Annotated in this window: 109 protein-coding genes and 1 pseudogene (2 of these 110 cut by a window edge); 55 read left to right on the plus strand and 55 right to left on the minus strand. The window is 69.6% G+C overall.

The features are described 5' to 3' along the window. The 6 genes in view from F4560_RS43975 to F4560_RS03415 are tightly spaced (each overlapping or abutting the next) and all read right to left on the minus strand, a layout consistent with a single transcriptional unit that may run on beyond the window. On the minus strand, positions 1-717 hold the 5' portion of the coding sequence (locus F4560_RS43975) for a cytochrome P450 family protein (RefSeq protein ID WP_312869834.1). Its footprint begins 435 nt before the window's first position; only the first 717 of its 1,152 coding nucleotides appear in the window; the start codon lies at positions 715-717; its stop codon lies beyond the left edge, outside the window. Continuing rightward, a complete protein-coding gene (locus tag F4560_RS43980) occupies positions 654-2,030 on the minus strand; it encodes a cytochrome P450 (protein ID WP_312868319.1) in 1,377 nt (458 codons plus the stop codon). The genes F4560_RS43975 and F4560_RS43980 overlap by 64 nt, the downstream gene beginning before the upstream one ends. Then, entirely contained in the window at positions 2,027-2,653 is a 627-nt protein-coding gene (locus F4560_RS03400) for a GTP-binding protein (RefSeq protein WP_184916080.1), read from the minus strand. The genes F4560_RS43980 and F4560_RS03400 overlap by 4 nt, the downstream gene beginning before the upstream one ends. Continuing rightward, positions 2,631-2,993 (minus strand): DUF742 domain-containing protein, encoded by a 363-nt coding sequence (locus F4560_RS03405; protein ID WP_312868321.1) that lies wholly within the window; start codon positions 2,991-2,993, stop codon positions 2,631-2,633. The genes F4560_RS03400 and F4560_RS03405 overlap by 23 nt, the downstream gene beginning before the upstream one ends. Further along, positions 2,990-3,415 carry a roadblock/LC7 domain-containing protein gene (locus F4560_RS03410; protein WP_184916084.1) on the minus strand — a complete coding sequence of 142 codons (426 nt, stop codon included), beginning with the start codon at positions 3,413-3,415 and terminating at the stop codon, positions 2,990-2,992. Before F4560_RS03410 ends, F4560_RS03405 begins: the two co-directional genes overlap by 4 nt. Next, the gene (locus tag F4560_RS03415) at positions 3,412-4,722 is read right to left on the minus strand and encodes an ATP-binding protein (protein WP_184916087.1); all 1,311 of its coding nucleotides are present in this window, start codon (positions 4,720-4,722) and stop codon (positions 3,412-3,414) included. The genes F4560_RS03410 and F4560_RS03415 overlap by 4 nt, the downstream gene beginning before the upstream one ends. Before the next feature lie 340 nt (positions 4,723-5,062). Between F4560_RS03415 and F4560_RS03420 the strand changes: the two genes are divergently transcribed. Beyond that, positions 5,063-5,404, plus strand: coding sequence for a putative quinol monooxygenase (locus F4560_RS03420; protein ID WP_184916091.1), 342 nt, complete (start codon positions 5,063-5,065; stop codon positions 5,402-5,404). A gap of 55 nt (positions 5,405-5,459) precedes the next feature. On the opposite strand, the gene F4560_RS03425 is transcribed toward F4560_RS03420, so the two are convergent. From F4560_RS03425 to F4560_RS03435, 3 genes are all read right to left on the minus strand, one after another. Next, on the minus strand, positions 5,460-6,056 hold the full coding sequence (locus F4560_RS03425; protein WP_184916094.1) for a DUF2867 domain-containing protein: 597 nt from the start codon (positions 6,054-6,056) through the stop codon (positions 5,460-5,462). Positions 6,057-6,301: 245 nt separating this feature from the next. Beyond that, positions 6,302-7,216: an LLM class flavin-dependent oxidoreductase gene (locus F4560_RS03430; protein ID WP_184916096.1), complete on the minus strand. Its 915-nt coding sequence runs from the start codon at positions 7,214-7,216 to the stop codon at positions 6,302-6,304. Positions 7,217-7,292: 76 nt separating this feature from the next. Continuing rightward, positions 7,293-8,510: an FAD-dependent monooxygenase gene (locus tag F4560_RS03435; RefSeq protein WP_184916099.1), complete on the minus strand. Its 1,218-nt coding sequence runs from the start codon at positions 8,508-8,510 to the stop codon at positions 7,293-7,295. Positions 8,511-9,110: 600 nt separating this feature from the next. Between F4560_RS03435 and F4560_RS03440 the strand changes: the two genes are divergently transcribed. After that, positions 9,111-9,710: a carboxymuconolactone decarboxylase family protein gene (locus F4560_RS03440; RefSeq protein ID WP_184916102.1), complete on the plus strand. Its 600-nt coding sequence runs from the start codon at positions 9,111-9,113 to the stop codon at positions 9,708-9,710. Positions 9,711-9,767: 57 nt separating this feature from the next. Here F4560_RS03440 and F4560_RS03445 read toward each other — a convergent pair whose 3' ends face one another. Both F4560_RS03445 and F4560_RS03450 read right to left on the minus strand, forming a co-directional pair. Further along, complete coding sequence (locus tag F4560_RS03445) at positions 9,768-11,441, minus strand: S8 family serine peptidase (protein ID WP_184928875.1); 1,674 nt, start codon at positions 11,439-11,441, stop codon at positions 9,768-9,770. A gap of 269 nt (positions 11,442-11,710) precedes the next feature. Further along, positions 11,711-12,925, minus strand: a complete 1,215-nt coding sequence (locus tag F4560_RS03450) for an MFS transporter (RefSeq protein ID WP_184916105.1) — start codon at positions 12,923-12,925, stop codon at positions 11,711-11,713. 161 nt (positions 12,926-13,086) lie between these two features. Between F4560_RS03450 and F4560_RS03455 the strand changes: the two genes are divergently transcribed. Further along, on the plus strand, positions 13,087-13,548 hold the full coding sequence (locus tag F4560_RS03455; RefSeq protein WP_184916108.1) for a MarR family winged helix-turn-helix transcriptional regulator: 462 nt from the start codon (positions 13,087-13,089) through the stop codon (positions 13,546-13,548). A gap of 17 nt (positions 13,549-13,565) precedes the next feature. Here F4560_RS03455 and F4560_RS03460 read toward each other — a convergent pair whose 3' ends face one another. From F4560_RS03460 to F4560_RS03490, 7 genes and pseudogenes are all read right to left on the minus strand, one after another. Beyond that, entirely contained in the window at positions 13,566-13,841 is a 276-nt protein-coding gene (locus tag F4560_RS03460; protein ID WP_184916111.1) for a hypothetical protein, read from the minus strand. A gap of 40 nt (positions 13,842-13,881) precedes the next feature. Next, positions 13,882-14,783, minus strand: a pseudogene (locus tag F4560_RS03465) (SDR family oxidoreductase). Positions 14,784-14,812: 29 nt separating this feature from the next. Continuing rightward, complete coding sequence (locus F4560_RS03470; RefSeq protein ID WP_221483314.1) at positions 14,813-15,541, minus strand: SDR family oxidoreductase; 729 nt, start codon at positions 15,539-15,541, stop codon at positions 14,813-14,815. 76 nt (positions 15,542-15,617) lie between these two features. Beyond that, positions 15,618-16,295: a TetR/AcrR family transcriptional regulator gene (locus F4560_RS03475; RefSeq protein WP_184916116.1), complete on the minus strand. Its 678-nt coding sequence runs from the start codon at positions 16,293-16,295 to the stop codon at positions 15,618-15,620. A 98-nt stretch (positions 16,296-16,393) separates the two neighbouring features. Then, the gene (locus F4560_RS03480; protein ID WP_184916119.1) at positions 16,394-18,178 is read right to left on the minus strand and encodes an ABC transporter ATP-binding protein; all 1,785 of its coding nucleotides are present in this window, start codon (positions 18,176-18,178) and stop codon (positions 16,394-16,396) included. Further along, a complete protein-coding gene (locus F4560_RS03485; RefSeq protein ID WP_184916122.1) occupies positions 18,175-20,055 on the minus strand; it encodes an ABC transporter ATP-binding protein in 1,881 nt (626 codons plus the stop codon). The genes F4560_RS03480 and F4560_RS03485 overlap by 4 nt, the downstream gene beginning before the upstream one ends. Next, positions 20,052-20,963: a glycosyltransferase gene (locus F4560_RS03490; RefSeq protein ID WP_184916125.1), complete on the minus strand. Its 912-nt coding sequence runs from the start codon at positions 20,961-20,963 to the stop codon at positions 20,052-20,054. The genes F4560_RS03485 and F4560_RS03490 overlap by 4 nt, the downstream gene beginning before the upstream one ends. 275 nt (positions 20,964-21,238) lie before the next feature. On the opposite strand from F4560_RS03490, the gene F4560_RS03495 reads away from it, so the two are divergent. Genes F4560_RS03495 through F4560_RS03505 form a run of 3 tightly spaced genes read left to right on the plus strand, consistent with a single transcriptional unit; the run spans position 21,239 to position 24,012 of the window. Further along, positions 21,239-22,771, plus strand: a complete 1,533-nt coding sequence (locus tag F4560_RS03495; RefSeq protein WP_184916127.1) for an MFS transporter — start codon at positions 21,239-21,241, stop codon at positions 22,769-22,771. 27 nt (positions 22,772-22,798) lie between these two features. Next, complete coding sequence (locus F4560_RS03500; RefSeq protein ID WP_312868333.1) at positions 22,799-23,257, plus strand: AAA family ATPase; 459 nt, start codon at positions 22,799-22,801, stop codon at positions 23,255-23,257. Between the two features lie 2 nt (positions 23,258-23,259). Next, on the plus strand, positions 23,260-24,012 hold the full coding sequence (locus F4560_RS03505) for a tRNA(His) guanylyltransferase Thg1 family protein (RefSeq protein WP_184916130.1): 753 nt from the start codon (positions 23,260-23,262) through the stop codon (positions 24,010-24,012). On the opposite strand, the gene F4560_RS03510 is transcribed toward F4560_RS03505, so the two are convergent. Both F4560_RS03510 and F4560_RS03515 read right to left on the minus strand, forming a co-directional pair. Continuing rightward, positions 24,009-24,611: a cupredoxin domain-containing protein gene (locus tag F4560_RS03510; RefSeq protein WP_184916132.1), complete on the minus strand. Its 603-nt coding sequence runs from the start codon at positions 24,609-24,611 to the stop codon at positions 24,009-24,011. The genes F4560_RS03505 and F4560_RS03510 overlap by 4 nt on opposite strands. Continuing rightward, positions 24,601-26,172 carry an FAD-dependent monooxygenase gene (locus tag F4560_RS03515; protein WP_184916135.1) on the minus strand — a complete coding sequence of 524 codons (1,572 nt, stop codon included), beginning with the start codon at positions 26,170-26,172 and terminating at the stop codon, positions 24,601-24,603. The genes F4560_RS03510 and F4560_RS03515 overlap by 11 nt, the downstream gene beginning before the upstream one ends. 64 nt (positions 26,173-26,236) lie before the next feature. Between F4560_RS03515 and F4560_RS03520 the strand changes: the two genes are divergently transcribed. From F4560_RS03520 to F4560_RS03530, 3 genes are read left to right on the plus strand one after another with little or no spacing between them, the layout of a single operon-like run. Next, positions 26,237-27,250 carry an ABC transporter substrate-binding protein gene (locus tag F4560_RS03520; RefSeq protein WP_184916138.1) on the plus strand — a complete coding sequence of 338 codons (1,014 nt, stop codon included), beginning with the start codon at positions 26,237-26,239 and terminating at the stop codon, positions 27,248-27,250. Next, on the plus strand, positions 27,247-27,993 hold the full coding sequence (locus F4560_RS03525) for an ABC transporter ATP-binding protein (protein WP_184916142.1): 747 nt from the start codon (positions 27,247-27,249) through the stop codon (positions 27,991-27,993). Before F4560_RS03520 ends, F4560_RS03525 begins: the two co-directional genes overlap by 4 nt. After that, positions 27,990-28,742: an ABC transporter permease gene (locus F4560_RS03530; RefSeq protein WP_184916145.1), complete on the plus strand. Its 753-nt coding sequence runs from the start codon at positions 27,990-27,992 to the stop codon at positions 28,740-28,742. Before F4560_RS03525 ends, F4560_RS03530 begins: the two co-directional genes overlap by 4 nt. 10 nt (positions 28,743-28,752) lie before the next feature. On the opposite strand, the gene F4560_RS03535 is transcribed toward F4560_RS03530, so the two are convergent. After that, positions 28,753-29,307 carry a hypothetical protein gene (locus F4560_RS03535; RefSeq protein ID WP_184916148.1) on the minus strand — a complete coding sequence of 185 codons (555 nt, stop codon included), beginning with the start codon at positions 29,305-29,307 and terminating at the stop codon, positions 28,753-28,755. 99 nt (positions 29,308-29,406) lie between these two features. Here F4560_RS03535 and F4560_RS03540 point away from each other — a divergent pair, with 99 nt between their 5' ends. Next, a complete protein-coding gene (locus F4560_RS03540; RefSeq protein ID WP_184916151.1) occupies positions 29,407-29,982 on the plus strand; it encodes a TetR/AcrR family transcriptional regulator in 576 nt (191 codons plus the stop codon). Positions 29,983-30,003: 21 nt separating this feature from the next. On the opposite strand, the gene F4560_RS03545 is transcribed toward F4560_RS03540, so the two are convergent. Next, positions 30,004-30,720: an NIPSNAP family protein gene (locus F4560_RS03545; protein ID WP_184916154.1), complete on the minus strand. Its 717-nt coding sequence runs from the start codon at positions 30,718-30,720 to the stop codon at positions 30,004-30,006. Between the two features lie 93 nt (positions 30,721-30,813). Between F4560_RS03545 and F4560_RS03550 the strand changes: the two genes are divergently transcribed. Beyond that, positions 30,814-31,782: a helix-turn-helix domain-containing protein gene (locus F4560_RS03550; protein ID WP_184916157.1), complete on the plus strand. Its 969-nt coding sequence runs from the start codon at positions 30,814-30,816 to the stop codon at positions 31,780-31,782. A 2-nt stretch (positions 31,783-31,784) separates the two neighbouring features. Here F4560_RS03550 and F4560_RS03555 read toward each other — a convergent pair whose 3' ends face one another. Continuing rightward, complete coding sequence (locus tag F4560_RS03555; RefSeq protein WP_184916160.1) at positions 31,785-32,417, minus strand: class I SAM-dependent DNA methyltransferase; 633 nt, start codon at positions 32,415-32,417, stop codon at positions 31,785-31,787. 82 nt (positions 32,418-32,499) lie between these two features. After that, complete coding sequence (locus F4560_RS03560; protein ID WP_184916162.1) at positions 32,500-32,895, minus strand: RidA family protein; 396 nt, start codon at positions 32,893-32,895, stop codon at positions 32,500-32,502. Positions 32,896-32,997: 102 nt separating this feature from the next. On the opposite strand from F4560_RS03560, the gene F4560_RS03565 reads away from it, so the two are divergent. Continuing rightward, a complete protein-coding gene (locus F4560_RS03565) occupies positions 32,998-33,972 on the plus strand; it encodes a helix-turn-helix transcriptional regulator (protein ID WP_184916165.1) in 975 nt (324 codons plus the stop codon). 2 nt (positions 33,973-33,974) lie between these two features. Here F4560_RS03565 and F4560_RS03570 read toward each other — a convergent pair whose 3' ends face one another. Next, entirely contained in the window at positions 33,975-34,334 is a 360-nt protein-coding gene (locus F4560_RS03570; protein WP_184916169.1) for a DUF1801 domain-containing protein, read from the minus strand. A gap of 138 nt (positions 34,335-34,472) precedes the next feature. Here F4560_RS03570 and F4560_RS03575 point away from each other — a divergent pair, with 138 nt between their 5' ends. Both F4560_RS03575 and F4560_RS45930 read left to right on the plus strand, forming a co-directional pair. Further along, on the plus strand, positions 34,473-34,796 hold the full coding sequence (locus F4560_RS03575; RefSeq protein WP_184916172.1) for a YciI family protein: 324 nt from the start codon (positions 34,473-34,475) through the stop codon (positions 34,794-34,796). Beyond that, complete coding sequence (locus F4560_RS45930) at positions 34,793-36,784, plus strand: sigma-70 family RNA polymerase sigma factor (protein ID WP_184916174.1); 1,992 nt, start codon at positions 34,793-34,795, stop codon at positions 36,782-36,784. The genes F4560_RS03575 and F4560_RS45930 overlap by 4 nt, the downstream gene beginning before the upstream one ends. 24 nt (positions 36,785-36,808) lie before the next feature. Here the strand turns inward: F4560_RS45930 and F4560_RS03585 are convergent, their stop codons facing one another. Continuing rightward, positions 36,809-37,597 carry an MBL fold metallo-hydrolase gene (locus F4560_RS03585; RefSeq protein ID WP_184916177.1) on the minus strand — a complete coding sequence of 263 codons (789 nt, stop codon included), beginning with the start codon at positions 37,595-37,597 and terminating at the stop codon, positions 36,809-36,811. Positions 37,598-37,684: 87 nt separating this feature from the next. On the opposite strand from F4560_RS03585, the gene F4560_RS03590 reads away from it, so the two are divergent. The 7 genes from F4560_RS03590 to F4560_RS03620 all read left to right on the plus strand — a co-directional run bounded on the left by F4560_RS03590 (position 37,685) and on the right by F4560_RS03620 (position 46,029). Then, entirely contained in the window at positions 37,685-38,284 is a 600-nt protein-coding gene (locus tag F4560_RS03590) for a CGNR zinc finger domain-containing protein (RefSeq protein ID WP_221483316.1), read from the plus strand. 240 nt (positions 38,285-38,524) lie between these two features. Then, on the plus strand, positions 38,525-39,547 hold the full coding sequence (locus tag F4560_RS03595) for a hypothetical protein (RefSeq protein ID WP_184916183.1): 1,023 nt from the start codon (positions 38,525-38,527) through the stop codon (positions 39,545-39,547). A 33-nt stretch (positions 39,548-39,580) separates the two neighbouring features. Continuing rightward, on the plus strand, positions 39,581-40,015 hold the full coding sequence (locus F4560_RS03600; protein ID WP_184916186.1) for a VOC family protein: 435 nt from the start codon (positions 39,581-39,583) through the stop codon (positions 40,013-40,015). A gap of 64 nt (positions 40,016-40,079) precedes the next feature. Further along, positions 40,080-41,102: an LLM class flavin-dependent oxidoreductase gene (locus tag F4560_RS03605; protein WP_184916189.1), complete on the plus strand. Its 1,023-nt coding sequence runs from the start codon at positions 40,080-40,082 to the stop codon at positions 41,100-41,102. Between the two features lie 90 nt (positions 41,103-41,192). Next, the gene (locus tag F4560_RS03610; protein WP_184916191.1) at positions 41,193-41,801 is read left to right on the plus strand and encodes a hypothetical protein; all 609 of its coding nucleotides are present in this window, start codon (positions 41,193-41,195) and stop codon (positions 41,799-41,801) included. Then, entirely contained in the window at positions 41,798-45,115 is a 3,318-nt protein-coding gene (locus F4560_RS03615) for an ATP-binding protein (RefSeq protein WP_312868345.1), read from the plus strand. The genes F4560_RS03610 and F4560_RS03615 overlap by 4 nt, the downstream gene beginning before the upstream one ends. Before the next feature lie 188 nt (positions 45,116-45,303). Then, positions 45,304-46,029: a dienelactone hydrolase family protein gene (locus F4560_RS03620; RefSeq protein ID WP_184916194.1), complete on the plus strand. Its 726-nt coding sequence runs from the start codon at positions 45,304-45,306 to the stop codon at positions 46,027-46,029. A 60-nt stretch (positions 46,030-46,089) separates the two neighbouring features. Here F4560_RS03620 and F4560_RS03625 read toward each other — a convergent pair whose 3' ends face one another. The 4 genes from F4560_RS03625 to F4560_RS44000 all read right to left on the minus strand — a co-directional run bounded on the left by F4560_RS03625 (position 46,090) and on the right by F4560_RS44000 (position 54,199). Beyond that, the gene (locus tag F4560_RS03625; protein WP_184916197.1) at positions 46,090-48,825 is read right to left on the minus strand and encodes a beta-L-arabinofuranosidase domain-containing protein; all 2,736 of its coding nucleotides are present in this window, start codon (positions 48,823-48,825) and stop codon (positions 46,090-46,092) included. A 105-nt stretch (positions 48,826-48,930) separates the two neighbouring features. Continuing rightward, on the minus strand, positions 48,931-51,033 hold the full coding sequence (locus F4560_RS03630) for a family 43 glycosylhydrolase (protein ID WP_184916200.1): 2,103 nt from the start codon (positions 51,031-51,033) through the stop codon (positions 48,931-48,933). 75 nt (positions 51,034-51,108) lie between these two features. Next, positions 51,109-52,638 (minus strand): non-reducing end alpha-L-arabinofuranosidase family hydrolase, encoded by a 1,530-nt coding sequence (locus tag F4560_RS03635; RefSeq protein ID WP_184916202.1) that lies wholly within the window; start codon positions 52,636-52,638, stop codon positions 51,109-51,111. An 82-nt stretch (positions 52,639-52,720) separates the two neighbouring features. Further along, the gene (locus F4560_RS44000) at positions 52,721-54,199 is read right to left on the minus strand and encodes an endo-1,4-beta-xylanase (protein ID WP_184916205.1); all 1,479 of its coding nucleotides are present in this window, start codon (positions 54,197-54,199) and stop codon (positions 52,721-52,723) included. A gap of 876 nt (positions 54,200-55,075) precedes the next feature. On the opposite strand from F4560_RS44000, the gene F4560_RS03645 reads away from it, so the two are divergent. From F4560_RS03645 to F4560_RS03675, 7 genes are all read left to right on the plus strand, one after another. Next, positions 55,076-56,716, plus strand: a complete 1,641-nt coding sequence (locus F4560_RS03645) for a glycoside hydrolase family 27 protein (RefSeq protein ID WP_184916208.1) — start codon at positions 55,076-55,078, stop codon at positions 56,714-56,716. 52 nt (positions 56,717-56,768) lie between these two features. Then, positions 56,769-56,969: a family 43 glycosylhydrolase gene (locus F4560_RS45380; protein ID WP_312868348.1), complete on the plus strand. Its 201-nt coding sequence runs from the start codon at positions 56,769-56,771 to the stop codon at positions 56,967-56,969. Further along, positions 56,966-58,348 carry a glycoside hydrolase family 43 protein gene (locus F4560_RS03655; protein WP_184916210.1) on the plus strand — a complete coding sequence of 461 codons (1,383 nt, stop codon included), beginning with the start codon at positions 56,966-56,968 and terminating at the stop codon, positions 58,346-58,348. The genes F4560_RS45380 and F4560_RS03655 overlap by 4 nt, the downstream gene beginning before the upstream one ends. Before the next feature lie 186 nt (positions 58,349-58,534). Continuing rightward, the gene (locus F4560_RS03660) at positions 58,535-59,800 is read left to right on the plus strand and encodes an ABC transporter substrate-binding protein (protein WP_221483318.1); all 1,266 of its coding nucleotides are present in this window, start codon (positions 58,535-58,537) and stop codon (positions 59,798-59,800) included. Further along, entirely contained in the window at positions 59,797-60,750 is a 954-nt protein-coding gene (locus tag F4560_RS03665; RefSeq protein ID WP_184916213.1) for a carbohydrate ABC transporter permease, read from the plus strand. The genes F4560_RS03660 and F4560_RS03665 overlap by 4 nt, the downstream gene beginning before the upstream one ends. Further along, positions 60,747-61,595, plus strand: a complete 849-nt coding sequence (locus F4560_RS03670) for a carbohydrate ABC transporter permease (RefSeq protein ID WP_184916214.1) — start codon at positions 60,747-60,749, stop codon at positions 61,593-61,595. Before F4560_RS03665 ends, F4560_RS03670 begins: the two co-directional genes overlap by 4 nt. Positions 61,596-61,619: 24 nt before the next feature. Beyond that, the gene (locus tag F4560_RS03675; RefSeq protein ID WP_184916217.1) at positions 61,620-63,188 is read left to right on the plus strand and encodes a glycoside hydrolase family 43 protein; all 1,569 of its coding nucleotides are present in this window, start codon (positions 61,620-61,622) and stop codon (positions 63,186-63,188) included. Positions 63,189-63,244: 56 nt separating this feature from the next. On the opposite strand, the gene F4560_RS03680 is transcribed toward F4560_RS03675, so the two are convergent. Further along, a complete protein-coding gene (locus F4560_RS03680; RefSeq protein ID WP_184916220.1) occupies positions 63,245-64,222 on the minus strand; it encodes a PaaX family transcriptional regulator in 978 nt (325 codons plus the stop codon). Positions 64,223-64,378: 156 nt separating this feature from the next. Between F4560_RS03680 and F4560_RS03685 the strand changes: the two genes are divergently transcribed. Beyond that, entirely contained in the window at positions 64,379-65,710 is a 1,332-nt protein-coding gene (locus F4560_RS03685; RefSeq protein WP_184916223.1) for an extracellular catalytic domain type 1 short-chain-length polyhydroxyalkanoate depolymerase, read from the plus strand. 40 nt (positions 65,711-65,750) lie between these two features. Here F4560_RS03685 and F4560_RS03690 read toward each other — a convergent pair whose 3' ends face one another. After that, the gene (locus F4560_RS03690; RefSeq protein ID WP_221483319.1) at positions 65,751-68,156 is read right to left on the minus strand and encodes a family 43 glycosylhydrolase; all 2,406 of its coding nucleotides are present in this window, start codon (positions 68,154-68,156) and stop codon (positions 65,751-65,753) included. After that, positions 68,153-71,071 (minus strand): beta-xylosidase family glycoside hydrolase, encoded by a 2,919-nt coding sequence (locus F4560_RS03695; RefSeq protein WP_184916228.1) that lies wholly within the window; start codon positions 71,069-71,071, stop codon positions 68,153-68,155. The genes F4560_RS03690 and F4560_RS03695 overlap by 4 nt, the downstream gene beginning before the upstream one ends. Before the next feature lie 375 nt (positions 71,072-71,446). Here F4560_RS03695 and F4560_RS03700 point away from each other — a divergent pair, with 375 nt between their 5' ends. Then, a complete protein-coding gene (locus F4560_RS03700) occupies positions 71,447-72,433 on the plus strand; it encodes a LacI family DNA-binding transcriptional regulator (protein ID WP_246477712.1) in 987 nt (328 codons plus the stop codon). Between the two features lie 382 nt (positions 72,434-72,815). Beyond that, on the plus strand, positions 72,816-75,212 hold the full coding sequence (locus tag F4560_RS03705) for a glycoside hydrolase family 9 protein (protein WP_312868354.1): 2,397 nt from the start codon (positions 72,816-72,818) through the stop codon (positions 75,210-75,212). 7 nt (positions 75,213-75,219) lie between these two features. On the opposite strand, the gene F4560_RS03710 is transcribed toward F4560_RS03705, so the two are convergent. The 3 genes from F4560_RS03710 to F4560_RS03725 form a co-directional block, all read right to left on the minus strand. Next, a complete protein-coding gene (locus F4560_RS03710) occupies positions 75,220-76,236 on the minus strand; it encodes a LacI family DNA-binding transcriptional regulator (protein ID WP_184916234.1) in 1,017 nt (338 codons plus the stop codon). Positions 76,237-76,355: 119 nt separating this feature from the next. After that, on the minus strand, positions 76,356-78,029 hold the full coding sequence (locus F4560_RS03715) for a serine/threonine-protein kinase (protein WP_184916237.1): 1,674 nt from the start codon (positions 78,027-78,029) through the stop codon (positions 76,356-76,358). 347 nt (positions 78,030-78,376) lie between these two features. Then, on the minus strand, positions 78,377-79,411 hold the full coding sequence (locus tag F4560_RS03725; RefSeq protein ID WP_184916240.1) for a LacI family DNA-binding transcriptional regulator: 1,035 nt from the start codon (positions 79,409-79,411) through the stop codon (positions 78,377-78,379). Positions 79,412-79,658: 247 nt separating this feature from the next. Here F4560_RS03725 and F4560_RS03730 point away from each other — a divergent pair, with 247 nt between their 5' ends. Further along, the gene (locus tag F4560_RS03730) at positions 79,659-81,056 is read left to right on the plus strand and encodes a glycoside hydrolase family 10 protein (protein WP_184916243.1); all 1,398 of its coding nucleotides are present in this window, start codon (positions 79,659-79,661) and stop codon (positions 81,054-81,056) included. Between the two features lie 100 nt (positions 81,057-81,156). Here F4560_RS03730 and F4560_RS03735 read toward each other — a convergent pair whose 3' ends face one another. The 3 genes from F4560_RS03735 to F4560_RS03745 all read right to left on the minus strand — a co-directional run bounded on the left by F4560_RS03735 (position 81,157) and on the right by F4560_RS03745 (position 83,428). Beyond that, positions 81,157-81,792, minus strand: coding sequence for a choice-of-anchor M domain-containing protein (locus tag F4560_RS03735; protein WP_184916246.1), 636 nt, complete (start codon positions 81,790-81,792; stop codon positions 81,157-81,159). Further along, complete coding sequence (locus F4560_RS03740) at positions 81,789-82,436, minus strand: choice-of-anchor M domain-containing protein (RefSeq protein WP_221483320.1); 648 nt, start codon at positions 82,434-82,436, stop codon at positions 81,789-81,791. Before F4560_RS03740 ends, F4560_RS03735 begins: the two co-directional genes overlap by 4 nt. Positions 82,437-82,570: 134 nt before the next feature. Continuing rightward, a complete protein-coding gene (locus F4560_RS03745) occupies positions 82,571-83,428 on the minus strand; it encodes a class I SAM-dependent methyltransferase (RefSeq protein WP_184916249.1) in 858 nt (285 codons plus the stop codon). Between the two features lie 129 nt (positions 83,429-83,557). On the opposite strand from F4560_RS03745, the gene F4560_RS03750 reads away from it, so the two are divergent. Genes F4560_RS03750 through F4560_RS03775 form a run of 6 tightly spaced genes read left to right on the plus strand, consistent with a single transcriptional unit; the run spans position 83,558 to position 90,553 of the window. Further along, complete coding sequence (locus F4560_RS03750) at positions 83,558-85,084, plus strand: anchored repeat ABC transporter, substrate-binding protein (protein WP_184916252.1); 1,527 nt, start codon at positions 83,558-83,560, stop codon at positions 85,082-85,084. Beyond that, complete coding sequence (locus F4560_RS03755) at positions 85,072-85,875, plus strand: choice-of-anchor M domain-containing protein (protein WP_184916255.1); 804 nt, start codon at positions 85,072-85,074, stop codon at positions 85,873-85,875. Before F4560_RS03750 ends, F4560_RS03755 begins: the two co-directional genes overlap by 13 nt. Continuing rightward, positions 85,868-86,620 (plus strand): anchored repeat-type ABC transporter ATP-binding subunit, encoded by a 753-nt coding sequence (locus F4560_RS03760; RefSeq protein ID WP_184916258.1) that lies wholly within the window; start codon positions 85,868-85,870, stop codon positions 86,618-86,620. Before F4560_RS03755 ends, F4560_RS03760 begins: the two co-directional genes overlap by 8 nt. Continuing rightward, complete coding sequence (locus tag F4560_RS03765) at positions 86,617-87,513, plus strand: anchored repeat-type ABC transporter permease subunit (protein ID WP_184916261.1); 897 nt, start codon at positions 86,617-86,619, stop codon at positions 87,511-87,513. Before F4560_RS03760 ends, F4560_RS03765 begins: the two co-directional genes overlap by 4 nt. Beyond that, positions 87,510-88,895 (plus strand): choice-of-anchor M domain-containing protein, encoded by a 1,386-nt coding sequence (locus tag F4560_RS03770; protein ID WP_184916264.1) that lies wholly within the window; start codon positions 87,510-87,512, stop codon positions 88,893-88,895. The genes F4560_RS03765 and F4560_RS03770 overlap by 4 nt, the downstream gene beginning before the upstream one ends. Further along, positions 88,892-90,553 (plus strand): choice-of-anchor M domain-containing protein, encoded by a 1,662-nt coding sequence (locus F4560_RS03775; protein ID WP_184916267.1) that lies wholly within the window; start codon positions 88,892-88,894, stop codon positions 90,551-90,553. The genes F4560_RS03770 and F4560_RS03775 overlap by 4 nt, the downstream gene beginning before the upstream one ends. A gap of 52 nt (positions 90,554-90,605) precedes the next feature. Here F4560_RS03775 and F4560_RS03780 read toward each other — a convergent pair whose 3' ends face one another. The 5 genes from F4560_RS03780 to rpmB all read right to left on the minus strand — a co-directional run bounded on the left by F4560_RS03780 (position 90,606) and on the right by rpmB (position 92,763). Further along, positions 90,606-91,760 (minus strand): GTP-binding protein, encoded by a 1,155-nt coding sequence (locus F4560_RS03780; protein ID WP_184916270.1) that lies wholly within the window; start codon positions 91,758-91,760, stop codon positions 90,606-90,608. A gap of 61 nt (positions 91,761-91,821) precedes the next feature. Further along, the gene (rpsR, locus tag F4560_RS03785; RefSeq protein WP_184916273.1) at positions 91,822-92,055 is read right to left on the minus strand and encodes a 30S ribosomal protein S18; all 234 of its coding nucleotides are present in this window, start codon (positions 92,053-92,055) and stop codon (positions 91,822-91,824) included. 5 nt (positions 92,056-92,060) lie between these two features. Next, a complete protein-coding gene (rpsN, locus tag F4560_RS03790; RefSeq protein ID WP_184916276.1) occupies positions 92,061-92,357 on the minus strand; it encodes a 30S ribosomal protein S14 in 297 nt (98 codons plus the stop codon). Continuing rightward, a complete protein-coding gene (gene rpmG / locus F4560_RS03795; RefSeq protein ID WP_221483321.1) occupies positions 92,357-92,524 on the minus strand; it encodes a 50S ribosomal protein L33 in 168 nt (55 codons plus the stop codon). Before rpmG ends, rpsN begins: the two co-directional genes overlap by 1 nt. Continuing rightward, positions 92,524-92,763, minus strand: a complete 240-nt coding sequence (rpmB, locus tag F4560_RS03800) for a 50S ribosomal protein L28 (RefSeq protein ID WP_184916278.1) — start codon at positions 92,761-92,763, stop codon at positions 92,524-92,526. The genes rpmG and rpmB overlap by 1 nt, the downstream gene beginning before the upstream one ends. 47 nt (positions 92,764-92,810) lie before the next feature. Here rpmB and mrf point away from each other — a divergent pair, with 47 nt between their 5' ends. From mrf to rpmF, 3 genes are read left to right on the plus strand one after another with little or no spacing between them, the layout of a single operon-like run. Beyond that, positions 92,811-93,905, plus strand: coding sequence for a ribosome hibernation factor-recruiting GTPase MRF (gene mrf, locus F4560_RS03805; protein WP_184916281.1), 1,095 nt, complete (start codon positions 92,811-92,813; stop codon positions 93,903-93,905). Continuing rightward, on the plus strand, positions 93,902-94,153 hold the full coding sequence (locus F4560_RS03810; protein WP_184916285.1) for a type B 50S ribosomal protein L31: 252 nt from the start codon (positions 93,902-93,904) through the stop codon (positions 94,151-94,153). The genes mrf and F4560_RS03810 overlap by 4 nt, the downstream gene beginning before the upstream one ends. A gap of 1 nt (position 94,154) precedes the next feature. Then, a complete protein-coding gene (rpmF, locus tag F4560_RS03815) occupies positions 94,155-94,316 on the plus strand; it encodes a 50S ribosomal protein L32 (protein WP_184916288.1) in 162 nt (53 codons plus the stop codon). A 36-nt stretch (positions 94,317-94,352) separates the two neighbouring features. Here rpmF and F4560_RS03820 read toward each other — a convergent pair whose 3' ends face one another. Continuing rightward, complete coding sequence (locus F4560_RS03820; RefSeq protein ID WP_184916291.1) at positions 94,353-95,297, minus strand: GlxA family transcriptional regulator; 945 nt, start codon at positions 95,295-95,297, stop codon at positions 94,353-94,355. Between the two features lie 71 nt (positions 95,298-95,368). Here F4560_RS03820 and F4560_RS03825 point away from each other — a divergent pair, with 71 nt between their 5' ends. From F4560_RS03825 to F4560_RS03835, 3 genes are all read left to right on the plus strand, one after another. Continuing rightward, complete coding sequence (locus tag F4560_RS03825; RefSeq protein WP_312868366.1) at positions 95,369-96,412, plus strand: saccharopine dehydrogenase family protein; 1,044 nt, start codon at positions 95,369-95,371, stop codon at positions 96,410-96,412. A 277-nt stretch (positions 96,413-96,689) separates the two neighbouring features. Then, a complete protein-coding gene (locus F4560_RS03830; protein ID WP_221483323.1) occupies positions 96,690-97,160 on the plus strand; it encodes a hypothetical protein in 471 nt (156 codons plus the stop codon). Positions 97,161-97,309: 149 nt separating this feature from the next. After that, a complete protein-coding gene (locus F4560_RS03835; RefSeq protein ID WP_184916297.1) occupies positions 97,310-97,708 on the plus strand; it encodes a hypothetical protein in 399 nt (132 codons plus the stop codon). A 113-nt stretch (positions 97,709-97,821) separates the two neighbouring features. On the opposite strand, the gene F4560_RS03840 is transcribed toward F4560_RS03835, so the two are convergent. Beyond that, complete coding sequence (locus tag F4560_RS03840) at positions 97,822-98,220, minus strand: MerR family transcriptional regulator (RefSeq protein WP_184916300.1); 399 nt, start codon at positions 98,218-98,220, stop codon at positions 97,822-97,824. A 95-nt stretch (positions 98,221-98,315) separates the two neighbouring features. Between F4560_RS03840 and F4560_RS03845 the strand changes: the two genes are divergently transcribed. Genes F4560_RS03845 through F4560_RS03860 form a run of 4 tightly spaced genes read left to right on the plus strand, consistent with a single transcriptional unit; the run spans position 98,316 to position 100,123 of the window. After that, positions 98,316-98,930 (plus strand): DsbA family oxidoreductase, encoded by a 615-nt coding sequence (locus F4560_RS03845; protein WP_221483324.1) that lies wholly within the window; start codon positions 98,316-98,318, stop codon positions 98,928-98,930. After that, positions 98,927-99,412 carry a nucleoside deaminase gene (locus tag F4560_RS03850; protein ID WP_221483325.1) on the plus strand — a complete coding sequence of 162 codons (486 nt, stop codon included), beginning with the start codon at positions 98,927-98,929 and terminating at the stop codon, positions 99,410-99,412. The genes F4560_RS03845 and F4560_RS03850 overlap by 4 nt, the downstream gene beginning before the upstream one ends. Positions 99,413-99,437: 25 nt before the next feature. Further along, positions 99,438-99,758: a DMT family transporter gene (locus F4560_RS03855; RefSeq protein ID WP_184916306.1), complete on the plus strand. Its 321-nt coding sequence runs from the start codon at positions 99,438-99,440 to the stop codon at positions 99,756-99,758. Next, positions 99,758-100,123 (plus strand): DMT family transporter, encoded by a 366-nt coding sequence (locus tag F4560_RS03860; RefSeq protein WP_184916310.1) that lies wholly within the window; start codon positions 99,758-99,760, stop codon positions 100,121-100,123. Before F4560_RS03855 ends, F4560_RS03860 begins: the two co-directional genes overlap by 1 nt. An 80-nt stretch (positions 100,124-100,203) precedes the next feature. Here the strand turns inward: F4560_RS03860 and F4560_RS03865 are convergent, their stop codons facing one another. Then, positions 100,204-100,593 carry a hypothetical protein gene (locus F4560_RS03865; protein ID WP_184916312.1) on the minus strand — a complete coding sequence of 130 codons (390 nt, stop codon included), beginning with the start codon at positions 100,591-100,593 and terminating at the stop codon, positions 100,204-100,206. Positions 100,594-100,596: 3 nt separating this feature from the next. Here F4560_RS03865 and F4560_RS03870 point away from each other — a divergent pair, with 3 nt between their 5' ends. From F4560_RS03870 to F4560_RS03885, 4 genes are all read left to right on the plus strand, one after another. Continuing rightward, positions 100,597-100,758, plus strand: coding sequence for a hypothetical protein (locus tag F4560_RS03870; protein ID WP_184916315.1), 162 nt, complete (start codon positions 100,597-100,599; stop codon positions 100,756-100,758). 695 nt (positions 100,759-101,453) lie between these two features. Continuing rightward, positions 101,454-102,629, plus strand: coding sequence for an ankyrin repeat domain-containing protein (locus tag F4560_RS03875; protein WP_184916318.1), 1,176 nt, complete (start codon positions 101,454-101,456; stop codon positions 102,627-102,629). A 482-nt stretch (positions 102,630-103,111) separates the two neighbouring features. After that, on the plus strand, positions 103,112-104,362 hold the full coding sequence (locus F4560_RS03880; RefSeq protein WP_184916321.1) for an IS4 family transposase: 1,251 nt from the start codon (positions 103,112-103,114) through the stop codon (positions 104,360-104,362). 518 nt (positions 104,363-104,880) lie between these two features. After that, on the plus strand, positions 104,881-105,126 hold the full coding sequence (locus tag F4560_RS03885; RefSeq protein ID WP_184928883.1) for a DUF2283 domain-containing protein: 246 nt from the start codon (positions 104,881-104,883) through the stop codon (positions 105,124-105,126). A 413-nt stretch (positions 105,127-105,539) separates the two neighbouring features. On the opposite strand, the gene F4560_RS03890 is transcribed toward F4560_RS03885, so the two are convergent. The 5 genes from F4560_RS03890 to F4560_RS03910 all read right to left on the minus strand — a co-directional run bounded on the left by F4560_RS03890 (position 105,540) and on the right by F4560_RS03910 (position 109,069). Then, positions 105,540-105,743: a hypothetical protein gene (locus F4560_RS03890; RefSeq protein WP_184916324.1), complete on the minus strand. Its 204-nt coding sequence runs from the start codon at positions 105,741-105,743 to the stop codon at positions 105,540-105,542. A 26-nt stretch (positions 105,744-105,769) separates the two neighbouring features. After that, positions 105,770-107,293: a hypothetical protein gene (locus tag F4560_RS03895; protein ID WP_184916327.1), complete on the minus strand. Its 1,524-nt coding sequence runs from the start codon at positions 107,291-107,293 to the stop codon at positions 105,770-105,772. Between the two features lie 74 nt (positions 107,294-107,367). Beyond that, the gene (locus F4560_RS03900; protein ID WP_184916330.1) at positions 107,368-107,619 is read right to left on the minus strand and encodes a hypothetical protein; all 252 of its coding nucleotides are present in this window, start codon (positions 107,617-107,619) and stop codon (positions 107,368-107,370) included. After that, positions 107,619-108,050 (minus strand): YbaB/EbfC family nucleoid-associated protein, encoded by a 432-nt coding sequence (locus F4560_RS03905; RefSeq protein ID WP_184916332.1) that lies wholly within the window; start codon positions 108,048-108,050, stop codon positions 107,619-107,621. Before F4560_RS03905 ends, F4560_RS03900 begins: the two co-directional genes overlap by 1 nt. 179 nt (positions 108,051-108,229) lie before the next feature. Further along, positions 108,230-109,069 (minus strand): RICIN domain-containing protein, encoded by an 840-nt coding sequence (locus F4560_RS03910; protein ID WP_246477713.1) that lies wholly within the window; start codon positions 109,067-109,069, stop codon positions 108,230-108,232. A gap of 32 nt (positions 109,070-109,101) precedes the next feature. Here F4560_RS03910 and F4560_RS03915 point away from each other — a divergent pair, with 32 nt between their 5' ends. Further along, a complete protein-coding gene (locus F4560_RS03915) occupies positions 109,102-109,671 on the plus strand; it encodes an alpha-L-rhamnosidase-related protein (protein ID WP_246477714.1) in 570 nt (189 codons plus the stop codon). A gap of 23 nt (positions 109,672-109,694) precedes the next feature. Here F4560_RS03915 and F4560_RS03920 read toward each other — a convergent pair whose 3' ends face one another. Beyond that, the gene (locus F4560_RS03920; protein WP_184916337.1) at positions 109,695-110,321 is read right to left on the minus strand and encodes a TetR/AcrR family transcriptional regulator; all 627 of its coding nucleotides are present in this window, start codon (positions 110,319-110,321) and stop codon (positions 109,695-109,697) included. A 76-nt stretch (positions 110,322-110,397) separates the two neighbouring features. On the opposite strand from F4560_RS03920, the gene F4560_RS03925 reads away from it, so the two are divergent. Further along, positions 110,398-110,754 carry a hypothetical protein gene (locus tag F4560_RS03925; RefSeq protein WP_184916339.1) on the plus strand — a complete coding sequence of 119 codons (357 nt, stop codon included), beginning with the start codon at positions 110,398-110,400 and terminating at the stop codon, positions 110,752-110,754. 6 nt (positions 110,755-110,760) lie between these two features. Here the strand turns inward: F4560_RS03925 and F4560_RS03930 are convergent, their stop codons facing one another. Then, positions 110,761-111,345: a TetR/AcrR family transcriptional regulator gene (locus F4560_RS03930; protein ID WP_184916341.1), complete on the minus strand. Its 585-nt coding sequence runs from the start codon at positions 111,343-111,345 to the stop codon at positions 110,761-110,763. Positions 111,346-111,433: 88 nt separating this feature from the next. Between F4560_RS03930 and F4560_RS03935 the strand changes: the two genes are divergently transcribed. Beyond that, a complete protein-coding gene (locus F4560_RS03935) occupies positions 111,434-113,047 on the plus strand; it encodes an acyl-CoA dehydrogenase family protein (RefSeq protein ID WP_184916343.1) in 1,614 nt (537 codons plus the stop codon). A 6-nt stretch (positions 113,048-113,053) separates the two neighbouring features. Here F4560_RS03935 and F4560_RS03940 read toward each other — a convergent pair whose 3' ends face one another. Then, positions 113,054-113,290 carry the final stretch of an SGNH/GDSL hydrolase family protein gene (locus tag F4560_RS03940; protein WP_184916345.1) on the minus strand. It continues 576 nt past the right edge of the window, so 237 of the gene's 813 nt are visible here — the last part of the coding sequence; its start codon lies off the right edge, out of view — the gene reads right to left on this strand; its stop codon occupies positions 113,054-113,056.

A 113,290-nucleotide genomic window follows, 5' to 3' on the forward strand; every position in this document is an offset into this window, starting at 1 on the left:
CTCCGGGTGCGTCAGCAGGGCCGTGATCGCCTGGTCCAGCAGGTTCACCGTGGTCTCGTAGCCCGCCGAGATCACCAGGATCAAGGTGTCGACGAGTTCGGCTTCCTCCAGCTTCGTGCCGTCGTCCTCGCGCACCGCGATCAGGCCGCTGGCCAGGTCGTCACCGGGGTTCTCCCGCTTCGACGCGACCAGCTCGTGGATGATCTCGTACAGCTTCACGGCGTTCGCCTGGGCCGCCTCGGGCGTGATCGCGGTGTTGAAGATGCCGTCGACCACCGTCCGCAGCTTCGGCCGCGCCTCGGCCTCCACCCCGAACAGCTGGCAGATGACCTCGATCGGCACCGGGTAGGCGTAGCCCTCCCGCAGGTCCACCGGCTGCTCCGCCGCGTCGAGCGCGTCCAGCAGCTGTTCGGTGATCTTCTCGATCCCCGGCCGCATCGCCTCGACGCGCCGCGGCGTGAACGCCTTGGACACCAGCGAGCGGAGGCGGCGGTGGTCGCTCCCGTACGCGGTGAACATGTTCTGCACCGACACCCACAGGTGCAGCGGCCAGTCCTCGGAGATCTCGCCGCTGGTGTACGCCGGCCAGTGCTGCCGCGGGTCCTTCGAGACCCGGGGGTCGGCCAGCAGGTCGCGTAACGTCTCCTGGCTGGTCACCGACCACGCAAGAACCTGACCAGGGAGCGCCACCAGGGCTGCCGGCCCTCGGGCGGCGATGGCCGCGGACTCGGCGTGGATGTCACGGCCTGCGGGGTCGAGGACGATGGGGTCGGCTGGACGTTCCAACGGGGTTCTCCAGGTGACTCGTCGGGCTGGACGGGCACGGCTACCGGCGTGAAACGCACGGGCAGCTCGGTGAGCGCGCGGTGGAACGGGCCGGGCCGCCAGACCAAGTCGTCGACGGGCACGGCGAGCCGCATGTCGGGCAGGGCGTCGAGGATCTTCTCCATCGCCACCGACGCGATCAGCCTCGCCTGCTGCTGGGCCGGGCAGGCGTGCACGCCCGCGCTCCACGCCAGGTGGGCCCGGTTGCCCGAGCGCTGCTGGGCGGCCAGCGCGGGGTCGTTGTTGGCCGCCGAGAAGCTGATCACCACGGGCTCGGCGGAGGGCAGCCGGACACCGGCGAAGTCCGTGTCCTCGACCGGGTAGCTCGCCGAGTAGTTCGCCATCGGCGGGTCGGTCCACAGCACCTCGTCCAGCGCCTCCTCGACCGGCATGCTGCCGCCGGAGAGGTCGCCCGCGAACCGGTCGTCGGCCAGCAGCAGCCGGATGCCGTTGGCGATCAGGTTCTGCTCGGGCTCGGTGCCCGCGCCCATGAGCAGGATGAGCTGGTGGATCAGCTCCTCGTCGGTCAGCCTGGCCGGGTGGGCCATCATCCACGAGGGCATGTCGTGGTCGGGCCGCTGCCGCTTGAGCGCGATCAGCTCCAGCATGCAGTGCGTCAGGTCGGCGTTGGCCTGCTCGGGGTCGACCATGTCGAAGATGGCGCTCATGGCGGCGAGCAGCCGGTGACCCAGCTCCGGCGGGCAGCCGTAGAGGTGGTTGAACATCATCAACGGCAGCAGCTTCGCGTACTCGCCGAGCAGGTCGGCCTCGCCGTTGCCGGCGAACCGCGCGATCAGCACGTCCGCGGTCTGCTCGACCTGGCCGCGCAGCGCGTTCGGGTCGACCCGGGCCAGGCTGTCGGTGACCGCGGCGCGCAGCCGGGCGTGGTGGGCGCCGTCGGTGAACAGGCAGTTCGGCCGGTACATCATCATCGGCAGCACCGGGCAGTCCGGCGGCATCTTCGCCTGCCACCGCCGCGGGTCGCGCGGGAACGCGCTGGGATTGCGCAGGACGTCCAGCGCGGCGGCGTAACCGACGACGAGGTTGGCGTGCACGCCGGGCGCCAGCTCGACCGGGGCGACCGGACCGTGCTCGCGCAGGGCCCGGTACGTCGCGGCCGGGTCGGCGGCGAACTCGGGGCCGTACAACGGCATCCGGCCGTTGTGTGCGGGACATGCCTGCCCTGGGGCGGCTTGCGAGGTCACGCGTTCTCCTGGTTGCGGGTCGACAGGTACTCGACAAGGGTGATGAGCGCCTGCGTGGACGAGGTCACGTCGCGGGCGTCGCAGAACACCAGCGGCGTCTCGGGCAGCAGGTCCAGCGCGTCCCGCACTTCCGCGCCGGGGAAGGCCGGCGCTCCGTCGAAGGCGTTGACCGCCACCGCGTACGGGATGCCGAGTTCCTCCAGCAGGCCCATGACCTCGAAGGACTGCTCCAAGCGGCGGGTGTCGGTGAGGACGAGCGCGCCGAGCGCGCCGTAGGCGATGTCCTTCCAGATCTGGGTGAACCGCTTCTGGCCGGGCGCGCCGAACAGGTAGAGCACCAGCTCGTCGGTGAGCGTCAGCCGGCCGAAGTCCAGTGCCACCGTGGTGGTGCTCTTGCCGTTCACGCCGGCGAGGTCGTCGACGAGGGCGCCGGCCTCCGTCATCGTCTCCTCGGTGCGCAGCGGGCGGATTTCCGAGAGGGTGCCGACGAAGGTGGTCTTGCCGATCGCGAAGGGACCCACGACCAGCAGTTTCACCGCCGTCCGCACGGTGTCGCGCAGGTAGACGCCGGCAGTGGCCGGCCCAGTGGGTGCGAGCCCGTCAGAGGCGAGCACGGAGGCCATCGAGCACGTCCTTCAGCAGCTTCATGTCGGGGCGGGCGGCGTGCGAGACCGCGGCGTGCGTGGCGATGTGACCGCTGTCGACCAGGTCGGACAACAGCACCTTGGTCACGCTGATCGGCAGCGACAGGTGCGCGGCGATCTCGGCCACCGACAGCGCTCCGCCGCGGCAGAGCTCCATCAGCCGCTTCTTCTCCGGCGACAGCCCGGAGACCTGCTCGCGGGTGGCGATCACGACCGTGACCGCGTCGAGGGTGTTGCGGCTCGCGTGGGCCCGGCCGCCGGTCACCACGTACGGCCGCACCAGCCCCCGTAAGCGCCGGTCGGCGCTCTCGCCGCTCACGCCGGGCTGCCTGCCACCCGCTGCGGCGGGCTTGTGGCTTCAGCCTGTCGCGGCGGGCTGGTGAGTTCCTTGCCCAACCGCTGGACCAGCTCCTGGATCCGGAAGGAGACCGCCTCCATGTCCACCTGCGCCGTCGCCGACACGGCCAGGTACGCGCCCGGACCGGCGGCGGCGAGGAAGACGTAGCCGTCGGCGAACTCGCTGACCGTCTGCTGCCACTCCGCGCTGGTCTGCCCGCAGAACTCGGCGGTGGCGCGGGCCAGCGACTGGAGCGCGGACATCGCGGCGGCGTGCCGTTCCGCGTCGTCCCGGTCGATGCCGGCGGAGTGCGCCATCAGCAGCCCGTCGGCCGACAGCAGGACCGCGTGCCGTGTCTCGGGCATCTTCAGGGCGTCGTCGAGCATCCAACCCAAAGTGTTCATGCCTGGGTGTTCCCTTCAGCGACAGGCGGCGGAGTGGTGGCGCGGCCCGAATCGGTCCCGCGTTTCCAGGCGGCAAGCCCGGCCGCGATCCGCAGCTGGCCCGATGACTCCTCGACGGGTACCCGCTCCATGGGGGCCGTCGCCGTGTCGGCCGTCCCTGCGGGGACCGACGACGGCGTGCCCTGGTCGGCGTTCTGGGTCCTCCGCCGCCGAGGCAGGCCACCGGGGGTGCGTCCCATGACGGAGTCGTCCACGGCCGGGACCGGCCTCGGCCGCTGTTCGGGCGGCAGCGCGACGGCGTTGTCGGGCATGGCGGGCTTGCTGACGCGGGTGAGCAGCTCGGTCGGCAGGAACACCACCGCGCGCACACCGCCGTACGGCGAGCGCGTGTCCACCGAGACACGGAAGCCGTAGCGCTTGGCCAGCACGCCGATGACCGCGAAACCGACCTGCGGCGGGTCGCCGAGCCGGTTGATGTCGCTGCCGCCGTCACCGGTCAGCAGCCGGGCCGCGCGCTGCAACTCCTCGACGGTCATGCCGACGCCGCCGTCGTCGATCATCACGACCATGCCGTTGTGCGCCTGCTGGAAGTTGACCTCGACGCTGGTAGTGGGCGGCGAGTGCCGCGCGCCGTTGTCGAGCAGCTCGGCCACGGCCAGCACCACCGGCTCGACCGCGCGGCTGATCACCGCGACGTCGGACTCGGCCGGCACGTTGATCCGCAGGTAGTCCCGGATCCGCGAGGTCGCGCCGCGCACCACGTCGGTCAACGCCGACGCCGACCGCTGCTGCCCCGGCCAGGACCCGCAGAGCACCGCGGTGGCCTGGGCCCGGCGGTTCAGCTGGGAGTTCATGTGGTCGATCCGCATCAGGCCGGCGAGGACGTCCGGGTCGTCGTGCCGGTCCTGCATGGCCGAGATCGCGACCTGCTGCTCGTTGGACAGGCTCTGCACCGCGCGCATCATCGACTTGAGCGTGGCGCGGGCCGACTGCTCGCCCCGCGCGGTCGCGTTCCGGACGGAGTCGGCGAACAGCGCGAGCACCCGCTCGTCACCCTCGGCCGCCTGCGGGTGCCGGGGACCCGGGACCTCGACCGGCCGGTGGTTCAGCGTCTCGGCCAAGGCCGGCAGCCGGGCGTCGACCAGGTGCTTCTCCTCCTCGGCCCGGATACGCGCCCAGGCCTCGGCGTGCTCGGCCCGGACCAGCAGCGCTCTTGTGACGCGTCGTTGGCGTACCAGCAGGAACACGGCGATCAGCACGATGGCGAGCAGGAACCAGAACGCCACCGCGAGTCTTTGTTGGTCCATCAATTCCTCTGATGCGGGCGAGCCTGCCGAATACCGGTGCGCGTCAGCAGGGTCTGATCTTTATCACGGGACTTCATCGGACGCCAAGTGGTTGCGGCAGTCTGCCCCGGATGGAGCAACTGTCCGGGAAAAGCAATACCATATGTCCACTATGGACATCTCCTGGCGGTCCTGAAGTCGACGGGCGGCGGCAGCTTCGCGGCAAGGGAAGCCCTCGGCATCGGCCCGTCGGTGGGAGCGGGGGACCGGAACACCCCGGAACGGCGGCCCTCGTTGCCGCTTCCTGCAAACCGCCGGAGAAGGCTTCCCCGGTTTACGGCAATGCGGAACACTGGCCGTTATGAGTATCCTGGTCAGAGTCGAAGTCACTGTTCCCGAAGCGCAACTCGACGAGTTCCGCGAACTCGCGGAAAAGCTCACCACGGCGATCGAGGACGAGCCCGGGACCATCCGATACCGTTGGTTCACGGGTAAGGACCCCTCGATGTTCGTGCTGATCGAGGAGTTCGTGGATGAAGACGCGGCTCTGGATCACAACCGCAACTGCGGCGCGCTGCTGGAGAAGATTGCCACCGTCTCCACGGTGACCAGGAACGACGTCTACGGCACCCTGAGCGACGACATCAAGCGGGAGTTGGAATCCAAGCAGGGGAAGTTCACCTTCGCACCGCTGTTCGACTGACCGTCGCCGGGCGCTGATGACCCCGTGAATCAGCGCCCGGTTTTACCCGCCCGGATCAGGACTTCATGATCTGCGGGCGGGCGATGTCCATCCACGCGCGCTCCCACCGGCGGGTGAGCGACGGGTAGACGATCAGGTAGCGGAACGGGAGGATGGCCAACATGTAAAGGCGGCCGAACAGGCCGTTGGGCTTGACCAGGGCGGCCATCCGCAATTCGTACTCGCCGCTCTCGGTGCGCACCCACCCGAGATGGGTGAGGTCGTGCACGGTCTTGTTCGCGAGTTCCTGGACGAACTCGTTCTCCAGCTCGTAGACGTTCTTGAACGGGATGAGGTCGAATTCCGCCCTCAGCGGCACGTCACGCATCTCCGCAGGAAGGCGCTCGCGCAACGAGCGCACCCGCCCTTTGAAGCCGGCTTCCGGGTCGTCCCACCCGAAAATGGCGCCGAGCTTCCAGCGGATGGCGAACAGGGCCCGGGTCGCCCAGGAGGCTTGACCGGAGATCTCCCGCAACGCCTCGATCATGAGGGGGAAGTCGTCCGGTCCGGCTCCGGGGGTGCGGAACGACCAGACGTCCTCGATCCGGAAGTCGGGCGCGATCTCGTGGATCCGCCACGGCTGGTCGGTGTGGGCCGACTTCGGGAGCTTCATGGCTGGTGCCGTCCTTTTCTGTCACGCAACCGGGAGCGGACCGCCGGGCTCGCTCACCTTTGTTTCGGAGCTTACCCCCGGTGACGAGGCAGTAGCTCAGTGCACCCGGTCACACAGCCGGAAAGTGCGGCGGCCCCAAGGGAGTGGAAGAACCGCGACGCGCTGGAGAAGTGCCGGTCGGCCCACTTCTCCAGCGGCCGCGCGCAGCCCGTGGACCTGGTCATTTCGAGACCGTGGTTCGCGGTTCAGTTCCCGCTCTCGAACAGCAGGGGCGCCAGCTTTTCGAAGAGGTGCGGATCGGCCGTGACGATGCTCACCCGACTGATCCCGTAGCTCTCCAGATCACGCAGGTTCTCGGCGACCTTTTCCGGGCTGCCGAACAGTCCGCCGTACAAGGAGTCTTCGGTGAAGTGCGGGGTCAGGAACTGACTCATCGGGTCGTCACCGATACCGCACACCGCGCCGAAGCAGAGCTTCACGTCCTCCTCGACGCGACGCACCTGGTCGATCATCTCGACGAGGCGCGTCTTCGGAATGGTCGCCAGGTCGGTGCCGTCGCTGTTGCCGTTGCGGGCCGTCGCCATGGCCGGCATGAGTTCGACCCAGTCCAGGTACGGCGTCCCGCCGGCGATGGTGCGGGGACCGGCCAGCGAGCCGATCAGCGGTGGCGGCGTCACGTCCTCGAAGCCACCGCATTCGGGCACGTTGATGTTGTAGTGCTCGCCCTCCAACACGCACTGGCCGGTGTCGAACAACTGCCGGACCACCTTGATGGCCTCGATGTAGCGGTCGGCCCGCTGCCGGGGAGCGGGGTAGACCTGGCCCGTGGAGTCCATTTCCGCCCGCGCCCACCCGGCGCCCAGGCCGGCGTTCCAGCGCCCGCCGCTGACCCGCTGCATGGTCAGCGAGGCCTGCACGAATTCGATCGGCGACCGGAACAGGTTGTTGGCGAAGCTGGACGACAGCTGCACCCGCTCGGTCGCGGCGGCCATCTGCGAGGCGGCGACCCACAGGTGGGGGTACCACCGCAGCTGGGTGCCACCGTTGTCGAGGAAGTAGTGGTCGGCGACGGCGACCGCGTCCCACCCCTCGGCCTCGCGGGTGGCGGCCCAGGTGCCGGGGTCGACATCGGGTTCCACCAGGTTCGCCAGGAACTCCACGCGCACTCCTTTCCAGGAACTTGTCGAACGGGCCGCAGAGGCCTGTGCTGCGTCGGCCACCCGCGGCGCCGAGATGTCAGAGTTGCGCCGAGGAGTCCGCTTCGGCGGTGGAACGAGTGGCCTCGCCCGCCGGCGCGTCGAGGTCGAAGGCGTTCTTGATCCGCTCCAGTTCCTGTTTGAGGCGGTTGGTGTTGTCCTCGTCGTCCTCGAACGGATTGCTGCTGTCAGGGATCAGCGTCTGGTTCTGCTCGGCGAAGTCCCGGACCCGGCTCTCGTACCGCTCGAACGCGGACCGGTGGTCGGCGCCGGAGTCCTCGGCCGACGTGAGTTCCTGCGCCAGCACGTACGCCTGCACGAGCGCGACACTGGTGCCCTGGCCGGTCAGCGGCGACGGCGACGACGCGGCGTCGCCCACCAGCACCACCCGCCCGCTCGACCAGTTCTCCATGCGCACCTGGGCCATCGCGCCGAAGTAGAAGTCGCTGGACTCCGCCAACGTCGCGTGCATCGCCTCGGTCTGCCACGAGACCATGTCGATCCGCTCGGCGACCATCTGGCGGTGCAGCTCCACGTCCCGGTCCTCGATCAACTCCGGTGACGCGATGCCGACGATCACGCGCACTTCGCTGTTGTCCCTGGTGGGGTAGAGCACGTACGTCGAGGCCGGGTCCTGCACCCACAGCTCCCAGTCCTGCAGGTCGAACCGGTTGACCCCGCCGAACGTGGCGATGTAGGCGTTCAGGTGGTGGAGGTACTTCTCGTGCGGGCCGAAGACGAGCCGGCGGACGTCGGAGTAGAGCCCGTCCGCGCCGATCACCAGGTCGAACTCGCGCGGCGCCATGTGCTCGAAGGTGACCCGCACCCCGTCGGCCTGCTCGTCGAGCCCGGTGATCCAGTCGCCGAAGACGAGTTCGGTAGCGGCGTCGGCACGGGAGGCGTCCACCTGGTCGAGGTTGGCGCGCAGGACGGCGCTCAGGTCCTCGCGGAGGATCTCGATGTCCTCGCTGCCCACCTGGCCACTGCTGAAGACGTACTCTTCCGACCGCCACTGCTCGACGCCCGCACCGTCCACGTTGGACATGCCGCGCAGCCTGGTGCGCAGCCGCTCGAGCTCGTCGATGATCCCCATCCGCTGGGCCACGGTGAGGGCCACGCCGCGGATGTCGACGGCCACGCCGGTGGACCGGGGCTGAGGGGAGCGTTCGATCACGGTGACCGTGCTGCCGTGTCGCCTGAGCAGGGCGGCGAGAGCCAACCCGGCCACACCGCAGCCGGAGATGAGCACCTTGGACATCAAGCACCTTCCGATCGACACGCCGTGTGCCTTGTAATACATCCAGTACAAGCGGATGTTGGGCCTTACGACGTAAGGCCCGTGAAGCCGGACGCTACACTTACGCCGTAAGTAGTGTCAACGGCATCCTACGGCATCCTGAGAGTTCGCTGATGACGTGTGACCTGCGCCGCACGCGGGCCTGTTCACCGGCCCGGGGCGCTGTCGGACCGTCCATAAGCGACGATCAACAGCGGTCGACTTCGAAAGTCGCGGACTTCGGGCATTTGTCTAGTTTGTCGCTGTTTCCGGGCAATTCCGCGTTGACGTTGACACTCCTTACGGCGTAAGCGTAATATTCCGACTTGAGGCTTACTCTGTAAGCCGCAGTCGTCGCCGCGAGGGGTGTCGACGACGTGTTCGCAGGTGACAGGCAGCAGAGCTACGGGTGCGGGGGTTCACCGAAGCTGTCCACGACGCGCCGCGACGGCGGAACGGGATGCCCCGGCACTCATCCGCTGAAGGAATGAGGCACATGCTGAACTTCCACGCAGAACCCGTAAAAGTGCGGCGGAAACGGCCATCTGCGGTTCCGCGGCCGGATGGGGACGGGCGCCTGTCGTGACCATCCGGAAAGCGCCCGCGCGCATCGCCCCGGCGCCCGCGGAACAGATCCGTCCGCTGGTCGGCTTGCCCGCCAACGCGCCGACCGGCCCCGATGGACCGCTGGCGCACATCGAGGGCCGTCCCGTGCTCAACGTCCAGGCGGTCATCGGCAAGCACCCGGAGCTGTTGGTCGCGCTGAGCCCGATGCTCACCGCGCTCGGCCTCGGGGTGCTGCCCCTGCGCGACCGTGAACTGGCCGTGCTGCGCGTCGGGTACGGCCTGCGCTCCGACTACGAGTGGGCGCACCACGCGGCCGTCGGGGCCAAGGCCGGTCTCACCGAGCAGGAGATCGCCCGGGTCGCGATCGGTCCGGACGCGCCCGGTTGGTCGGAGTTCGACGCCGCGTTGCTGCGGGCGGTCGACGAACTGCGCGGTCCTCGGGCCAGGGTGTCCGATCGGACGTGGGCGCAGTTGATCGTCCGCTACGACGAACAGCAGATGGTGGAGCTGCTGGCGACGATCGGCGCGTACACGATGCTCGCGTACATCCTGAATTCCTGCGACGTCGCCATCGAGGACTGGTTCACCGACCCCCCTGCCCTTCCGGAGGTATGAACCACGGAAGGCGTGGGAACGCCCGCCACTGGGGGTGGCGGGCGTTCCCACGTCAGGTCAGAGGAAGTCGCCGCCGCGCGTGACCGCGCCGTAAGCGTCCACGATGCCGTGGCCGTAGAAGCCGTTGAACGCCTCGTCCCCGACGCAGGTCGCGGTGAACTCGGCCGACCGGCCCACGTTCTCGTAGGACACGGTCCGCGGCTCCGGGCACGCCCGCTTCGTGGCCGTCTTGTACAGCACCTGCTCGACCTTGTCGGGTGACAGCGTCAGCGTGCCGGGGTGCGACCGGTCCTTCTTGCCGTACTGGCTGACCACCAGCGCGGCCACGCCCGCGGCGTGCGGAGCGGCCATCGAGGTGCCCTGCGCGTAGCGGTAGTACCCGCAGGAGGAAGCGTCGCAGTACTTGGTCACGCCGGCCGCGAGGGCCGTCGGGCTGATGTTGCCTTCCGCGTCGATGTCGCCCGCGGCCAGCGCGACGTTGCGCGCGTACGCGGAGCGGATCAGGTTCTCGTTCGTCCGGTACCAGTCCGTGCCGAGGCCGTCGCGGAAGTAGCCGCCGGGAGCGGACAGGGAGGTCTGCTCGGTGCCGTAGTTGGAGTAGTCGGCCTTGGCGGTCGACGGGCCGAGGGCGGACACCGAGATGACGTGGTCGCCCTCGGTCGGGAGGTTGAGGCACGTCGCGTTGTCGATCGGGCGCGGGTAGGCCGCCCCGGGCGGGTAGTTCGGGCTGGCCACGTCGGTCCGCGGGTTGCCGAGGTCCTCGTGGTTGTTGCCGCCGGCGCCGATCAGGGTCACGCCCTTGCCGTGCGCGTAGTTCAGCGCGCGCTGGATCGCGGCGATCGTGGTCCGCTGGGCGATCTGCGCTTCGGGGCTGTCGGCCGGGTTGGCCGCGCAGTTCATGTACCACGGGTCGACGTAGAACGACATGTTGATCACGTCGAGGCCGATGTCGGCGCCGTAGGTCAGCGCGTCCACCACCGGCTGGAGGAAGAACGAGCCGGAGTCCTGGCCGCCGCGGATGTTGACCAGCGACACGTTCGGGGCGACACCGGAGATGCCGAAGCCGTTGGCCGCCGCGCCGATGGTGCCCGCGACGTGCGTGCCGTGGCCCTGGTCGTCGTGGTCCGCGGGGTCGACGCAGCCGCGGAACTCGCACGGCCCGTCGAACTCGTCGCCGTTGGTGTCGTTCGGGATGTCGAAGGTGAAGTTGCGGGACAGCGCGCGGTTGAAGTTGGGCGCGATGTCCGGGTGCGTGCCGTCGACGCCGGTGTCCAGCACGCCGACGTAGACGCGCCGGTCACCGGCCTGCTTCGCCCGTGCGATGTCCGAGCGGACCAGGCGCAGGCCCCACAGGGCGTCGTCGAGCGGGTCCAGGCCGGCCGTGGTCGAGGGAGCGACCTTGCGGGTGGTCACGCCCGGCGCGCCGACGTGCTCGTTCTCCACGTCATGGGCTTTCCGCGCGCCGCGGTTGCCGTTGGCCGGGAGCTTCCCGATCGGTGTCACCGGTGCGGCTCCGAACACCGCGTCGGAGGCGGTGACGCGCTGGACGAAGCCGGTGGCGGGCGCCTTCACGGTCAGCGTGCCGACCGCGGTGTTCTCGACCGTGACCCGACCGCCCGCGGCCCGGACCGCGGCACGTGCCGCCTGGCTGGTCGCGCCGACCTCCACCAGCACGGTGTAGTCGGTGGTCCGCTGTTCGCCTGACGCGGGTTGGACGCCCGCTACGAGCATCGCCGCCGCACTCGCCAGCGCAAGCGCGGGGCGGGTGAGTCTGTGTGCCCTCACATTGTCTCCCTCATACCAAGTTCGGGTGGATCCGACACCCTGACACAGGGAACGGCCCATGGTCAGGAGCCTTTCGTCGGTATCGGGACGTGGGCGCACTATTGCGGACTGTTGTCTTTTAACGGATGCACTGCTCCGCGCGCCGATCGCGGAAATGGTGAGGGTTGATCGGAAATCGGCACGGCGGCACGGCGCGTCCGTCACGTGGTCGGTCGTCAGCGCGTGACGGCCTGCGCGAGGTCGCCCGGCTCGCGCACCGCGGCGGCGGCGGCAGCCCTGGCGGCCCTGGTCCGGCGGTCGAGGTGAGCGGCGAGGAACGAGAGCAGCAGGGCCGTGCCGGACAGCACCGCGCCGACCCAGTTCGGTGACGTGTAGCCGAAGCCAGCGGCGATGACGATGCCACCGAGCCACGCGGCCAGCGCGTTGCCGAGGTTGAAGGCGCCGATGTTGGCGGCCGAGGCCATGGTGGGCGCCGCCGAGGCCTGGTCGAGGACCCACTTCTGCAACGGCGGCACGGTGGCGAAGCCCAACGCGCCGATCACCGTCAGCGTCACCGCGGCCAGGACCTGGTTGTGCGCGGTCAAGGTGAACAGCAGCAGTGCCAGCGTGAGGGCGCCGAGCGTGGTGAAGAGCATCGGCATCAGGGCGCGGTCGGCGAACCGGCCGCCGATCAGGTTGCCCGCGAACATGCCGATCCCGAACAGGACGAGCAGCCAGGTCACCGCGCCGGCGGAGTAGCCGGTGACCTCGGTCATCATCGGCGTGATGTAGGTGATCGCGGCGAACACGCCGCCGTAGCCGAGGACGGTCATCGCCATGGCCAGCCAGACCTGGACGTTGCGGAAGGCGGCGAACTCGGAGCGCACCGTGCCGCCTTCGGGTCGACCGGTGGACGGCACGAGCTTGGCCACGCCGAGCAGTCCGACCACGCCGAGCACCGCGACGAGGGCGAAGGTGACCCGCCAGCCCGAGGTCTGGCCGATGTGGGTGCCGAGCGGGACGCCGACGATCGTCGCGAGGGTGAGACCCATGAACATCAGGGAGATGGCGGACGCCTTCTTGTCCGGGGCGACGAGGTTGGCGGCGACCACCGAGCCGATCCCGAAGAACGCGCCGTGGGCCAGCGAGGCGACGACGCGGCCGACGAGCATGACGCCGAACACGGGTGCCACGGCGGAGAGCACGTTGCCGACGATGAACAGGCCCATGAGCAGGATGAGCATCTTCTTGCGGGACACCCTGGTGCCCAGGATGGTGAGCAGCGGGGCGCCGAGCACGACACCGAGGGCGTAACCGGTCACCAGCCACCCGGCGGTGGGGATCGTGACGCCGAACTCGCCGGCGACCTCGGGCAGCACCCCCATGATCACGAATTCGGTGGTGCCGATGCCGAATGCCCCGATGGCGAGGGCCACGAGCGCGAGAGGCATGTGATGAGCCTTCCAGTGATGGGCGCATGAGTACTACAGGCGTGCGACGTTAGTTGCACACGCGGGGTATCTGCAAGCGCGGGATAACGCTGGGCGCTGGTAATGTGAGTAGTATCATTTGCTGTGGGCAGCTACCGGCCCGATTGCCAGGGAGGCTCCTGATGACCGCGACCGCTTCGACGCCCACCGCGCCGGCACTGGCCGCCGGCTGGTGCACTCTTTCCTTGCTGCACGGGCGGATCGAGGCGCGCGTCGAGGGGGCGCTGGCCGTGCACGACCTGAGCGTGCGCGAGTACTCGCTGCTCGACGTGTTGAGCCGCCAGCACAACGGCGAGGGTGGTCATTTGCAGATGAAGCAGGTGACGGAGGCCGTCGTGCTGAGCCAGAGCGCGACGACCCGACTGGTCACCCGGCTCGAAGACCGGGGGCTGCTGTCGCGCTACCTGTGCCCGACCGACCGGCGCGGTATCTACACCGACGTCACGGACGCCGGGCTCGCCCTGTTGGAGGAGGCGCGGCCGACCTACCTCGCCGCGTTGGGTGAAGCGCTCGAAGAGGCGGGCCGCGACCCCAAACTGCGTCCGCTGGTCGACGTCGTCAGGGCGCTGGGCACGTCGGCCTGAGTGGCACGGCGGTCCGTTCAGTTCGTGTTGGGCCTCGGTCCGACTGACCACACGGCGATCGCGGGTGCGGCCGGTACCGCGAAGATCATCAGGAAGATCGGCAACTCCTCGGCGAGGCCGTATCCCGCTTCGAGGACGCCGATGGCGAGGTTGCCCGCGGCGAGGGCGAACCACACCAGCAGGAAGTCCTCCATCGCGCGCCGGACGCCGATCGCCTTCACCCGGCGCCCGGCGGCGAGGAACACCACCAGCAGGACCAGGCCCACGACGATGATCACGGCAGTTCTGGGCATCGCCACTCCAGAGGTCCGCACCCGAGCCGCCTCGGTGGCCTCACGTCGTCTGGTAGTTCACGGGCTTGAGCACGTCCGCCAGACCGATGCGCTCCAGGAACTCCACCCGGACGCGGTCCGCCACTTCGGACACTTCCGCAGACCCGTCGTCGGTCGGGTCGATGTGGGTGCGGAACGGGCGCTTGCCGCGGGGTGCGTTGACGATGTCCACCACGGCGTCGGCCACGGCCGACACGTCGGCGTCCAGGGGCGTGATCGCGGCGAGCCGCTGGGCCACCTGCTCCATCAGCCCGGCGTAACCGCGGTCGTACGCGGTGACGGTGGACTGGTCGGCCGGATGGCCGCCGTTGGCGAAGTGGTTCGTGCCCGAGGTGAACGCGCCCGGCACGATGATCGACGTCTCGATGCCGAACCGGGCCACCTCGGCCGCGTAGCTCACCGCGAGAGCGTCCATCGCGGCCTTGGCGGCGAAGTACGGCGCGAGGTAGGGCGGCGTGCCACCGCGTGTGCTGCTGCTTCCGGTCCACACGAGCAGTCCGTGGCCTTGGGCGCGCATCAGGGGCAGTGCGGCCCGGTTGACCCGCTGCGCGCCGAGCACGTTGGTGTCGTAGACCGCGGCCATCTCCTCCGGGGTGAACGCCTCGGCCGGGCCCGTCACCATGTGGCCCGCGTTGTGCATCAGCACGTCGATCCGGCCGTGCGCACCGCGGACCGCGTCGATCGCGCGTTCGCCGAGTCCTGACTGGACACGTCCAGTTCGACCGTCCGCAGGTCGATGCCGTGCTCGGTGGCGTACGCGGCGATCCTGGCGACGTTCGCCGCGTTGCGGCCTGTGGTGTCACGGACGCCCGCGTAGACGGTGTGGCCCGCGTGCGCCAGTGCCTTGGCGCTCAGCACGCCGATACCGCTGGAGGCCCCGGTGATGACGATGATCTCGCTCATGATGGTCGGTCCTTTCTGGACAGTGCGGATCAGATCGCGCCGCCGTTGGTGCGGATGACCTGGCCGTTGATCCACCGGGACGGGCCGGCGAGGAACGAGACGAGGTCGGCGACGTCGGACGGTGTGCCCAGGCGCTGGAGCGGCGCGATGGCCTTGAAGCGGTCGATCGTGGCCTCGTCCTTGCCGTTCAGGAACAGGGCGGTGGCGGTCGGGCCGGGTGCCACGGCGTTGACCGTGATGTCCCGGCCGCGCAGTTCCCTGGCCAGGACGAGCGAAAGGGTCTCGACGGCCGCCTTGGTCGCGGCGTAAGGGCCGTAGGTCTCGGTGCGCAGTCCGACCTGCGAGGAGGAGAAGGTGATGACGGCGCCGCCGTCGCGGACCCGGCGGGCCGCCTGGCGGGCGATGACGAACGTGCCGCGGACGTTGGTGCGGACCATCCGGTCGAACGCGTCGAGGTCCAGGTCGGCGACCGTCGACAGGTGCATGACCCCGGCCGCGTTGACGACGACGTCGACCCCGCCGAAGGTCGACTCCGCGGCGTCGAACAGCGCTTCGGCCTGCTCGGCGTCGGCGACGTCGGCCCGGAACGCGATGGCCTCGCCACCGGCGTCGGTGATCGCCGCGACGGTCGCCTCCGCCTCGGTGACGTTGCCCGCGTAGTTGACGACGACCGCGAGGCCGTCGGCGGCCAGTCGTTGTGCGGACTCACGGCCGATGCCACGGGATCCGCCGGTGACGATGGCGACGCGCTTGCTCATGGGATTCCCCTTCAGGGCGTGTTTCATCGCCGGTTGACGCGAGTGCGGCAACCGTTGGTTCTTCTCTTGGGTCAGGTCAGCTGCTGAGGCGGGTGAGCCATTCCTGGAGCAGCGCGGTTTCGTTGGTGGTGAGCGTGGCCGGTGGTGACTGGCGCAGTTGCGCGCCGAGTGCCGCCGCCGCCGCGCCGGTCACCTTCGGGGCGGGCGTTTCCGCGTCGGGCACGAGGATCGCGGCGTGGATCGCGTCACGGACCCGGTTCGAGACGTCGGGCGCGTAGAGCTCGGACCGGGTGATCAACACGAGGGCGACGCCGGTGTTGGCGGACATGACCATCTGGGCCGCCACCTCGGGTGGGACGGTGAGCTTGCCCGCCGCCGCGCACCGTTCGAGCACGTCGAGCAGCAGCCGGTGCGCCTCCACCGCCGCGGCGGGCGTGCCGCTCACGGTGGGGGAGTACATCAGCCGGTAGAAGCTCGGGTTCTGCAACGCGAACGCGACGTGCGTGTTCCAGCCGCTCCGCAGGTCCTCGACCGGGTCGGCGGAGGGCTTGGCCGCCCGCTTGGTCGCCAGGTACCGCTCGAACCCGTAGTCCACGACCGCGGACAGCAGGCCTTCCTTGTCGCCGAACTGCCGGTACAGCGCGGGCGCTCCCACCCCCGCCGCCTCGCAGACGGCCCTCGTGGACACATCCGCGATCGGCGACTCGGCGAGCAGTTCGGCCGCCGCCTCCAGTATCCGCGTTCTCGTGCTCATGGAAGCAACGCTAACACGAGCTGCGTAGCGACGCTAACTTCGTGATGTAAGCAACGTTAACGACGGTCGGATGCCCTGCGAACGTGCCTAGAGAGTCCTCAGCTGTACGCCTTCGCCTGCAACGCGAACAACTCCGCGTAGAGACCGTCGGCGGCGGTGAGCGTGGTGTGGTTGCCGGTCTCCACCACCCGGCCGTCCTTGACCACGATGATCAGGTCGGCCATGCGCACCGTGGAGAACCGGTGGGACACGAAGACGGTGATGCCCCCGGTTCTGCTCGCCACCCGTTTCGCGTGGTCGGCGTTGCGCTGGAACAGGACGTGCTCCGCCTCGGGATCCAGCGCCGACGTCGGCTCGTCGAGAACGAGGAGCAGCGGGGCCTCCCGCATCATCGCCCGGCCGAGCGCCAGCTTCTGCCACTGACCCCCGGACAGCTCCGCGCCGTCGGCATAGCTCTTGCCGAGGTGCGTGCGCAGGCCATCGGGCAGGTCGTCCAGCACGCCCGTGGCGTTGGCGCGGTCCAGTGCCGCACGGACCGCCGGCTCCGACCCCATCCGCGGCAGGTCGCCGAGGCCGACCACCTGCTGGGCCGGGAACTCGTACCGGACGAAGTCCTGGAACCCGGCCGCGATCCGCGTGCGCCACTGGTCGACCGGCATGCCGTGCAGGTCCACCCCGTCGACCAGGATCCGACCCTCGGACGGCCGGTAGAACCCGCAGAGCAACTTGACCAGAGTCGACTTCCCGGCGCCGTTCTCGCCCACGACCGCGACGGTGGCGCCGGCCGGGAGGTGGAGATCGACCTTGTGCAGCACCGGAACGTCGGTGCCGGGATAGGTGAAGGCCACCCCGTCGAGCGAGATCCCGGCGTGCAGCCGTTGCGGCGGCGAAGAACGGCGAGGCGCCGGATCGTCCCCGGTCACCAACGCGGCGGCCTCCGTGAGGCGTCGGTACGCGCCGGCCATCCGCTGGAGATCCTGAAGGAGGGTGACGGCCGTGGCGACCTGCTGGTTGACCTGGGCGGCGAGCACGATCACCAACACGACGTCGCCGACCCCGCGCCTCCCGGCTATCGCGTCGCGCACCACGAGCAGCACACCCGCGGTGTACGCGAGCGCGAAGACGACCTGTCCCGCCGCGCGTATCCACGTCGCGGTCAGGTGCGCCCGCCACAGCCCTCCCGTCGCCCTCGTCCACAGCCGGTTGTGCCGGGCACGCAGTTCGGCCTGGACCCCCGACACGCGTAGTTCTCCGGCCAGACGTGCGGACGTGGCGAGGTGGAACAGGTTGAGCGCGGTCCTGGTCGGCTCGGCGGTCGCCGTCCTGGCCCGGTCGAGCACCCGTTCGGCCAGGCGGCCGGCGAGCAGGGGCGGCACCGCGGCGACGGGGAGCAACAACAGCAACGGGTTCTGCACGGCCAGCAGCACGCCGGTGAGCACCACGGCGAGGATGAGGCCGAAACCGTTGAGCAGCGCCTCAAGACCGGTCCGGAACTGCCTGCCCTCCTGCCGCAGCACGGTCCACGTGTCGGCGTGCTCGGCCCGCTCGTGGTGCTCGATGCCGGCGGAACCGTTCGACACCTCGATCACGCGCTCGTCGAAGTCCAGCTCGGCCAGCTCGGAAAGCTCGTAGTAGGCCACGTGGCCGAAGTGCGCGAGGGCCAGCACCATCACCGCCAGCACGGCGACGGTCAGGCCGGCGAACACCGCGTGCCCGGCGTCGCCCGCGACGACCTCGCGGGTCATCCAACCGAGCGCGGCAGCCAGCAGCGGGGCGGCGACGGCGCCGGCCGTCATCAGGAACACCGCCAGCGCCGTCTTGCGCCGGTTCAGCCGCCACGCCGTGGCGATCATGGTCCACGCGCCGGTCAGCAGGACCTTCACCTGACCGCTCCCTCGACTGCGCGGACGGTGTCCGGGGTGTCGACGAACCGGTCCGCTTGCAGCCGGAACAGCTCCGCGTAACGACCGTCGCGGGCCAGCAGGTCCTCGTGGCCGCCCTGCTCGGTGACCCGGCCGTGCTCCAGCACGACGATGAGGTCGGCGTGCCGCACGGTCGAGAACCGGTGCGAGATCAGCAACGTGGTCGCGCCCTCGGCGAGACCGGCGAACTCCTCGAAGAAACCGGTCTCCGCACGCACGTCCAGGCTCGCCGTCGGCTCGTCCAGCACCACGACCCGTGAACCGTGGCGCAGCGCGAACAACGCCCTCGCCAGCGCGACGCGCTGCCACTGGCCGCCGGACAGCTCCGTTCCGTCGGTGAGGTGCCGCGCCAGCCGCGTGTCCAGCCCGCGGGGGAGGCGGTCCACGACCTCCGCGAGGCCCACCGAGTCGACCACCTCGCGGATCCCCGCCCGGTCGTCCAGGAAGCCGACGGCGCCCAGACCGACGTTGTCCGCGACGGACGACTCGTACCGCACGAAGTCCTGGAAGATCACACTGAGCCTGGCACGCCACTCCTCGACCGGGAACGCGCGGATGTCGACGCCGTCCAGCGTGATCCGGCCGGCCGTCGGCTCGTAGAGCCTGGCGAGCAGCTTGACCAGGGTGGTCTTGCCGGCGCCGTTCACGCCGACGATGGCCGTGCAGCGTCCGACCAGGATCGTCAGGTCCAACCCGTCGAAGATCATCCGTTGGTGACCGGGATAGCGGAAGCCGACCTGCTCGAACCGGATGGCGGCGACCGGCTCGGGCACCGTCTGCCGCCGCACCGGGCCCGAGTCCTCCTCGTGGGCGTCGACGTGCTCGGCGAACCGTCGTACCGAGTCGTAAGCCCTCATGCCGATCGCCGTCGGCAGGTCCGCCTCCGGGTAGTGCTCGGCCAGCCGCAGCAGGCTGAGGGTCGCCGTCGCGGTCAGGACGAACCCGGTCAGCGTCATCTCGTGCGCCGTCGCGCCGACCACCGCGAACACCACGCCCGTGACCGTGAGACCCGCGACCGAGAACCAGACGAACGGCCACAGGTAGATGCGGCGGCGCTCGGCCCAGAGGGGTTCGAGGAAGCGGAGGTGGGTGTCCCGCAGGCGTTGCCGCAGCCAGCCGGCCAGGCCGAAGACCCGGATCTCCTTGCCGGCGGCGGCGCCACCGGCCAGTTCGCGCAGGTAGTCGATCTCGCGCTGGTCGGCGGCGAGCAGGGACCGGGTCTTGGCGTACCGGCGCAGCCCGCCGCGCTGGCCGTGGCGGAACAGCATCACGGTGGCGACGAGCGCCACGGCCGCCGGCCACGAGAACACCACCCCCACCGCGATCGCGCTGCCGGTCAGCTCGGTGTACCGCGCGATCAGCGCGAGCAGGCCGGTGGCGGCCCGGCCAGGGCTCTGCACGCCGAACTCGACCTCCCGCGCGGCGGTCCGGAGCGCGTCGAGTGCCTGCTGATCCTCAAGCGGGCCAAGGCCGGGGCTTCGCAGTGACGCGGCCATCAGCTCGTCGTACACCTGGCCGTCGATCCGGCGCGTCATCAGCTCGGCCATGGCCCGCTCCGCCGGGGAGATCAGCTGCCTGGCGACGAACGCGCCGGCCGCGACACCGAACAGCGTGACCAGCGAGTCCCACGCGCCGGAGTCCAGCCCCGCGTCGACGGCCGCCGGAACCCGTCCGAGCACCATCGCCGTCGCCACCGTGAACACGACCGGGAGGCACCCGAGCACCAGGTTGACCGCGACCAGACCGGCGACCAGTCGGCGGCCGGCGCGGGGGAGGAGCCGGACGATGTCCCGTCGTGCGGCGAACTGCTCTCGTGCCGTGCCGCCCCGGTTCCTCATGCCTGCCCGGCGGTCCGGTAGTCGGCACAGCGGGGCAGTCCGCGTTCCTCGACGACCTCGTTGAACATCGAGAAGCGGATCGAGGGCTCCTCGACCAGCAACCGGATGATCGGCGTCCCGTACTTCTCCACGATGTAGCGGTAGTTCTCCCGGGCGAACCTGGCGTTGTCGCCGTGGTCCTTGTCATGCGGGTAGTGGATGGCGCTCGCCTCGCGGTGCACACCGAACCGGGCGCCGTCGCGGTGCAGCCGGTAGGCGAGGTCGAGGTCCTCCCCGCCCCACTGCCGGAACTCCTCGTCGTACATGCCGACCTCGCGCACCTGCTCCGTCCGTGCCGACGCGTGGCACGTCCAGTACATCAACCACGGCGCGGGGAGGTGGTGGAAGTCGTCGGAGTACCGCTCGTAGAACGGTTCGCGCACGTCCGGCCACGCCCCGGTTCGCGCGATGGACGCGATGGAGGAGTCGATGTCGTCGACGTCGACGACCTTGCGGATGAGCCGGGCGTCCTCGTTGTCCAGGTTGAAGCAGTACACGTACCCGTTGAGCGCCAACGGTTCCACGGAGGCCTCATGGGCCGTCACGTGCGCGCTCAGGCTCGCGGAGTGCAGCAGCACACCGGAATCCACGAAGACGCAGATGTCGCCGGCGGCGTGCCGGATACCGACGTTCCGCGCCTTGGCGACCCGGAAACCCTCGTCCGGCTGGTAGAAGTACCGCAGGTCGAACCGGTCCTCGAAACCCCGCACCATGGCCGCCGTGTCGTCACTGGAGCCGTCATCGACCACCAGCACCTCGAACTGGTCGCGGGGCAGGTCCTGCTTGTCGAGCGAGTCGAGCGTGAGCTCGAGTAATCGTCTCCGGTTGTAGGTCGGGACGATCACCGTGCAGCGCACAGAGCTACCCACGAGAGGCTCTCCTTCAGAGGTCCGCGCAAGTCTGCCGAGGTTCGAGAGCGTTGGTCAACACCGCGGACGAAGTCACTCGCGCGGTCGGCGCGACGGCGCACCGGTCCGGCGTTCGGCCCGTATCGGGACTGTTCGTGGTGTGACGATCACTATTAGTGACGAGATTGGCTCGCGCGGAAGATTTTTTCGACTTGTTCCGGCTCACATGTCGATCTGGGCCGGTGCCGTTCGACGGAAGGATGACGGGACACGATCGAGACCTTGGGGAGACGACGATGAGGGCAGGACGACGCGAGTGGTGGGGGTTGGCGGTGCTGGCGCTGCCGACGCTGCTGTTGTCGCTGGACATGAGCGTGCTCCACCTGGCGGTCCCGCACCTGGCCGCCGATCTGCGGCCGAGTAGCTCCCAACTGCTGTGGATCATCGACATCTACGGCTTCATGATCGCCGGCTTCCTGGTCACTATGGGCACCCTCGGTGACCGGATCGGTCGGCGGAAGCTGCTGATGGTCGGTGGCGCCGCCTTCGGCCTGGCGTCGATCGTGGCGGCTTTCACCACCAGTCCGGAGATGCTGATCGCGGCGCGGGCCGTGCTCGGGGTCGCCGGGGCGACGCTGATGCCGTCCACGTTGGCGCTGATCAGCAACATGTTCCAGGACCCAAGGCAGCGCGGTACCGCGATCGCGGTGTGGATGAGCTGCTTCATGGGCGGCATGGTGATCGGGCCGGTGGTCGGTGGCGTGCTGCTGGAGCAGTTCTGGTGGGGCTCGGTGTTCCTGATGGCCGTGCCGGTCATGGTCCTGCTGCTGGTCACGGCGCCGAAGCTGCTGCCGGAGTACCGCGACACCGCCGCCGGACGGCTCGACCTGGCGAGCGTGGCACTGTCGTTGGGCGCCATCCTGCCCATCGTCTACGCCCTCAAGGAGACCGCGACGGACGGGCTGTCGCTGACCAAGATGGCCGTGCTGGCCGTGGGTGTGGCGATCGGCGTGGTGTTCGTCCGCCGGCAGCGCGGCCTGGCCGACCCGATGCTGGACCTGAAGCTGTTCCGGGTGCGGGCGTTCAGCGCGGCCGTGAGCATCATGCTGGTCGGCGCGCTCACCATGGGCGGCGTCTTCCTGCTGGTCAGCCAGTACTTGCAGATGGTCGCCGGGCTGACCGCGGTGGAGGCAGGGGTCCTGCTGGTGCCGCAGGCCGGTGCGGTGGTGGTCGGGTCGCTGATCGCGCCACGGCTGGCGCGGCGGTTCCGGCCGGAGTTCGTGCTCGGCTTCGGGATGCTGGTCGCGGCGGGCGGGATCTTGCTGTTCACGCAGGCTGACGGTGTGGGCGGCGTGGCGTTCGTGGTGGTGGGCATGTCGATCGCCGGCTTCGGGATGGGACCGCAGGGCGTGCTGTGCACCGAGATGGTGGTCAGCTCGGTCCCGCCGCAGAAGGCCGGCGCCGCTTCGGCGATGTCCGAGACCAGCGCCGAGTTCGGCATCGCCATGGGAATCGCGGTGTTCGGCAGCGTCGCCACGGCCGTCTACCGCGGCGAGGTCACCGTTCCCGAACAGGTGCCCGCCGAGGCCGCCGCTCTGACGACGGACAGCATGGCCGGAGCCCTTCAGGCGGCGGGCACTCTTCCCGGCCCGCTGGCGGACGATGTGGTTGCCACCGCACGGGACGCCTTCTCGTCCGGCCTGCACACCGTCGCCGTCATCGGCGCCGTGATCGTCGTGGTGTTCGCGGTGGTCGGCATGATCGCGCTGCGCAGGATCCGCCCGGTGGAAGCCGTGGAAACGCCGGTTCCCGTCCTGGAGACCACCTGATCACAGCGGTCGAATAGGATCAGGTCGGTGGCGGAGGTTGCGATCCTGATCGGGCTTCAGGCGTCGGGGAAGACGAGCTTCTACCGCAGCGTCCTGGCCGTGACGCACGTCCACGTCAGCAAGGACGCCTTCCCGAACGCGCGGCGGCGGCAGGTTCGGCAGTTGCGGCTGGTCGGCGAAGCGCTGGACGCGGGGCACGACGTGGCGGTCGACAACACCAATCCCTCGGCCGAGGAATGGGGACCGTTGATCGCGGCCGGTCGGGAGCGCGGGGCGCGGGTCATCGGGTACTGGTTCCCGCCGGACCTCACCGGGTCGGTGGCGCGCAACGCCGCCAGGGACGACAAAACGAGGGTGCCCGACGTGGGGCTGTATGCCACAGTGAAGCACCTTCGGCGGCCGCGGCTCGCTGACGGATTCGACGCGTTGTCCACCGTGCGGTTCGACGGCCGGGGCGGGTTCGACGTTCAACCCCTAGGGGAGTGACGATGCGGTTCACCGAGTTCGAGGCCGGGCAACGTGCCAGGGAGTGGTTCCACGCGTTGACGGTGCCGGCCGGTGTCTGGATGGTCGTGCGGGTGGACGGGCGCGGGTTCTCGCGGTTCACCGAGGAGCGTTTCGACAAGCCGTTCGACGCGAGGTTCTCCGGGCTCATGGTGGAGACCGCGCAGGCGTTGCTGACCGAGTTCGACGGCCGCTACGCCTACACCGAGAGCGACGAGATCTCCGTCGTGCTCCACCCCGGCCACCACCTGTTCGCACGAAGCGTGGAGAAGATCGTGTCGATCTCCGCGGGCATCGCGTCCTCCGCTTTCACCCACGCCGCAAGCGAACCCGCGCACTTCGACAGCCGGATCTGGATCGGCGCGGGCGCGAGTGACGTGATCGACTACGTCTCCTGGCGGCAGGCCGACGCCACCCGCTGCGCGCTGAACGGCTGGTGCTACTGGACCCTGCGCAAGGCCGGCGCGTCACGCGAGGAGGCGACTCGGCGTTTGAGCGGAACGTCCACCGCGGACAAGAACGAGATCCTGTTCGAGCACGGGATCAACTTCAACGAACTGCCCGCCTGGCAACGCCGGGGCATCGGCCTCTGGTGGGAGGACCACACCCGGACCGGCCGCGACCCCGTCCGCGAGGTCGACGTCACCGCCACTCGGCGCCACGTCCACATCGAACGCGGCCTGCCGATGAAGGACGACTACCGCGCCCTCGTCACCCGGCTGATCGGCGCACCCTAGAAAGCTGTCGGATAACGGAGTTCGACCACGAACCACTCGCCGGCGAGCACGCACGGCCCGCCCGGGTGGAGCCGTACTTCGTCCGAGTCGAGCGCGGCAAGCACGTGCGGCCCTGACAGGTCCACCTCACCACCGGTGACCGTCCACACGCCGACGTGGTCGTGCAGCAGCACCGGCACCCGTCCGTCGGGCAGTGGTTCGGCGGGCTCACCCTCGACGCTGCGCGCGCCCGGCCCGACGTCCAGCGGCTCGGTGCGGTGCTCACCGAGGTCCTTGAGCTCGACAAGCCGGTTGCGGTAGAAGGACTTCCCGATGTTCGTCAGCCGGTGCACGGGCGACACCGGCCGGTACACCGCGCCTCCCCGGTACTCGGAGAGGAACCGCGGTTCGCTGCCGTCGAGCCAGTCCATCCGGCCTGCCGAACCGGCGATGCTCAGCACCACATAAGGGTTGTGGTGCAAATGCCACGGATGGGTCTCGCCCGGTTCGAGCGCGACGTCCCACACGCGGACCAGCGCGTCGTCGTGCAGCACGACCTGCCCGACGTCGGCGAGAACGATCTCGTCGCCGGAGGGCGAGACCACGACGTCACCCCTCACGGCGCACCTCCTGCCGGTAACGCTCCTGGACGTGCCGCCCGGAGTCGGTGGTCCAGGGTTCGACGTGGGCGATGTGCGCGTCGGGCCGCAGCAGCACCACGACATCGCCGAGCCCGAAACGCGTGCGCACCGTCTCGCCGGGATCGAAGTACGCGCGGTCCCGCAGGCCCGAGTCGTGCGGGGCGTCCCAGCGGCTCACCACCACCTGCCGCAGGCCGGCGGGGTCGTGCGCGGGAATCGGCGGCCGGCGGCGCGCGTCGGTGAGGTGCAGGGCGACGAACGAGTCCCGGCACAGCTCGTGGAGGTGCACCGGTCCGCGCCGCCCGAACACGCGCAGGTCGGGGACCCGTTCACCCACCCGGATCGGGGTAGGGGTGGCCGTGTCGCGCACCATCGACCACTCGCCGTCGACGTTCAGCCGCACCCCGAGCAGCGTGCGCGTCATCGCGTCGCCCCACCCGCCCGCGCCCATCCCCGTGGTCGAGTCGAGACGCCGGTCCATGACCGCGCGGGCCGCCTCCGCCATCTCACCCGAACCGCGGACGGCCACCGGCGCCTGCTCGGCCTCGTAGCCGCGGAGCAGGGCCTCGCCCGCCCACCCCCGGCGCACCCACGCGATCCGCCACGGCAGGTTGGACGCGTCGAGGACGCCGGTGTTCAGGCCCAACGCCCACATCGGGGTGATCAGGTGCGCGGCGTCGCCCAGCAGGAACACGCGGTCCCGTTGCCACGACGTCGCCACGCGGTGGTGCACGGTGTAGACGTTGCTGCCGAGGACCTTGATCTCGTCGACGTCACCGATGAAGTGGCGTGCCTTGTCCCGCAGCTCGTCGGACGTCGGCTCAGGTCGGCCGGGCCCGAGCGGGAAGACGAACCGCCAGCAGTGCGGCTGCCGCACGAGGACCATCCACTCCTCGCGGTCGCCGAAGTAGGCCAGGTACGGGTAGTCCCGCGGATTGCCGATGTCCAGGTCGCACACGAGGTCGACCAGCATGTAGCGCTGCTCCAGCGTGTAGCCGCTGACCTCGATGCCGAGTCGTTCCCGAATGGTGGATCGCCCGCCGTCGCACGCCAGCACGTGACTGGCCTCGACGGTGACCGTGCCGCCGGGCGTCGACAGGCGCAGCGTCACGCCGTTCGCGTGCTGCTCGAAGTCGTCCAACCGGTGCCGCATCCGCAACGATCCCGGCGCACGGCGTTCCAGCACGTCGGCGAGCACCGGTTCCAGCTCGTGCTGGGGGATGTTGACGACGAACGGGAACCGCGTCTCGCCGGCCAACGCCGAGGTGAGGACGCTGCCCGTGGACACGCCGGTGGCGCGGTCCAGCTCGCCGATCTCGTCGATGCGCAGGCTCGCCCCGAGCACCGGCCCGAGCGCGTCGTACCGGTCCAGCACTTCCAGCGTTCGGGTGAGGATCGTCCCGGCTTTGGTGTCGGCGGACAGGTCGGCGCCGGCCTCGAAAACCACCACGGGCACGCCGTGAGACACCAGGCCGAGCGCGGTGATCAGCCCGATCGGGCCGCCGCCGATGACCGCCACCGGCGGATTGGTCGTGTCCATCGTCCCCTCCCAGCCTCTATGTTCGGGTATCGGGGGATGACATGGGTGGTGTCAGGGGAGGATCATGAAGTCCTTTTCAGCAGTCTTGCTCGTGATCGCGATGGCCGCCACCGGCTGCGGCGGTTCGGACGGCGACAGCGGGTCGGACGACGGTTCAGCGGGCCTGGACAAGGTCGCCTACCTGACGTCGTTCAGCACCTTCGGGCGCGACGCCTACGCCTATGTCGCCTTGGAGAAGGGATATTTCGCCGAAGCGGGTCTCGACGTCACGATCACTCCGGGCACCGGCAGCGTCGACGTGCTCAAGCTGGTCGCCAGTGGTCGCGCGGACTTCGGCATCGCCGACTTCACCGCCACGGCGATCACCGTGGCCAAGGAGAAGCTGCCGGTGACGGCGGTCGCGGCGATCCACCAACGGTCCCTCGCCGCGATCGTCTCGTTGGAGGGCAACGGCATCTCGAAGCCGGCCGACCTGGTCGGGAAGAAGATCGGCGACCAGCCGGGTTCGACCAATCAGGTGATGTTCCCCGTCTACGCCAAAGCCGCCGGCATCGATCCCGCCAAGGTCGAGTTCGTGCCGTCGGCACCGCCCTCCCTGCCCCAACTGCTGGCGGCGGGTCAGGTGGACGGCATCGGGCAGTTCGTCGTCGGCAAACCGCTGATCGAGGCCGCGGTGAAGGGGCGGAAGGTGGTCGTGCTGCCGTACGGCGACCTGGTGCCCGACCTGTACGGCAACGCGCTCGTCACGTCGAAGGAACTCGCCGCCGACGATCCCGAGCGGGTGCGGCGGTTCACGGGCGCGCTGCTCAAGGGCCTCGCGTACTCGATCGAGCACCCTGACGAACTTGGTCGGATCCTCAAGAAGCACCAGCCGACCCAGGACGCGGGCGTGGCCGGCGCCGAGGTCACGCTGATGGGCCCCTACGTCAAGCCGTCCGGGTTCGGCGGCCCGGTGGGCGAACTGACCGAGGCGCGGGTCGAGAAGATCATCGGCACCCTCGTGGACGCCGGCGCGGTCCCCGACGGATCGGTGAAGCCCGGCGACGTCGTGTCCTTCGGGCTGGTGCCGAAGCCGTGATCCGCCTGCGTCAGGTCGCCAAGGTCTTCGACGGCCGCGCCGGTGCGGTCCCCGCGTTGGCCGGTATCGACCTGGAGGTGGGCGCGCACGAGTTCGTCGCGGTGATCGGGCGGTCCGGCTGCGGCAAGTCGACGTTGTTGCGGCTCGTCGCGGGCCTGGTGACGCCGACGTCAGGGCGGATCACCGTGGCGGGAGAGCCGGTGACCAAGCCGCGCCGCGACGTGTCGTTCATGTTCCAGCGCCCCGCGTTGCTGCCGTGGCGGTCGGTGCTGTCCAACGTCCTGCTGCCGATCGAGATCTTCGGCTTGGACCGGCGGTCAGCCAGGGAGCGGGCGCACCGGCTGCTGGACCTCGTGGGGCTCGGCGGGTTCGAGAAACGGCTGCCGCACGAGCTGTCCGGTGGGATGCAGCAACGCGTGTCGCTGTGCCGGTCGTTGATCCAGAGTCCGAAGGTGATGCTGATGGACGAGCCGTTCTCGGCGTTGGACGCGTTGACGCGCACGGAGCTTTCCGAGGAGCTGCAACGCGTTCAGCTGGAGCTGCCGCGGGCGGTGGTGTTCGTGACGCACTCGATCGAGGAGGCCGTCGTGCTCGCCGACCGGATCGTGGTGCTCAGCCCGCGGCCCGGCCGGATCCACCGGGTCGTCGACGTCGCCGCGCCCCGGCCGCGCGAGCTCGGGCGGGCCGACCTGGACCAGGTGAGCCGTGAGCTGCGCGGGCTGCTGGGCGAGGTGACGGCGTGACCATCGTGTTGCCGGTGGTCGGGCTGCTGGTGATCATCGGGCTCTGGTGGCTGGCCACGATCGTGTTCGGGATCGAGTCGTTCCTGGTGCCGTCGCCGGCCGATGTGGTGTCGTCGTTCGCGGAGTTGCCGGGCTACCTGCTGGAGCAGAGCCTGGTGACGTTGGGTGAGACCGTTCTGGGCTTTCTGCTGTCCATTGTGGTCGGTGTGCCGCTGGCGCTGCTCATCGTCGGCTCGAAGGTCCTGGAGCGGATGTTCTACCCGTTGCTGGTAGCCCTGAACGCCGTGCCCAAGGTGGCCATCGCGCCGATCTTCGTGGTGTGGTTCGGGTTCGGCATCGAGTCGAAGGTGCTGCTGATCGTGCTGGTGTGCGTCTTCCCCGTGGTCATCTCGACCGCGTCCGGCATGAAGTCCACGCCGCACGAACTGGTGGAACTGCTCCGTTCGCTGGACGCCACGCGTCGGCAGGAGTTCTTCAAGCTGCGCTTCCTGTATGCCCTGCCGCAGGTGTTCGTCGGACTGAAGGTGGCGATCTCGCTCGCGGTCATCGGTGCGGTGATCGCGGAGTTCATCGGCGCCCGCGCCGGGCTTGGTTACGTCATCTCCCAGTCCGGCGCGAGCGCCGACACGTCGCTGGCTTTCGCGGCGATGTCCTTGCTGGCGATCATGAGCATCACGCTCTTCTACGGGATCGCGTACATCGAGCGGAAGGCGCTGCCTTGGGCCGAGGAGCACAGGGAAGTGGTTTAGCTCGCGCGCGCTACGTCCGCGCCGAGCGGCCGAGGCGCACCGCCGAGACGAGGAAGAACAAGCCGCCGACGGCGGCGTAGCCGGCCAGGTTGACCAGGGACGCGTTCGGCTGCGCGGCTTGCAGGACGAACGACGTTCCTGCGATCGTGGAGAGCCCGCCGCTGATGATCATCGGCCACTGGCCGCCCAGTGTGCGGCGGCTGACGCCGACGATGAGTTGGGTGAGGCCCGAGACGACCGCCCACGCACCCCACACGCGCAACACCGCCGGGATGCCGGAAGCGGCGGCGACGGCGAGGCCTACGCCGGCGACCCCGCTGATCGCGATGTTCAGGTACAGGCCCAGCGCGGGTTTGGCGGCCTGTGATGAGCGAACGTCGATGAGAACGGCGACGACGTCGAACAGGGGGTACAGGACGAGCAGCGTGACGCTGATCGGCCCGAGCTCCGACGCGCTCGTGAACAGCAGGCCGGCCCAGACCAGGGCGAATCCGAAGCGGACGAAGTACAAGCGTCGTAGTGCGGGCGCGATGGTGGTGGGCGCGGCGACGGTACTGGCACTCACGAGAGCTCCTTGAGGAGGAGAACGTTCGGTCTTGTGTGACGTTGTCAGCTCCGCGCGAGCACGTCAAGACCGAACGTTCTCCCTGCTATGGTGACGATGATGACGAACGTTCACGGCCAGGTCTCCGAAGCGAGGTCGCGGCTGCTCACCACGGCCACCCGGCTCTTCTACACCGAGGGCATCCACGCCGTCGGCATCGACCGGATCGTGGCCGAGGCGAAGGTGACGCGGGCGACGCTGTACCGGCACTTCCCCGGCAAGGACGACCTGATCGTGTGCTACCTGCGGGAAGCCGACCAGGCCATCCGGAGCCAGGCGGACGCCATCCTCGCCCGGGGACTGTCGGCGCCCGACACCCTCCGGGCCGTTGCCGGGTCCATCGCGGAGGGCATCCGGTCTCCCGGCTTCCGCGGGTGTGCCTTCCTCAACGCCGCGGCGGAGTACCCCGACCGGGCCCACCCCGTGCACCAAGCCGTCCTCGCGCACCGCGAGTGGTTCGCGCGCACGATCACCGAGTTGCTGGCCCGCATCGGGGACGCACCGGCTGAACCCGCCGCCCGTCACGTCGTCATGTTGCGGGACGGGGCGATGGCCACCGGCTGCCTGTCCGACCCCGAACCGATCTGTGAAACCTTCCTCCAAGGAGTCGAGGGTCTACTCCAGGTCCGTGCCTGAGCCGCTTTCGTGATCGCCTGCTCAGCACAGGCGGGATCGGGCGGTGGGGGTGAGTCTGAGGTGTTGTGGCGGGGTGCTCAGCCGTTGCGACAGTTCCGGTAGCACCTCCTGCCGCCAACTTGTCGTCCGGGACAGTCGTCGCTCGTGGTCCTGGCGGTGGGCCGGGTCGGCGAACACGGTCAGCCAGACGAAGACATTTTCCCCTGTCCGCACGGGAAGTGCGGGGTAGGTGTTGGCTGCTGGTTCGGTCGAGAAGTACGCGACCGGTGGTGCGCCGGTCTCCGTCATCACCGGCTTCACGCACTCCTCGAAGAAGCCGACGAACTCCTCGTCCACCGGGGCGTCCAGGTGGTAGATGGTGATCGCCACCCGGGAGTTCGGCACCGCGTCGACCGGGGGACGTTCGGCCGCTGACAGGGCGAACCCGGATTGAGGTCGGGCGGGACGCAGCAGCAGGGCGTCGGAGGTGTCGAGCATCGTGGCGCGGGCTGCGGCGCTGTGCTCTCGCCACGCGGCTCCGTCCACGTAGAACGCGGTCAGCGCCTCACGTCGGGCGTCCATGTCGGGGAACGCGCGGAGCCACACGAACCGGTCCGGGTCGTCCTCGTCACGGAACTGGCCGACCACACGGATTCCCACGTCCTCCTGGGTTTCCACGAACTCGCGGTCGAACAGGTCGATCAACACGTCACGCTGCCCGGGGCGCAGGGTGTACTGCCGCAACTCGACAACGTTCATGAGGTTCACGGCCGGGGACGATGCCGGCGCCGTCCCGCACCCGCGAGTGGCAGGGCTTCCACTGTTCGCACGATTCCTGCCACACTCACGGCCATGAGCCCCGGGTCGGTCGCTCTGGCCGTGATCGACGACATGCCGCTGTTCGAGTTGGCCATCGCCTGCGAAGTGTTCGGCCCGAAGCGGACGGACCTGGCCGACCCCTGGTACGACCTGCGGCTGTGCGCGGCGGACCCGTCCGGCACCCGCGGCGAGTTCGGCTTCTGGCAGCGCGCCGACCACGGTCTCGAACACCTGGCCGACGCGGAGACGGTGATCGTGCCGGCGCTGCCGTACGCGTGCGTCCAGTCCGGTCGCCCCATTCCGCCGGAGTTGATCGCGGCCGTGCGTGCCGCCGCCGACGCGGGCGCGCGCATCGTCTCGCTGTGCACCGGTTCCTTCGTCCTGGCCGCGGCCGGGCTCCTCGACGGCAGGCGTGCGGCCACGCACTGGATGTACGCCGCGACGTTGGCGATGCTCCATCCTCTGGTGCAAGTGGACGACACCGTGCTGTACGTGGACGACGGTGACGTGCTCACCAGCGCCGGCCGTAGTGCGGGCATCGACCTGTGCCTGCACGTGGTCCGCCGTGACCTCGGCGCGCACGTCGCCAACCAGGTGGCCCGCCGCATGGTGCTGCCCGCCCACCGGGCCGGGGGTCAGTCGCAGTACGTCGCCGTCTCAGTGCCCGACACCGACGACGACGGCCTCGGCCCGCTTCTGCACTGGGCCACCGAAAACCTCGACCAGCCGCTGACCGTGGACGTCCTTGCGCGGAGAGCCGGCATGAGCGCCCGCACGTTCGTCCGCCGGTTCCACGACGCGACCGCGACGACGCCGCTGCAATGGCTGCTCACCCAACGCGTCATCCGCGCGAGGAGCCTGCTGGAGTCGACCGATCTGGCGGTGGACCAGGTCGGCGAACGCAGTGGACTCGGCTCGGCCGCGAACCTGCGCCGCCACTTCGCCCTGCACCTGGGCGTCACCCCGACCGCATACCGCCGGGCCTTCCGCGCGACGACATAGCGCTACTGGTCTTGCGGCTTGCGTACCAACAGGTGTGCCTGCTGGAACCGCTCGCCTTCGTGCGGCTCGCGCAGCAGTCGGGCGACCTCGACGAACCCCGCGTGGCGCAACAGTCCCGCGAGGCTGTCGGGTGACCACCGATAGGCGAGCGTGACCTTGTGGTCGAATTCCTGCGGCACGGGATCGTCGCCGGCGAAGAATCCGAGCAGCAGGTGGCCGCCGGGCGCCAGCACCCGCTGGAACTCGGTGAACACGGCCGGCAGTTCGGGCGGGTGCGTGTGGATGACGGAGTACGAGGCGAGGATGCCGCCGAGAACTCCGTCCGCGAGGTCCAACGCGCTCATCGTGCCCACGTCGAACCGCAGCTCTGGATGCGCTTCGCGGGCGAGGGTGATCATCGCGGGCGACAGGTCGATGCCGAACGTGGTCGGCCCGAGCGCGTGCAGGTGCGCGGTGACGTGGCCGGGACCGCATCCGATGTCGGCGACCGGTCCGGCGTTGTGGGCCTGCACGAGCTCGGCGAACGCGGCCAGCAGCGCGCGCTCCAGCGGTCTGGTGTCGAGCATGTCGCTGAAAAGCTCGGCGTAGAGGGACGCGACCGCGTCGTACGCGGCCCCGGTGTCGTGCACGGTCATGGCACGAAACCCTATGCATGGCGGTTCGGGAGGAGGGCACCGGGAAAGGACCGCACCGCAGGCCTTCGCCGGTGCCCCCACGTCACGCGACGGCGGTTCCCTCGAGCTCGACCATCAGGTCGGGGAACGCCAGCCGCGTCACCCCGAGCATCGTGGTGGTCGGTGCCACCCTGGCGGCGCCCAAACGCGACGCCAGCACGCCGTAGTGCTGGAACAGCAGATCGACGTCGGTGGTGTAGACGTTGAGCCGGACGAGGTTCGAGAGGGACATGCCGGCCTCGCCGAGCACGGCCTCCAGGTTGTCGAGGCTGAGCGCCACCTGCGCCGCCATGTCATCGGCGTGCTGGGGCTTGCCGTCACCGCTGGTCGCGGTCTGCCCGGAGCAGTACAGGGTGCGGGTGTGCCCGGAGACGACCTCACCCTGGTTGAATCCCATCGCCACCGACCACGTCACCGGGTTGACGGCCGTTCGCTCCACTGCCACATCAGCTTCAGTTGATTCGATCTTCGATGCCATGTGGACGAGCCTCCCAGCGAATCACGACATCCTGTGTCGTGTATTCCCGGCATAATTTTCCGCATGAGAGCCGACCGGTTGGTCTCGCTGGTCCTGCTGCTGCGCCAGCGCGGTCGGCTGTCCGCGACCGCCCTGGCCGGCGAGCTGGGCGTGTCGACCCGCACCGTGCTGCGCGACATCGAGGCGCTGTCCGCGGCCGGCGTCCCGGTCTACGCCGAACGCGGCCGGCTCGGCGGTTTCGCTTTGCTGCCCGGTTTCCGGACCGAGCTCACCGGACTGAACAACGACGAGGCCCTTGCCCTGCTGGTCGCCGGATCACGACGTGGCGCGCAGGCGTTCGGCCTCGGCTCGGCGCTGGCCTCGGCCATGCTCAAAGTGGTCGACGCGCTACCCGAAAGCCATCGGGACACCGCGGCCGGCGTGGCCGAGCGACTGCTCATCGACCCTGAGACCGATCTTCTCTCTCGCCGCGTGGTCGCCGACGAGGTGCCCGACGCCATCGTGAGCGAGGTCCGGCGCGCGGTGTTCGCCGGGCACAAGGTGCGCATCCACTACGCGGCGGTGGACCAGCCGCCGACATGGCGCACGGTGGACCCGATCGGTCTGGTCACCGTGCGGGACCAGGGCTACCTGCTGGCCACGAGATCAGGCGCGGACCGCACCTACCGGCTGTCCCGCATCCTGGCCGCCGAGGAACTGGCCGAGCCCGCGCAGCGACCGGACCGGGTCGACCTGGACCGGGCCTGGCAGGAACGCAGCACGCGGTTCCGGGCCGGGGACGACCAGGTCACCGTGCTGGTGCGGGTGCACCCGGCGCGGCGGGAAGAACTGGTGGGCACCGCGGTGGCCGTCCTCGCCGAAGAAGCCGACGCGGACGGCTGGCTGCGGCTGGAGGTGAGCTTCCAGGATTCGAGGCACGCCGTCTGGGCGTTGTGGCAGCTCGCCACGAGCGCGGAAGCCCTGTCCCCGCAGTGGTTGCGCACTTCCCTGCGCGACCGCGCCGCCGCCGTCGCCACTCGCTACGGCGTCTCGCCCTGACGTCAAGCGGTCTCCAGCTCTAGGGCCTGCCGCAGCCATGCCGTGAACAGGTCGTCGTTGACGTCGTCGGTGCTGCGGAGCTTGAGAGCGGCCATGCGCGCACCGGGTTCGAGGCGGCCGGACAGGTCCTCGATCTCCTGGCCACGCCAGAAGCCGAAGGTCACGTGCGCGGGGTAGGCCTTGACGAGGCAGACGGGCTGCTTGCCGGGCGTCGGGCCCAGGCTCCATACCGGGTGCCCGTGCCAGACGGCGCCGGTGCCGGGCAGGGCGTCCTCGATCAAGTCGAGGAGCCGGACGGCGATCTCGCGCTGCTTCTCGGGCAGGGAGTGGACGTACTCGGCGACCGTGGCGAACTTCGGCATGTCGGTAATCCTTTCTCGGATTCGGTTCTCACCCCTCCGTCGATCGGACGATGTGACAGGGAATGCGCCCGTTCCCTGTCGGATAGGTTGGTCGTCGTCAAGGTGACAGCACGTCACCGACAGCGAAAGGCCAGACCGATGCGCTACCTGATGATGCAGATGGCGACCGAGCACGCCCCCGACGAGCGGCTCTTCGCCGAGATGGGCAGGTTCATCGAGGAGATGGCCGCGTCCGGGCTGCTGCTGGCCACCGGTGGGCTGGACGCGGCCGGCACCCGGATCACCTCCGAGGGTGACGAGATCACCGTGACCGACGGGCCGTTCACCGAGGCCAAGGAGGTCGTGGCCGGGTTCGCGCTGATCGAGGTCCGCTCCAAGGAAGAGGCCGTCGAGCTGGGCCGTCGGTTCCGCCGGATCGTGGGGGACGGTGAGAGCCGCATCCACCAGGTCTTCGGGCCGTGACCGATGTCCGCCGCACGATCGACGCGGTCTGGAAGCTCGAGTCCGCCGCCCTCATCGGCGGTCTGACCCGCTTGGTGCGGGACGTCGGACTCGCCGAAGAGCTGGCCCAGGACGCGCTGGTCACGGCGCTGGAGCAGTGGCCGTCCTCGGGCGTGCCGGACAACCCGGCGGCCTGGCTGATGACCACGGCCAAGCGGCGCGGGATCGACCACATGCGGCGGGCCGAACGACTCACGCGCAGGCACGAGCAGCTTGCGCGTGAGCTGGACCAGCCGCGTGACGTCGAGCAGCGGGACGTCGAGCACCACGACGTTCAGCACGATGACGTCCTGCGGCTGATGTTCCTGTCCTCGCACCCGGTGCTGCCGACCGAGCAACGGGTCGCGTTGACGCTCCGGGTGGTCGGCGGGCTGACGGCCGCGGAGATCGCGCGGGCGTTCCTGGTCACCGAACAGCGGATCGCGCAGCGCATCGCCGCGGCGAAGCAGGCCCTCTCCGGTGTGCCGATCGAGCTGCCGGAGGGGGCTTCGCTCGCGGAACGGCTGTCGTCGGTGCTGGAGGTCGTGTACCTGATCTTCAACGAGGGCTACTCGGCGACCGCCGGGGACGACTTGATGCGGCTCGACCTGACCCTGGAGGCGTTGCGGCTGGGCAGGTTGCTGGCCGAACTCGCGCCGGACGAGGCCGAGGTGCACGGGCTGGTCGCGTTGATGGAGATCCAGGCGTCGCGGTCGGCCGCGCGGACCGGGCCGTCCGGCGAGCCGGTCCAGCTGCACGAGCAGAACCGCGGCCGCTGGGATCGGTTGCTCATCCGGCGCGGGTTCACCGCGTTGCTGCGGGCGCGTGACATCGGTGGTCCACCGGGGCCGTACGTGCTCCAGGCGGCGATCGCGGTGTGCCACGCGCAGGCCCGCACCGCCGAGGACACCGACTGGCGGCAGATCTCGACGTTGTACGACGCACTCGTCCGCCTGCGGCCCACGCCGGTCGTGCGGCTGAACCGGGCGGTCGCGGTCGGCTTCGCACAGGGTCCGGAAGCGGGGCTCGCGCTGGCCGACGAGCTGTCGACGGACCGCACCCTGCTGGACTACCACCTGCTGCCCGGCGTCCGAGGTGATCTGCTGGCGAAGTTGGGACGGCCGGCCGAGGCGAGGGTGGAGTTCGCGCGTGCCGCGGCGTTGACGAGGAACGCGGCCGAGCGGGACTTCCTGCTGCGGCGTGCGGACGAACTGGGCACGGCCGCGCCGGTGGTGACGCTGGGGCAGGCGGCCACGGACTTCCTGGCCCGTGACGACCTGGACGCGGCGACGAAGCGGTCGTACGCGCAGACCTTGCGGCGGCTGTGCTCGGCGCTGGGGGACAGGCGGCCACTGGAATCCCTGACCGCCGACGAGATCGCGGCCGTGTTCGAAGTGGCCTGGGGTGACGCGGCGGCCAAGACGTGGAACCGGCACCGGTCGACGGTCCGGTCGTTCGGCGCGTGGGCCGCGTTGCCGGACTTGCCGGACTTGCCGCACTTGGCGGCCATGGTGGAGCGGCGGGTCGAGAGCAGTGTGCGAACCCCCGGCCTCACCGCCGCGCAACTGGAACGGCTGTGGGAGTTCGAGGTTCCGGTGCGGGAGCGGACGTTGTGGCGGCTGCTGCACGAATCGGCCGCGGGAGTGCGCGTGGTGTTGTCGCTGAACGTGGAGGACCTGGACCTGGACGACCGCCGCGCCCGCGTGGCCGGCCGGTGGGTGACCTGGCGTTCCGGCACGGCGCGACTGCTGCCCGTCCTGCTCGCCGGGCGCGGACGCGGGCCGCTGTTCCTGGCCGACCGCCGCCCCGGACCGGCGCGCCCGCGAGCAGCGGCGGACCTGTGCCCGGACACCGGCCGGGGACGACTGTCGTACGAACGGGCGGAATACCTGTTCAAGCGGGCGACGCGAGCCCTTGATCCCGCTGGACAGGGGCACACGTTGCGGCAGCTGTGGTCAGGTCGGCGCTAGCCGTGCCCATGCCCGTCCGGCCGATCAGCCTTGGACACCCAGGTCCAAGCGGTCGAGCAGCCCGGCGTCGGTGAAAGCGGCGACCAGTTCGTCACGGCCCTCGGTGAAGTGCGCCCAACTGTCGTAGTGGACGGGAACCACCTGGCGCGCGCCGAGGATCTTGGCCGCCTCGGCGGTCTGGGCGCTGTCGAGGACGAGGAGCGCGCCGTCGTAAAGGACTGGGAAGCGCGGAGCACCGGCGAAGAGGATGGCGGTGTCCACCGGGCCGAAGCGTTCGGCGATCTGCTTCACGGCGTCCAGCGAGGCGTTGTCGCCGCTGACGTAGACCGTGGGCAGGCCCTCCCCGGTCAGGACGAAACCGACGACCTGGCCGCTGATCGGTTCGACCTCTTCACGGGTCAGGGGACCGTGGATCGCGGGCACGCCCGTCACGGTGATCGCACCACCGTCGGGGCGGTCGAGCCGGACCGACTCCCAGTCCGCGAGTCCCTTGGCCTTGTCCCCCAAGCGCTGTCCACCACCGGGTGTGGTGACGGTGAGCGGGACGTCGGCGAGGAATGCCCGGCCGGAGTTGTCGAGGTTGTCGGGGTGCTGGTCGTGCGAGAGCAGGACCACGTCGACGCGGCCGAGGTCCACCGGTGCGGCGGCTGCGGGGGCCGTCTTGGTCAGCCGGCCCACCGGCACCGGGTAGTCGCCGGGAGCGTCGAAAGTGGGGTCGGTCAGGAATCGCAGACCGCCGTACTCGAACAGGGCGGTCGGGCCGCCGAAGACGCGGACGGTGATCCGCTCACTGGTCATGCTGGTGCCGGCCATCAAGGAACCTCACGGATGAGAAGTGGTTTATCCGTGAGTGACCGTACGTCGTTCTCACGGACAAGCGCAAGCCGTACCATGAGAGTCATGAGCGAGGAGTTGACCGACGTGCCCGCGGTCCCGCCCGCGCCCGGCGCGGAGGACTACCTGGCCCTGGATTTCGTCAACAGCGCCATCGCGCTGCCTGGAGGGCAGTTCGTCGACTTGCTCGGCACCGCCGGCGCGACGAACCAGTGGCTCACCGGACACGGGCTCGCCCCGCCCGATGCCGGCGTGCAGGAGACGTGCGCGACACGCCTTCGCTCGCTGCGCGAACACATCAGGGCGCTGTTCGTCGCCCACGTCGGTGGGCTGCCCGCGTCGCCGGAGGCCGTGTCCGCCCTCAACCACGCCCTGAGCAGGGCGCCCACCGCCGCCCTGCTCCTGTGGGACGAGAAATCCGGCCCCTACCGCGCGGCGCCGTGCCCGACGCACGAGATTCTCGACCACGCCCTCGCGGCGCTCGCCGCCAACGCCGCCGACCTGCTCACCGGACCGGACGCCGACCGCCTGACCAAGTGCGGCTCCAGCCCGTGCAACCGCCACTTGCTCCGCCACGGTCGCCGCCACTGGTGCTCCACCCGCTGCGGCGACCGGGCCCGCGCCGCCCGCGCCTACGCCCGCCGCACCGAGCCGCAACCGGACTGAGCCGCAACCGGACTGAGCCGCAACCGGACTGAGCCGCAACCGGACTGAGCCGCAGTCGGACTGAGCCGCAACCGGACTGAGCCGCAGCCGCACCGAGCCGCAGCCGGACTGAGCCGCAGTCGGACTGACGAACGCCTTCCGCTCGTCGTCGACCAGGCAGGCGACGGTGTCCCGACCGTTCGAGGGAACGGATGGTCGTCGCCTTCCGTCGAAAGCGACGACCAAGAGCGGGAGGGCCGCATGACGTATCCGCAGCAGCCGTTCGGTGGGCAGGACTCATCCGGCCAGTTCCCGGGGGCGACACCGCCGCCGGGTCATCACGGGCCGCCCACCCAGTACGGCGCTCCGCAGTTCGGCGCTCCCCAGTACGGCGGTTTCGGCACACCTCCGCCTCCGAAGAAGAACACGGCGGCGATCGCGGGGGCGGTCGCGGTGGTGGTGCTGGTGCTGGGCGGCGTCGCGTTCACCGGGTTCGTCGCGCCCGGCTACTTCCTCGGAACGGGCGGGAGCAGCACGACCACCACCCCGCCGCCCACGACGGCGTCCTCCTCCGTGCCGCCCGACGCCGACCCCGAGCGGCTGCTGGGAGCGGTGGCCGAGGCGATGGACTCGCAGGACACCGACTTCCTGGAGGGCGTCGCCTGTCCGAAGGCCGGGTCCGCCGTGCACAACGTCATCGACGACGTCGCCCCGTTCCGCGGGGCTGAACTCGTGGGCAGCCCGAAGACCTCCGCCGACGTGGCCGTGGGGACGGTAGAGGTGGTCAAGACGGGGAAGAAGGACGAGTTCGAGGTGAAGGTCGTCCGGGACGGCGACACCTGGTGCTGGGAGAACATCGCCCGCGCCGGCAAGACCAGCAAGGCGCCGAGTCCCACCACCAGCCCGAAGACCACCAGCCCCAAGACCACGCCGTCCGCCCCGGGAACGCCCACCGCGGGTGGGAAGCCGGTCGACCCCGCCGCGCTGGCGGCCTCACAGGCCTTCGTGGACAACGTCAACGCGGGCGACGCGGCGAAGGCCAAGGCCCAGCTCTGCGCGGACGGCATCAAGAAGCCGGAGGACGTCGACGAGCTGATCGGGCACCAACCGGACCTCGGGATCAACTCGGCGAAGGACGGCATCACCTCGGGCCCCAACTCGTTCCAGCTCTACCTGAAAGGTACGGCAAAGGGGCAGAAGATCGACGGGCACTCGGGGAAGGTGTGGGTGACCAACTACGACGGGCCGTGGTGCGTGCACGCGTTCAGCGTCGTCGTCATCTGAACGCGATCCGAACGCGGCCACTATTGTGGACGGATGGCGTCGGTCAAACAGTTCCAAGTCACCTTCGACTGCGCAGAACCCGAGCGCGTCGCCCGTTTCTGGTGCGAGGTGTTGGGGTACGTCGTGCCGCCACCGCCCGACGGGTTCGCCACCTGGGACGATTACACCCGCGCGCAGCCGCCCGAGCGTCAGGGGGAGTGGTTCGCCTGCGTCGATCCCACCGGTGTGGGCCCGCGGCTGTACTTCCAGCGCGTTCCGGAAGGCAAGGTCGTCAAGAACCGGCAGCACCTCGACGTGCGGGTCGGCACCGGGCTCGTGGGTGAAGAGCGCCTCGCCGCGCTTCAGGCCGAGTGCGCACGACTGGTCGCCCTGGGTGCGGTGCAGGTGCAAGTGCTGGTTGCCGACGACGAAAACGAGTCGTGCATCGCCATGCAGGACGTCGAGGGCAACGAGTTCTGCCTCGACTGAGCATGTTCGCAGCCGCGCGAAGTAGTTGAGGAATCAACCAGCGCGTCGAGGTGTTCCACGAGGCGTGAAGAGAATCGGATTCCTCTCGTTCGGGCACTGGTCCGAGACGCCGCACTCGCGGACCAGGACGGCGTCGGACGCGTTGTTGCAGGCCATCGACCTCGCCGTCGCCGCGGAGGAGCTCGGCGTGGACGGCGCCCACTTCCGGGTGCACCACTTCGCACGCCAGCTGGCCTCGCCGTTCCCGTTGCTGGCCGCGATCGGCGCGAAGACCGAACGCATCGAGATCGGCACCGGCGTGATCGACATGCGCTACGAGAACCCGATGTACATGGCCGAGGACGCCGGCGCCGCGGACCTCATCGCGGGCGGCAGGCTCCAGCTCGGCATCTCCCGGGGATCGCCGGAGCAGGTGATCGACGGGTGGCGCTACTTCGGTTACGAGCCGAGCGAGGGCGACACGGACGCCGACATGGCCCGCAAGCACACCGAGGTGCTGCTGGCGGTGCTGGAGGGCAAGGGTTTCGCCCAGCCCAACCCGCGCCCGATGTTCCCGAACCCGCCAGGGCTGCTGCGCGTCGAGCCGCATTCGCCGGGTCTGCGGGAGCGGATCTGGTGGGGCGCGGGCTCCAACGGCACCGCGGTCTGGGCGGCGAAGCAGGGCATGCACCTGATGAGTTCGACGCTGAAGAACGACGAGGGCGGTGCGCCGTTCCACGTGCAGCAGGCCGAGCAGATCCGGGCGTTCCGCAAGGCCTGGTCCGAAGCCGGCTGGCAGCACGAGCCGCGCGTCTCGGTCTCCCGCAGCATCTTCGCGCTGACCTCGGACCTCGACCGGGCCTACTTCGGTGACGACGGCGACAGCACCGACAAGGTCGGGTACATCGACGCCGACACCAAGGCCATCTTCGGCCGCACCTACGCCGCCGAGCCCGACGTCCTGGTCAAGCAACTGGCCGCCGACGAGGCGATCGCCGAGGCCGACACGCTGCTGCTGACCGTGCCCAACCAACTCGGCGTCGACTACAACACGCACGTCCTCGAGAGCATCCTCACCCACATCGCCCCGGCTCTCGGCTGGCGCTGACCAGAGCCTTGCCCCGGAAGGCCGACCCGTACAGTACGACGGCAGTCAGGCTGGACCGAGGACGCGGTCGACCGCGGGAACGGAACGGGGATGTCCGAGGAACGGCTGACCATGCGCGAGCGCGCCGCACTGCTGGTGCTGATGGCGGAGGCGCGCGAGTTGACCAACGCCGAACTCCGGGAACTCGCCGGCTTCACCCTCGACGGCGCGTGCCGCCGCCGCCTCAACGAGCTCGGCCTGGTCATCAGCACCAAGACCGGCCGCGCCTACGTGCACGACCTCACCGACGACGGCGCCGTGCGATGCCAGGCCGAGCTGTCCGTCCAGCGCCCTCCCCGGGCCGGTTACGCCGGTGGAGCCCTCTACGTGGTGCTGGCCGGACTGCGACGCCACCTGGAGGCCACCGGCGGCACGCTCGGCGAGCTCTTCACCGCGGACCTGGGTCACCGGGTCGAGAACGCCTACCTCGTGCTGGCGTCCCGACCCGGCGACGCGGTGCCCCTGCTCGCGCTGCGTGAACACCTCGGCGACGTGCCGACCGACCGACTCGACCGGGCACTGACGGCCCTCGCGGACCGCTCCGACGTCCACCTGCGGGCCGAAGCCGACCAGAAGTCGCTCACCGAGCAGGACAGGCTGGCCGCGTTGGTGCTCGGCGGCAGCCCCCGACACACCCTGATGATCGAGACCGCCGGGTGAACGAGGAGCAGCGCCACGCGCTGTCGTCGGTGCAGTTCGGCTGGGCGGTGACACCGGACGACATCTGGAATCCGATGGACCACCACGTCGACGGCCTGCACCCGCGTGCCGTCGCCACCACCACCCAGGCGGTCGCCTCGGCCGGACGACGTGCGCAGGTCAGCCCGATGGGCATCGTGCTGCGCGGTGAACGGGGTGTGGGCAAGACGCACATGCTGGGCTGGCTCAGACAGCACGTGCAACAGCAAGGCGGGTCGTTCTTCCTGCTCAAGCTCCTCGACGGCTACTCGTTCTGGGCGGGCGCGGTGCACGGCGTGGTCGGCGGCCTGCTCGACCGCCAAGGCGGTCAGTTGGGCCACCTGCTCGGCGAACTCGCCCGCCGCACCGGTCAGGACCGGGAAACCGGCATGCGCCTCACCGGCACGTTGCCCGTGCGCAGGCAGGACATCGACGGCCTGCTCGACGGGCTGCGCTCACTCGACCCCCAGGTCGCGGTCGAGTGCCAGGACACCCTGCGGGCGCTGATCCTGTACCGGGCCAAGGGGAAGGCGTGGGAAGCGGGCAACGCCTACCTCGTCCTGCCCGACGGGGTCGATGCCGTCGACCGCGTCGAGTGGGGGTTCCACGCGCCGTTCCGAGCGCCGCAGTTGCTGCTCGGCGACCTGTCCAGGATCTTCGCCCTGATCGGTCCGGTCGTCATGGCCGTCGACCAGGTCGACAGCGTCATCACCCAGGCTGCCGACTCGCCGGGGGAGGAGTCCCTGGTCGACCGGTTGGCGGACGGGCTCATGCGGGTGCGCGAGGAGACCCGGCGCACCATCGTGGTGGTGGCCTGCCTGCCGCGCTCGTGGGACCTCATCGAGCACCACGCCGTCAACTCCGCGGCCGACCGGTTCCGCGTGCTCGACCTGCGCACCGCGATGCCCAGCGCGGCCGTGGCGACCGCGATCGTGGAACGGCACCTGGGCGGTCTCTACGGCGAGATCGGCTTCACCCCGCCCCACGCCACCTGGCCCGTCCACCCGTCGGCGTTCGCAGGGCCGGACGTGGCCCACTGGACGCCCCGACGGCTGCTGCAACGCGTTGACGAGCACATCCGCCGGTGCCTCACCCACGACGCGGTCGAGGAACTGCGGGACTTCGCCGCCACCGCACCCGAGCCCGCGGTCCAGCCCGCCGTGGACTCGCGGGAAGCGGACGAACTCGATGCCCTCTTCGCCCGACTGCACGACACCGCCGACGTGCTGGCTCCCCTGGACCACCACCGGGAGGACGAGCGCATGCAGGCCTTGCTCGGCGCGGCCCTGCACTGCTTCGTGCTCGAACAAGGTGCCACCGGGCCCGCGCTGACCATCGACGCGTCACGCGGCGGCAACCCGCCCCTGCACGCCCGGCTGCGCCTCACCATCGACGAGGCCGGTGAAGGCGAGGTCCACTGGAGCTTCCGCGCCATCGCCCACACCAACGCCCGCGCCGTGCTCGCGCGGCTCAAGTCGGCGCAACTGGAAGCGGAACTCCACCAGGGCAACGACAAGCGGCACCTGGTCGTGCTGCGCAACACGGCGTTCTCCAGTGGACCCGCCACCAGGGCGGCGCTGGAGGAGTTCCGCTCCGATGGCGGCCTGGACCTGCCGATCGCCGAGAGCGACCTGCGCCGGTTCACCGCCTTGGAGAAGATGCGCGACCAGTCGCCGCCGGGGTTCCTGCCGTGGCTGCTCACCCGCCGCCCCGCGACCTCTTCGCTGCTGCTGACGAGGGCACTGGCCGATCTCGACCACTACGCGGCAACGTCAGTGCCGCAGGCTCGTCAGGACAGCGCCGACCCGGAGCCGGAGTGGCCGGGGGTCAGCGGCACACTGTCCGACGCCATCCCCGACGCCATCCCCGGGTTTCCCGCCGCACCACGCGGATCCGCGACCGCGCCGGGGACGGCCGCCGCCCCTTGGGCACCCGTGACCGCGCCGGGAAAGATCGCCGCACTGCGCGAATCCGCAACCACACCAACGGAATCCGCAACCGCACCCGGCGCTGTGGCGCTGAGCGAATCCGCCGCCTCCGACGAGCCGACCGTGCGCCTGGGCACCGGCATCGTCACCGGCAAGCCGTTCACCGTCCCGCTCACGCTGCTGCGCAAGCACACCGCCGTCTTCGCCGGCAGCGGCTCGGGCAAGACCGTGCTCTTGCGCCGCCTGATCGAAGAGGTCGCCCTGCACGGGGTCTCCTCGATCGTCATCGACACCAACAACGACCTCGCCCGACTGGGCGACCCCTGGCCCTCCCCGCCCGCTCTCTGGGAACCCGGCGACGCCGAACGCGCCGAACGCTACTTGCGCGACACCGACGTGGTCGTCTGGACGCCCCGGCGCGAGGCCGGCAGGCCGCTCACCCTCGACCCGTTGCCCGGCTTCGACCGCGAACCCGACGACCCGGACGAGTTCCGCAGCGCCGTCGACGCCGCCGTGGCCGGGCTGGTGCCGCGCATCAACCTCGGCGGACGCAGGGCCACCACCGGCAGGGCCGTCCTCACCCAGGCCCTGACGCACTTCGTCCGTGACGGGGGAGGCGAGCTGCGGGACTTCCTCGAGTTCCTGGCCGACCTGCCGTCCGGGATCAGCACCGTGCGCGACGCGACGCGCCTCGCGTCCGACATGGCCGATGGCCTCAACGCCGAGATGATCAACGACCCGGTGTTCGGCGGGGCGGGCGAACGGCTGGACCCCGGTGTGCTGCTCACCCCTCCGGCCGGCAAGCGGGCCAGGGTCTCCGTGATCAGCTGCATCGGCCTGCCCAACGACGACCAGCGCCAGACCTTCGTCAACCAGCTCCAGCTCGCCCTGTTCTCGTGGGTCAAGCGCAACCCCGCCAAGGACCGGCCGCTCGGCGGGCTCTTCGTGCTGGACGAGGCCCAGACGTTCGTGTCCTCGCGCACCACCACCGCCTCCACCCAGAGCACGCTGACGCTGGCGTCACAGGCGCGCAAGTACGGGCTGGGCATGGTCTACGCGACGCAGGCCCCCAAGGCGCTGCACAACGTGGTCACCGGCAACGCCGCGACGCAGTTCTTCGGCCTGCTCAACGCCCCCGTTCAGATCCAGGCGGCGACCGACCTGGCCCGTGCCAAGGGCGGTCGCATCGACGACGTCTCCCGCCTGCCCGCCGGCCAGTTCTACGGCGCCACCGAGGGAACCGGGCTGTCCAAGCTCCGGGTGCTGATGTGCCTGAGCCACCACCCGCCCACCGCGTTGACGGAGGAGGAGGTCCTTATGCGGGCCCAGACGTCGGCAGAGGACACCGCGGACGTGCGCGCAGGCTGACCGGCCCCGAGCCTCCGTAAAACCTGTTGGCGACCACGGCGGCCACTGCTATCTTTCCGGCGGCCGTGCGAGAGAACGAGGAGGTGGTACCCGTGAACGTATCGACATGGGTGCTCTCCTCCGGGGTCACGGTCGGACGCTAGGTCGTCCGGGAGCGCCGTTCACGAGCACTCCCGAAAGGCACGACCATGCGATTCACTTCCGAACAGCGCCTCGAAGACGGCGTCCTCGAACGCGAGTTCACCCTCGGCGAGATCCCAGGCATCCTGTGGACGTCCGGATCCGCACCGGCGCCGCTGATCCTGGTCGGCCACCCCGGCGGATTGCGCATGATGTACCCCCGTCTGGTCGCCCGTGCCCGGCACGCCGTGGCGGAGGGCTTCGCCGCGGCCACCATCGAGCTACCCGGGGCCGGTGGCCGACCCCGTTCCGCCGTCACCGAGGACGCCCGCGCCGACCTGCTCCGGGCGCTGGAGGCCGGCGAGCCGGTCGGCGACGGGATCGTCGACCGGCTCGTCCTCCCGCTGGTCGACAAGGCGGTCCCGGAATGGCGGGCCGCCCTGGACGCCCTGCTCCCGCTGCCGGAGATCGGCGGCCCGGTCGGGTACTCGGGCGGGGTGATCTCCATCGGCATCCGGCTGGCGGTGGTCGAGCCGCGCATCTCGGCCGCCGTCCTGTTCGCCGGGAGTTTCGTGCCCCGCGCCGTGTTCGAGGAGGCCCGGCAGGTCACCATCCCGTTGCAGGTCCTGTTGCAGTGGGACGACGAAGGAAACGACCGGCAGCAGGCCCTGGACCTGTTCGACGCCTTGGGCTCCAAGGAGAAGACGCTGCACGCCAACATGGGTGGGCACACCGGCGTCCCGTCGTTCGAGGGTGACGACGCGAACCGGTTCTTCGCCCGGCACCTGAAGTAGGGCCACGACGAGCCTCGACCCGACGTCGGCGAAGGTTCGACGACGTCGGGTCGGCTGGGATCAGATGAAACGCCAGAGGTGGTCGGCGGCGGCGTTGTCGTCGTACAGGACCACCTGCGCGCCGCGGGCGGTGGAGCCGCCGGACAGGCCGAGGACCCGTCCGCCGTTGCCGCACTGGATGCGGAAGTAGCCGTTGCCGCCGTGCCGCAAGCGCCACTTGTGGTCGTTGGTGCCGTTGTCGGCCCATTGCAGCACTCTGGCGTTGTTGGCGTTGGCGCCGTTCTCGACCCCGAGGACCTTGCCGCTGTGGGAGTTCCGCAGCCGGAAGTAGCCGTCGGGGTCGAGAACGGCGGTCCACAGGTGGTCGGCGGTGCCGTTGTCGTCCCACTGCACGGCCAAGCCGCCGTCGGCGGTGGACATGTCCTGCACGCCGAGCACAAGGCCGCTGGCGCGGTTCTGCACGCGGCGGGCCCCGGTGGGAACGAACCGCCACCGGTTGTCGGCCGAGCCGTTGTCGGGGTCCTGCACGGCTTGGGCGCCCTGCGCCGTCGAGGCGTTCAGGATGCCCAGCAGCTTGCCGCTGTTGACGTTGCGCAGCTTGTGCGTGCCGTCGCCGTTGTCCAGCACGGTCCAGCGGTGGTCTGCGGTGCCGGTGTCGCCCCATTGCAGGACGCGGGCGTTGTCGGCGGTGGACATGTTCTCGACGCCGAGCACCTTGCCGCTGTTCAGGTTGCGCAGCCGGACGTTGCTCCCGTCCACGACGACCTGCCAGTTGTGGTCTGCGGTGCCGTTGTCGCTCCACTGCACGGCCAGACCGCCGTCCGAGGTGGACATGTTCTGCACGCCGAGCACAAGGCCGCTGGCGGCGTTGAGCAGCCGGTAGCCGGCCTCGGACCCGCCGCCTCCGCCGCCGCTGGTGTTCCAGTAGACGGTGTAGTTGTAGCCGTGGGCGTCGTGGAACGGCCCGAGGTTGACCGTCGCGCCGTCGGCCTGAGCGGTGAACGCCAACGACGACGTGCTGGTGCGGGTGATGGAGTCGACGTTGAGCGACGGCAGCCGGGACAGGGCGGTGTTGCCGTAGTTGCCCGCCAGGACGGCCGGACCGTACGTGATCGCGGCGACGGCCGGGTTGTCGTTGGCCGCCTGCATGATCACCCGCATGGGCAGGCGCAGGGTGACCGTGTCGCCGGAGGCCCACGTCCTGGTCAGCGAGGCGTAGCTGCCCGGGGTGGTGGTGACGTTCTGGGCGACGCCGTTGACGCTGATGGTGGCGCCGGTCGTCCACGCGGGGATGCGCAGGCGCATCGTCCACGACCCGCCGCCGCCGACGGTGAAGGTGGTGGTGTCGGAGGCCGGGTAGGTCGTGGTCTGGGTGACCGTGATGCCGCGCTCCGACCACGTCAGCACCGACGGGGTGTAGAGGTTCACCGTGAGCGTGGCGCCGTTGTAGAAGTAGATCGAGTTCGCCAGGGACGTGTTGACTTCCAGCGCGGTGCCCTGGCAGCACCAGAAGGTGGTGTAGTCGGTGCTCCAGTTGCCGCCTCCCCACGCGGGCCCGGTGTTGCCCCGCCGGTGGCCGGGGTTGAGGCCGGTGAAGTAGCAGATGTGACCGTGCGGGTCGGCCGGGTTCTGCTGGCCGATCAGGTGGTTGATCAGCGCGCGCTCGTAGTAGTCGAAGTACGCCGCGTTGTCGGGGCTGAGCAGCCACAGCTCGCGGGTCAGCTTGAGCATGTTGTAGGTGTTGCACGCCTCGGCCGTGTCCGTGTTGAGGAAGGTGGCGATGGCGTTCGGCGCGCGGAAGTGCTCGGCCTGGCTGTTGCCGCCGATCACGTAGCTGTGGGCGGCCGTCGTGATGTTCCAGGCATTGCTCGCGATGTCCCGGTAACGGGTGGTGCCGGTGGCCTTGTACTCGCGGGCCGCGCCGATCCACTTGGGCACCTGGGTGTTGGCGTGCAGTCCGCTGAGCTGGTCCCGGTTCGCGGCCAAGGGGTCGAACACGGCGGCGTGGTCGAACCGCTGGGCGGTGGCAAGCCACCGGGCGTCCCCGGTCTGCTGGTACAGGTCGGTCAGCACCGCGTTCATGCCGCCGAACTCGGTGCCCAGCACGCGTTGCATCTGGCTGTACGACAGCCTGGCGGTGCGCCAGTCCACCCAGCCGGCGAACCGCAGCAGCACGTCGCGCGCCTGCGTGCTGCCGATGTAACGCCACACGTCCAGCAGGCCCGCCAGGGTCTTGTGCAGCGAGTAGTACGACACGGACTTCGGGCTGCCCGCCTCCATCGCGTCGAAGTCCGATTCGGGGAACCCGGACAGGTACCCGGTGTTGAACCCGGCCGCCGCGTTGTTCGCCTGGCACTTCGCCAGCTCGGCCACCATGAAGTTGGCCCTGTCCCGGCAAGTGGTGTCGCCGAGCACCGCCCACGCCTGTGCCCACGCGCTGAGGAAGTGCCCCTGGCTGTGGGTGCGGAACGGGAAGTTGGGCGCCTCCCACCCGCCGAGCGCCGCCGCGCCGTTCGTGGACAGCCGGTGGTTCAGCCGGAAGTTGTAGAGCAACCGGTTCACGTCCGCGAAGCGCAGGTAGGACAACGTGCGGTTCTGGTTGTCCAGCCATCGCCCCTGGGTCAGGCGGACCTGGCCCAGGTCGAACGGGTGCGCCGACACGCCGACGTCGCCGCGGACCGGCGGGACCGAGGCCGCGTCGGCCGTTCCGGCGAACAGGGACGGCGCGGTGCTCGCCACCGCGACGACCCCGGCGGCCTGGAGCAATCTGCGTCGGTTCAACGGTGTGGACGACATGGGACTCCTGTCATCGGTTGCATCGGTTGTTTCGGACGTCGTGACGGGCACGGTGGCGTCGGGGTCGGGTGTTCGCGGGGTGCGGTCGAAGGTCCGCTCGGTGCGTCAGGGTGTGGTGAGGTCGAACTTGCGCACGGTGACGGAGCCGCCGATGGCTTGGGTGGCGTGGTTGAAGATGCCGAAGCGGTAGCCCATGAAGAACTGCCAGGCGTTGTTGAGCGTGAACGCCGGTCCGAGCGACGAGAAGTTCACGCCGTCGGTGCTGTAGGAGAAGCGGGCGACGCGGTTGGAGCCGGGTTGGATGTCGGCGTTGACCCGCAACCAGATCCGGCCGCCGCTGACCGCCGCGCTCGCTGCTTCGGCGCCTGTGTTCGTGGTGCGCCAGCTGCTGTCCATGGCGAGGCCGTTCGTCATGGACACGCGGGTCTGGCCGTTGTCGCGTTTGACGCCGATCCACGCCGAGGACTGGCGCAGCATGGCGAGGCCGGACCGGTCACCGTCGCGCATGGTGCTGTAGTCGAGCTCGATGGTGGCGGTGGAGGTCGGTCCCTGGATGCGGTGGGTCAGCGTGTTGCGGGCCGCGTACAGGTCGTTGGTGACGGTGGCCGTCCGCAACGTGAGCCCGTTGTTCACCGAGTACCGGGCAGTGTCCGGGTCGTGGTTCCACTCCCACTGCGGTCCGAGCGCCGTGCCGGCGAACGTGTCGGTCCCGGTGAGGGGTTTCACCGGCCGTGTCGGCAGCGGAGCGGGGTAGTTCACGCCCCACCGTCCGTTGACCGTCTGCAACGTCGGCCAGCCGTCGGCGGTCCAGGTGATCGGGGCGAGGGCGGGTACCCGGCCGCCGGGGTAGGCGTCGACGAAGGACATGTAGTGCCAGTCGCCGTTCTGCGTCTGCACCAGGCTGCCCTGGTGGGGCACGCCACCACCGGGGATCGGGCCGGGCAGGTCGAGCAGCACCTGCCGCAACGTGTAGGGCCCGAACGGGTTGCTGGCCTTGAGGACGTACTGCCCGTTGGCCGGTCGGGTCAGCCAGATGTAGTAGCTGCCGTTGCGCTTGTAGAACCGTGCCCCCTCCAGCGTCCCGATGTTCGAGGGCGTCTGGAACACCTGCTGTGCGCGGACTTGCGTGCGGCCATCGGCGGACAGCTGGGCAACGCTGATAGTGCCGTTGCCGTAGGCGACGTACATCGTGTCGTTGTCGTCGATGAGCATGCCGGCGTCGTAGTAGCAGTTGTCGATCTGGGCGTGCCGGTTCCACTGCCCGTCGACGCTGGTGGCGGTGTAGATGTAGGTGTCGTTGAAGTCGATGCACCCGGCCCAGTAGTAGGTGCGGTTGCTCGCCCGGTATTGCAGGGTCGACGCCCAGATGCCGTTGACGTAGGCCCGTTGGCCGTTGGTCAGGTCGTACTTGGCGCCGAAGTCCAGCGACGGCACGGAGTGGCCGGCGAACTCCCAGTTGACCAGGTCGTAGGAACGCAGGATCGGCGCGCCGGGGGAGTAGTGCATCGTGGACGCGGTCATGTAGTACACGTCTCCGACGCGGATGACCTCGACGTCGGCGAAGTCCTGCCACACCACCGGGTTGGTGTACTGCCCGCCCGGTGCAGGGGTGGTCGTCGTGGTGGTGGGGTTGCCGCCACCGACGCGCACCAACTGCCACTGCTGGTTCGCGCCACCCCAGTCGCTGTACTGGACGATGTTCCCGCCGTCGTTGGTGGCCGCGTTCTGCACCTCGACCGCCTTGTTGCTGTTGCGGTTGATCAGGCGGACGTGGCCGCCGTCGGAGTCGGCGAGGCGGAACTGCTGGTTGGCGCCGTTGTGGTCGGTCCACTGCTGGATCGCGGCGCCGTCGGCGGTGGACGAGTTCGGCACGTCGAGGACCTTGCCGGAGTGCTTGGACTTGAGCCGGTAGTAGCCGCCGCCGGAGTCGACGAACTGCCACTGCTGGTTCGCGCCGTCACTCCGGGTCCACTGGGTGATGCGGCCGCCGTCGGCGGTGGAGAGGTTGTAGACGTCCAACGCCTTGCCGCTGTTGCGGTTCACCAGCACGTACCAGGCGTTGGTGTCGACGGTGGCCGCGGAGCTGGTCGCCGAGCCGAAGACGACCATCACACCGCCGAGCACGACCGCGGCCATGACCGCGGCCATCCTCGACAACCGGCCACGCCTGCGCGCCAAGCGTCGTGGGAGTTCATCGGGGACGGACATGACTGCTCCTTACCCGCCGCTTCGGGCGGTGTGCGGCCCGGCGCCCCGCACGGGTGTGCGGGGCGCCGGGAGCGGTCAGCGTTGCAGTGTCAACACGCCCGGGCGGTACGGCAGCAGGCCGTAGTCCACGCCGTTGGAGCGGGGGTCGCGGCCCTGGTAGAGCAACTGGAGGTTGCAGGGGTCGATGGTCTTGGTCTGGTCGGCGTTGGTGCGGATCAGGTCGCCGTGGCTGATGTCGTTGGTCCAGGTGGCGCCGCTGTTGGCCTTGCCCGCGAAGGGGTTGCCCTCGGTGGCGGCCTGCGGGGTCCACGAGCCGCTCAGGCTGCTGGACGTGAACGAGCGGAAGTAGCGGCCGTTGGACCCGATCGCCTCGACGATCATGAGGTACTGGTTCTGGCCTTGGACCTTGTAGACCTCAGGGGCTTCGAACAGGTTGTTCGTCGTGTCGCTCATGATCGTGGTGTAGGACGAGCCGAAGCTGCTCGGGAAGTTCCCGAGCGGCATGACCTGGCGGTAGATCTTGCCGTTGTCACCGGCGAAGAACAGGTACATGTTCTGGCCGTCGCCGATGAGCGTCTGGTCGATGGGTCCCGTGCCGGAGCCGGTGATACTGGCCGTGGACAGCACCTGCTGCGCCGACCACCCGTTCGGGTTGGTGGGGTCGGTCGACGTCCGGTAGCTGAACGCGGTGCCACCCCACTGGTAGGCGAGCACCCAGATGTTCTTCGGGGCGAAGTAGAGCAGCGTGGGCGCGACGGTGCCGATGTTCATGGCCTGCTGGGGCGCCGAGGCCATGTCGGACCAGTTGCTGAAGAGCCCGAAGTTCATCGACCCCCAGGACGTTCCCGTGTCGTGGGTCGTGCCGTAGACCAGGTGCTTGCCGTTGTGCGGCACGTAGGTGAAGTCCTTGAGCGAGACCCAGCCCGACCTCGGGTTCGCCAGCACGCCCGTCGACGACCAGCGGTAGGTCGACGGAAGGGAGCACTGGCCGGGGTTCGTGGTCGTCGTGGTGGTGGGACCGCCGCCGCCGACGCGGACGAGCTGCCACTGCTGGTTGGCGCCGCCCCAGTCGCTGTACTGGACGACGTTGCCGCCGTCGGCCGTGGACGCGCCCTGGACCTCGAGGGCCTTGTTGCTGTTGCGGTTGATGAGCCGCACGTGGCCGCCGTCGGAGTCCGCCAAGCGGAACTGCTGGTTGGTGCCGTTGTGGTCGGCCCACTGCACGATGGCCGCGCCATCTGCGGTGGAGAAGTTGTGGACGTCCAGGACCTTGCCCGAGAGCCGCGACTTCACCCGGTAGTAGCCGCCGCCGGAGTCCACGAACTGCCACTGCTGCTGGTTGCCGTCGTTGCGGGCCCACTGCGTGATGCGCGCGCCGTCGTTGGTGGCGAGGTTGTAGACGTCCAACGCCTTGCCGCTGTTGCGGTTCACCAGCACGTACCAGGCGGTCGTGTCCACAGTCGCCGCGGACGCGGTCGGCGTGCCGAGAGCCGTCATCAGGCCACCGAGCAGCACGGTGATGACGGCGACGGCGACACCCGCCAGACGACGGCTTCGGCGGATTCGCGGAACGGTGGTGGGTGGGGCTTGGCCTGACCCGGCCATGGGCGTGCTCCTCTTCTTCGAGGTGGGGGTTGGGTGCCCGTGCGGCGGGCGGTTGCCCGCCGCACGGGAGGGGTGGACCGGATCAGCCGACGCGCAGGAGCTGCCACTGCTGGTTGGCGCCGCCCCAGTCGCTGTACTGCACGACGTTGCCGCCGTCGGCGGTGGAGGCGCCCTGGACTTCGACCGCCTTGCCGCTGTTGCGGTTGATCAGCCGGATGTAGCCGCTCGCGTCGACCACGCGGAACTGCTGGTTGCTGCCGTTGCCGTCGGCCCACTGCACGATGGCCGCGCCGTCTGCGGTGGAGAAGTTGTGGACGTCCAGCACCTTGCCCGAGAGCCGCGACTTCACCCGGTAGTAGCCGCCGCCGGAGTCCACGAACTGCCACTGCTGCTGGTTGCCGTCGTTGCGGCTCCACTGCGTGATACGCGCGCCGTCGTTGGTGGCGAGGTTGTAGACGTCCAACGCCTTGCCGCTGTTGCGGTTCACCAGCACGTACCACGCGGTCGTGTCGATGACCCCGGGCGGGTTGGAGCCCTCGTTGAGGGCGTTGAGCACGGCGGTGTACGCGGCCTTCTTGTTGCCGGAGGCGTCGAACAGCAGCGGGTTCTGCCCGGTCCGCCACGAGTCGCTGTCGCGGATGCCCCAGACGGTGATGCCGGTGCAGCGGGCGATGGCGAGGCACGCGCGGGTGACGGCGGCGTAGGCGTTGGCCTGGTTGGAGCCGGAGATGTCCAGCTCGGTGATCTGCACGTCGACGCCGAGGTCGGCGAACCGCTTGAGGTTGGCCTGGAAGTCCGACGGCGCCGAGTTGGTCAGGTGGGCTTGGAAGCCGACGCAGTCGATCGGCACGCCGCGCGCCTTGAAGTCGCGCACCATGTTGTAGATGCCGGTGGACTTCGCGTTGATGCCGTCGGTGTTGTAGTCGTTGTAGCAGAGCTTCGCGCCGGGATCGGCGGCACGTGCGGCCCGGAAGGACGCCTCGATCCAGTCGTTGCCGGTGCGCTGGAGGTTGGAGTCACGACGCCCACCGCTGGTGCCGTCGGCGAACGCCTCGTTCACCACGTCCCAGGAGTGGATCTTGCCCCGGTAGTAGGTCGCGACGCGCGTGACGTGGTTGAGCAACGCCTGGCGCAGCGCCGAACCCTCCATGCGCTGCATCCAGCCGGGCTGTTGGGCGTGCCACGCCAGGGTGTGGCCGCGCACCTTCATGCCGCGGCTGATGGCGTGGTTGACGATCCGGTCGCCGTTGGTGAACGTGAACTGGCCCTGGTTGGGCTCGGTCGCGTCCATCTTCATCTCGTTCTCGGCGGTGACGCTGTTGAACTCGCGGTTCAGGATGGTCGAGTACGTGCTGTCGCCGAGCCTCCCGGCCGCGACGGCGGCGCCGAAGTACCGGCCCTTCTCCGCCGCCGAGGCGCCCAGCGTCGTACCCGCCAGGGCGCGGCCGTCGAACGCCACCGTCATCATGGTGGCGACGAGTCCCGCGACGAGCAGCAACGCCGTTGTTATCGGTCGACGCGTCGGCGTCGGCCGAATGGCCGCTCGTAGTGAATGGCTCATCACGTGTCCTCACGAATCAGAACACCGCTGATCTTGGTGTTAGCGCTAACAATTGTGAGTTGAAGTTGCCCCGGCTGAAATCGGAACGCAGTGGGGCGCGTTAGTCGTCACGCGAGTACCTGTCGCGTCTTCAGACTGTGAACGATGACACACGCTGGGTCAAGACGTCACGCAAATGTTTCGGACAGGTCGGGGACGTGTCCAGGTCGAACGCTGTTCGACAGTGAAATCCGCCTACGGAGCTAAAGTTAGCGCAAACAATTTAGCTCTCGGCGCAGCATTGCGAACATCAGCGGCAATGGGGCGATGAGCAGCAGCGATCCGGCGCAGAGCAGGGGCACGTCCGTGCCCCACCGGCCTTGGGGCGCGCCGAGCGCACCCGCCGCCGTCCGTCGCGCGGGGTCGTCCACCAGCACGATCGACAGCAGGAAGTGGTTCCACGTCCAGACGGCCGGTGGAGGTGCTCTTCGCGGCGGCGGAGCGGCGGACCCGGCCCAAGGGCGCACCTGTCGTGCACCGCGTGCCGATGTCCGTCCAGCTCGGCGACTCGGTCGCGCTCGTGCCCGCACCGACGCGGCAGAGCTGTCGCAGGAGCGTTGTTCACGCTCACAGGCCGAAGCGAAGGTCGGGTCCCGTTCAAGCGGCTGAACGGAGTAATCTCCGGCCTAAATGCTCCCCCTGCTGCATGAATGGGGTGCAGTTTGAGCGCCCTGGACCGTACTGCCGGGCCAATCTAGCTAAAGTTAGCGCTCACAATTTTAGCTTTGACCGCGCTGTCGGGACGTGGTTACTGTGGCGTCACAGCCAAGGCCGCTCCGCTTTCCCGGCGTGATCCCGCCGCGCTGAGCGCCGTCAATGTCGACGTGGGGAATTCCGATGCGACGAATCCCAGGGCTCCACCTTGCCGTGGCGGCAGTCATGGCGCTTGGCGTGCTCACCGCGGCACCGGTCGCCACCCCCGTCGCGCAGGCCGCGCCCGGCAGCACGGCGCTCACCCCGCCGATGGGGTGGAACAGCTGGAACAGCTTCGGTTGCGGCATCACCGAGGGGCAGGTCCGGCAGGCCGCCGACGCGATGGTGTCCTCCGGGATGCGCGACGCCGGCTACCAGTACGTGGTCGTGGACGACTGCTGGTTCGACCCGAACCGCGACAGCGCGGGCAACCTGCGTGCCCACCCGACGAAGTTCCCCAGCGGCATGAAGGCGTTGGGCGACTACATCCACGCGCGGGGACTGAAGTTCGGGATCTACCAGGCGCCCAACGAGAAGACCTGCGCGCAGGGCGTCGGCACCCACCCCGGTTCCACGGGCAGCAAGGGGCACGAGGTCCAGGACGCCCGGTCGTTCGCCTCGTGGGGTGTGGACTACCTCAAGTACGACTGGTGCTCGGGCAGCGGCACCCGGGACGAGCAGATCGCCCGGTTCACGATCATGCGCGACGCGCTGCGCGCCACCGGCCGTCCGATCGTCTACAGCATCAACTCCAACAGCTTCCACGCGCCGACGGGCGACAAGTACGACTGGGGCGAGGTCGCCGACCTGTGGCGGACGACCGAAGACCTGCTCGACATCTGGCAGAACGGCAACACCAACAGCTACCCCATGGGTGTGGGCAACGTCCTCGACGTCACCGCGCCGCTGGCCGCGCAGACCGGTCCGGGCAACTGGAACGACCCCGACATGCTTGTCGTCGGCCGCCCCGGCTTGACGCTGACCGAGTCCCGCACCCACTTCGCCCTGTGGGCGTTGATGGCCTCACCCCTCATGGCGGGCAACGACATCCGGTCCATGTCGGCCGACATCAGCGCCACCTTGCGCAACGCGCGACTGATCGCGGTGAACCAGGACCGGCTCGGCGCGGGCGGGCGGCGCGTGCGCGACGACGGCAACGCCGAGGTCTTCGCCAAGTCCCTGTCCGACGGTTCGGTGGCAGTCGGCCTGATCAACCGGGGCAGCGGCACCGCCACCATCACCACGACGGCGGCGCAGGTCGGCCTGGCCGGCGGTTCGTTCACCCTCACCGACCTGTGGACGGGCGCCGCGTCCGGCAGCGCCGGCCAGATCTCGGCGAGCGTCCCGGCGCACGGCTCGGCCGTCTTCCGGGTGTCCGGCGGCACGCCGTCGGCCGCCACGACCTCGCGCCTGCGCGGCACCGGCTCGGGCCGCTGCGTGGACGTGGACAACGCCTCGTCCGCCTCCGGCACGGCCACCCTCATCTGGGACTGCCACACCGCGGCCAACCAGCTGTGGACGACGTGGGCGAACGGTGAGATCCGCGTCTTCGGCGACAAGTGCCTCGACGCCTACAACCAGGGCACGGCCAACGGCACCCGCGTGATCATCTGGTCGTGCAACGGCCAGGCGAACCAGCGTTGGACGTTCCAGACCGACGGTTCCGTCCGCAACGCCCAAGCCGGGCTCTGCCTGGACGTCAACCAGGCGGCCACCGCCAACGGGTCCACCTTGATCCTCTGGACGTGCAACGGACAGGCCAACCAGAAGTGGACCCGCGTCTGACGAGGCACAGCACACGCCGGCCGACCCGTCACCCGACACCGGGAGCAGCACCGTGCTCACCTACCACCAGCCCGTGATCGGTGGCTCCCTCCCGGACCCGAGCGTGTGCCGGGTGGGCGAGGACTACTACCTGGTGTGCTCCAGCTTCGAGTACTTCCCGGGCGTGCCGATCTTCCACAGCCAGCCGACCGGGTGGGCTGTCCGCACCCTCTCCCACCGGCCGACCGGTGCCGTTCCTGGAGGTTCATCATGAAGTCGACGCCGTTGTCCTCGGCGATCCCGCGGCGGGTGGGCGCCCTGCTCACCGCGATCCTCTGCGTCCTGGCGCTCGCGCCCGCGATGGCCAAGGCCGACAACCCGATCGTGCAACACGTCTACACCGCAGACCCGGCGCCATTGGTCCACAACGGACGCGTGTACCTCTACACAGGACACGACGAGGACGGCTCGACCTGGTTCACCATGAAGGAGTGGCGGGTCTGGTCCTCCGGAGACATGGTGAACTGGACCGACCACGGTTCGCCGATGAACGTCGGCACGTTCGCCTGGGCGAGCAAGGACGCGTGGGCGGGCCAGGCGATCGAGCGCAACGGCAAGTTCTACTGGTACGTGCCCGTCGTCAACCGCGCCACCGGCCGCATGGCCATCGGCGTCGGTGTCGCCGACAGCCCCGCCGGCCCGTTCCGCGACGCGATCGGCCGACCGCTGGTGGAGAACGGTGAGATCGACCCGACCGTCTTCATCGACGACAACGGCCAGGCGTACTTGTACTGGGGCAACCCGAACCTGTGGTACGTGCGGCTCAACGCCGACATGACCTCCTTCTCCGGCAGTCCCACGCGGATCCCGCTCACCACGGCGGGCTTCGGTTCGCGCACCGGAGACGCCGCCAGGCCGACCCTCTACGAGGAAGGCCCGTGGGTCTACAAGCGCAACGGCTTGTACTACAACGTGTTCGCGGCCAAGTGCTGCTCGGAGTTCATCGCCTACTCGACCGCGCCCAGCCCGACCGGGCCGTGGACCTACCGCGGCACGATCATGCCCACGCAAGGCAGCAGCTTCACCAACCACGCCGGGATCATCGACTTCAAGGGCAGCTCCTACTTCTTCTACCACAACGGCGCTCTGCCGGGCGGTGGCGGCTTCACCCGGTCCGTGGCGGTGGAGAGGTTCAACTACAACGCCGACGGCACGATCCCGACCATCAACATGACGACGGGCGGCGCACCGCAGGCGGGCACGCTCAACCCGTTCGTCCGCCAGGAGGCCGAGACGATCGCCTGGGGTTCGGGCATCGAGACCGAGCCGTCTGCCGAGGGCGGCATGAACGTGGGCTGGATCGAGAACGGCGACTACACCAAGGTCAAGGGCGCCGCGTTCGGCGGCGGCGCGAGGTCGTTCAGCGCACGGGTCGCTTCCGGCACCGCCGGCGGCGCGATCGAGGTCCGACTGGACAGCCCGAGCGGGGCGGTGGTGGGACGTTGCGGCGTCTCGGGCACCGGAGGTTGGCAGAACTGGACCACGGTCTCCTGCCCGATCAGCGGCGCGACGGGCACTCGCGACCTCTACCTCCGGTTCACCGGCGGCAGCGGCTACCTGTTCAACGTCAACTGGTGGCAGTTCACCGCGTAGCAAGGGTTCTTGACGGCCCTTGTGACACAGCTTACTGTCGTGAGCGTTAACAATCGGCGTCGAGCGCGAAAGTTTCGGTCGCAGGCTGGGGCCGGCTCTCGACCCCGGTTCACACGATCGCCGGCCTGCGGTAGCCAATCGCACGGTGGCGGTGCCGCCTGTTCTCGCCCACCTTGGAGAAGCGCCGTGAAACTCCGCTTGCCCCTGCTCTGCACCGCCACGGTCCTGGCCCTCGCCACCGCCTGCACACCCGGTACAGGCGGCGGCGGGGGAGGGGACGGCAAGTCGTTCGAGTTCTGGTCCTTCTCCGCCATCAACCAGAAGCTGACCGTCGACGCGTACCAGGCGAAGCACCCGGACGTCCAGATCAAGCTGACCGAGGTGGGCTCCTCCACCGAGACCGCACAGTCGCTGACGACCGCGCTGGCCGGCGGGAAGGTGCCGGACCTGGTGCTGATCCAGGGCGACAACCTGCCGCAGTTCGTCGACCAGCCGCAGAACTTCGTGGACCTGCGGACGTTGGGCGCCGACGACGTCAAGGGCGACTACCTGGACTGGGTGTGGAAGCAGAGCGTCGCCAAGGACGGTGAGGTCCTGGGGGTCCCCACCGACGTGGGCGGCATGGCCGTGGCGTACCGGACCGACCTGTTCGCGGCAGCCGGGCTGCCGACCGACCGTGAGGCCGTGAGCGCGCTGTGGCCGACGTGGGACGCGTTCATCGAGACCGGTAAGCGCTACAAGCAGGCCACCGGCAAGGCGTTCACCGACAACGCGGCGACCAGCGTGTTCTACCAGGCGGTCAACCAGGTCTCGGAGAAGTACTACAGCGATGACCGCAAGGTGGTCTACGGCACCAACCCGCAGGTGAAGGCGGCGTTCGAGCTAGGCATCAAGGCGGCCACCTCCGGGATCACCGCCGGGCAGTCGTCGTTCGAGAGCGCGTGGAGCGCAGGCATGGGCCAGGGCGCGTACGCCGCGGTGTCCGCACCGTCGTGGATGCTCAACAGCATCCGCAGCACCGCACCCGACACCAAGGGCAAGTGGGACATCGCCAGGATTCCCGGCGCCTCCGGCAACTGGGGCGGCAGCTACCTGGCCATCCCGAAGGGCGCGAAGAACCCGCAGGCCGCCTGGAACTACATCAAGGAGATGCAGTCGCCCGCCGGGCAGCTGGAGCACTTCACCCGCGTCGGCGCGCTGCCCTCGACCCCGTCGGTCTACAAGGACCCCAAGCTCACCGACGGCAAGGACCCGTTCTTCTCCGACGCGCCGACCGGCAAGATCTACACCGAGTCGCTGCTGGGTCTCAAGCCGTTCTACATCGGTCCGGACAGCGCCGCCATCGGCCAGGAGTTCCTCGACGCCATCACCAACGTCGAGCAGGGCGGCGGCAACCCGGCCACCGCGTGGGACGACGCGGTGCGCAACATCAAGACCGCCATCGGCGAGTGACCGCCGTGACCGCCACGCTCACACCGGCGCCTTCGGCCGAACTGCCGCCCCCTGCCTCGCCCAGAGGCAGGGGGCTCGCCGAGCGCCTTTCGGCGTACGCCTACATCGCCCCGTTCTTCGTCCTGTTCGGGGTGTTCGGGCTGTTCCCGCTCGCCTTCACCTTCTATGTGGCCCTGTTCGACTGGAACCCCATCGGCGACCAGGTGTTCATCGGCACGGACAACTTCACCCGCATGTTCGCCGACCCGCGGTTCTGGAACGCCGCGGGCAACACGGTGAGCATCTGGGCGCTGTCCACGATCCCGCAGTTGCTGCTGGCCCTGGTGCTGGCGCACGTGCTCAACAACGCCCGGCTCCGGTTCGCGCTGTTCTTCCGGATGTCGGTGATGGTGCCCTACATCACCTCGGTGGCGGCGACGGCGGTCGTCTTCGCGCAGCTGTTCGACCGCGACTACGGGCTGCTCAACTGGCTGCTCGGGCTGGTCGGGGTCGAGCCGGTGGACTTCGTCCAGTCCACTTGGGGCAGCCACGTCCTCATCGCCACGATGGTGACCTGGCGGTGGTTCGGCTACACCACGCTGCTCTACCTCGCCTCGCTGCAATCGGTGCCGCGGGCGGTGTTCGAGGCCGCGGCCATCGACGGCGCGGGGCCGTGGCAGCGCTTCCGGCACATCACCGTCCCCTCGCTGCGACCGGTGATCATCTTCACCGTGGTCACGTCCACCATCGGCGGCTTGCAGATCTTCACCGAGCCGCTGCTGACCGGGTCGGGGCTGACCTGCGGCGCGGTGCGCCAGTGCCAGACGTTGACGTTGTTCCTGTACGAGCAGGGCTTCGGGCAGTTCGAGTTCGGCTACGGCTCGGCGATCGGGGTCGCCCTGTTCGTCATGGTCGTGGCGATCGCCGCGATCAACTTCGTGCTGTCCACCCGGATCAAGGCGGACCGATGACGAGCACCACGACGCGCGGCCGGCGCCCCGGCCGGGTCCGCTGGTGGACCTACCTCCTGCTGTCCGCGGCCACCGCCGCGTGCCTGTTCCCGCTGTACTGGATGTTCATCGTCGCCACCACCGACACGGCGACCGCGACGGAGATGCCTCCCGAGGTCGTGCCCGGCGGCAACTTCTTCCACCTCATGGGCCTGGTCCTGGAGACTGTGCCGTTCGTGCAGTCACTGCTCAACAGCCTCGCCGTGTCGACCGCGATCGGCGTCGGGCAGGCGGTGCTGTGCTCGCTGGCCGGGTTCGCCTTCGCGAAGCTCCAGTTCCCCGGCCGCAACACCCTGTTCGTGATCGTCGTGCTCACGATGACGGTGCCCACGCAGCTCTCGGTCATCCCGCAGTACATGATCATGTCCGAGCTGGGCTGGGTCGACACCCTCCAGGCGCTGATCGTGCCCGGCCTGGCCAGCGCGTTCGGCATCTTCTGGATGCGCCAGCACATCTCGGCCACGATCAGCGACGAGCTGATGCAAGCGGCCCGCATCGACGGCGCGAGCACGGGGCAGGTGTTCTGGCGCATCGCGTTCCCGATCGTGCGCCCGGCCGCGTTCGTGCTCGGCCTGTTCGGGTTCGTCACCGCGTGGAACGACTTCCTGTGGCCGTTCATCGTGCTCAAGTCGCCCGAGCGCTACACCGCCCAGATCGCGATCAAGGCGCTCCAGAACAGCCTCGACGTGGACCTCGGCCTGGCCATGTCCGGCTCCTTCCTGGCCACGATCCCGCTCGTCGTGCTGTTCGTCATCGTCGGACGCCGCATGGTCGCCGGGATCCTCGAAGGCGCCTTCAAGGGCTGAAGCCCTCGCACAACAAGGGAAACCATGACCTCACCGAAGTCCGAGGCGTCGTTCTACGACAACCCCGTGATCCCCGGGTTCCACCCCGATCCCAGCGTGTGCCGGGTCGGTGACGACTACTACCTGGTGTGCTCCAGCTTCGAGTACTTCCCGGGCGTGCCGATCTTCCACAGCCCCGATCTGGTGAACTGGCGGCAGATCGGCAACGTCCTGGACCGCCCGTCCCAGCTGCCGCTGCCCGCCGACGCGATGGCGTCCGACGGCATCTACGCGCCCACGATCCGGCACCACGACGGCCGGTTCTGGATGATCACCACGAACGTCTCGCACGGCGGCAACTTCGTCGTCACCGCGGAGCGGCCCGAAGGCCCCTGGTCGGAACCGGTGTGGATCGACCTGCCCGGCATCGACCCCGACCTGGTCTGGGACGACGACGGCAACTGCTGGTCCGCGTTCGCCGGAGCCCACGGGCCCGCCTTCGACGGCGTGCAGATCGCCCGCGTGGACCCCGAAGCCGGGAAGGTGCTGGAGGGACCGTTCCCGGCCTGGGCCGGGACCGGGTTGCAGTGGCCGGAAGCGCCCCACCTGTACCGCATCGGGGAGTGGTGGTACCTGATGATCGCCGAGGGCGGCACCGAACGCGGCCACGCCGTGACCATGGCACGCGCCCCCTCGCCGCGGGGTCCGTGGGAGTCGGCGCCCGGCAACCCGATCCTGTCGCACCGGAGCACGAGCCACCCGATCCAGAGCACCGGCCACGCCGACCTCGTGACCACTCCGGACGGGGAGTGGTGGATGGTCCTGCTGGCCACCCGTCCGGTCGGGTACAGCCCCAAGTTCCACGTCCTGGGCCGGGAAACGTTCCTCACGCCCGTGCGGTGGGAGGACGGTTGGCCGCGCGTCGGTCCCGTGCGGCTGAGGGAACAGGCGCCGGGCGGTGCGCGGACGGTGGAGGTGGCCCCGCAGCGCGACGACTTCGACTCCGCCGGGCTCGCGCCGTGGTGGATCTCGCCGCGGTCGCGCCCGGACGGTTCCTGGTCGCTGGTCGAGCGGCCGGGGTGGCTCGCCCTGCACGCCACCGGGTCCACATTGGACGAGCCGGGCTGCACGTTCCTCGGCCGACGCCAGCAGCACCCCGAGAGCCGAACCGCGGTGCTGCTCGACCACGTCGCCGGGCGTGCCGGCCTGACGGTGCGACTGGACGAGGGCCACCACTACGACCTGGAGGTGGCCGACGGGCAGGCCACGGTCATCGCCCGCATCGGCCCCCTGCGCACGAGCGTGGCCACGCGTGCCGTGGTCCCGGGTCCGGTGACCCTCGTGATCACCACCCGGTCGGCCCGGAAGTGGTCCGAGGAGGAGGAGAGGCGGGCGGGCCTGCACGTCGCCGCGCCCGACTACATCGCGTTCCACATCGGCGAGGACCCGGAACCACTGGCCGAACTGGACGGCAGGTACCTGTCGACGGAGGTGGCCACCGGGTTCACCGGGCGGGTGATCGGCATGTACGTCACCGAGGGCACCGCGTGGTTCGACTGGTTCGACCACGGTCCACTCGACGACGGTCCACCCGACGACGCCGAGCGCTCCTGACCGCGGGCCTGCGGCCGTCCCGACCTACGGGGGACGGCCGCAGGTCTCGGGACAGGTCAACGCCCCGATCCGGTGGCGGGATCGAGGGTGCCGAGAACTCGCGCGGACAGGTCGGCGACGGTGTGCGCCCGCAAGTCGGTGAGCGGGTCCGTGGTGAACCGGCCGGCGACGGCTCGCACGTGATCCTCGGCGGGGCCGGCGAGACCGTCGTAGACGGCGGTGAACAGGTCGCGGGCGGCCATGCGCGGCCATCCCGGAGGCAGCAGGTCGAGGGGCAGGCCCGGGTCGAGGATGGGCAGGCGGCGGTAGGTGTCCATGACCTCGGTACGGGTGCGGACCGCCTCGGCGCCGGTGATCCGAGAGCCTCGGATGTCCCGCAGCAGCGGGTTCCAGCGCTGGATGAAGGCGTCGTAGTGCCGGCCGATGGCGGCGGTGTCCCAGGCGTCGAGGGGCTCGCGGCCGATCGTCGCGCCGAAGTCCACGTGGCGGGCGCGGAACACGGTCATGGCGCCGAAAGCGAGGTCGGCCAGCAGTGCTGTGAGCTTGTCGGTCAGGTCGTGAGGCGAGATCCAGAGGCCGTCGTAGAGGGGCGCGTAACCGAGCCAGCGCAGCCGGCCGCGGAGTTCGCGCCGCCGGGTGACCTCTTCCTGGGGCAGGGAGAAGGCGATGAGCGTCCACCGCTGGTCCCACGTCGAGGTGCCGGTGGCGGCGGAGGCGATGGCACGGCCGCCGGAGGCGAGGTTGTGGGCGGCGGCCGTGGTGAGCCGGTAGGAGCTCGTGCGGCCCTGTTTGCTGACTTCCAGCACGCCGCGGCGGGCGAGCCGGCTGATGGTGGCGCGGGCTCCGGTCGAGCTGACGCCCGCCTCGGCGAGCAGCGCCACGATCGCCGCCGACGGCAGCCAGGCGCGGGTGCTCAAGGTGTAGTCGGCCATCAGGGTCACGGTCAGACCCTGCGGCGAGTTGCCGTGTTGTCGCCGGGGGAGCCGGACCCCGTCGCCCGGAAAGATCTCCTCGATGTCGTACGGGCTGGTCACGGCGGCTCCGCTGCGGCTCGGGGGGCGTTCGGCACCGACTGTAACCGGCTCGCGGGTGGCGCAAGCGGGGCTGTCAAGACGGTCGATTGACAGTTTTGCGACCGGTCGACACGCTAAGTGTCATATATCCGTGCGCGAACCGAGGGAGCCGAGCGCATGAAGGCCAAACCCAGCTTGTTGTTAGCCGCGGCGGCGTCACTGGTCGTGGCGGGCCTCGCCACCGTCGCGCCCGCGCCCGCCGTCGCGGCCTCGTTGACCGAGGTCACCGGCTTCGGCAGCAACCCGGGCGGGATGCGGATGCACGTCTACGCGCCCGACTCGCGCCCGGCCGACCCGGGGATCGTGGTGGCCATGCACGGCTGCGGCGGTTCCGGGCCGGGCTTCTACTCGGGCAGCGAGTTCGCCTCACTGGCCGACCGGCACGGGTTCGTCGTGATCTACCCGAGCGCGCAGCAGGAGGCCGGGTTCGGCAAGTGCTTCGACACCTGGTCCGACGCCGCCAAGCGCCGCGGCGGCGGCAGCGACCCGGTCTCGATCGTGTCGATGGTCAACTATGTCCAGCAGCGCTACGGCGGTGACCCGAATCGCGTCTACGCCACCGGTTCGTCGTCCGGCGGGATGATGACCAACCACATGCTGGCGCTCTACCCGGACGTGTTCAAGTCGGGGGCGGCGTTCATGGGCGTGCCGTTCAACTGCTTCGCCAACGCCGCCGACTTCCCGCCCGGCAGCAGCAAGTGCACCGGCAGTGGAGGCGCCAACCGCACCCCGCAGCAGTGGGGTGACGCGGTCCGGCAGGCATACCCCGGCTTCACCGGCACCCGACCGCGCGTCCAGCTCTGGCACGGCACCAACGACACCCTCGTGCCGTACGCGCTGCTCCAAGAGTCGATCGAGCAGTGGACGAACGTGTTCGGGTTGAGCCAGACGCCCACGTCCACCGACACACCGCAGACCAACTGGAACCGCCGCCGCTACAACGACACCACCGGCACCACGCTGGTGGAGGCGTACAGCGTCCAAGGCGCCGGGCACAGCCTGCCCAGCGGAGGCATGGCCGCACAGGCCATCGCGTTCTTCGGCCTGGACCGCCCTGGCGATCCGACCTCCACCACGACCACAACCTCGACCACGACGACTACGTCCACCACGACGACCACGCAGCCGCCTGGCACTTGCCGCGTCGCCACCACCGTGAACGCCTGGAACACCGGCCTGACCGAGAGCATCACCATCACCAACACCGGCGCCACGGCGATCAACGGCTGGTCCCTGGCCTTCACCCTGCCCAGCGGCCAGACCATCACCTCCGGCTGGAGCGCCACCTACTCGCCCAACTCAGGCCAGGTGACGGCTCGCAACGTCAGCTACAACGCCTCGATCCCCCCGAACGCCTCCATCGGCATCGGCTTCCAGGCGACCCACAGCGGCAACACCGCCAAACCGTCCTCCTTCACCCTCAACGGCATGGCCTGCACCACCGCCTGACGGGACGAGGCGGCCCGGAACTCCCGGGCCGCCTCACCGGTCAACGACAGGTGCGCGCGTCGTACGGCACCGAGAGCGCGGTCGACACCTCGTGCCCGTCGACCACCGCCTTCGCCGTCACCTCCGCCGTTCCCGCCGCCACGGCCGACTGCCGCGTCATGAACGGGTGGAACCGGGTCTTGCCCGCCTCGACGTCATCGAACGACTTCGTGCCGTAAGGCGTCTCGACCACGAAGTCGACCGTCGCCGACTCGTCGTTGGTCACGTGCACGGTCAGCTTCACGTTCGGCCCGGCGCACTGGGTGTCCGCGGCCCCCTCGACCTTCAGCGACGGCTTGGCGAACTGCCAGCTGTCGACCTCCAGCAGGTCCCGGCCTTCGGGTCCGACGAACGTGAAGTACACGTCGTGGACCCCCGTGACACCACCGAGTTCGGTCCCGACCTCGGTCCACTCGCCGGTCGGCCCGTCGACCGGGATGGTGGCGACCACGGGTCCGGTGCGGTCGTCCAGGCGGACCTGGACGCTCGTTCCGTCGGTGAGCGGCTTGACGCGTGCCGACACACCGGTGGCGCCGGTCCCGAAGTCCGCCGACGAGAGTGACGTCCAGTCACCGTTGTCGACGTCGTGCAGAGCGAGCTGCGGCACGTCGTTGGGCGCGTTGAGCCGCTTGGTGGCCAACCCCTGCTGCCACGCGATGGTCTCCGCCTCGATCACCCGGTAGGGGTCGAGGTGGCGGATCTGCTCGGCGCCGTCGAAGGTGCCGATGACCTCCTTCACCGTGCCGTCGGGGTTGAACTCCAGCTTCGCGATGTGCGGGCTGCGGAACCCCTGCGTCGCACCGCCGGTGATGCGGCGGTTCAACGTCTGCGCGTGGTAGGTGAAGTAGTGCTCGCCGTCCAACTCGAAGACGGACTGGTGGTTGTTGCCGCCGGCGCCGAAGTAGTTGCCGGGGTTCTTGAAGATGACCCCCGCGTACTTGTCGGGCGTCCACGGGCCCATCGGGCTGTCGGCCACGAGGTAGGCGATCGCGCCGGTCGGCGGGCCGTTCGGGTCGATCGGACCGCCGAACCCGAAGTTGGACGAGTACGAGTAGTAGTACTTGTTGTCACGCTTGAAGACGTGACCGGCCTCGAACATCAACGGCGCGTCGATGGTCTCGGCCGCGCCCTCGGTGCTGATCATGTCGGCACCGAGCTTGATGACGCGCGTGGACTTCGGGTGGTTGGTGTTCTCGTAGGAGTTGGAGTTGTCGTTGCCACCACCGCCGAAGTAGAGGTAGCCCTGACCGTCGTCGTCGATGAACACGCCCGGGTCGAACAGCCAGTTGCGGCCGTCCGAGGCGCCGGGGGTCTGGCCGGTGATGAGCAGGCTGCCGCGCTCGTCGCGCCACGGGCCGAGCGGCGAGTCGCCGACCAGAACGCCGGTGGCGGCGCCGTTGTTGGCGAAGTAGAGGAAGAACTGCTCCTTGCCGTCGACCACCCGGCTCTCGACCGCGGGCGCCCACGACTGCGACGCGTACTTCGCCAGGCCGTTGGGCCCGGCCACCGGGATCTCGCCGTGGTCGGTCCAGTTGACCAGGTCGTCGGACGAGATCACGGTGATCGTGTTGATCCCGCCGTAGGTGTTGGTGGGGGAGGTCCCGTCCGGGCCCGGGTTGTACACCTGCGTGTCGTTGGTCATGTACACGTAGACCCGACCACCGTGCGCGAACGCGTTGCCGTCGGCGCCGAACTTGTGGGAGATCAGCGGGTTGCCCTCACCGGGGTTCTTGCCGAGGACCTCGATGGTGGTCGACGGGGTGAACTCCCGCAGCGCGACGTCGTCCACCTTGAAGTCCATCAGGTGGGTCGCCGGCGCGGACGCCGGATCGGCCGTCCACGGCGTCTCCACGAACAACCGCGGCGTCGTGACGCCCTGCCCCGCCGGGATCGTGAACGTGCCCTGGAGCAACCCCCACTGCCCGCGCGGCACGGTGCCGGTGCCCAGGTTGGTGTAGGTCGAGCCGCCGTAGTGCATGGTCGCGAAGAACTGCTTGGTGGCGGGGCTTTCCGGGTTCTCGTACTTCACCCGTGCGGTGACGGTGTACGTCTTCCCGGCCTGCACCTTGCCTGCCAGGTCCTGGGCCGGTCCCGAACCGGTCGTCTTCCGGTTCGTCACCAGCACCGCCCCGGCGCCCGAGTAGGCGTCGCCGGTGGGGGACAGGGCCGCGCCGTCGGTGGCGTTCCCGCTGTTGACGGTCCACCCGGACAGGCCGTCCTCGAAGCCCGGGTTGGTGATGAGGTTGGGCTCGGCGGCCATCGCGGTCGGGGTGGCCGCGAGACCGCCCGCGAGCAGAGCGCCGACGGCGGCGAGGACGACGGCTCTGCGCCGTCCCGACCGCTGTGGACGTTGTCGGTGCACGTGGTTCTCCTTGTCCTGGGTGTGGGGGTTCTGGGCTGCGCTCACCGGCAGGTGCGCGCTTGGTAGGGGGCTGCGAGGTCGACCGTCCGCGGCTCGCCGTCGACCGTCGCGGACGCGGTGACCGCTGCCGAACCCGCCGGCACGTCCCGCTCACCGGTCGTGAACGGGTGGGAACGGGTCCTGCCCGGCCTGACGTCGTGGAAGGACTTCGTCCCGTACGGCGTTTCGACCGAGACGTCCACCGGTACCGCTTCGTGGTTGGTGACCTCGACGGTGAGCGCCACGTTCGGTCCCGTGCAGCGGGTCTGCGCCGACGCCGACACCGCCACCGGGAACCTGGCCACGCCGAGCCGGGCCAGTTCCAGGCTCAACGCCCGTTCCGGTGCGTCGACCTGGTTCTGCGTGCCCGCCCGCGTCGTCCGCGCCTCCTCGGCCTTCCTCAACGCCGCGCGCATCGCGGCCCACGTGTCGGCGGGGTAGTGGTGCTCGTTGAGGGTGCGCGCGTGTGCGATCGCGGCGTCCAGCGCGGCGGTGCCGAGCGGCTTGCCTTCCGCCGTGAGGGTGTCGCTGAGCAGGAAGTGGTCGAAGTCGACGTTCCCGCCGGCCTGTCGTGTCGCGTAGTCGAACAGTCCCCACCGGTGGCCCATGAAGTGGGCGAGGCTGCCGTCCAACGTCTGCGGTCCGACGCGATCACCGAGCTTGTGCCACGCGAGCCCGTCCAGGCTGTAGTAGAACGTCGTCCAGCCCTGCCCGGTCGGCGCGTCGAACTCCACGTCGCCCTTGAGGTGGACCACGGTGGCGTCGCCGAGCGGGACCTCGGTGCCGGGCACGAAGCGCTCAGCGGTCGCCTGGTCGAACGTGACCGGGAACGGCTGCACCCGGTTGACCACCCCGAGGGTGTTCCGCCCGTCCACCCGCTTCACCGCGACGTAGGAGAAGCCGCGGTTGTACATCGCCAGGCCCGCGACGTCGCCGTTCTTCATCCCGGCGAAGTCGAGCTTCGTCTCCGCCGAGCCCTTGGGGCCGAAGGTCCGCTGCGACAGCGTGTTGCGTGCTTCCTCGAACCACGTCAGCTCGGCCCGGTTCGACAGCTTGGTGTAGACGTAGTCGCCGGTGACGACCTTGCCGGTGGTGAGCCGCAGCCAGCCGTCGCGGTCGGTCAGCGACCAGTGGCGGTTGTCCGGGGCGTGGTTCCACTGCCAGGTCATGTCCAGCCGGGAGCCGTTGGGCGCGATCTCCGCCTCGGTCGGGTGCTCGGTGGTCACGGGCTGCCCGACGACCGAGACGTCGTCCAGCAGGTACTCCACGCTCGATGACGGCGGCTGCGGGTTCCCCCACGGGGTCTCGACCGCGAACTTCACCTTGGCTGTGTCGGCCGTGCTCGGCACGGTGTACCGGCCGGAGACCGTAGTCCACCGGCCTGCCGGGACGTCACCGGATGCCATCACCTGCACGCCCGAACCCCAGTCCACGACGAGGTTGAACCGCACGTTCGCCGGTCCCGCCGAGTACTTGACCTTCGCCGACACCGCGTACGTCACGCCGCGCTGCAACACGCCGTCCAGGGACTGGTTGGGGCCCGACCCGTTGACCGTCCGGTTGCCCACCTTCAGCGCCGCCGACCCGGCGGCCGGATCGGCGCCGTCCAACGCCAACTGCGCGCCGAACTGACCCGCCCACGGCGACACCGCGCCGGACTCGAAGCCGGGGTTGCGCACCAACTCCACGCCGAGCAGTGACTCGTCGACGTCCGGCGGGGACGGGATGGTCCACTTCTCGTCCATGTACGCCTTGTGCGGCGCGTCGTTGGCGAAGTCGTCGGAGGTGACGAGGCTCTTCTGCCGCTCCAGCCTTTCCTGCGCGGGGCTGAGCCTGATCGGCTTGTCGAACACCCCGTTCACCGGCACCACGCCGTTGTCGCCGAAGGTCGGCCAGCCGTCCTGCCACGTGGCGGGGATGAGGGCCGGGATGCGGCCGACCGGGAACGAGTCGCGGAAGAACATGCCGTGCCAGTCGGTCCGGCCGCCGTCACGGGCGATCGGCACGAGGCTGCCCTGCGCGAACCCGTTCGAGTTCAGCGCGCCGCGGGCCTGGTACGGGTTGCTGCCGTCGGCCGTCGCGTACCGCCCGAGCAGGTGGGGCGAGCGGAACAGGACCACCTGGCGACCCTGGCCCGGCGGCCAGGTGATGATCACGACGTAGTAGTGCCCGTCGATGTACTGCACCTGGGCGCCCTCGAACAGCCCGCCCAGGAACGGGGAACCGGGGTGGTCGGCGGGCCGCAGGATGTTCGGGTACTCCGCCACCACGCGCGTCAGGTCGCCGTCCAGCTTGACCGCACTGGTCGACCCCGACCCGTAGAAGATGTAGGGCGTGCCGCCGTCCCGCTCGTCGAAGTACAGCGACGGGTCGTGGAACGCCCGCCCCAGCGGCAGCCGGGTCCACGCGCCGTCCTCGATGTCGTCGGTGGTGTAGATGTAGGAGCCGCCGAGGTTGTTGGTGTTGAAGGCGACGTAGAACTTCCCGGCGTGGTAGCGCAGCGACGACGCCCACTGGCCCTGGCCGTAGGAGTTCTGGCCGTTGCGCAGCGAGAACGAGTCCCCGACGCCCAACCGGTCGAACACGTGGTTGACGATCTCCCAGTTGACGAGGTCGTACGACTTCATGATCGGCGCGCCGGGGCTCAGGTGCATCGTCGTGCTGATCATGTAGTAGACGTCGCGGCCCTCGTCGTTCTCCGCCGCGGGCACGCGCTCCACGCTGACGTCCGGCACGTCCGAGCCGAGCAGCGGAACGGAGTACGTCCCGTCCCCCTGGTCGGTGGACGTGTACGAGGACGCGGGCTGCCACCCGTCGGCGGCTTGGCCCGGTGGGCCGGTCGAGGCGAGGGTGGCGCCGACCAGGGCGATCGTCGTGACAGCGGGCCAGAGCCTCGGGCGGCGGTGAGCGGGCGAGGGCATGGACGACTCCCCATTGCGGCTGAGGTGGTGTGATCGTTAACAGAAGGCGCGCGGCTAATGCGGGTGAGGTTCTGCAGCGGCCGGAGTCGGCGGTGTGAACTTCCTGTGGCGACAGTGTTAGCGATAACACAAATGGGTGTCAACGGTCGGTCGCCGCTAAAAATAAAGCTAAAAACTTTAGCGCCCGCCCGCGTTGACGGGCTAAAAGAGACGTGACTACATTGACGTGCTGGTCACCGTCGATCGGCTGCTAAGTCGAAACTTTCGGTTGCGGACGACCACCCACGGGCCGAGTGGTTGCCGCGACGCCCGCGGCACGCGGGCGCCGCGCAGATGGGGACGGTAGTGGGGAACAGGACAACCGGCGCTCCCGCGATGACAGACGTCGCCCGGCTCGCCGGGGTCTCGCAGCAGACGGTGTCGCGGGTGCTCAACGGGCATCCGTACGTCCAGGAGCAGACGCGCATGCGGGTCCTGGCGGCGATCGAGGAGTTGGGGTACCGCCCGAACCGGGTCGCCCGCACACTGGTGACGGGCCGCTCGCAGCTGATCGGCGTGGTGGCCCAGAACACGACCTTGTGCGGGCCGTCCTCGTTGTTGGCCGCGTTCGAGCAGGTCGCGGCGCACGCCGGGTTCGTGGTCACCACGCACCGGGCGAACGTGCTGGACCGCGAGTCGATCACCACGGCCCTGGAGCGGCACCGGGACGAGCGGGTGGCCGGCATCGTCGTCATCGCGCCCACGACCTCGGCGCACGACGCGGTCGACACCGTTCCCGCCAACGTGCCGCTGGTGATGGTGGACGGCGATTCGCGGCGCACCACCGCGTCGGCGACCGTCGACCAGGCGGCGGGCGCCGTCGCGGCGACCCGGCACCTGTTGGAGGCTGGCCACCGCACGGTGTGGCACGTGTCGGGTCCGCCGGACTGGTTCGACAGCGCCGGTCGGATCGAGGGCTGGCGGTCGGCGCTGGAGTCCGCGGGCGCGGAGGTGCCGCCGGTCGTGTCGGCCGACTGGAGCGCCGCCGCCGGGTACCGCTCGGGCCTGATGCTGGCGCGGATGCCGGAGGTCACGGCGATCTTCGCGGCCAACGACCACCTGGCGCTGGGCATCCTGCGGGCGATGAGCGAGCGCGGCAGGCGCGTGCCGCACGACGTGAGCGTGGTCGGCTTCGACGACGTGCCCGAGGCGGCCTACTTCATCCCGCCGTTGACCACGGTCCGGCCGGACTTCGACGCCGTCGCCCGGGACGCCCTGGAACTGCTGATGGCGCAGATCGACGGGAGCTCGGTCGCCGGGATGCGGCGCACCTCCACCCCGACGCTCGTGGCCCGGGACAGCGTGCGACCGCCCCCTGGGTGACGATCGTCCACGGGTTTCCGCGAAAACTTTCGAGCCGGTTTGCCTGGCGTCAGTCTCGGGCCGATCCGGTCCAGGCGCGGTCGAAGTTAGCGATAACATCCGCCATTTCCGCTGATTGGACTGCGGTCGCCAGGAGAGGCGGCGACGGCCGTCGACGTCCTTTTGTTGTGCTCGAATTCTTTGACGTTACCGCCTGGGAGCGTTCCCAGGGTTCGTTGCGAAATTTTCTCGCTGTGGAGAGAACGTTGACCAGAACACGCCTGGTGGTTCACCATCAGAGCCGAAGGCGCTCTTCTGGGAGCGCTCCCGGTCCGCAACACTGTCGTTCTGGATCGAGAACGTGTCGGCCAGGGTGGCGGCGTGATCCAAGGAGGATCTGTCCGTGCGCACTCATCAACTTCACCGCGGGGTGGCGTTAGCGGCGGCTCTGGTGTTGGCCGCCGCCACCCTGACGCCGTCCGCCGCACTGGCGGCTCCCGATGCCGGCCCCGCGGTCAAGGTCAACCAGGTCGCCTACGTGCCCGGCCTGCCTAAGCAGGCCACGGTGGTCAACGGCTCGGCCTCGCCCGCCGCATGGACGCTGCGCAACGCCTCCGGTGCGACCGTGGCCTCCGGGCAGACCAGCGTGCGCGGCGCGGACGCGCTGTCGGGCGACAGCGTGCACATCGTCGACTTCTCGTCGTTCGACACGCCCGGCACCGGCTACGTGCTGTCGGTGGCGGGGGCGAACAGCAGCCCGTTCGACATCTCGGCCGATCCGCTCAAGCGCCTGCGGTACGACGCCCTGGCGTTCTTCTACCACCAGCGCAGCGGCACGCCGATCAAGGCCGAGTACGTCGGCTCGCAGCACGCGCGGTCCGCCGGGCACCTCAACGTGGCCCCGAACAGGGGCGACAACGCGGTGCCGTGCCGGGTGTCGTGCGGCTACACGTCCGACGTGCGTGGTGGCTGGTACGACGCGGGCGACCACGGCAAGTACGGCGTGGACACCGGTATCGCGGCCTGGCAGCTGATCAACGAGTACGAGCGCACCCTGCACGTGAACGGCGCCGACCGGGCCGCCCTGGGCGATGGCAAGCTCGCGATCCCCGAGCGCGGCAACGGTGTGCCCGACATCCTCGACGAGGCCCGGTGGGGCGTCGAGTTCCTGATGAAGATGCAGGTCCCCGAGGGACGCGCGGACGCGGGAATGGTGCGGCACAAGGTCAGCGACGAGAACTGGACCGCCCTGCCGATGCGCCCCGACCAGGACCCGCAACCGCGCCTGCTGTCGGCCGTGACAACGGCCTCCACGCTCAACCTTGCCGCCGTGGCCGCGCAGGCCGCACGGGTGTGGCGCAACATTGACGCGGACTTCGCTTCCCGGGCCCTGACCGCCGCGCAGCGCGCCTACACCGCGGCCAAGGCCAACCCGACGCGCTACGCCGACTCCAACGACGGCAACGGTGGCGGCACGTACGTCGACAACAACGTGACCGACGAGTTCTTCTGGGCCGCGGCGGAGCTGTTCACCACCACCGGTTCCAGCGGCTACCGCGGTGACGTGACCGGGTCGTCCTTCTTCCGGGGCAAGGGGTTCGACCAGGGCGGGTTCGACTGGTGGTGGACCGCGGGACTGGGTGACACGACGTTGGCGATGGTGCCCAACGGCCTGTCGGCCTCGGACGTGTCGGCCACCCGCGCGGCGTTCGCCTCCTACGGCGACAAGTTGCTCAACCAGGCGTCGACCCAGGGTTACCCGGCGCCCGCGAGCGGCTACTACTGGGGTTCCAACGGCGTGGTCGCCAACGCGGCGAACGTGCTGGCGCTGGCGCACGACTTCACCGGCCAGGCCAAGTACCGGACCGGCGTGTACCAGACGTTGGACTACCTGTTCGGGCGCAACCCGTTCAACCACTCCTACGTGACCGGCTACGGCGAGCGCGCCACCCGCAACTCGCACCACCGGTTCTGGGCCAACCAGCTGGACCCGTCGCTGCCGATCCCGCCGGCCGGGTTGCTGGCGGGCGGCCCCAACGTCGACCTCCAGGACCCGGTCGCACAGCAGCAGTTGGCGGGCTGCAAGCCCCAGAAGTGCTACCTGGACGACATCAACGCCTGGTCGGTCAACGAGGTGGCGCTGAACTGGAACGCCGCGCTGGCGTGGCTTTCGGCGTGGGCGGCGGAGAAGGCAGGCCCCGGCTCGCCCGTGGACACGACCGCCCCCAGTACGCCGTCGGGCCTGACCGCGTCGGTCTCGGGCGGCTCGGTGTCGCTGTCGTGGGGAGCCTCGACCGATGACGTGGGCGTGACCGGCTACGACGTCCTGCGCGCCACCGGCTCGTCCGGCACGTTCACGCAGGTCGGTTCCGCGTCGGGCACGTCCCACACCGACAACGGCCTGAGCGCGGGCAGCTACCGGTACCAGGTGCGGGCGCGGGACGCGGCGGGTAACACGTCCTCCGCATCGGCCGAGGTCTCGGTGACCGTGCAGGGCGGCGGGGTCGGCTGCACCGTCGTCGCCACGACCCAGAGCCAGTGGGGCACCGGTTACGTCATGCAACCGGTGCGGGTCACCAACACCGGGGCGTCGGCGATCACGTGGACCGTGACGTTCACCCTGCCGTCCGGGCACTCGGTGCTCGGGTCGTGGAACGCGGGGGTGTCCACCAACGGCCAGACCGTGACCGCGCGGGCCATCCGCACGCTGGCGCCAGGGGCGACGGCCGAGTTCGGGTTCCAGGCGGCACGCCCCAACGGCAACACCGCACTGCCCTCGGGCTACACCTGCACGGGCTGACGCCGGGTCACGGCGGCGGCGCGGTGCTGCCCCGGACGACGAGCTTCGTCGGCAACTCGACGCGGTCGTTGTCCGGCTCACCGCCCGCCGCCATGGTCAGGAGCATCCCGGCGGCCTCCGCACCCATGCGCCGCAACGGCTGCCGCACGGTCGTCAGCGGGGGATCGGACCACTGGGTGAACGCCAGGTCGTCGAAGCCGACCACGCTCAGGTCGTGCGGGATGCGCAGGCCCGCCTCGCGCGCGGCGTCGTAGACACCCAGGGCTTGCAGGTCGTTGGCGGCGAAGACGGCGGTGGGCCGGCTGGGCAGGCGCAGCAACTCGCGCGCGGCGTCCCGGCCGCCGTCGTGGTACAGCGGCGCGGTCCGCACGAGCTTGCGGTCCTGCGGCACGCCGGCCGCGTCGAGGGCCGCGCGGTAGCCGTCCAGGCGGGCGCGGCAGCACAGGAACTCCGACGGGCCGTTGACCATCGCGATGCGGCGGTGACCGAGCCCGATCAGGTGACGGGTGGCGACCAGGCCGCCGTTCCAGTTCGTGGCGCCCACCGACGGGATCGAGTGGGTCGGCTCACCGGTGGGGTCGAGCGCGACCAGCGGGATGGCGCGGCTGCCGAGCTGCGCCAACTGGGCCTCGCTGAACTCGGCGGAGACCGCGATGACACCGACGGGTCGGCGGGCCAGCATCTGCCGCGCCCACGCGCTCTCCGGGGTGTGGCCGCCCTGCATCTCGGTCAGCGTCACGGCCAGGCCGTCCGGGCGGACCGCCTCCTCGACCCCGCGGATGATCTCCAACGCCCACAGGCTGTCCAGCGACTGGAAGACCACCTCGACGATCGGGACCGCCTCGATCTTCTCGCTCTTCTGGAAGCCGTGCTCGCGGATCAACTCCTCGATGCGCCGGCGCGTCCCATCGGACACGCCCGGCCGCCCGTGGATCACCTTCGACACGGTCGAAGCGGACACCCCGGCCAGGTCCGCGATCCAGGAGACCCGCACCTCACCGCCCGCGCGCCCGTCCGCAGCCACGAACGGCAGCCTACGCGAAGCAGCGCGGGCCGCCGATCATGAGGCGACCGCCGACGTCTGGCCGGTGTCGGACCACTAACCCGGGACGTCGAAGGTCGCCGTCGTGTGTCAGGTACGGGTCACTTGTCGCGCGGGTAGGTCTTCTGGACCTCGCCCTTCAGGTTCGCCTGGAGGTACGCGCCGCCGTAGTCGTCGGTCAGGTACAGCTTCATCGACGGGGTGTCGTTGATGATGTCGGTGTCCACGATCAGGTACCGCATGGTCGGTTGCGGGACGCCCAGGTCCTTGTTCGCCCGCTCGAACAGCGCGGGCAGGGCGTCCCAGTTGACGTCGTTCAGGTCGAACACGGCGCGGTCGGCGTCCACCCCGTCCGGGCCCTTCCTGGTCGCTTTGCCGTTCCTGTACTCGAAGTCGTCGAACCCGTGCGCGACCGCCGCCGTCGGGGCGACGGCCGATGCGTGTTCCGGCCACAGCGTCAGCTCGGACACCTTGGTGCCGCCCATCACTTCGCTGAGCGCCACGACCGTTTGGCGTGCGCCGGCGGGCGTGAGCAGGTCGTCCTTCACCGCGGGGGCGACTGTCGTCGTCGGGCCGGTGGTCGGTCCCGTGGTCGGGCCGGTGGTCGGCTCGGTCGTCGTCGACGTGGTCGCTGTGCCCGTGGGGGAGTTCGCCGAGTCCTTCGCGCCGGTCAGGTGGACCACCAGCACCGTGGTCGCGGCGATCAAGGCCACCCCGACCAGCGAGAGCACCACCGCGCCCGTCCTGTTGCGCGTCTTCGGGAGCGGGGTCGGGTAGGACTGCGCGTAGCCGTGGGGATGCGGCCCGCTGATCGGTACCGGTGTCGGTGTCGGTGTGTGCGTCGGTCCGGACGGCCAGTACTGCTGGAGCTGGGGACCGCTCGGCGGCCCGATGATGTCGAACCCGGTCGGCGTGGGATGTCCCAGGGGCGTCGACTCGCGCTCGGCGGCGGCGAACATCTGGTCCAGCACCTCGCCGTTCGGCCGTTCCGCCGGTTCGTTGCGGAGGGCCGCGTTGAGCGCCGGCGCAAGGGAGCCCGCACGCCGCGGCGGCGGGACCGGCTCGGTCATCACGGCGGCGAGGGTTGCCATCGTGGTCGCGCGGCGCATCGGGTGATAGCCCTCGACGGCCACGTACAGCAGCATTGCGAGCGACCAGATGTCCGACGCGGTGTGCGTCTCGTCGCCGCGCAGCCGCTCCGGGGCGATGTACTCCGGGGACCCGATGACGTCGCCGGTCGCGGTGAGCTGGGTCGAGCCCTGTAAGGCGGCGATGCCGAAGTCGGTGAGCACGGCGCTGCCGTCCGTCCGCAGCAACACGTTGCCCGGCTTGACGTCGCGGTGCATCACGCCCGCCGAGTGGGCCGAGCGCAGCGCCGCGAGCACGTCCCGCCCGACCCTCGCCGCTTCGATCGGGGTGAGCACACCCTCGTTCAGCCGCGCGTCCAGCGACGTGCCGCGGACCAGTTCCATGACGATCCACGGGTACGGCGAGTCGGCCGACTCGATGATCTGGTAGATCGACACGACGTTCGGGTGCTGCAACCGGGCGAGCGCCCGGGACTCGCGCAACACCCGCTCCCGGAGTTGGGCCGCCATCGCGGGATTGCTCTCGATCTGGTCGGCGTCGGCCGGTCGAACCTCCTTGATGGCGACTTCACGTTGCAGCCCAAGGTCAAGCGCGCGCCAGACCGTCCCCATCCCACCGCTGCCCAGTCGCTCCAGCAGCTCGAACCGGCCGTCGAGGATCCGCCCGGCGTGCTCTCTCTCAGACACCGCGTAACGCTAGCAATCGACCACCGAGGGCCGGGAAACCGGCGGGTATGTCGTTCGGACCGGCGATCGGGGCGCACCCGCCATCGGGCGTCGCCCAGCGCTCGGTCCTGATCGGGGCAGGTGGCCAGGCGACGGATCCAAGGTCGGTCATGGCCGGCAACCTGTCGCGGGCCCGGCGCTCGGCTGGTTCGCCGACGCGCTTCCCAACGTGCCGGTGGTGCTCGCCACCCAGGCCGCCAACGACCGCGCGATGCGCCTCGCGGTGAAGCTGGGGTTTACCGAGGTGGAGAGGTTCGAGGCGTACGGCGCCGAGCAGTGGTTCGGCGTGTGGTCCTGACCATCAAGACTCATCGCGGCGGGGCTGTGCTGGCGCGGATCACCAGTTCGGTGGTGAACATCAGGCGGTTCTGGGTGAGGGGTTCGCCTTGGCTCAGGGTGACGATCATGGTGGTGGCCGCGGCTGCCATGTCGCTCAGCGGCTGGTGGACGGTGGTCAGCGCCGGGATCGCCCACTGGGCGGGCGGCAGGTCGTCGAAGCCCACCACGCTCAGGTCCTGCGGAATCCGGACGCCCGCTTCGTGCGCGGCCTGGTAGACGCCGAAGGCTTGGGCGTCGTTGAACGCGAAGGCGGCGGTCGGCGGGTCCTTGAGGCGCAGCAGGTCACGGCCGTGGGTGAGGCCGTCCACCACGTTGAAGTCGCCTTCACGGATGAGTTCCGGGTCGACGGGCACGTTCCCGGCGTCCAGTGCCGCGCGGTAGCCGTCGAGGCGGGCGCGGCTGGAGAGCATCTGCGACGGGCCGGTGATGGCGGCGATGCGCCGGTGGCCGAGGTCGAGCAGGTGGCGGGTGGCGGTCAGGCCACCGCTCCAGTTGCTGGTGCCCACTGACGGGTAGTCGTGCTCCGGGTCGTTGGTCGGATCCACGAGGACGAACGGGATCCCGCGGGCGGCCAGCTGTTCCTGCTGGGCCCGTGTCGGGCCGGAGAAGACGGTGATCACGCCGGCCGGCTTGCGGGTCAGGACGCCTTCGATCCAGGTACGCCCGGGTGTGTGCCTGCCGTGCAGTTCGGTGACCACGACGGCGAGCTCGTTCTCGCTCGCCACCCGCTCGACGCCCTTGATCACCTCCATGGCGTAGGCGCCTTCGAGCTCGTGCAGGACGATCTCGACCAGCGTGGCCCGGTTCTGCTTCTTCTGCCTGCGGTAGCCGTGCTCGCGGATCACGTTCTCCACCAAGGCCCGCGTGTCCGGGGCGACCTCCGCGCGTCCGTTGACGACCTTGGACACGGTGGCGGTGGAGACCCCGGCCAGCTCGGCGATGCGAGCGATGGTCGCACCCCCGCGCTCGACACTTTTGGCCGACGGGTGGCTGGTCGAGGTCATGGCCGGAGTGTAGTGCCAGGGCCACCGCGGCCGAATGTTTCGACTGGCGGCCATGAACGTCTTGACGACCGCTGTGACGCGGCTTTACTGTCTGGCTGACTGTTAACATTCGGCAGTTCTACCGAAAGTTTCTGGCCCGGCGGTCGCTACATGCCCACCGCCCGGTCACCACCCGGCCGGCACGGCATGCCACCGCCCCTGGCGCGTCCGCGCGGTCGGTCCCGACACCGATGTCAGGAGAAGGAACATGTCAGCACGAGTAGGCCGCACACGCCGCGTCCTCGCCGCCACGGCCGTCGCCGTCGCGGGCACGCTTGCCGTCGGCTTGGCGGTCGCCGCACCGTCCTCGGCGGCCGCCGAGCCGACCCTGGGGCAGCTCGCCGTCGCGAAGGGCCGCTACTTCGGCTCGGCGACGGACAACCCGACCTTGGACAACGCCCCCTACACCGCAGTCTTGGGCAGCGAGTTCAACCAGATCACCGTCGGCAACACCCAGAAGTGGCAGTACATCGAACCCAACCGCGGCCGGTTCGACTACTCGCAGGCCGACAAGATCGTCGAGTTCGCCCAGGCGCACAACCAGATCGTGCGCGGCCACACCCTGGTGTGGCACAACCAGCTGCCGGGCTGGGTCAACGACGTGCCCGCCGGTGAGCTGTTGGGCGTGATGCGCGACCACATCGCGAACGTCGCCGGTTATTACAAGGGCAAGGTCGTCCACTGGGACGTCGTGAACGAGGCGTTCGAGGAGAACGGGACCCGGCGGCAGTCGGTGTTCCAGCAGAAGATCGGCGACGGCTACATCGCGGAGGCGTTCAAGGCCGCCCGTGCCGCCGACCCGAACGCCAAGCTCTACTACAACGACTACAACGTCGAGGGCATCGGGCCGAAGAGCGACGCCATGTACGACCTGGTGAAGTCGTTCAAGCAGCAGGGAATCCCCATCGACGGCGTCGGCCTCCAAGCCCACCTGATCCTCGGCCAGGTACCCAGCACGTTGCAGCAGAACATCCAGCGCTTCGCCGACCTCGGCGTCGACGTCGCCATCACCGAACTCGACATCCGGATGCGCACGCCCCGCGACGCGGCCAAGGACGCCCAGCAGGCGACCGACTACCGGACTGTCACCAACGCCTGCCTCGCCGTGACCCGCTGCGTCGGCATCACCGTCTGGGACTTCTCCGACGGCTACTCCTGGATCCCCTCGGTATTCCCCGGCGAGGGCGCGGCCCTGATCTACGACGAGAACTTCAACAAGAAGCCCTCCTACTGGGCTGTGTATGAAGCCCTCGGCGGCACCAAGACGACCACGACCACCACTACGACAGGCAACAACGGCACGGGCTGCACCGCGACCTATCGCGTGACCGGCCAGTGGAACGGCGGCTTCCAGGGTGAGGTCACCGTCCGGAACAACTCGTCGACCGCCATCTCGGGGTGGACGGTGAAGTGGACCCTCGCGACTGGACAGAGCCTGAACCAAGTCTGGAACGGCACGCTCACCGCCAATGGTCAAGACGTCTCGGTGCGCAACGCGAACTACAACGGATCCGTCGCCGCCGGCGGCAGCACGTCGTTCGGTTTCGTCGGCTCGTGGGCCGGCGCCAACCCCGTCCCGGCCGCTGTCACCTGCACGACGGCCTGACCGGCTACACCGCGAACAACACGCCGGCCGCCGCCGACGTCCGCGGCCTCACCGGACGGGTGAGACCGCGGACGTCGGTGATGTCAGAGTTCAACGGTGGTCAGGGTTGCACGGTGAAGGTGTAGCTCTTCTGGCCGGTGGTGACCGAACCGCCGGCCGCCTTGGTCGCGGTGACCTCGAAGACGGCGGTGTAGGTGCCGGCCGCCTCGAACGCCCAGTTGGCGTGGGCGTGGGTGTTGACCGCCAGGTTCCGGCTGTCGGGCAGCCCGTTGCCGCTGTCGAACCACACGCTCACGGACCCGCCGAAGCCGGTGGTGTAGACGCTGAAGTCGGCGGGGCCCGTGACCGAGACGAGCTTCACGGTCACCGTGTTGTTCAGCAGCACACCGCTGGGGACACCTCCGGTGTCGAGGCCCGGCCACAGGATGCCGCTGACCTGGTTCTGCGGCAGGACCCAGAACGTCGATCCCGGTGCGCCGAGGAACGAGTAGGCGCTGCCGGACGGGACGGTCGACTTGCTCGCCGACACCGCGTTGAGCGTCACGGTCGACGGGTCGCGGTCGACGGCCGGTGACACGGTGCTGTCGCGGAGGTCGAGCGTGAGCGTGCTGCCGGTCCAGTCGATGTCGATGGCGTCGACGTGGCCGGAGGAGATGGTCACGGCCGCGTGCGCCGTTCCCGTGGTGAGCAGGGCGAGCCCGGCGGCGAGTGCGGCGGCGGTGAGGCGGGCGATCATCGGTTCACCTTGAAGGAGTAGGTGGCGGGCGCGGAAGTGACGCGTTCGCCGGTCGCGGCGAGGGTGCCGGTGGCGCGGACGGTGACGCTGTAGCGGCCGGCCGCCTCGAACGCCCAGTTGGCGTGCAGGTGGCTGCCGGCCGTCAGGTCGATGCTGTCGGGCAGTCCGTTGCCGCTGTCGACCAGCACGTTCGGCGCGCCGACCGCGTCGGTGGTGAAGATGCTGAAGTCGTCGGGGCCGCAGACGCCCACGACGCGCAGGCGGAGCGAGCCGTCGACGAAGACGCCGGGCTCCACCTCCTCCGTGGCGATGCCCGGCCACAGCAGGTTCGGGTCGTCGATCTCGGGCAGCACCCAGACCGGTGCGCCGGGTGCGCCGAGGAAGGCGTAGGCGGGGTCGGCGGGCACGGTGGTCTTCGCCGCGGACTTGGCGACCAGCAGGACTTCGGACGGGGCGTACTCGACGTCGGCGGTCTCGTCGTGGACGTGCAGGTCGAACTCGCCGCCCTCGTAGGCGACGCCGAAGACGTCGACGTGCCCGGTGTCGATCGGGACGACCGGTGCGGCGTTCGTGGGTGCGGCGACGAGGCCGGACAGGCCGGTCACCGCGGTCATGAGCAAGGCGATGCGTGCAGTCGTGCGCAAGGTCGGTGCACTCCATTCGTGCGGGTGGTGCGGTGCGGTCCAGGAGGGCCGTGCCAGAAGAGTTGCACACGATTATCGTTTTCAGTACGGCCGAACGGTCCACTTCCCATGATGTGGGAGTCGGCATTCGGTGGTCAGCCACCTACCGGTGCGCGTCCCCGATGGGCGGACAGGGCCGTGAGCAGCGCCAGGTCGGTGCGCCGTCCCGCCCACGCGGTGTCGGCGGGATCGAGTAGGCGGGTCCAGGCCGCGGTGTCCTCCTCGGTCAGGAACCGGCGTGCCCGGTCGACGCGGGCCGCGAGCTCGGTGAGGACGACGGCGTGCACGTGCTCCGGCAGCGGGGCGGGCACGTCCACCAGCGCGCTGCGGCTGGTGACCCCGACCAGGCCGGCGTCGGACAGCAGGTCCACCCACCCCCTGGTCTGGCGCGCCTGACCAGGGGGGCTGTGGAACCAGTCGGCGAACCAGCGGCTGTGCGCCTCGTCCAGGCGCGTCTCCAGCCCGGGTGGTCCGACGCCCACGTCCCACGGCAGGCAGCGAGTGGGCAGTCCGCCTTCGGCCACGCAGAGCACCCCGCCTGGCCGCAGCAGGCCGGCGAGGTCGGCGACGGCCGCGCCCCAGTCGCGGGTGTGGTGCACGCAAGCCGCTGACCACACGGCCGACACCGTCTCCGGGAGCGGTGGCGCACCCTGCTCCAGGTCGTGCGGGACGAGTCGGACGCGGTCGGCCACACCGGCTTCACGTGCCGATCGGGCCACCGCGTCGAGCATCGCCGGGTCGTTGTCCACCGCGTAGACCCGGCCGGTGTCGCCCACGGCCCGTGCCAGCTCGACGGTGACCGCGCCCGCGCCGGGGCCGATGTCCGCGACCACGTCACCCGGTCGGACGTCGAGCGGTGCGAGGAGGGCCAGGTGCGCCTCCAGGTACACCGCCTCGGCCTCGGCCGGGTCGTCTGTCGATGGGCCGGTGGAGTGTTCCTCGGTGGTGTTCATCGTGGCCAGTGTCGCCAACGGCAATCGTTGTCAACAGGGCCGGATGGCGGATTGAAAACGATTGTCGTTCGTATTAAGTTCGCGGTGCCCCACCGGTCCGGTGCCGGGCGTCTGGAGGTTCGAGAACACATGCGAGTGCGTGCGCCCTCACGGGCCGCCGCGTCCTTGTGCGCGGTCCTGCTCACGGTGACCGCGTGCACCTCGGCGGGCGGAACAAGCGACGGTGACGGCCTGTCCGTGGTCGCCACCACCGAGATCCTCGCCGACCTGGTCCGCAACGTCGGGGGAGAGCGCGTCCGGGTGGACTCGCTGGTGCCGCCCGGCGGCGACCCGCACTCCTACGAGCCCACGCCCGCCGACGCGAAGAAGGTGGCCGCGGCGGACGTGACGTTCACCAACCACCTGCTGCTGGAGGAACAGCGGCTCATCAAGGCCATCGACGCCAACGCGCGCGAGGGGACTCCGAACGTCTCGCTGGCCGAGGCGTCGGAGACCTATGGCGCGCACGTGATCCCGTTGGTGGAGAACGTCGGGCTCGACGTGCTGTGGTTCGGGCTGCGGGTGCGCGGCGACGGCAAGCAGCGCGGCGCCACGCGCACCTCCGAAGTGCGGCTGACGGCGACCGCCGTGGACGGTCCGGGCAGGCTGGTGGCCTACCTGACCGAGTCCCTCGGCAAGCCGGTGGTGTACTTCGACTCCGGCGACGGTCTGTCCGATGTGGACTCGACCACGTTGCCGCCCGCCGCGCACACCCACCTCAACTGGGCGTTCACCGCCCCCGGCACCTACCGGCTGACGATGCGCGCGTCGCTGCTCAACGGCGTTGACGAGGTGGCGCTGGGCGAGGGCGTCTTCACGTTCGCGGTGGGCGTCGACCCGACCGGCATCGCGGGGACAGTGCTGGGCGAGGGGCACACGGACCTGACGGTCGACCTGGACACCGGCGAGCTGTACACGTTCAACGACCGCGCCGGCGGCGCCACCCAGGAGGTCGTGCGCGCCGCGGACGCCGTGATCGAGGTGCCGAACAAGGCGATCACCACAGTGCCGGACGACGCGCGGTTCGCGTTCCTCGGCGTGCCCGGCGCCTCGGTGCACCAGCTACCGCAAGCGGTGCTGGGCAAGCACGTGCACGGCGAGATCGACCCGCACCTGTGGCAGGACGTGCGCAACGGCCGTGCCTACGCCGAACTGATCCGCGACACGCTGCGCGCCGCCGACCCCGACGGCGCCGCGGACTACGACCGCAACGCCCGCGACTACACCGCCCGGCTCGACGAGCTGGACGCGCAGGTCCGCGCCACCGTGGCGGCCGTTCCACGCAACCGCCGCCACCTGGTCACCACGCACGACGGGTTCGGCTACTTCGCCAGCGCCTACGAGATGACCGTGGCCGGGTTCGTGGTGCCCAATCCCGCGCAGGAACCCAGCGTCGAGGACGTGCGCAAGCTGACCGAGACCGTCCGCAACCTGAAAGTGCCCGCCGTCTTCATGGAACCCAACCTCGCCCAACGCGGCTCGGTGCTCACCCAGGTCGCCCGCGACCAGGGCGTCCAGGTGTGCCTGCTCTACGGCGACTCCTTCGACGAGAACGCCCGCAGCTACGCGGACATGATGCGCCACAACGCGGAGGAGATCGCCCGGTGCCTCGCCTGATCCAGGCCCTGCTCGCCACCGCCGCGGCGTTCCTGCTCGTGCAGCCGGTCGCGCACGCCGAGGCCACGGTCGTCATCGCCGACGGCCACGTGGACCTCGGTCCCCGTCTGGTCGACGGCGAGTGGATCCTCCAGCTCCGCGACGACACCGGTGACGGGCCGGTGTGGCGGGATCCCGCCGACGTCGTGCTCCAGGTGGCGGACGTGGCCAAGGCCACCGTTCCCGAGGATCCCGCCTACGCGTTCCTCGGCACGCCGGGCGCCGACATCTGGGTGCTGCCGCAGGTGCAGGACCAGCGGGTGGTGTGGCCCGGGTGGAACACCCAGGACCCGAGCATCGCCGAAGTCGTGGGCCGCGAGGTGGACTGGCGGCTGCACGGCGTCGAGGGGCCCGGTCGCTTCGAGCTGTTCCTCACCGGCAACTTCGGCACGCCGGAGACGATCTTCAGCAGCGAGCGGCCCTACCCGCAGGAGACCGGCGTCGAGGCGGGCACCCACGTGCACGGCAACTGGGTGTTCACCGCGCCCGGCGCCTACTCGCTGGACGTGGAGATGGCCACCGCCGACGGTCGCGGCGACCGTGCGACGTTGCAGGTGCACGTCGGTCCGGGCGACCCGGCGATGGCGTTCACCACCACGCCGAGCGCCCCGCCGTCCGGCACGACCTCCGCGGAACGCGACGTTCAAGGCCCGCCGTGGGGCTGGATCGCGGCGGGTGGCGTGCTCGTGGCAGGGGCGGCGGCAGCGTTCGCTGTCCGGTCCCGCCGTGCCAAGAGGGGGACTGATGACTGACCTGGTGCTGGAGATCACCGGCGTGACCGTGCACCTCGGCGGCCGTGAAGTTCTGTCCGATGTGGACTTCCGGTTGCGGCGCGGTGAGCTGGTCGGCCTGATCGGGCCCAACGGCGCGGGAAAGACGACCCTGCTGCGCACCGCGCTCGGCTTGGTCCCGGTGCACCGCGGCACGGTCGTCGTCGGCGGTCGCACGTCGCGCCAGGCCCAGGGCTCGCTCGGTTACGTGCCGCAGCGCCACGAATTCGCGTGGGACTTCCCCGTCACGGTCGAGGGCGCGGTCGCCACCGGACGCACGCACCTGACCGGCCTGCTGCGTCGCCGCACGGCCCGTGACCGCGAAGCCGTGGCCGACGCCCTGGACCGCGTCGGCATGGCGGACCTGCGGACCCGGCCGGTCGGCGAGCTGTCCGGCGGCCAGCGGCAACGGGTGCTCGTCGCCCGCGCGTTGGCCCTGCGGCCCGAGGTGCTGCTGCTGGACGAGCCGTTCACCGGCATCGACGCCCCCACCCAGGAGCTGCTGAGCACGTTGCTGACCGAACTGCGGGACGAAGGCGTGGCGGTGCTCATGACCACCCACGACCTCGCTGCCGCCACCGCGTTGTGCGGCCGACTGTGCCTGCTCAACCGCACCGTCGTCGCCGACGACGAACCGGCGGCGCTGGCAGACACCGACATCTGGCTGCGCACCTTCGGCCTGGACCGGGCCGAGCAGCTGCTCAAGGCGTTGGGGGTGGCGGGGTGACCGCGTTCCTGGAGTTCCTGACCGCGCCGTGGGAGTACGACTTCTGGCGCCGCGCGCTGCTGGTGGCGTTGATGTCGGGCGTGGTCTGCGGCGTGATCGGCAGCCACGTCGTGCTGCGCGGCATGGCGTTCATCGGCGACGCCGTCTCGCACGCGGTCTTCCCCGGCATCGCGGTCGCCTTCGTGCTCGGCACCAACCTGGTGCTGGGCGGGGCGGTCGCGGGCGTGATCACCGCGTTGCTGATCGCGGTGTTCTCGCAGAACCGCAGGCTCAAGGAGGACTCGGTGATCGGGATCTTCTTCGCCGCCTCCTTCGGGCTGGGCATCGTCATCCTCAGCACCGCGCCGGGATACGGCGGCTCGCTGGAGTCGTTCCTGTTCGGCTCGATCCTGGGCATCAGCGATTCCGACGTGCTCTCGGTCGCGGTGATCGGCGCGGGGGTGCTGCTGTGCACGGCGCTGTTCAACAGCCGCTTCGTGGCCACGACGCTGGACCGGGAACAGGCCCGCGCGGTCGGACTCCCGGTGTTCTGGCTGGACGTGGCGCTGCACGTCATGGTGACCCTGGCCATCGTCATCTCGTTGCAGGCCGTGGGCAACATCCTCGTGCTCGCCCTGCTCGTCACCCCCGCCGCGGCGGCCCGCCTGCTCACCGACCGCCTCGGCGTGATGATGCTGCTGGCGCCGCTGATCGGCGCGGGCGGCAGCGTGCTCGGCCTCTACCTGTCCTACGCGCTCGACCTGGCTGCCGGCGGACTCATCGTGCTCACCCTCACCGCGGTCTTCCTGCTGTGCTGGCTCTTCGCGCCGCGCCACGGCCTGCTCACCCGGACCAGCCGGACCGCCGTCCCCGCCACCGCGCTCGACACCGTGCTCGCCGAGGAGAAGTCGTGACCCCCACCCGGACCGGCGCGCTGCTCGGCGTGGCCGCCGCGCTGCTGATGACCGCACCGGTCGCGATCGCCGAGCCCACACCGACCACCCCACCAGATGTGCCCACCGCGGACGCCGTGCTGGACGTGGACGCCGGCCGACTGGCACTCGACGGACCACCCGACGCCCTCGCGGTCACCGCCGAAGCCGAACGAGTGGAACTGAGCTGGGACACCACCGCCATCGAGCCCGGCGCGGTGTTCGGGGACCGGGTCGAACTGCGCACCTCGCTGGCGAACGCGTCCGCGGTGGAAGCGCCGCACGGGAATCCGGTCACGGTCCCGGTGGCCGCGAGCGGAACGCTGAGCGTCGACGTGCCGGCGCCTGGGGAGCACCTGCTCCGCGTCGAAGCCGCCGCCCACGCGCTCGACGGCCGGCCGCTGGCCGTCGAGCGCGACTACCGGCTGGTCGTCACCGAGAAGGCCCGACCGGAGGTCGGCCGGCCTGAAGTCGAGCGGCCTGAAGCTGAGCGGCCTGAAGTCGAGCGGCCGGAAGCCGAGTTGCCCGAAGTCGCCACCGAGTTCCGGGCACTCCCGCAACTTCCGGCCGTCGCCACGCCACAACCGCAGGTCGCCGCCGCGCAGCAGCCGCCAACGGCCACCGGCCGGGTCACCCTGGACCGCGGCCACGTCGACGCCGTCGCGCTCCGCCTGCTGCCGGACGGTCTGCACGTCCAGGTCAAGGACGGCACCGCCACCGGCGTCACGACCTGGCGCGAACCCGCGGACGTCGAGTTCCGCGTCACGGCCGCCGCGCGCACCGAACTGCCGGCGCAACCGGCGCTGTCCTTCCTCGGCGGCGCGGGCAAGCAGGTGTTCCTGCTGCCGCAGACCCAGCGGGCCGACCTGCTGTGGACCGGCTGGAACACCGAGGAACTGCGCCCGGCCGAGGTGTCGGGCCCGGTGACGTGGACGCTGACCGCGGTCGACGGGCCGGGTGCTTTCGGCCTGTTCACCACCGGCTCGTTCGGCGCGCCGGAGATCATCTTCAACAACACCGACGGCCTGCCGGACACCCTCTCCGTCCCGCTCGGCACCCACGCGCACGCCAACTGGGTGTTCGCCGAACCCGGCCGCTACCAGCTCACCTTCGCTGTCACCGCGCCTGGGACCGTCGGCACGCTGACCGACACGGAGACCCTCACGTTCGTCGTCGGCGACGGCGCCCCGGTCCCACCGCAGCAGCCGGACGACACCGGCCGGCAGACCGGCACCCCGAACCGCCTGGCGTCCACCGGTCCCGCTGCACTGCCCGCCACTGCCGGTCTCGCGCTCGTCCTGGTCGTGACGGGCGCCGCCGCGCTCGTGCTCGCCCGCCGCCGCCCCGCCAAGGAGAACCCGTGACCACCCCGACCCGCGTGAGAGCCGCGGTTGCCGCCTTCGCGGTCGCTGGTCTCGCCGCGCTGTCCCTCACCCCGGCCCTGGCCGTCGAGACCACGACCGTCGTCGACGTGGGGCACGTGGACCTGCTCGCGCCGGTCGTCGTCGGCGGCGCGTTGGACATCCGCTACAAGGACGGCAACACCACTCCGCCGACGGTCCGCGACCCCGAACAGGTCGTCACCCACGTCAAATCCGAGTCGTACATCGAGGTGCCCGAGAACCCCGAGTACGCGTTCCTCGGCCCGGTGGGCAGCAGTTTGTGGCACATCCCCGAGGTGCAGATCCCCGAAATCGTCTGGGCGGGGTGGAACACCGAGGGCCTGACGCCCGACCAGGTCGACCCGGACTCGGTGCGCTGGACCCTCGACGCGGTCGGCGGCGACCTGCCCGGCAGTCCCGCACCCGGCAACCTCACCGTGTTCCAGACCGGACCGGTCGGCGAACCCCTGCCCCGCGTGTTCGACACCGCGCTGCCGCTGCCGCAGCAACATCCGCTGGTGCTGGGCACCCACGCGCACGCCAACTGGATGTTCAACGCCGAAGGCGTCTACCGGCTCACCGTCACCGTCACGGCCACCACCCCCGACGGATCGCCGTTGCGCGACACCACGACCTATGCGATCGCCGTCGGCGCGGTCGATCCCACGACCGTGAAGCCCGGCACGGGTACAGATCCCTCCACGACGACGACCACGACGACTGACACGACGACGACCACCACAGGTGCGACCACCACGACCACGGGCACGACGACCACCACCGCGCCACCCACGTCGTGCGTGGTCCTCAACGACGGCCACGTCGATCTCATCGCCCCACGCGTTCTCGACGGCGGCTTGAACACCCGGGTCAAGGACGGCACTGCCGGGCCTGACCGGGCCGTGTGGCGCGATCCGGCCGACGTCGTGCTGCACGTGGTCCCCGCCGCGCGCAACACCGTGCCCAACGACCCCGCCTACTCGTTCCTGGGCACACCGGGGGCACCGGTCTGGATCATCCCGCAGACCCAGATCCCCGGCATCGTGTGGGCCGGCTGGAACACCGAGTCCCTCAGCCCGCAGGACGTCGCCGGCCGCGTCGACCTGCGGGTGACCGGGGTGGACGGTCCGGGCCGCCTCGGTGTCTTCCTCAGTGACATCACCCCCGTCCTGCTGGTCGACTCGGGAGACGGCCTGCCCGACACCATCGTCGTCCCGCTCGGCACCCACGCGCACGCCAACTGGGCCTTCGGCGCGGAGGGCACCTACCGGATCACCATCGAGGTAGCCGCGACCCTCGCCGACGGCCGCACGGTCGCCGACAGCGACGTCTTCACCATCGCCGTCGGCGACGTCGACCCCACGGACAACGGAGCCTGCGCACCCCCGAGCACGAGCACCACGACCTCCGCCGGCACGACCTCCGCCGGCACGACCTCCGCCGGCACTACCTCCGCCGGCACGACGTCCGCCGGCCCGGTCCCGACCACTTCGCCGGCGGCGTCCGCGCCCAAGCCGAAGGGCCTGGCCTCGACCGGCGTCGGAGGTGTGGGCACGGCCGTGCTGCTCGCCGCGCTGCTGACCACCGCGGGCGTCGCGGTGCTCGTCCTCACCCGACGCAGGCGGACCCACGGCGGCTGACCGGACGCGGGTGCGGGGCTCGGACGAACTGGTCCGGGCCCCGCACCCGCGTTCAGCGCTTCAGCAGGCGTCTCGGGAGCGGGACGAAGTGCTCGTGGGCGTCCAGGTCGTCCCACGCGGGCAGCGGGTCGTGAAACCGCCGCCACGCGGTCGGACCGACCGCCAGTTCGGCGTCGGTGAGCAGCGCGGGGTCGAGGCGGCGGCGGGGTTCGTCGCGGTCCAGGTCGACGCCGATGAACACCAGTTCCTGCCGCGCGGTGTGGCCGTCGAGCAACTCGCCGGGTTCGATGGTCAGCGTGGGCCCGGCCTGGGACCACACGGCGAGCATGTGCGGACGGCTGGCGATGTGGCAGAAACCCTTGCTGCGCACGACGCCCTGCCAGTCCTCCAGCGCGGCGGCCAGCCGGGCGGGGTGGAACGGACGGTCGGCGCGGTACGTGACCGATCGGATGCCGTACTCCTCGGTCTCCGGGGTGTGCGAGCCCGCCAATTCCTCGGCCCATCCCGGTGACGTGGCCGCGGTGACCGGGTCGTAGCGGCCGGTGTCGAGCACCTCGGCCAGGCCGACCACGCCGCGGCGCGACCGGACCAGCCGGGCGTTCGGGTTGAGCTTGCGCAGCAGCCCTTCGACGGTGGCGAGCTGGTCCGGTGTGGCCAGGTCGGTCTTGTTGAGCACCAGCACGTCGGCGAACTCCACCTGGTCCACCAGGAGGTCGGAGATGCCCCGCTCGTCGCCCTCGGCGGCGGCGAGGTCGCGCTCGTCGAGCCGGTCGCCGCGTTCGAGTTCCGGCAGGAAGTTCGCGGCGTCGACCACGGTGACCATCGTGTCCAGGCGCGCGTGGTCGGACAGGCTGGTGCCGTCCTCGAACGTCCACTCGAACGTCGCGGCCACCGGCATCGGCTCGGAGATGCCGGTGGACTCGATGAGGATGGTGTCGAACCGGCCTTCGCGGGCCAGCGCGCCGACGCTTTCCAGCAGGTCTTCGCGCAGCGTGCAGCAGATGCAGCCGTTGGTCAGCTCCACCAGCCGCTCGCCGCCGCGTCCGGAGACCAGGGCGGCGTCGATGTTGACCTCGCTCATGTCGTTGACCACCACCGCCACCCGGCGTCCTTCGCGGTTGGCCAGCACGTGGTTGAGCAGTGTGGTCTTGCCCGCGCCGAGGAAGCCGGACAGCACGGTGACGGGGACGCGTGGATCGGTGGTCATGGGTTTCTTTCCAGTAGGGGACGGGTGTGCTCCGCCAGCTGAGCGGAGCACACCCGGTCGGTCAACGTCCTTGGCCGGGGTAGGGGAGCAGCGCCATCTCGCGTGCGTTCTTGATGGCGGTGGTGACCTGACGCTGTTCTTGTGGCGACAGGCCGGTGACCCGGCGCGAGCGGATCTTGCCGCGGTCGGAGATGAACTTCCGCAGCAGCGCCGCGTCCTTCCAGTCCACTGTGGTCACTCCCTCCTTGCGCAGGAGGTTCACCCGGCGCTTCGGTGCGCGTTCGATCTTGGGCATCCGGCTCACCAGCTCGACTTGCTGACGCCGGGCAGTTCCCCCCGGTGCGCCATCTCGCGCAGGCGGATGCGGGACAGGCCGAACGCCCGGTTGAACGCCCGCGGGCGACCGTCCACGGCGTCACGGTTGCGCAGCCTCGTGGGACTGGCGTCACGGGGCAGCTTCCGCAACGCCCGCAGGGCCTCGTCGCGGCGCTCCGGGTCGATGCGGACGAGCTCCTTCAACTCCGCGCGACGCTCGGCGTACCGGGCGACGACCTCGCGTCGCTGCCGGTCCTTCACGATCTTGGACTTCTTGGCCATCAGCGCTCCTCGCGGAAGTCGACGTGCTTGCGCACCACGGGGTCGAACTTGCGCAGCACCATGCGGTCGGGGTCGTTGCGGCGGTTCTTGCGGGTCACGTAGGTGTAGCCGGTGCCCGCGGTGGAGCGGAGCTTGATGATGGGCCGGACGTCGGTGGACTTGGCCATCAGACCTTCACCCCCTGGCGGCGCAGGTCGGCCACCACGGACTCGATGCCTCGCTTGTCCACGGTCTTGATGCCCTTGGTCGACAGGTTCAGCACCACGGTCCGGTTCTCCGAAGGCAGCCAGTACCTGCGGCGTTGCGTGTTGGGCAGCCATCGGCGCGAGGTGCGCCGGTGTGAGTGCGAGACCTGTTTGCCGAAGCCGGGCTTGCGCCCGGTGACCTGGCAGTGCCGTGACGACACGCTACCTCCAATTTGAAACGACAATCGTTTCCGTTAGGCTAACCCACATGGGAACCGAGGTCCTACTGGTGGCAGGTCTGGCGCAGCACGACGTCGCCGAGGAGGTCTGGCGCGCGTCACCGGGATCGGTGCTGGTCCGCCACGACCTGCGCGACCTCGCCCAGGGCGTGGTGCGCCGCTGGGTCGATGGTCGGCTGACCGTGCTCGAACTGGCACACGGGTGCGTCTCGTGCACGCTGCGCCTGGACCTCCTGCCGCTGCTGGAACGGCTGGGCGGTCGGGTGGTCGTGCACCTGGACCCGGCGCTGGAGCCGGAAGCCGTCTGCTTCGCGTTGCGCGAGGTCGACGTGCGGGTGGAAGCGGTGATCACCGTGGTGGACCGCGAGACCTGGCTCGCCGACGCGACCGGCGAGGACACGATGCACGACCGCGGCCTTGGCGCGGCCGAAGGCGACGAGCGGACCGTGGCGCAGGTGGTCGTGGGACAGGCCGAGTTCGCCGACGCGATCGTGCTGACCGGCGCCGGTGACGATCCCGCGCTGGGCGCGGTGCTGGACCGGCTGTCCCCGCTCGCGCCACGGCGGCGCCGGGACGCGTTGGACGTGCCGGAACTCCTGGCCGCCATCCCCGATGACGCCCGCCGAGGCCGTTTCGACGACGGCTTCGGCGCCCTGCTCCACGGGCAGCCGCCACTGCGACCGGCCCATGGCGCGGCCGTCGTCCACTTCACCGAACGGCGCCCGTTCCACCCCATGCGGCTGCACCAGGCGATCGACGTCCTGCTCGACGGCGTCGTGCGCACCCGTGGCCGGGTGTGGGTGGCCAGCCAGCCGGATGTAGCGCTGTGGCTGGAATCGGCCGGCGGCGGCCTCAACGTGGGAAACCTCGGCCCGTGGCTCGCGGCCGTGGACGACTGGTCCGAGGTGCCCGCCGAACGCCAGGCAGCCGCATCGGCGGTCTGGGACCCCTACTACGGCGACCGGTCGCAGGAACTGGTGGTCATCACCAGGGCGGCTGCGCCGGACGAGATCACGGCGGCACTGCGCGAGGCGCTGGTGACCGACGAGGAACTGGCGCTGATCGACGAACTGGAGTTCGTCGACCCGTTCGCCGAGTGGCACGACGAGATGGAGGAATTGTGAAGCAGGGCATCCACCCCGACTACCACCCGGTGGTCTTCCAGGACCAGGCGACGGGCAAGGCGTTCCTGACCCGGTCCACGGCCACGTCGGCCCGCACGATCGACTGGGAGGACGGCAACACCTACCCGCTGATCACGGTCGACATCACGTCCGACTCGCACCCGTTCTGGACCGGCGCTCAGCGCGTGATGGACACCGCCGGCCGCGTGGAGAAGTTCAACCGCCGCTACGGCAAGAGGAACCGCTGACATGGCCGTCCCGAAGCGCAAGACGTCGCGCAGCAACACCCGCCACCGCCGCTCCCAGTGGAAGGCGCAGGTGCCCGACCTGGTGCCGGTCACCGCCCTCGACGGCCGCAAGTTGGCCGTGCCTCGCAGGCTCGTGGCCGCCTACCGGCGCGGACTGCTGTAACAGTCCGGTCGCGGGTCCCGTTGTCGCTCTGCGGCGTCACTCCAGGCGGAACGTTGCCCGATACGCGGTGGGTGTGACACCGAGGACGCGGTGGAAGTGGCGGCGCAGGGTGGTCGCGGTCCCCATGCCGCAGCTGGTCGCGACGTGGTCGATGGAGGCGTCGGTGCGTTCGAGGAGTTCCTGGGCGCGGGCGATCCGTTGGTGGTGGAGCCAGTCGAGCGGCCCGGCCTGGAGCTCGACCCGCATCCGGCGGGCGAGTTGGCGGGTGCTGAGGTTGGCGTGTGCGGCGAGGTCCCGCACGGTCAGGGGCTGGTCGAGGCGGGCACGCGCCCATTCGAGGGTGGGTGCGAGCCCGTCCGGGCTTCGCGGTTCGGCGGGTGGGGTGATGAACTGCGCTTGACCGCCGTGTCGGTGAGCGGGCACGACGAGCCGCCTCGCGATCCCGTTGGCGGCGGCGGCGCCGAGGTCGCGGCGCACCAAGTGGAGGCAGAGGTCGAGCGCCGCGGTCTTGCCGGCCGAGGTGAGCACGTCGCCCTCGTCCACGTAGAGCACGTCGGGCCGGACGTCGACCTGCGGGTAGCGGCGGGCGAGGTCTTCGGCGTACATCCAGTGCGTCGTCGCGACCCGCCCGTCGAGCACTCCGGCTGCCGCCAAGACGAACGCGCCGGTGCACAGGGAGGCGATGCGGGTGCCGCGGTCATGGGCGGCACGTAGCGCGTCGAGGAGTTCCGGGTCGGGGTTGTCGTCGAGGTCGTCGGACGACGGCACGACGACGGTGTCGACGTGGGCGATCCCGGCGTACGACGTGGTCGGCAGGTGCGCCAGCCAGGGGTGTGGGGCGCCGTCGGCGGTGCAGACCACGAGGTCGTACCACGTGCCGGTGGGGGAGAGCTCGGAACGGTCGATGCCGAAGATCTCGGAGGCGATCGCGATCTCGTAGAGCATCGCGGAGCCGTGCAGGACGAGGGCGATCCTGGGCATGTCGCATATTGTACGGCCCACGTCGTTTCGGACACTCGTGCCGGACCGGTGTCGCGCCCGACGATGGTCTCGTGAACGCAACCGATCGAGTCCTTGTCTACGGCGCCACCGGTCACACGGGGCGCTTCGTCGTCGACGAGCTGCTGCGGCGCGGGCTCGTTCCCGTGCTGGCGGGCCGCAGTGCCGAACGCCTGGCCGCCGTCCCACCCCGACACGCGGCCCTCGACCGCCGGGTGGTGGGCGTCGACGATCCCGACCTGCTCCGGCAGGCGGTGGCCGGTACGGCCGCGGTGATCAACTGCGCCGGGCCGTTCCTCGACACCGCACTGCCTCTCGCCCGCGCCGCTGTCGAGACCGGCGCGCACTACCTCGACGTGACCGCCGAACAGCCCGTCGTGCAGGCGCTCTACCGCGACCTAGACGCCTCCGCCCGAGCCGCGGGCGTCGCCGTCGTCCCCGCCATGGCCTTCTACGGCGGTCTCGCCGACCTACTCGTCACGGCCGCACTAGACGGTGGTTCGCAAGCCGACGAAGTAGAGGTCGCAATCGGCCTGGACCGCTGGTGGCCGACCGCCGGCACCCGGGTAACCGGGGAGCGCAACACCGCGACCCGCCTGGTGATCCGCAACGGCGCGCTGACCGCTCTGGAGAACCCCGCACCGACCGGCGCCTGGTCCTACCCGTCACCGCTGGGTGAGCAGTCGGTCGTGCAACTGCCGTTCTCCGAAGTGATCACGATCGACCGCCACCTGGACATCGGCGAACTCCGCTCCCACCTCAACACCGCCCCGCTCGCGGACCTCCGTGACACCACCACCCCGCCGCCGGTATCGACCGACGAGCACGGACGATCGGCACAGCAGTTCGTAGTGGACGTCGTAGTCCGCCAGGGCACGGACACCCGGCGAATCAGTGCGTCCGGCCGCGACATCTACGCCGTCACCGCGCCGATCGTCGTCGAAGGCGCCGTCCGACTCCTGGACGGCCGACACCGGGGACCGGGCGCCTCAGCACCCGGCGAAGCGTTCGACGCCGCAGACGTTCTCACCACACTGGAGCGAGACGCCGGTGCCATCGCCGTTCGCTCCGACCGGCAACGGTATGCAGCAAAGTGATAGCCGATCTACGGGTCCTGCGCCCACGCCTGGACAGTTCCGCACGCCATCAGCGGACGCGCCGGCGACTCCAGCGTCGAGCACGGTGATGTGCCACAGCAGGTCCGGATTGCAACGGGCTCAGCCCGGTGGACGCGGCTATCCATGACGGCTCCGACGCCGAGGTCACATCAGCCACGGCGGGATCGTCTCATCTTGATCAGGCTGCGGGTGCAGCCAGGCTCTGGCCGGACACATCTCGGTCGCCTGGACGGATTCGGCATGAAAGCCTCACCCCGTGGCTACTGAAACCGAGGTAGGAGAGTGGTTGCACCAGCGCGGCTGGCGGACGGTATTCACGGTCGCTGAAAGGGTGAACGCGTGGGCTGCCCTGGTGAGCGTCATCGAGCGCGGCTACGGCGACGACATCTATGAGTACACCAACGACCTCTACTGCCGGAACTGGCTGCACGAGGCTTGGCTCCTGCTGGACGAACACATCGTCCACCTCTGGACCCCGCGAATCAAAGCTCTGGACGACCGGTACAAGGCCGTGACCATCGACGACGACGGTCAAGTACTCGATCAGTTCCACAAGCTGCCCGGCCCTGGCCTGTGGTGGTGGCGGCGATACCCTCGCATCCTCACCGGCGACCTCGGGCGTTCGCTTCGCTCGGTCGGTGCCATCGGTACCGACCCGGACAAACCACGACCCGCAGCCTCGTGGGATTGCGGGACAACTCTCAGGCAAGTTCGTCGAGGCGGTTGAGGATGGTGGTGCTCGACGCCCCTCGTGAATCGACACAGGCACTTGCGCAATTTTTTTCGATAGCCGGATCACGGACAATGAGTCCGTCGTGGAACCCCCGATGAGGTCCGAACGCGATAGTACGGCCGTCCCCACCCAGGGAGATCACGGTGATCGGGCGGAGGGCGTGCAACGGTGTCGAGTTGCACCCCGGGCAGATTCAGGACGATATCAACATAGTCCTCGGCTACGCTCCACTGTCCTTGATTGAGGCGGCTCGGTTTATCGGCTCTTATTCCGGTGATCCTGTTCTGGGTGATCACTGGGTGCCAGTGCTCGGAGGAGCGGGCGGTGACGTATATGCCGCGGTTTGGGGGTCGAATGGAAATGTTCGTGTCGCCGGTGTGCTCGTGGGCGAGGAGACGGAGGTCGAGTTCGGCAGCCTTGAAAATATGGTTGCCGTGTTCAATGAGTGCTATCGGCGCGGTGTGTATTTCGTAAATGGTCAGGGGCATCTGACGATGGATGCCGACCTCTACGACGACGTGTACGAGGCGGCGGTCGAGTAGGGACGGTCGGGTGTCGGTGTGCAGGTACGGCCGCTCGTACCCCGCGTGTCCGCCATGAGCACTGTCGCGTATGTGTCGAGCTCAGTGAACGCTGGTCCTGGTTGTTGCGTGAGTCAGGATGCGTCGTGCGGCTGCTGAACGCGTGGCGTTGAGCACGGGACTTCGCCGGACAACGCCGTTTCGCTGCGGAGCGCTTGCAGGGTGTCGAGCTCACGATCGATGTCGCGACGCTTGGCCTCGAGGCGCTCGACCTGCTGGGCGAGCAACTGCTCCATGACGCCCGTGCGCTCTTCGGGTGGGGCCTCCAGGCAGGGGAGCAGCTCGTTGACGGTGGCGCTGCACAGGCCGGCAGCGAACAGGTGCTGGATCATGACGACCCGCTCGACCATGGAACTGTCGAAGTCACGCCACCCACCGGGGGTGCGCTCCGAGCGGATGAGCCCGTGCTCCTCGTAGTACCGCAGGGACCGGGTGCTGACGCCACTCGCATCCGCTAGCTCACCGATGCGCATGAGACCTCCTGAAGCTGTCCGCCGGCTCCCATTCTTGCAATTGACACCGGTGTGAAGTTCCACGATCTACGGGTCGCGCCCATCAGGGGTGCCCTGTGGAACCGGAGGTCGCCATGACCGCTCAGATCCATGTGTGGTCGGACTACGTCTGCCCGTTCTGCCTGATCGCCGACGAGGTGATCGAGCGTGCGACCACCGACCGGCCCGGTGTCGAGGTCGTTCACCATGCTCACGAGCTTCGTCCCCATCCGGCACCCACCCTTCGACCAGAGGACCCGTACCTACCCGACATCTGGCAGCGTGCCGTGTACCCGATGGCACGCCGCCGCGGGGTGCCGATGCGGTTGCCGACGATCTCGCCGCAGCCGTACACCGAACTGGCCTTCCGCGGCGCCCAGTACGCCCTGGACCAGGGCCGATCCGATGTCTACCACCGTCGCGTCATGACGGCGTTCTTCCGCGAGAACCTCGACATCGGGGACCGCGTGATCCTGGCCCGTCTGGCTGAGGAATCGGGACTCGACCCGGCCGCGTACGCCGCCGCCCTCGACGATCAGGGGTACGCCGATCGACACCGGCAGGCGCTGGCCGAGTCGGCCCGAATCGACATCACCGTCGTGCCAACGATCATCATCGGCGCCCGGCGCATCGAAGGCGTCGCCGACGAAAACGTGATCCGCCGAGCCCTGAACGAAGCGTCTGCCGCATGACCGCGGACAAGACCCGACTCGGGGCACTGATGGCTGAGGCGGTGGAGTTCAGCGTCCGCCACGTCGAGTCCGGCGGGATTCCCTTCGTCGGGCTGCTTGTCGCCGATGACGGGTGGGTTTCAGACCTTGGCGTGAACCTCGTCCGCGAGACCGGCGACCCCACCGCGCACGCGGAGGTCATGGCCATACGCAAGGCCGTCCAGGCCCGCGATCGCTCCAGCCTGGAGGGCGTCACGCTGCTGGCGACGGGCGAGCCGTGTGCCCTGTGCTACCGCGTCGCCGCCTCTCACGGCATCGCCGCCGTCCGCTTCGCCGTGGACCGCGATACCGCCGCCGCGTGGGGCTTCGACTACCGGGCCGGCTACGAAACCAACCGACTGCCCCTCGCGATAACGGCCCGACACCTCGCCGTGGAGCGAAGTCTGGTCCCTTTCACCCGGTACCGCGACCTGCACCGCTCCGACTTCACCACCCACTCGTAACCCACCAAGACGAAAGGACACCGCCATGCACTGGTTCTACCTCGGCATCGCCGTCGTCTTCGAGATCGCCGTCGCCGTCTCCGCCGGCAAGGCACAGGGCTTCACCCAACCTGCCTGGACCACGGCCACGCTCGTCAGCGGCGGCATCGCCACCTACCTCCTCAGCCTGGCGCTCCTGACCTTCGACGTCGGCGTCGGCTACGCGATCTGGACCTCCGTCGCCGGCGTCGGGATCGTCGTCCTCGGCGCACTCTTCTTCGGGCAACGCCTCGACTGGCGCAAGCTCCTCGGCATCGCCGCCGTCATCGCCGGGGTCGTCGGCCTCCAACTCAGCGGAGCAGCGTGATGACCCAGGACACCAATCCCGCACGAGCGTGGCTCGTACTCCTCCTCGCCGGAGCCTTCGAGGTCGGCTACGCCCTCTCCGTCGGAGGCAGCCAAGGCTTCACCGTGCTCTCCTGGTCGCTCGTCGCGGTCGTCTTCTTCCTTCTCACGCTCTTCGCCCTAAGCGTCGCCCTACGCACCATCGACGTAGGCATCGGCTACGCCGTCTGGGCCGGTATCGGCGCCGTCGGAGCAGCACTACTCGGCCCCACCTTCTTCGGCGAAACCCTCACCCCGGTCAAGGCCTTCTGGCTCACCGTGATCATCGCCGGCGTCGTCTGGCTCAAGCTCTCCGACGGTCCCAAGCGAACGCAGGCTCAGCCTTGACAACCACGGTGCAGCCGCTGTGGGTCAGGCTACGAGTCGGTCGGTGACGGCTTGGGCGAAGGTGCTGGACATGAGGTACTTCAGGTCCGGTCGACGAAGGGCTTGGCGAAGCCCAGATCGCCCCCGCCGTAGAAGTACTCGTCGAGGTCCAGAGGACTGATGCCGCTGCCGCTGCCGCGGTGGCAACTGGCGGCCGCTCGCGCCTGCTTGATCACGTCCTTGCCCGCGATACCGCGGTAGACGGCGTTGTACTGGGTGACCGTGGTCTGTAGATCGCCTTGGGACCAAGTCCAGGTCGCCGTGATCCCGGCCGCCGCCTGGCCTGCGGAGGCGAGGTCGGGGCAGTCGATGAGCTTCTGGACGCCTTCGACCGGGTCGTCTTTCTTGACCAGTTCGTTCGCGGCGTGTTCTCGGGTGGTGGCGTGGGCTCGGCGGGCGAGCCGCTGGCGAAGATCGTCCAGAACGGCCACGAGGTGGGCCTGGGCTGGGAGAGCGATCTTCCGGAGCCGGTGGTGGACGGGGCGACGCTGACCTACCCGAACGTGTTGCCGGACGTGGACCTGAAGCTGGAGGCGAACCTCAAGGGGTTCAGCGAGCTGTTGGTGGTCAAGACCCCGGAGGTGGCGGCCCACTAGGATTTGGATCCGACCTGGAACAACCAGCCCGGTCGGGTCGGCCTGATGGACCGGATCAATCGCACGAACAACGCGGCCCACTGCCCTGGTGAGCGTGGGGCGGGCTTCAACGCGGTGGGCACGGTGCAGGCGGCCGCGGATCAGGACGCCGAGGGCGTGGCAGGGTTGGCTGGCCGGTCCCACGCCGCGCCTGGGCGACATGTCCCGCCCTGGTGCATGCCGCGATCCTGGCGCCGAGTCGTGCAAGCCCGCCAACGGAAACCGGTCTGTCGTACTGGTCGAACAGGCATAGCCGCCCACGTCAAACGCACCCAGGGTGTGTTATGTGGCGAAACTGCGGCGGGACAACGGGATCAGACGCCACCGGCAGAGCACGTTCAAGCTGTCCAAGTACCCAGCGTTCGCCGAGGAGGCCGTCGCCGTGGCCGGGCTCTACCTCGCCCCGCCCGGCGGAACGTCGTGCTCGGCCTTGACGAGAAGGCTGGCACCCAGGCGCTGGACCACACCCCGCCGCTCTCACCCATGGACTCCGGCGCAACCGCGAATCGCCCCACGACTACAGGCGCCACGGCCCCACGACCCCCTGGCCCGGGAGAACGTCAGGAAGCTCGTGGCCAACACTGGGAATTAAGTACGGCAGAATCACGACACACTATCTGATCGGGAAGCGGTGACTACCTGTAGAGTTCCTAGTCATGAACGTTGATGCATCGCGGCGGCTGCTCGATGCTGTGAAGGCCCGCGATGAGGCCGGTGTCGAGCAGTCCCTCGCCCTCGGCGCTGATCCGAATGCGTCGTTTGGTCGAACTCAGGGCTCAGCTCTGGCTTTCTCGGCCGGTAACGGTGATTTGAGTATTGTTCGTCGGTTGCTCGAGGGCGGAGCGGATATCGGAACTTCGGATCCATATATCCTCTCGCCGCTGCGTCGTGCGATCAAAGAATGTCACCTCGAGGTTACCCGGCTGTTGCTTGAACAGGGAGCGATCGATTGGGAACCCGCTGGCCGCACTGACGTCCTTGTTGACGCCATGAGCGCGGTTCGGCACATGCCGCAAGTGCCGGCGTTGCAGATTATGCGAATGGTGCTTGCACATGGCGCTCGGCCCCGACATGCATCGAGTGCATCCCTGGTCGACGCGGTAGCGCTAAGGATGGCGCCTGCGGTCCTACGGATCTTTGTGGAGGCCGGGGACGATCCAAACCAGCGACGTGGTGACGGCACACCTGTGCTGGTTCTCGCTGCGCGCCGCGGAGACTCCGCCGCGGTAGACTTGTTGCTGCAAGCCGGGGCCGACGTCGACGCGGTCGACGCTAAGGGGCGGACTGCTCTGATGCATGCGGTTGAACGCGATGAACAAGATGTAGTGAGCGTCCTCCTGCTAGCTGGTGCGGACATCGACAAGGTCAGTGGCGATGGTGTGACGGCCAAGCAGCTTGCCAAGGGTTGGCAGCGGAAAAGGATCCAGATCCTACTGGGCGAACGCGTCGTCGGGTTGGATGATGTGCCGATCCCTCGCAGCGTGATGGGTATCCGCTCGACTGGTTATAGGCTCGCGGGCGATACCGGCACATTCGAACGATGGGCACTAGTGCTCCAGCACGCCGTGGAGGACCTCGGTAGTCAGGAGTGGGAGGCGCATACAGGCAGAAGCGTGGATTGTGCTGTCGATCTCGTACGGCGTCTCCGCGATGAACCGCAGCCGGTGTCCAATGCTTCCTGGCGTGAGCTCGATGTTACTGCTGACGAGATATCAATTCTCACGGCTGCGTTGCTTGAGTTGGCCTACGGCAGTCCGGGAGCGTTGCCGATCGGAGATAGTCGGGATGAGATCCTGGACATGCATGAGGAGCTCGGCCGTCGGATAAAGTGATCGTGTGTCGCTCGAAAAGTCCACTGCCGCATCGTGTGGCAGACGGCTCGGTGGGCAAGGACGCGCCGGCCTACTGGCTATGTCAGAAAGTTGTCTCCGCCTTGGGGGAGATTGGCACGCCGGATGCCTTCGAGCGCATTCGTCAGATGACGGACCAGTCCTGGCCCGACGTCGTCCGCTGGCATGCGGCTGTCGAACTAGGGATTGAAGACGAGCTTGGGTTCGACGAAGGTCGGATGTTGGGGTAGCCCCGTACCCCGGGCGATGTCGAGATCCGCGAAATACCGATGACTCCGCTTGGGGGTGATTTACTAGTGAGCCGGGAACCGGCAGATTTCACCTCTCGACTGGATCCGGTAACGGTTTCTGCCTGCAGTTGGCTGGCTGGTACCCTGGACGGCACGTCGACGTCAATGCCGCTTAGTTAGTGGCCTTGGTGTGCGGGTTGAGGCGAGTGGATTGGTTGGCAGTACTGTTGATCAGTGCCGTCTGCTCGCCGTTTCACCGATGGGATCAGCATCGGTGTGCTGGCCCGTGTGTTCGACCGGGATCTGGTGGACGAGGTGCTCGCGGAAACGGGGCGTCGGGAGAGGCGGTCGCGTCTGCTGCCCGCGCGGGTGGTCGTCTACTACGTGCTGGCGCTGTGCCTGTTCTTCGATGACGGTTACGAAGAGGTGATGCGCAAGCTGGTCGACGGTCTGCGGTTTCTGGGCACGTGGCGGCAGGGGTGGACGGTGCCCACGACGGGGGCGATCTCCCAGGCGCGGGGGCGGTTGGGCGAGGCGCCGCTGCGGGTGCTGTTCGACCGGGTGGCGGTGCCGATGGCCCATGCCGGAACGCGGGGGGCGTGGTTTCACGGGTGGCGGGTGATGGCGGTCGACGGTGTCGTGCTGGACTTGCCCGACACGGCGGCCAACGTGGCCGAGTTCGGCAAGAAGCCGCACAAGGGCGGGCAGAGCCCGTTTCCGCAGGTGCGGATCATGGGGCTGGGCGAGTGCGGCACGCATGCGATCGTGGCGGCGGAGTTGGATTCCTGGCGGGTGCAGGAACGCGGCTTGTGCGAGCGGTTGGTGGCGGCGTTCGAGCCGGACATGCTGGTGCTGGCCGATCGCGGTGTGTTCTCCTACGACTTGTGGCAGCGGGCGCGCCGGAGCGGGGCGCAATTGGTGTGGCGGGTCCGTGACGATGTGGACCTGCCGGTGTTGGGGTGGCTTCCCGACGGGTCCTACCGCAGTGAGCTGCTGCCCTCGAAGGTCAAGGCGGACCTGAAGCGGGGCAAGCGGTCGCGGGCGCCGGAGGGGTCGCGGTTGCCGGTGCGGGTGGTGGAGTACTCGGTGACCGACCGCGGCGGGCAGCCCGAGATGATCCGCCTGGTGGTGTCGATCATGGATCACGAGGTGGCGCCGGCGGTGGAGTTGGCGGTGCTGTATCGGCAGCGGTGGGAGTTCGAGCTGACCCTGGACGAGATCGAGACCCATCAGATGCCGCATGGCAGGGTGCTGCGGTCGAAGTCCCCGGAGTTGGTCCGGCAGGAGATCTGGGCGTTGCTGCTGACCCACTACGCGGTGCGGGCGTTGATGTTGGAGGCCGCCGAGGGCCTCGGTCCGGACGACGGGCCCGACGTCGACGGGTTGTCCTTCGTCCGAAGTCTCAACGCTGTGCGCCGCCAGGTCACCAACCAGGCGGGTTTTTCCCCCTCACCGCCTGAAGAACGCGATCATCGAGACGCTTGAGGAGATCCGACACCGACGCGCCCGGGGCCGCCGCCACCGCTCCTACCCACGCGTGGTCAAACGCAGCAACGTCGGCAGCAAGCTGATCAAACGCGCGCACCACACAGGCACCCGCTACGACCGGCCACCTGGCATCCACCTCTTCGGCAAGATCACTAACTAAGCGGCATTGACGTCGACGTGTCGTCCGACATCAGCTCTCTGGAGGCGCAGGGATACGTTTCGAGCCCATCGGCAACCGAATTCCTCGAATCTTTCCAGGGTTTGTCGATTGGGCCGGCCAGTGAGGAAGGCGCCATGCCGCTCAGCGCTTGGAGTAGCGTGGGGTTTCGCCGGAAGGCGCCCAGGCGGTCCTTGGGGAGAGCCTTTCTCCTACTTTCACGAAGAGCAGTGGTGATAGGCTATTGCGATCACCGATCCAAGGTTTTGTCGACGAAAACGATCGATGGTAGTATGAATACCGTCATGAATGGTTTCGGCACGTCCTACATCGAGCGCCTGAAGGGGAAGCGTTGACCGTGGTGAATATGAAGGTCACTTATGACCAAAAGGCAAACGCGGCATACATCTACTTTATCGATCCGCAGGTGGTTATGTCGGTGGCGCGTACGTACCTTTGCGATCCGGTCGAGGTTGATGGAATGATCAACCTCGACTTCGATGCGCACGATCGTCTTGTCGGCGTCGAGGTGCTGGCAGCCAGTTCAAAGCTGCCCAAGTATCTGCTCGACTCGGCAGAACGGCTGGATGTCGAAGGTGGATGAAGCGGTTCGCCGTGTGGGGTGTCAAATGGCGACACACTGCTGTGATCTGTCGGTTCGACCACTGCGCCGTCGGATCGGTCGGTGCATTCCCGTATCAATGCGGCGCGCGTCGTGACTTGCGCGCCGTCGACAGTGGTCCCCGTGGAAGCTCGTTCGTGCAGTTCGGAGCGGAGTACCACACGGTGTACGGGTCCCTCCGCGCCCAGGGCCAAGCGATCGAGGACCAGTTTCAAGGCTGCGCCGCCGACGGCGTACTTGGGCGGGGCCGCACGGCCGTGAGCGGCGGGTGGGCGAACCTGGCACTCGAACGGCGAGACTCGTGAACCTCATGCCCGGTCCCCGACCCGACGACAGGTGTGGACGCGGTCGGGCCGCGGCGTGATGCGCGCGTGCATGCGTCGAACGGGCAGACGTCATCGTCTCTCCTCGAAGCAGGTCATCAACTTCAACGCCATCGACCCCAACCCGGTCGTGGACGACCAGGGCCGCTGGTGGCTGAGCTTCGGCTCCTCCTGGTCGGGCATCAAGCTGATCCAGTTCGACCCGGCCACCGGCCTGCGGTCGGGCAGCGCGATGACCGGCATCGCCGGCACCGACGGCGACTTCCCCGTGGCCACCGGTACGAACCGGATTGGTGGCGCTGTCACGGCTTACGAGGCAGCCTTGGTTCACCGTCGTTGCGGTTGCCGTTGTGCATGATCGCGCCTTGGACTTCGCCGTTCGGGTTCATGAACACGACGTCGATGTCGGTGAGCTTCTGCCGTTCGGCGGGCGTCAGGCCGTCCATCTGCGGCATGAACCGGTTCGCCAGTTCCTGCACCTTCTCCGGTGTGGTGCCGGCCGGGACTTGGACCCACAGCTCGCCCGGCGTGTCCTGGAACCGGCGCTCGGCCGCTTGCAGCATCTGCCGCAGCTTCACCGGCGCGTCCGCGGCGTCGGTGTCGGGGATGACGGCGACATCACGCTGCCACAGGTAGATCCGGTTCGGGTACACGTTGATGGCATCGGTCTGCGAGATGCCCTGCTCGTCCTTGTCGGTCCACACCGACGGGTGATGCCGCTCGAACCACACGGCTGGGTCGTGCCGGCGGGAAAGACCGACGTAGCCCTCGTCGGTGCCGGTCGGGCTCTGCCTGAGCGCCAGTTCCGCCACGCGGGGGCTCAGCCGCGAGTTCGGGCCCGCGGCCCCGCCCGACACCGAGTTCATCAGCCCCGCCACGTACTGGCCTTGCCTCTGTAGGTCCAACTTGTCGAACCACGACGTGCCGTCCTGCGCACGGACCGGCTGCCAGTGGCCGGGCGGCCGTAACCGCCAGTACTGCCCGGGCATCTGGCTCCAGGGCACCACCGGACCGGGCTTGGTCAGATCCGGCTTCGGCCTCTCGGTGACCGCCTGGTCCACCGACCGGGTAGGCAGCGAGGCCGCACTCGGTCGAGTCGTGCCGCCCGGCCCGGTGACGCCGTCCGACGAGGCGAACCCGTCCCACCGCGCGGTGATCGCGCCGACGGCGTCGGCCAGCGTGGTGACGGATCGGGTCGCGTTGGCGAGCGTCGTCGCGACCTGCCGTTCGACGGCGGCCACCGGCTTGGCGTAGCTGTCGACCAGGTCGGCGGCCTGCGCCAGGACGTTCGCCGTCAACCCGCCCTCTGCCGCCATCAACTGCGGCACCAACGCGATCAGCCGCCGCACGAGGTCGGCGGCGAGGTCGTGCGCGGTGGTCCGGCCGGCGGCGACCACTTGGCCGACGGTGTCCGCGACCGACGCGGTCGCGGCGGCGGCGACGGCGAACTCGCCGAGCGAGCCGGTGAACGTCGTGGCACGGCCGCGGTACCCGTCGGCCGCCGCGCCCCGCCACTGCCCGGTATCCCGGGCGACGGACGTGCGGAGGCGTTGGCCTACCTCCTCGATGCCGGCGGAGACCGTGTGCCACGAGTCGACGAACGCCCGCACCACGGCGGCGTTTCCGGCCATCCGGTCCAGCACACCCTGCAACGGCATGACGAGACCCGTGATCTGGCCCAAACCGGCGGCATCAAGCGCACGCAGGGGGTTCATCGTGGCCGACAACGCTTGCACATCGTCCGATCGGCCGCCCACGACCCACGTGCCGCCCATGATGGTCGCCGCGATCGCCGCCACCGGGCCGGACCCCGCGTCTGAGATCACCGGGTCAGGAGACAAGGGGCTCACCGGACGTGCCGCCGAACGCCGCGGAGTTGACGTTCTCGGTCTGTTCGACCTCAGTCGCGGTATGCCGGATCTTGGTCGCCGTACCGGTCATCGCGGTGATTTCCGGACGCCATCGCCTGCTGCGCGGCACGCACGAGCAGCGCCACCGACGTGGTGAACTCCGTGCCTGCTTGACCCAAGGCGTCGCCGGTGAGCATGGTCTGCGCGGTGTCGGCGGCGGCACGCAGCTCGTCGCCGAGTTCGTCCAGCCCGCGTGCGTGGGACGTGAGCGCCTCGGTGACGACGGAGTAACCGTCGTCCATCAGCGTTCAACTCCGACGTCGAACACGGCGGGCTGGTCGTACCAGTCGTCCTCGGTTTCCGGCTTCGGACGGAGTGGGGGCGGTACTCGTGGCGGCCCGCTGGCCCACGGCGGCGAATCTTGCTTCTGTTCGGGGAACCGCGCCCTGGCCGACTCCACCACGAGGTGGGTGTGGGGATCGTCGCCGCAGCCGGTGTCGATCGCCGCCTGCCGAATCAGGTCGGGGATGCGTGCCTGCGCCCGCCGCAGGGTGTCCATCACCTCGCCGGCGAGATCGGTCGGATTCCGTCCCCGGTCGGGCAGGACCAAGTCGGTCAGCGTCCCCGTCGACGACACCGTGACGCGGACTGCCCCGTCCCGCGAGGTCTCGGTCACGGAGATCCGGTCGACCTGCTCGCGCATCACCCGGTAACGCTGTGCCGTGGCCGCCACCTGCGCAGCCCAATCCCGTTCGCCACCAACCATGTCGACCCCCCGAACGCATTGGCTGACATCGATGATCGTCCTGTGCCGGGGACCTCGCGACCGCCGATCGGCGGAAGACGTGAACAGGGGAAGGCCACCGGGTCGCGACTCGGTGACCTTCCCCGCTCGTGGTTGCCGTACGTCGGCTAACTCGAGACCTGGACCAGAGACCACTGCTGTTCGGTCAGGTTCTGGTCCGGCCACTGGATGACCTGCGCGCCGTTGGCGGTGGATCCGGTGGCGACGGTCAGGAGCTTGCCGCTGTGGCGGGCGCGGATCTCGTAGTAGTCGCCGACGGGTTCGAGCGTGAAGGCCTGGTCGGGTGCCAGGTTCTGCACCCATTGAACGGCTCCGGCGGCGTCGGCGGTGCTGGCGCCGTAGATGGACACGGCGCGGCCGCTGTTGCGGTTGAGCAGTGCCCGGTAGCCGCCGCCGATGTCGGTGACGTGCCAGTGTTGGTTGAAGCCGCCGTTGTCGGCCCACTGCACGATGTTCGCGCTGTCGGCGAGGTCTGCGCCGTAGGCGTCGAGGAGCTTGCCGCTGCGCCGGTTGACCAGCTTGTAGTAAGGCCCGGCGGAACGGCCGAAGTCGATGTCGGCGTGCCGGATGGTGCCGAACCCGGTGACGATCAGGACGCGGCCGGTGCGGGGGACGTAGGTCAGGTTGCGGCTGTACCCCGCCTCGATGGTGGTGAACTGCCGGGTCCAGGCGCCCGTGCTGCTGCCGCTCGGGTTGACCCAGACGTCACCGCTCCCGTGGGCGTTGTAGATCAGCCGGCCGTCGGGGGTCGGCACGACGTTCGGCATGCCCGGCCGGCCGCCGCCGATCTGGTTGACGCCGCCGACGCTGTGGGTGTACCCCGCGACGTCGAGCACCGGTGCGCTCCACCCGCTGGACGTGGTGCCGTTCCAGGTGCCGTCGCGCACCGCGCTGCTGGTCCCGCAGAGCGACGAGCCGGTGCGGCAGACGCAGGTGCTCGACGCCAAGCGCCTCAGCCAGCCCACCCTCGGCGCCGGCGTTGTCGGCGGTCAAGGGCTTGGTCTGGGGCTCGGACCTCCCGGCCACCGGATCGTTCAGCACGTCCAACGGCATGCTGAACCAGTTGTCGAGCAACATTTCCTGGAGCCGGCGGTCGAACTTCCTGTCCATCCCGACCGGCACCTCGTCCAGGGACGAGCGGCTGGGCTGGACCGGTGACATCAGCCTGTTCGGTCCGACCGCCAACTACTTGCGGGACACGCGCGCGTTCCTGTCCCACTGGATGGCCGACATGCGCAACTCGCAGTACGCCAACGGCGACCTGCCGGCGGTCGTGCCCACACCGCAAGGCCAGTTCGGCGAGAGCGGCGTCGGCTGGTCCGACGCGATGATCACCGTGCCGCACGCGGTATGGCGCGTCGTAGTTCTCGCGCAGGATGCTCGCGTCGCCGTACGAGCGCGTCGATCGCGGACGTGTGGGTGGAGCGACTGGCTTGATGGACCGTCCGCACGTCGGCGCAGGGGTGGTGAACCCTCCGCCGACGTGCGGCTCCAGAGCGCGGCTCCGGGGTATTGGACCTGGGCGCGGGGATGGGCCACTGCTCCGTGAGGCCACGGTCGTTCTCGGTGCGGTCAAGCGCCTGCGTCGGCCGCCGCGACGTGGCGGATTCCCAGGAGGAGCAGCCGCAGGCCGAACTCGAACTGCTCGTCCGAGCCGGTCGCCGGAAGACCGTCGCCGGGTGGGGCGTCGGGCAGGGAGGACAGCGTGTCGCTGACCTGGTGCCAGCGCTCGTCCCGGGTGCCGCCCTGCACCGCCATGGCCAGGGCGGAGGCCGCGTAGGCGACCAGGGTCTGGCTGGTCCGGATCGCGTCGGCAGGGGAGAGCCCGGCCTGTGTCAGCGCGGTCATCATCGCCGCGCCCAGGCGTTGGCCCTGTTCGGCGAGCGGCGGGCGGGCGGCGACGTGCGGGGCGATGCCGGGGTGGCGCAACGCGGCCGCGCGGATTCCGGTGACCAGCGCGTGCAGCCGGTGGTCCCAGTTCGCGCCGGGGTCGGGGTCGCGAACGTCAGCCATGGCGAGGTCGGCGACGGCGTCGAGCAGCGCCTGCCGGTCGGGGAAGTGCCGGTACAGCGCCATCGGGTCGCAGCCGAGTTCACCGGCGATGCGTCGCATGCTCATCGCCTTGGCTCCATCGCGGTCGCCGATGCGCAGCGCCGCCTCCGCGATGATCGCCGGTGTCAGCGGCTTGGCCTTCGGCATGTCCGCATCCTGCCGTACTCGATCTATCGCGTCTACGGCGTAGACGGAGGCGCGGCGTGGAGTCTACGGTGTAGACATGACGACGACTTCGAATCCTGCCTCGAGGGTCCGCACCACGACCACGGTCGGCCGAGTGGCCGCGGTGGTGCTGAGCCTCGGGACGTTCGGTTTCCTCTTCGTGTCGGACGCGTGGCGTGCCGACAACCCGTTCCTGGTGCCCGACCTCGTCCTGTGCGCCGTCCTGCTGGGCGCCGCGTCGTTGCGTGGACGGGTGGCCGCGCCGGCGTTGATCCTCGCGCTGGGGCTGGCCGCGGGCGTGCTCATCACGTCCGTGTCCGCCTACGCGGTGGACGGCCGACTCGGTGTCGCGAGCCTGCTCGGCGCGCTTACGGCGGCGGCGGTGGCCATCGCGCTGGTTCGCGGGAGGCTATGACGCGGCTCAGCGGGTCGGCACGTGGTGTCCGACCAGGGCGATCAGGTGCGGGGTGATCTGTTGCAGCGGCTCGATGCTCTGGCGGGCCCGGCACAGCACCAAGGCGCCCTCCAAACAGGACATCAAGGTCACCGCGAGGGATGGTGCGACGGGCCGGGGTGCGCCGTACCCGACAAGCCCTTCCACGATCGCGGCGATCCAGGCGTCGTAGACCTCGCGGCAGGCGTCGGTCAGCGCCTTTGACCACGGCACGGCGTCCAGCACGATGGTGGCGATCGGGCATCCCTCGGTGAACTCCGACTCGGTCAACTGGTCGGCGAAGTAGTCCACCAGGGACTCCAGCCACTCCTCGACCGTGACGCCGATCCGGGCCTGCTCGATGAGCTCGGGGATCGAGGTGCGCGACACCCGCACCGCGGCCACCGCCATCTCCTCCTTGCCCCCGGGGAAGAGGAAGTACACCGACCCGCGGGGCGCCCCGCTGAACTCGATGATCTGGGCGAGTCCCGTGCCCTGATAGCCGTGCCGTCGCAGCAGCGTGCGGGCACCTTCAATGATCTTGTCCCGCGAATCCGACCGTTGTCTCGACATCGACAGCACCCCCTCCGGCTTGACTATACCGGTCGTCATAGGTGAAGCTATGTCGGTCGTCATACTTAGCTTCAGGCGAGGAGCGTCCATGCAGTCACCGCCAGCTGTCACCGCACCGACCGCCACAATCCACCGGCACGACGGGTCCAACGCCGCGTCGCAGCCGGACCCGGCCGAGCCGATCGTGTCGTTCCTGCGGGGGTACGCCGACGAGCGCCTCAACTCCCGGCTGATCGACGAACGCCGCGGGCTGCCGCCGTCCGTCGTGCTGGAGCTCGGGAAAGCCGGCTTACTCGGCTTGCAGGTCGAACGGGAGTACGGCGGCCGACAACTCGGCCACCGGGACACCTTCCGGGTGATCGAGCAGGTCGCGGCGATCGACCCGAACCTCACGTTGTTGGTCGCCGTGCACAACGCGATCGGCATAACGCCCGTTCGGCACTTCGCCGATCGTGCCCGCAAGGCGGAGGTGTTGCCGGTGCTGGCCCGCGGTGCCGGCCTCGCCACCATCGCGGCCAGCGAACCCGGCGCCGGTTCCGACCTGCGCGCCATCGCCACGACCGCACGGCAGCTGCCGGACGGCGGGTACCTGCTCAACGGCGACAAGTCCTGGATCAGCCTCGGCTCGTGGGCCGGGCACGTCACCGTGTTCGCGCAACTCGAAGCCGCCGACGGCCGTCCGCTCGGCATCACCGGGTTTCTGGTCGAGGCCGGCACGCCGGGTTTCATCCCGGGGGAGGAGATCCTCACCCTGGGGATGAAGGGGATTCCGCAGAACCACATCGCGATCCGGGATCTGAGGCTGCCGCCGGGGGCGCTGCTCGGCGCCGAGGGCCAAGGTCTGGCGGTGGCGCAGAGCGCGTTCATGGCGGGCCGGGCGTTCGTCGGAGCCGTGAGCCTCGGTGCGATGAAACGGTGTCTCCAGCTCGCGCACCGTTACGCGTCCCGGCGCACGGTCGCCACCGGCGGCCTGTTCGACAACGGCCGGACCCAGCAGATCCTCAGCGGCAACGTCGCGGCGACCCACGCGGTCGACGCCCTGATGGGGCACATGGCCGGCGTGCTCGACCGGGGAGCCCACCTGCCCGACGAGCTGTACTTCGCGGCCAAGATCATGGGCAGCGAACTGATGTGGCGGGTCGTCGACAGCTCCGTCCAGATGCTCGGCGCGCGCGGCTACCTCGACACCAACATCGTCGGCCAGTACTTCCGCGACTACCGGCTGCTGCGCATCTTCGAGGGGGCGACGGAGGCGGTCACCGTGTACCTCGGGTCCACGGTCCTCAAGGACCCCGACGGCTTCTGCGCGATGCTCGCGGCCCAGTTCGGCGGCTCGACGGCCGTCGACGCGGTCAGTCGATGCCTGGCGCGCTTGCGGGTCAATCGTCGCGGTGTCGACCTCAGCGACCAGCGGAACCACCACGTGCTCGCGAACGCGGTCGGTGAACTCGCCGGTTGGGCGGTGCTCGCGGCGGTGACGGCGAGTGCCGGCGGACGGGACGTCGACACGCTCACCGCCGAGTGGTGCCGGGAACGCCTGTACGACACGATTCGCACCACCGAACAAGACCCGCGGCCTTCGGAGTTGTTCCCGTCCGACACCATCAGCCGGGAGATCACCGGGTACGCCGACGTCATCGGTGACACCGAACAGACCTTGCCCGGTGAGGCGTCGCACCTGGACTCGCTGCTCGCGCGCTAAGTTCGGCTAGGGCTTGAGGGCTGTGGTCAGCCAGTTCGCCGCGAGTTCGGTGAGCTGCGCGGCTCCGCGGTCGCTGAGGTGGATGTCGTCGATGAGGAGTTCACGGCCTCCGCTGCGGGCGACGTCGTCCCAACTTTGCCCGAGCACGTAGTGCCGGGTCGCCGCGGTGAGTGCCAGCACGAAGCTGAAGTCGTACGGTCGGCGGTTGTCGTGCCGGGCGAGGATGTCGACCATTCGTTCGTG

Origin of the sequence: Saccharothrix ecbatanensis (assembly GCF_014205015.1) — a bacterium.
Taxonomy (GTDB): Bacteria; Actinomycetota; Actinomycetes; order Mycobacteriales; family Pseudonocardiaceae; genus Actinosynnema; species Actinosynnema ecbatanense.

What these genes read in the sequence shown, in the direction of transcription:
- F4560_RS03470 (WP_221483314.1), bottom strand. Translation starts at nt 15,541, where the DNA reads ATGAGCAAGCGCGTCGCCATCGTCACCGGCGGATCCCGTGGCATCGGC.
- F4560_RS03435 (WP_184916099.1), bottom strand. Translation starts at nt 8,510, where the DNA reads ATGTCCAAGGTGCTCATCTCCGGCTGCGGTGTGGCCGGGTTGGCTCTC.
- F4560_RS03850 (WP_221483325.1), top strand. Translation starts at nt 98,927, where the DNA reads ATGACCGCGGACAAGACCCGACTCGGGGCACTGATGGCTGAGGCGGTG.
- F4560_RS03590 (WP_221483316.1), top strand. Translation starts at nt 37,685, where the DNA reads ATGAGCGAGGAGTTGACCGACGTGCCCGCGGTCCCGCCCGCGCCCGGC.
- F4560_RS03875 (WP_184916318.1), top strand. Translation starts at nt 101,454, where the DNA reads ATGAACGTTGATGCATCGCGGCGGCTGCTCGATGCTGTGAAGGCCCGC.
- F4560_RS03620 (WP_184916194.1), top strand. Translation starts at nt 45,304, where the DNA reads ATGCGATTCACTTCCGAACAGCGCCTCGAAGACGGCGTCCTCGAACGC.
- F4560_RS03780 (WP_184916270.1), bottom strand. Translation starts at nt 91,760, where the DNA reads ATGACCACCGATCCACGCGTCCCCGTCACCGTGCTGTCCGGCTTCCTC.
- F4560_RS03760 (WP_184916258.1), top strand. Translation starts at nt 85,868, where the DNA reads ATGACTGACCTGGTGCTGGAGATCACCGGCGTGACCGTGCACCTCGGC.
- F4560_RS03925 (WP_184916339.1), top strand. Translation starts at nt 110,398, where the DNA reads ATGACGACGACTTCGAATCCTGCCTCGAGGGTCCGCACCACGACCACG.
- F4560_RS03675 (WP_184916217.1), top strand. Translation starts at nt 61,620, where the DNA reads ATGACCTCACCGAAGTCCGAGGCGTCGTTCTACGACAACCCCGTGATC.
- F4560_RS03540 (WP_184916151.1), top strand. Translation starts at nt 29,407, where the DNA reads ATGACGAACGTTCACGGCCAGGTCTCCGAAGCGAGGTCGCGGCTGCTC.
- F4560_RS03585 (WP_184916177.1), bottom strand. Translation starts at nt 37,597, where the DNA reads ATGGCCGGCACCAGCATGACCAGTGAGCGGATCACCGTCCGCGTCTTC.
- F4560_RS03415 (WP_184916087.1), bottom strand. Translation starts at nt 4,722, where the DNA reads ATGGACCAACAAAGACTCGCGGTGGCGTTCTGGTTCCTGCTCGCCATC.
- F4560_RS03550 (WP_184916157.1), top strand. Translation starts at nt 30,814, where the DNA reads ATGAGCCCCGGGTCGGTCGCTCTGGCCGTGATCGACGACATGCCGCTG.
- F4560_RS03425 (WP_184916094.1), bottom strand. Translation starts at nt 6,056, where the DNA reads ATGAAGCTCCCGAAGTCGGCCCACACCGACCAGCCGTGGCGGATCCAC.
- F4560_RS03495 (WP_184916127.1), top strand. Translation starts at nt 21,239, where the DNA reads ATGAGGGCAGGACGACGCGAGTGGTGGGGGTTGGCGGTGCTGGCGCTG.
- F4560_RS03745 (WP_184916249.1), bottom strand. Translation starts at nt 83,428, where the DNA reads ATGAACACCACCGAGGAACACTCCACCGGCCCATCGACAGACGACCCG.
- F4560_RS03735 (WP_184916246.1), bottom strand. Translation starts at nt 81,792, where the DNA reads ATGATCGCCCGCCTCACCGCCGCCGCACTCGCCGCCGGGCTCGCCCTG.
- F4560_RS03570 (WP_184916169.1), bottom strand. Translation starts at nt 34,334, where the DNA reads ATGCCGAAGTTCGCCACGGTCGCCGAGTACGTCCACTCCCTGCCCGAG.
- F4560_RS03820 (WP_184916291.1), bottom strand. Translation starts at nt 95,297, where the DNA reads ATGCCCAGGATCGCCCTCGTCCTGCACGGCTCCGCGATGCTCTACGAG.
- F4560_RS03460 (WP_184916111.1), bottom strand. Translation starts at nt 13,841, where the DNA reads ATGCCCAGAACTGCCGTGATCATCGTCGTGGGCCTGGTCCTGCTGGTG.
- F4560_RS03455 (WP_184916108.1), top strand. Translation starts at nt 13,087, where the DNA reads ATGACCGCGACCGCTTCGACGCCCACCGCGCCGGCACTGGCCGCCGGC.
- F4560_RS03575 (WP_184916172.1), top strand. Translation starts at nt 34,473, where the DNA reads ATGCGCTACCTGATGATGCAGATGGCGACCGAGCACGCCCCCGACGAG.
- F4560_RS03595 (WP_184916183.1), top strand. Translation starts at nt 38,525, where the DNA reads ATGACGTATCCGCAGCAGCCGTTCGGTGGGCAGGACTCATCCGGCCAG.
- F4560_RS03485 (WP_184916122.1), bottom strand. Translation starts at nt 20,055, where the DNA reads ATGAGGAACCGGGGCGGCACGGCACGAGAGCAGTTCGCCGCACGACGG.
- rpmG (WP_221483321.1), bottom strand. Translation starts at nt 92,524, where the DNA reads ATGGCCAAGTCCACCGACGTCCGGCCCATCATCAAGCTCCGCTCCACC.
- F4560_RS03400 (WP_184916080.1), bottom strand. Translation starts at nt 2,653, where the DNA reads ATGGCCTCCGTGCTCGCCTCTGACGGGCTCGCACCCACTGGGCCGGCC.
- F4560_RS03515 (WP_184916135.1), bottom strand. Translation starts at nt 26,172, where the DNA reads ATGGACACGACCAATCCGCCGGTGGCGGTCATCGGCGGCGGCCCGATC.
- F4560_RS03900 (WP_184916330.1), bottom strand. Translation starts at nt 107,619, where the DNA reads ATGGACGACGGTTACTCCGTCGTCACCGAGGCGCTCACGTCCCACGCA.
- F4560_RS03445 (WP_184928875.1), bottom strand. Translation starts at nt 11,441, where the DNA reads ATGCTCGTAGCGGGCGTCCAACCCGCGTCAGGCGAACAGCGGACCACC.
- F4560_RS03670 (WP_184916214.1), top strand. Translation starts at nt 60,747, where the DNA reads ATGACGAGCACCACGACGCGCGGCCGGCGCCCCGGCCGGGTCCGCTGG.
- F4560_RS03930 (WP_184916341.1), bottom strand. Translation starts at nt 111,345, where the DNA reads ATGTCGAGACAACGGTCGGATTCGCGGGACAAGATCATTGAAGGTGCC.
- F4560_RS03695 (WP_184916228.1), bottom strand. Translation starts at nt 71,071, where the DNA reads ATGCCCTCGCCCGCTCACCGCCGCCCGAGGCTCTGGCCCGCTGTCACG.
- F4560_RS44000 (WP_184916205.1), bottom strand. Translation starts at nt 54,199, where the DNA reads ATGAGCCATTCACTACGAGCGGCCATTCGGCCGACGCCGACGCGTCGA.
- rpsR (WP_184916273.1), bottom strand. Translation starts at nt 92,055, where the DNA reads ATGCCCAAGATCGAACGCGCACCGAAGCGCCGGGTGAACCTCCTGCGC.
- F4560_RS03645 (WP_184916208.1), top strand. Translation starts at nt 55,076, where the DNA reads ATGCGACGAATCCCAGGGCTCCACCTTGCCGTGGCGGCAGTCATGGCG.
- F4560_RS03655 (WP_184916210.1), top strand. Translation starts at nt 56,966, where the DNA reads ATGAAGTCGACGCCGTTGTCCTCGGCGATCCCGCGGCGGGTGGGCGCC.
- F4560_RS03685 (WP_184916223.1), top strand. Translation starts at nt 64,379, where the DNA reads ATGAAGGCCAAACCCAGCTTGTTGTTAGCCGCGGCGGCGTCACTGGTC.
- F4560_RS03935 (WP_184916343.1), top strand. Translation starts at nt 111,434, where the DNA reads ATGCAGTCACCGCCAGCTGTCACCGCACCGACCGCCACAATCCACCGG.
- F4560_RS03600 (WP_184916186.1), top strand. Translation starts at nt 39,581, where the DNA reads ATGGCGTCGGTCAAACAGTTCCAAGTCACCTTCGACTGCGCAGAACCC.
- F4560_RS03555 (WP_184916160.1), bottom strand. Translation starts at nt 32,417, where the DNA reads ATGACCGTGCACGACACCGGGGCCGCGTACGACGCGGTCGCGTCCCTC.
- F4560_RS03450 (WP_184916105.1), bottom strand. Translation starts at nt 12,925, where the DNA reads ATGCCTCTCGCGCTCGTGGCCCTCGCCATCGGGGCATTCGGCATCGGC.
- rpsN (WP_184916276.1), bottom strand. Translation starts at nt 92,357, where the DNA reads ATGGCCAAGAAGTCCAAGATCGTGAAGGACCGGCAGCGACGCGAGGTC.
- F4560_RS03630 (WP_184916200.1), bottom strand. Translation starts at nt 51,033, where the DNA reads ATGTCCGTCCCCGATGAACTCCCACGACGCTTGGCGCGCAGGCGTGGC.
- rpmF (WP_184916288.1), top strand. Translation starts at nt 94,155, where the DNA reads ATGGCCGTCCCGAAGCGCAAGACGTCGCGCAGCAACACCCGCCACCGC.
- F4560_RS03410 (WP_184916084.1), bottom strand. Translation starts at nt 3,415, where the DNA reads ATGAACACTTTGGGTTGGATGCTCGACGACGCCCTGAAGATGCCCGAG.
- F4560_RS03545 (WP_184916154.1), bottom strand. Translation starts at nt 30,720, where the DNA reads ATGAACGTTGTCGAGTTGCGGCAGTACACCCTGCGCCCCGGGCAGCGT.
- F4560_RS03855 (WP_184916306.1), top strand. Translation starts at nt 99,438, where the DNA reads ATGCACTGGTTCTACCTCGGCATCGCCGTCGTCTTCGAGATCGCCGTC.
- F4560_RS03520 (WP_184916138.1), top strand. Translation starts at nt 26,237, where the DNA reads ATGAAGTCCTTTTCAGCAGTCTTGCTCGTGATCGCGATGGCCGCCACC.
- F4560_RS03840 (WP_184916300.1), bottom strand. Translation starts at nt 98,220, where the DNA reads ATGCGCATCGGTGAGCTAGCGGATGCGAGTGGCGTCAGCACCCGGTCC.
- F4560_RS03505 (WP_184916130.1), top strand. Translation starts at nt 23,260, where the DNA reads ATGCGGTTCACCGAGTTCGAGGCCGGGCAACGTGCCAGGGAGTGGTTC.
- F4560_RS03860 (WP_184916310.1), top strand. Translation starts at nt 99,758, where the DNA reads ATGACCCAGGACACCAATCCCGCACGAGCGTGGCTCGTACTCCTCCTC.
- F4560_RS03420 (WP_184916091.1), top strand. Translation starts at nt 5,063, where the DNA reads ATGAGTATCCTGGTCAGAGTCGAAGTCACTGTTCCCGAAGCGCAACTC.
- F4560_RS03750 (WP_184916252.1), top strand. Translation starts at nt 83,558, where the DNA reads ATGCGAGTGCGTGCGCCCTCACGGGCCGCCGCGTCCTTGTGCGCGGTC.
- F4560_RS03730 (WP_184916243.1), top strand. Translation starts at nt 79,659, where the DNA reads ATGTCAGCACGAGTAGGCCGCACACGCCGCGTCCTCGCCGCCACGGCC.
- F4560_RS03635 (WP_184916202.1), bottom strand. Translation starts at nt 52,638, where the DNA reads ATGGCCGGGTCAGGCCAAGCCCCACCCACCACCGTTCCGCGAATCCGC.
- F4560_RS03565 (WP_184916165.1), top strand. Translation starts at nt 32,998, where the DNA reads ATGAGAGCCGACCGGTTGGTCTCGCTGGTCCTGCTGCTGCGCCAGCGC.
- F4560_RS03700 (WP_246477712.1), top strand. Translation starts at nt 71,447, where the DNA reads ATGACAGACGTCGCCCGGCTCGCCGGGGTCTCGCAGCAGACGGTGTCG.
- F4560_RS03625 (WP_184916197.1), bottom strand. Translation starts at nt 48,825, where the DNA reads ATGTCGTCCACACCGTTGAACCGACGCAGATTGCTCCAGGCCGCCGGG.
- F4560_RS03920 (WP_184916337.1), bottom strand. Translation starts at nt 110,321, where the DNA reads ATGCCGAAGGCCAAGCCGCTGACACCGGCGATCATCGCGGAGGCGGCG.
- F4560_RS03725 (WP_184916240.1), bottom strand. Translation starts at nt 79,411, where the DNA reads ATGACCTCGACCAGCCACCCGTCGGCCAAAAGTGTCGAGCGCGGGGGT.
- F4560_RS03610 (WP_184916191.1), top strand. Translation starts at nt 41,193, where the DNA reads ATGTCCGAGGAACGGCTGACCATGCGCGAGCGCGCCGCACTGCTGGTG.
- F4560_RS03475 (WP_184916116.1), bottom strand. Translation starts at nt 16,295, where the DNA reads ATGAGCACGAGAACGCGGATACTGGAGGCGGCGGCCGAACTGCTCGCC.
- mrf (WP_184916281.1), top strand. Translation starts at nt 92,811, where the DNA reads ATGGGAACCGAGGTCCTACTGGTGGCAGGTCTGGCGCAGCACGACGTC.